Source organism: Phycisphaerae bacterium, from assembly GCA_018003015.1.
Classification (GTDB): Bacteria; Planctomycetota; Phycisphaerae; order UBA1845; family PWPN01; genus JAGNEZ01.
Window position 1 is genome coordinate 1 of record JAGNEZ010000006.1, and the last position, 115,343, is coordinate 115,343.

Below are 115,343 nucleotides of genomic sequence, written 5' to 3' on the forward strand. Positions count from 1 at the left end.
AGCCGTGATGCGGCTCAGAAGCCCGTCATCCGATTGGCTCGCACCTGCCCGCCCTCAAGTCAGGCTATCGAGCAGGTTGCGGATGAAGCCCGCGACATCGGCTTGCAGGGCGTCGTCCGGACCGCCCCGAAACTCTGCCACGCGAGCGGGACCCACGGCATCAACGCGGACGAAGTCTCGCTGGAGCACCGACGCCGCGTCGCGGACCTCGGATCGATCCCCGAAGCCGCGAATCCGTTGACCGATGCGTTCGACACCGTCCGAGTGATTGCGCAGCACGTAGTAAAGGTCGTAGGCGTCTTTGGGTTTGCCGCGCTTGTCGAACGCCAGGGCCTTCAGCACGATGAACGCGCCCGGTCCGCAGACCTGAATCGTTCGCACCGCCGTACCACCGCTCGGCAACGTGCCGGCAAGCTCGACCATCTGAACATCCTGAAAGGCAAGGTCCAGTGCGGGGGTGATGATTGCGGCGAAGCCTTCCTCCAGGTTGCGCAGGCGTCCCCCGCGGTCTGCACTGGACGATGGCGGAATCAGGAAATCGACGGTGACGCCTTGCTTGGATACCCAGCGCTGGGTGGTCGGCTTGCCGGCCGGGTTCTGGTCCGGGCTGAAGTCCGCGTCTCGCAGCCGCTTGGCAATCTCTTCGTACAACTGGTCATCCAACACCACGATGGACAGGCCCAGGTCCAGGTCGATTGTCCCGATGTGTTCTTCGACGCCGGCCCCTCGGTGGGCCTGATCGATGATCAAGGACGGTACCAAGCCGCCGACGACACACATCTGTTCGCGGAAGTCGCCAAGCCGGGTTGCCACTTCGAGGCAAGTGCGGCGGACAAGCTCGCTGCAGCCGGGGGCATAATCGGCGGCCACACGTGGTTCTTTGCTCATCGCCATTTCAGCCGCTCCTTCCGAAGATGCTCTGCCGCTTCCTCGGCTCGTTCCGGCAGGTTGCGCAGATCCAAATAGGTCTGGACGGGGCTCACACACACCATGCTCTTAGTGTTCTCCGCACCGTGGAACACACCCTCGTCATTGGGCCGGATCAGCCACAGGTTCGCCCCTCGCTTTTCCTCATGCCATTTGAGTCGCTGGAGTAGCTTGTCGTTCGGTGACTTGCGAAGGTAAACCGTGACCAACCGGTATCCCGCGAACGGAGCCTGCAACCAAGCCGCGGCCAGGCCGGTCAGCGCGTAATCGAAGCCGAGTCCCTGGCACGCTTCGGCGACTTGCCGTGCGAGTTCCTCTCCTGATCGGGCCGCGACATGGCCTTGGTGGATGTCGTGGCGACGCAGGTCATACTGAGCCTGCCATGCCTCCAGCAGCAGGTTCGGATCGCGCGGCCGCACGCTGCCCTCAGAGTCGCGTTCAATGAGGTGGTCTTCTTCCAGGCGGCGGCAGATTCGGCTCACGTAACCGGCCCCGAGTTGTCCCGCGCTGGCAAGTTCCGCCTGACGCCACCATCGCTTCGGTTCGGCAAGCATGATGCGGGCCAGGCGCGAACTCTTGGGTGCGAATACGGAAGACGGCCGACCCCGCTGCACGAACAGGTTGGGCTTGCCGGTGACATGAATGCGCAGACCGGGTGCGTTGATGTCCGCGTTTCCGGACAGGTCCACGTAGTTCACACCATGTTCCCGGCATATCTTGCGGCCGACCTCGCCCATGAAGGGGACCGCGACCAACGGAATCGCCGCCGGCTTCCCTTTGCTGGCGGCTTGGCGAGCGTTCTCGGCCGCCTGGGCGACCAGGCCCGCTCGGGAGTTGGTCTTGGCCTCCACGGCCAACAGGTGCGGCCCGAGGCGTAGGAGGAGATCGGCGTTCTCTCCCTGCCGAGCACTCTTCACCGGCAGGCCGGCCAGTTCAGCCAGGAGATCGGGAAGCCGTTCCAGGATGTCGTTCTCGTTGACCATCATCATTAAAATCGGCTAGTTGACAGCACATTCAACACATGTATTTTAGTAAACTATGCCCCGATGTCCAATCCGTTATTCTCCCACTGATTCCGGACGGCTGAGTCGGGCGATGACCCCGATCGCAGCCCGTGTCCGTGAGGGCATCTGCTCCCAACGCGTGAGCACATCTGCCAAGGCAGCGTCCGTCTCCCGGAGCCGCGCAAATGCGGCCCCGAGCCGCCTTTTGAAATCGTCGCAACTACTTGTAGGACAACTATTTACAACAGAATCAGTTGGGTTTTGTAAACCGCAGGTCGCCGGTTCGAATCCGGCCGGTGGCTTTCCCACTACACGTCGCATGACCTCGCACGATCTCGCGTTTCTCCGCGTGGGGCAAAGGCTTATGCGCACCACTCGGTACGCCGGCGGCGCTGGCGACGATGCGCGATGCCGCGCCTGGTTGCTGGCCTTCGCGCCCGTTTTGCCGGCACTTTTGCACGCGCTGTTGCCGCGCGTCCTCAGAGCCGGCAGGCAGCGGTTGGGTGTGGTCCGTGCCGGTGGCTCGCATCCGTTCCCGAGATGGGGCACCTCCCGTCAAGCTCGGCAGCCCCGACAAAGCCTTCGACAGATCGTGGACGCCCAGTTTCGTGTAGACGCCCAGCGTCAAGACCGGCGTCGAGTGCCGGGCGAGTTCCTGCACCACTTTGACCGATTCGCCCCCCTTGACCAGCAGGGTGATGTAGGTCACTCGGAAGGCATGAAAATCCACCACCCGCCCGGTCGAATCGACCTCGGCCAGGAAGTCCGACGCACGTCGTCTGCGGCGTTGGCTACCATCCTGCGTCTCCCGAATCCACCGGGCACGGGCCCGTCGGAGGTCCGCACGGACCATTTCCGCCCCCTGGTCATGCCAGTGGCCCGGCCAGACGGGCTGATCAGCGGGTTTGTTCACCAACCAGCCACGCAGTAGCTCGGCCAGGTCATCGCGAATTGGCTGAAGGTCGTTGCGTCGCCGTTTCGAGCTGGCCGCCCGCAACGCGATGGACGGGGGGGCAGCATCCAAGTGGAAGCTCGCAGGCGTCAGGCTTGCCAATTCGCCCACGCGGAAGCCCGTGCCTGCCGCCACGCGGTACAGCATGGCACGGTCCTGGCCGTCGAGACTTCGCCGCCACATGGGACCGTTCTCCACCAAGGCAACCAAGTAGCACAACTCGTCGGCATCCAGCGCATGCCGCTCGTACCGGCGGTCCGTGGCCGCGTTGTAGCCGGTCAGATGGGCCAGGGCATCATCGCGAACACGACCATCGCGTTTCAGCCACCGGGAGAATTGCTTGATGGCCCGCAGGTAATGTTGGCAGGTCTGCAGGCTCTTTCCTATCTTGTGGTACTCGCCGATGGCTGCCTAGATTGCCGAGGCGGACAAGTCGCTTGCCCGATCGGCTTTCACCTTCGTCACCAGCGTTTCGACATGCCGCGTGACGTTCTTGATCTGCTTCTACGTTACCCCCTTCGCAGCAAGGTGCGCGCGCCAATCCGCGATATGCTCGGAAAGCGGTCGGCGTTCGGCTACCGCGTATCTGTCGGCGCGGGCATCAACAACGCCGTCACGCCGCAACGCGGCATCGGCAACGCGTTTGGCCAGGATGCGCTCAGCCGCCGCGCGATCCGTCGTGCCGGTCGTCCGTAGAATGCGCTTGCCTGCGTGGTCGTACCACTGAGCTACCCACGGTCCATGACCACCTCGCTTGAACAAGGTTCCCTGCCGATGGCTCCGTCGCCTGCGTCCCATGCGTCACCTGTCTTTCTGTTCACCATACTGCTCGGGCCCGCATTTCGCTCTTCCTTGGCGATACGAAGCCGATATGCGTTTTTTTCGATCGCCTTCAGATGAGGCCTTGATCCAGCCTTTCGATGGTGGGTTCCACCTCTACCTCACGCATTGGCAACCGTCAACTGGGCTCGTCTCGGATCCTCGGTCTGCCATGGTGCAGGCCAGGTACACCTGCCCATCCTCGTCCCGCAGGCGGCCGGGATCGTACCGGCCTCGGCCGTCAGGCCGGGGAACCGCGACCCGCAGGAACCGGTCGATCTCACGATCAGCGTGGGTTTCCTGTAGCCCTTCGCCACTCGGCGACGGTTTGCCTCGGGGAGGATTCCTGCTGAGATCGAGAGACTCCGGCGGGTCTTCATAGCCTCCACCGATGCCGACCTGCGGGCGTTCGTCGCCTACGTGTGCATCGCCTTCGCCGGCGGAGATCGGACCCCCCGCAAGTACCGCCAGCAGCTCGGGCTTGCAGGCCTTGATTCCCGCCACCAGCTCGGAAGTCATGGCCGCTATCGGCCGGAACCGCAGACGCTCCCCCTCGGCACGAAGTTCGACACCCCGGTCAGCCAACTCCGCCAGCAGCGTCATCGTCGTACTCATAGCTCGCCCCAGTCGTCGTCGGTGGCCGAACAGGACAAGACTGCCTCCTCCACCGTCTCACCGCGCTGATCAGCCGGATCATCGAAAGAAACGTCTCCAGCACTGTCACCAGTGTCACCGGAACCAAAACCCCTCACGGCGATAGCGTCAACGGGGGTTTTGGTGACAGGGGTGACGCCAATCAGCTCGAACCGCGGCGATGGCCGCCCGCCGCCGGGTTCCGGCGCCGGGTGGATCCATCGGCCCAGGCCCGCCTTCACCAATCCGTCGAGCACGGCACGGGCCGCGCCGCTCTGGCCCCGGTAGGGCCGTAGCCCATGGGTCAGCTCTCTCACTGAGACCCGGCCTCCGCGCCGTTCGATCCACTCCACGAGGTGTCTGCGGTCCCGGCCCTCATCGGACTCGCCCAGCGTCGCATAGACCCGCCGGACTTCGTTCCCGAACCAGCGGGACAGGGCAACCCCGGCCGCGATACTCTGCTCATCCACGGCGTCGGGACTCCCCAGCGTAGAATCGCCCCCTGCTCAGCGAATGAAGTGCATCACCAGGGCCAATCGGGCCGCGTACCCCTCCAGCTTCGACCGGGCCGCAGGTACCCCCAGCCGTGCGGCCGCACGCCGCAGCGGCAGGAACGATTCGGTAGAGAGAAGTGTGTTCATACCCTCTACATATGCCAGAAATGAGCGGTGTGCGCAGTCGTTTGGACGCGGTTCGATTTGAATGCGCTATTGGGATTATTCTTCGATTTCTGAAAGGCTTTCAAGTGCGGCCCGGCACCGCTCCCGCACGGTTGTCTCGCTGGACATCTCGATGATGGTCTCGAGAATCCGACGGACGTCGGGCTCACTGTAGCGGAAGTTGCGCTGTCCCACACCGGGGGTCTGGACGCCCGCGGCCTTGGCATATTGATTCAAGGTCGCACTGGTCAGCTCGGTCATCTCCCGAAGGGCCGCCACGGTATAGGTAGCCGATCTTGCAGGGTTCCGCTCGGTGCCGGCGGAAGATGCGGGTGATGGGTCTTGTGGCTGCCTGGCACGGTCCTCGAACATCTTGTTCAGCAGGTTGGTGATGCCGGCCAAGGGGCCGGTCACCTCGGCGAGATTCGTGACCCGGACTTCCGTGATCTCGGGCTGGGGAGAAGAGGCCGGCGAGAAACGGATGAAGTCGGCTCGGCCTTCGCCGTCTACCGGGGGACGCACGCTGAACGGGAGTCCTCGGCGGCAGACAAAGCCCAGAACCACCTGCGTGTTACCCGCCGCCATGTCTCTGATCGCCAGTTCGCCCTGGTCGGTGAGGCGAGTTTGCTCGGCGCCGACCTTCTCGCAATGGAAACGCGGAGGCGGATCGGACGAGCCGGGCTCCTTGCGCGTGGTGTACTCGGCCTTCCAGAGATCCCACGCGGCCTGCACAACGGGGTCCGCCGCTTGAGCGAGGCCGGCTTCCCCTGTCGCCGTCAACTCCACCTCGATCAAGGTGGGGTGGCCCATGAAACGCAGACGGAGACTGAACCGCCGCTCGACCATGCCAGCGGCCGTAAGCAGCTTGAGAGCCTCCTGCTCGGTCTTCGTCAGCCGGTCAGTGTCCAACGGCTCCCACCGCAGGGGAATCCGGCACAGCAGGCCCAGGATGGCGTGGTCGAGCATCTCCGTTTCTGCAGAAGCGTCCAACATGCTCCAGCCTCGACCATTCAACAACCGGGGGAGCCCCGAAACCGACCGTACCGAGGAGCATTGTACTCGACGCAAGTGCGGGGGCCAGACGGGCAGAAGGGACATCCTGGATCCGGGCGGGCTGAACGTGACGAGGCGGATAGGACGAACCTCAGAAGTAGCGGTGATCTGAGGCCGATACTTGATGGACGGCTCACGGCTTCCCTCGTCATCGAAGCTCAACTCCGCTTGGCATCTGCGTTCGAAAAGGCACCAAAGCGACCCCGGTCAGTTGGCGCATTCCTGATCCGCCCTCTGGCCGGCGCCGGAATAGCACCTCTGGAAGAGCCCCAAATCGGACTGGTCGACGTTGCCGTCGCGGTCGAAGTCGGCCTTGGCGCAGTCGCCGGTCAGCGGGATCATCGGACCCGACCTGCACGACACGAATGTCGCAAGGTCTTCCCCGTCCACGTCGCCGTCACCGTCGAAGTCGGCGGCCGGGCCGGAGGGTAACGGTGCTCCGAATGCCAGGCCTGCGGGTAAGGCCAGGTCCTGGCAGGTCAGGGCGGCCGCTTCCAGGTTCGACGGGGCGGAGTCGAACCACTCCGGCTTCACGATCGCTACCGTCGGCGTGGTGAACAGATCCCCGCCCGGCGGGGTCTGGCTTTCCGTAAAGGTCGGTGAGACTACGCCCGCCACGTACAGGTTCCCGTCCTGGTTCTTGGCCAGGGCGGTCACGAAGCCGATCATCGGGTTCGTGTTGTAGCTGTTCTGCACCGTTGGATTGCGGATGTCCACCCGGCCGGATGGGCAGAGACCCGTGGTGCAATCGGTGCCAGCTCTGAAGCGGTAGATTCGGGTGTGTGTCTGGGCCAGCGGGTTCACGGCCGCCGCCAAGTACAGATCGTTGCCGGACAAGAGCATGGCGGTTGCGCCACGCGGGACGTCTGATTCCTGACCGAACAGGCCGTATAGCGAGATGACTCGTTGAGGGGCTGGGTTCGTATCGTTGGCGTTGTACACCAGGACGTAGTCGTTCCCGTTGAATGCCTGGGCACTGACTACATAGAGCGTCGTGCCGGTGTCGTCCAGTTCGATTTCTCGCGGGCGACCGTGGTCCACCGGCGACCAGGTTGAGGTCGGCGGGCCGGGGTCCTCGCCGTACAGGTTGGCCACGCTGAAGCTCGCGTCCGCGTTCAAGATCAGCTTGGCGGCCGCACGGTAACGGTAGGTGATGCCGTTCGAGGTCGTCTGGACCACGGCCGGGACCACGTAGACGCAGGTATCCGTTCCTTCCTGGCGGACCACTGCATCAGCGATGGGCAGACCGACCGCGGTGTTATTGATGTCGTTCGTGCCGATGTAGACGAGCTGGTTGTTCATGGGGCCGGGGGCAGCGCCGGGTTGCAGAACTCGCTGATGGCTGCCGTCTTGCCGGATTCGGTATAGCCCGTCCACCCCGTTGATCTGGTAGATCTCGCCATCCGAGCCGGTGATCAATCGGCCGTTGGCCCGGGTGTTCATTCCGCCGGCCGGCGATACTGGCTCTACCGGGCAGATGCCTGAGGCAACGGCGGTTCTGCCGTCCGGGTTTACCGTGACCGCATCGCCGGACAGGCGGTACAGATAGTCGTTCTGGGAGCTCGCTTTCTGCTTACCGGCCATCAGGATCGAGTTGGCGGACGAGCCTGCCTCGGCCCGTAGGGGTGACTTCATCCGGGCCGCGGCCGCCATCAACGTCCCGCACAGGTTCAGCCTTGTCCGCCAGGCCGTCTCCCAGGCCATCAGGTCGTTGCCGTCCACGTACTTGTCGCCGTTGATGTCCAGGCACCAGAATCGGTACGTCGGCTGGGCGACGGTCGGGTCGTCCGCTCGGACCACGCTGCCGTAGCTGGCCAAGAGGAGCAGATAGTCTTCCGCGTTGACAATGCCCCAGTTGTTATTGAGATCTCCGCACTTGCCGGCCGTATTGCACTCGATCCGGGGATCGAAGTTGTCGATCAGCACGCAGGTATCCTTGCCACGAAGTTCCAGCTCGATGAACGTGCCTCGCAGGAAGTTCAGTTCGCCACGTGGGACGCTCTGCTGGAAAACCGCGAAGGCGTTGCCCATGGAACCGGCCGTTCCGGCAATTGGCTGGATCCGGGCCACTTCCACGTTGCCCTGGTCCGCTTCCCGGTTCCCGCTGATCTTGACGATGAGTTCGCCGTCCGGTGAGCAGAACCGGTACTGGAAGACGATGTCGATCTGGTCTTCCGCCGCTCGTGCGAAGTGGCCCTTGGCGGCCACGCTACTGGCCGATTTGGCTTCGTTTGGTTTATGGGTCTGCATCCGCATCACGCCCTCGCTGGGCGGATTGTCGTCCGGGGCGAGGGTGATGCGTTCGATGATGCCTTCCGGTAGGGGATCGTTCGGATTCAGCGGGTCTCGATCCGCTTCGTCGGTCAGTCGTTTCCGCAGTCGGACGTCGAACTCGGTATCGTCGTTCATTCCGATGATGCCCAGCGAGAAGCCCAGAAGCGGCTCATCCACGATCTGGCTCGGATCGCCGATCAGCTCCTGGTAATACAGTCTCTGGCCGGCCACGTTCAGGACGGAACCGGCGTTCAGGATCAGTTGCTTGACGTAAACCGTGTCCGGGGTGGAGGAGGGGTTGAAGTCAAAACCCTGGCGGTTGGTCAGGTTGAGTTTCGCGTTGGGTTCGAGTTCGAGCTTCTGGAGGACCCACTTGTCGTTGTAGCCGTTGCCGCCGGAGAAAACCCCCGAGGCGCAGTGGTCCGGGTCGGCGCAGTCTTCGTCCGGGGAACGGAGCTCTAGTAATGTGCCCTGCTCGACGGGGGTACCCGGCTTGATGATCACTTCGATGAGGTTGTCCCGGATGTCCGGGTGGGCCGCGTTCGGGTCCGGGTTGGGGTCGAGGTCGAGGTACCGGTCCCCTTCCGAGACGATGTGGTTGCCCACGATACTCGCCGTGTCCTCGACGTAAAACTGGCCGCCGAACCCGGTCGTCGTCTCGAGCAGCCGGATGTTGTTGTTCTGGATCTTGCTTGTCCCCTGGACGTCTGCCTGGTTCACGCAGATGTTCGTGTTCTCGATCGTCGCCTGGTCTCTGGCAATGAGTGTCCCGTCCACGATGATCCGGCCGCCGCCCGTGCCGATCGGGTCCGAGCACTGGTCGCCGGCTTGACGCTCGAGGTTCACCCGGGCGCTGCCTTCCAGGTTCAACTGCTGGCCCGCGGCAATGTGGATCACACCGGCGCCCGTGACGTCCGTCCGAAGAATCGTCGGGTCGTAGAACGGGGAGTTGGTGACCTGAAGCTCCGCGTACCGGCTCAGTTCCAGGCGACCGGGACCTTCAAAGTGGGTGGCCTGCAGGTTCAGGAGCGATGGGTTCTGGAGCGAGCCGCCGCCGACTGACAGCAGTTCCTGCAGCCAGACCTGGTTGCGGGACAGGATGCCGGCATTGGTGCCGGTACTTGTTCCTGTGTCGATGGTCAGAGTCCCCAACTGCGGCTGGCCGAAGTCGCTGTAGACCGCCCCGCCAGCTTGGTTGCTGGAGACCCGAATCCGGTTCAGCGTCGGCTTGCCGGCCGACATGTAGACTCCTGCTCCCAGGGCGTCGGATCCCGTCCCGTCCGCGTTGCCTCCGCTGATCGTGAAGCCGTCGAGTATGGCCGTCGCGTTGGTGTGGCTGGCTGTCACGACGTGGTAGACGTTGTCGGTGTACGTCGAAGGATTCGCCGCGTCGTCGTTGCCGTTCAGGTCACCGCTGAGGATCGTCACGTTGACATCCGGATCACGCTCCGACAAGTCCGTCTCTGTGCCCGCGAAGCCACCGAAGACGGCCACACCGTCGAACAGATGAAACGTACTCCCGCGATCCCCGCCGTGAAGATCGGGGCGATAGCCGCCCGCAGCCACCCAGATCTGCTCAACATGGTCCCCAGCCGCCCGTGCGGTCGCCAGGGCAACCTGCAAATCCGTCATCGCGTTGGGCCAATCCGACCCCCATCCGGCGCCGGCTGCCTCGGTACTGACTCGAATGACCGAAGGCATCGCGGGGCTGCCATACTCGAGAGCCCCCATGTCAATCACCGGGGCGCGTTCACCGGCTTGCCCGGTATCACTGGTCAGCGGATCATCGAATCGGCGCAGATTCATCTCTAGGTCGATCTCGCAGAGGGCACCTGCTCCAGCCTGTCCATCCCGAGAGAGCACGGTATTCGTTCCGGCATCGATGCAGGGAGAGCCGGCCGAGAGATGGCCATCTTGCGTGAGAAGCGGGTCGGACCAGATCATCCCGCTGCCCCACTCGACCACATCGCCGGGATCCACGACAACGCCGGACTGCCCACCCTCGATATCCGAATATGAAGTCGAGAGGGAGGATGTGTTCTCAAGCAGGATCTGTGCCCCGCTCGTGTTATGCCAGACGATTGAGTTGATGAGCATGACCGAAGAGCCGTATCCGTAGACGGCGCTACCTCCAAGGGTAGCGGCATTGTGACTCAATGTGCAATTGATGAGCATCAACCGGCCATTGAACACCGCCACTCCTGCGCCCAGTCCCGGGCATGCGTTTCCATTGAAGAGACAGTTGCTGAAAGTGGAACTGCTGTCGGCAAGCCCTACCGCCCCTGCATTGCCGTAAAACGTCTCTTCGACGACATTGTCTTCGAACAGACAATTGACATAAGTGCTGTTGGCTCCATCGAGGTCTCTGACCGCGCCGCTGTCCCAATGACCCATATTGCGACTGAAGGTGCAACCGATGAACTCGGCACGGCTATCGCTACTGTTGGCTACCGCCCCCCCTGACGAATCTGCCCGATTCTCCTCGAACCAGGACTCGCTGAGCACCGGGTTCCCGGTCCCAGTAGTGTACACAGCCCCGGCGTATGTCTTCGAACGATTGCCCGTAAACCTGCAGTGGCTGATCGCCGGGCTCCCCACGTTGCAGAACACGGCTCCCCCGCTATCGTAAGGGGGCGGTCCATCCGCATTTCCACCGCTGATCGTAAAACCATCGAGCTTGGTTCTAGGGCCGGTGGATTCTGTCACGACGACATGGTAGCTGTTCTCAAGCAGGGACACAGCCGTCCCGTCGTCGTTCGCCAGGAGATCTCCGCTGAGAACCGTCGCGTAGAGATCGGGATCTCGACCGTCAGGCTCCGGTCTTCCAGCACCGGCGTAGCCCCCCAGCAAAGCGACATTGTCGGGAAGCACAAATGAGACAGATCGGTCACGCCCACTCGGATCGGGAACATACACACCGGCAGCTACGCGGATTTCGAGCGGGTACCCTCCAAGCGCCGCCGTCTGCAGGGCGGACTGCAAGGACGTAAAGGCGCTGCTCCAACTCGTTCCGTTGCCTCCTTCAGGTGCGCTTTGATCGACGTACAAGATTTGGCTGAAAGGCCCGTCATCCTTCCCGACAGCAGTGAACTCACTACTCGCGCAGTCGCCAAGCGTCACCTTGAATCGGGCCAGCCCCACCAGACCATCGGGATCTGAAGAAGCCGACAGGATCACTTCCTGAGGCACATTCCAGGCATGAACTCCGCCGGTGCGATCGAAGACCAGGGTCGAACTGGATCGCAAAGTGACGTCGGAGTCGCCGGAAACACGGACGATGGTCGCTTCGATGCTCGTCGCCGGCTCAACTCCCAACGAGACCCAAATCGACGCCGTACCACCCTCAGGTACGACCACCCGCTGGGGCGACACCAGGAGGGAACAAGCCGGCCCAGGTCCTTCGACGGCTCCCATATCGACCAATGGCGGCGTTCCTGTTCCAGTATCAGGCGACATTGGTTCATCGCGTAATCGAGCCTCTCCCAGCAAGTCCCGCGGTAGCGGTTCAGCTCTGTCCCCATCGCCATCGAGATCGGCCACATCCGCCGGAAGCAGAGAGTTCGCGCCGCTGTCCAGGCAGGGTGAGCCGGGAAGTACACGAATGTCGTCATCTTCAGTCCCGATCACATTGTCCATGCCGTCGAGATCGACGAAGCGAGGGTTTGCATCGATGCTCCCATCGCCTGGCCATTCGCCCGGGACGTCGGAGGCATCTACTCGAAGAACTGCCGTTGCGTATTGCTGTTCAAGGTTGCAGGGAGCGTTTCCCCAGAGAACTGAATTCGCCATCGTCAGACTGGCGTTATCGCCCACCACGACTGCTCCGCCCGCAGCTGATTCGTTGCCGCTCATTGTGCAATTCTGCAGTTGTGCACTCGCGCCGAGCACGATGCTGAGGATGCCGCCGTGACTCGCCCGATTACCCGTTGCCGAGCATTGGATCAGTTGCAGGTCGGTGCCTGCGTTACCCACAGCCGCCACTCCCCCAGTGACTGCAGCATTGCCCGCAAACCGGCAGTTGACAAAACGAGTCGGCGAATCGATATACGCTGCCCCCCCCACACTGTTTCCCTCGTTTGCGATGAACGAACAATTGGAGAAAGAGACCATCGTATCCGGCAAGCCATCGCAATAGACGGCGGCAGGTCCCATCTCTCCGCGATTTGCCTCAAATCTGCTCTCAGCAATATCGCAGTCACCAATCAGATAGAGTGCTCCGTTCTGCCACGAGGTGTTCTCAAATACTGAACATGAATGCAATTGGAGGCTGCTCAACATAGTCTCTATTGCCGAACCGTAGGTGCCGGAGTTTCGTGTGAACGTACACCTGCGAATCACCGAATTGTCGGTCCACATCGCTGCAACTGCACCCCCAACGTTTGCCTCGAAGACACAATCCTCTATTGCTAGGCCGATTCCGTAATAGCTCGTGATAGCCGCACCATACTCGGCTCGGTTGTCCCGGAACACGCAGTTCGATACGCGCAGCGATCCGTTCTGCAGCTGAAGGCCAGCTCCCCCTTTTTCGTTCGCCAGGTCAAGCGAGTTGCCGCCGATAACGGTGAAGCCGTCGAAGACAGTCGCTTCATCGGTACTGCGGGCCATCACTACGTGATAGCTGTTCTCGGCGGTACTCGCACCACCGGCATCGTCATCCGCATTGAGGTCGCCGGACAGGACACAGTCCTCCGGACCGCCCTGCCGGGAAGCGAGGTTGGCCTCGGTACCTTCAAACCCTCCATACAGGCTAATACCCCTTTTGAGGCGAAACGTGGCCGACCGGTCACCTCCGGTTGCAGCAGGTCTGTAGTGTCCCCTCCCCACCCATACCTGATCCCCAGCGTCGGCCGCCCGCAGTCCATCCTGGAGGTCACAGAACGCATCAGCCCAGCTGGTCCTGTTGTTCGCCCCGTTAGCGCCGCTGTGAACGTACCAGACCCTGTCCTGGCGAGGACTCGTATCAATCGAGACCGCCACATCATCGAGGAAAGCACCCTTGTAGGTCGGCCCACCTACGATCTCATCGCTGATGAATACGAAGGCCACGTACACCTCAGCCTGCCCGCACAGGTTGCCGAGTTCGGGCACGTCCTTCAGGTCCAGCCGCACGGGCGTCCATCCTTTGGTTGTGCCACTAAACCTGTATCCGTGAAAAGGAGAGCCGTTGGCCGCGATCATCCAGTACACAAAGTCGTACCCCGCTTCCGAGTCGTTTTTCAGCCAGAAGTCCAGGTACGCATCACTGGCATCGGTCAGGCTGAACGGCCCACAAACCATAGCCGCGGACTGGCTATTGGGGTAACCGGACTTGGGATTCATCGACGAACCCGCGCACCAGACGCTGTGGCTGCCGCTCACCCGGTTGTACGTCGTGCTTCCCCAGGTCGGTGCTCCCGAACATGCCCAGGCTGTCCCAGGGAATGTGCCCTCGAAGTCGTCCGCGAACAACGGAAGGAGGTCGGCGAGCAGCAGTCTAGCCGGGCCCTCTGACAGGCGTATCGAGTCTCCCGACGATAGGGGCAGATGGAGCGCGTCGGCCACCTCCGGCTCCAACGAACCCGCACCGAGGATCTGGGCCCGTACATCGGCTAGCCCCAGCCCGCACAGAACGAGGCCATGGATTGTCAACTTGATGAACCGCAAAAGCTGATCATTCATCCGATCTTCCTTTCGTGCGGGGCCTCATGCTTTCTGCGCAACCATCTGTTCACACGGCCAGCCGGCGCCGTGGCACAAAACGCACCAGCAGGACAGCCAGCCACGGCGTTCCGGCTTTCGGCATGCTTGAAGACAGGCCTCACTCCACCAGCCTTTGCAGTCTCGCCGCCTCGCTCTGAAGCGCGGTGACCGGGATGTCGGTATAATCCCTGGTCACGTGCATGCCCTTGCGGATCTGCGTGTACCCCGCATGCCCGTCCATGAACGCGAAATTGAACCAGAACGGCCGGCGGTGGAACGAGAGCATCTTCTCCTCACAATACGTCAGGGCCTCGATCCAGCCCATGTCACCCATCAGGATCAGCTTGGACTCGATACCGGCCATGCCCGGACCGCGTCGCAAGGTCGGCAACAACTCCTTCAGCTTGTCCATGACCGGCTTGCACGGGTCATCGCCGTACACATAGAAGCTCGTCGGACCGGCCAGGTATCGGTTCATGTGATAGCTCGTACCCAGATACGCGAAGAAGCTCGGCACAATGTCCGGCGAGCCGTCGTCCGAGGGGCAGCGGAAGACCTCGGCCCCGGCCTTGATTACCGGATCGAGCTTGAGGTAGCGGTTCAGTGGCCGGGGGCCCTGGTAGTACGGATCGGTGCTCTGCTGGCCGCCGTAGGTCACGTCAACCGTATTGCCGCGAGGGAAACGATCGGCGTTTGCACTGAGGTAGTTGTGCCAAGCCAAGGCGAGCTGGTGCAACTGACTCGCGCACACCACCTTACGAGTTCGCTCCCGGGCAGCCTGCAGACTGGGTATCAGGATCGCGATCAGCAGGGCGATGACGGCGATGACTACCAGCACTTCGAGCAGTGTGAACCCGCATCGGAATGCTGGTATCGAGATTCGCAGGCGAGAGCTGCCTCTGCCGCTTCGGCCGCTCCATCGGTTATCTCGGTTGTGTGGCATGGGCAGTCGTCCTCTATCGCCGGCCAATCGCCGGGTCCGACTCCGCCGGAGCACTGGCCGATCGGAGCGGTTCAAGCCGTTTCTGGATCGCATGACGCAACCACTCGTCCCCGTCCGCCGAAGCCATCGCCCGCTCGAAGGCAGCCACCGCCTCGCTCTTCCGCCCGGCACTGATGGCCCGTTCACCCTCGACGAACCAGGTCAAGCCGAGCCCGCTCTGTCCACAATCTTCCAGCAGCTTGGCGAACGGATACTGTTCGTCCAGCAGGAAGGCGGCGGCCGATCGCTCGGCGCTGCCCGCCGGGAGGGACTCGTGTAAGGCCCGAGCCCCTTCGACCTTGCCGCTTCGGAATTGGGCCAGGAAGTAGTCGAAGGTCTGCCGCCGGATGCTGAGCTGAGCGGCACTCGCCAACTCCGTCTGCTCCTTGGTCCGCTGTTCGTTGGCGTTGACGATTCCCTGTAGCTTGCCGGCCCGCTCGCGCTCATACTGGAGCATCCGGAAGCTGATGCACCCGAACCCGATCAGGGCTGCTACCAAGGCACAGATCACCGCCGTCTCGAAGCCGTGCCGCACCGCCAGCTTGCGCAGGATGTACAGCGAGCTCGCCGAGCGGGCACTCACCGGCCGGCCATCCAGCCAGGCAGCCAAATCCTCGGCCAGTTCACCGGCCGATCCGTAACGCCGCTGCGGATCCTTGTCCATCGCCTTCAGCACGATCGCATCCAGCTCCGAATTGGCCTCACGCCGCAGCTTTGAAGGACGCTGTGGTTCTACCTCGCGAATGTTTTGGATCGCGCTGGCCAGATCGCCGTAGACGTCGTAGGGCCGGGAGCCGGTGAGCAGTTCGTACAGGATCACACCTAGCGAGTACACGTCCGTCCGCACATCAAGGGCTTCCGGCTGGCCCCGGGTCTGCTCCGGCGACATGTACGCCAGCGTGCCCAGCATGACCCCGGGCATTGAGACCAGATCCTGTTGCGAGCCCTCCAGTTCCTCATTGAGAATCTTGGCCAGCCCGAAGTCCAGTACACAAGGCGTCCCATCGTCACTGACCATCACGTTGGAGGGTTTCAGGTCGCGATGGATCACGCCCCGGCGGTGGGCGTAGGCGATGGCCTCGCAGACTTGCCTGAACAGCTTCACTGCCTCCCGAATCGGTGGAGCGGTCAACCGGATGTGGGTATCCAATGGCTGGCCGCGGACGTAGTCCATCGCGAAGTAGTACATACCCGACAGCACCCCGCTGTCGTGGATGATGACGATATTAGGATGCTTGAGGGCGGCGATGAGGCGTACTTCCCGCTCGAACCGCCAGCGGGCGCGCTCGTCGGCCAAGGCTCCCCCGCGGAGTACCTTGAGGGCCACCGTCCGCCGGGTTGCCTGCTGAACGGCCTCGTAGACCACTCCCTGGCCGCCGCTGCTGATCTGCCGGACAATCTGGTAGCCGGCGAATGTGTCTGGCGGGAGATCGTCCAGGGCAGCTTCCACACCACTCAGATTGATCGACATGGTGGCCGTGGCGTCCGCCGCCCGTCCAGCCGGCTTGAGCATCACGGCATCGCGATGCCGCCTCAGCCTGCCCAGGAACTGCTCGTTGGCCTCACACTCGTCGAACAACGCCCGGCAGCCTTCGCATGAAGCAATGTGCCGGCGCAAGGCATCCGCCTCCTCCGTCGGCAACTGCTCACGGATCAGTCGTTCAACTCGTTCAGGGGTCAGGCAGTCCATTGTGTCTCCGGATGCGATCCGGACCTCCGTGTTACTTCGTACAGTCTGCCGCCACGGCCACCCCAGGCCCACCGTAGCACCTCTGGAAGAGCCCCAAATCGGACTGGTCGACGTTGCCGTCGCGGTCGAAGTCGGCCTTGGCGCAGTCGCCGGTCAGCGGGATCATCGGACCCGACCTGCACGACACGAATGTCGCAAGGTCTTCCCCGTCCACGTCGCCGTCACCGTCGAAGTCGGCGGCCGGGCCGGAGGGTAACGGTGCTCCGAATGCCAGGCCTGCGGGTAAGGCCAGGTCCTGGCAGGTCAGGGCGGCCGCTTCCAGGTTCGACGGGGCGGAGTCGAACCACTCCGGCTTCACGATCGCTACCGTCGGCGTGGTGAACAGATCCCCGCCCGGCGGGGTCTGGCTTTCCGTAAAGGTCGGTGAGACTACGCCCGCCACGTACAGGTTCCCGTCCTGGTTCTTGGCCAGGGCGGTCACGAAGCCGATCATCGGGTTCGTGTTGTAGCTGTTCTGCACCGTTGGATTGCGGATGTCCACCCGGCCGGATGGGCAGAGACCCGTGGTGCAATCGGTGCCAGCTCTGAAGCGGTAGATTCGGGTGTGTGTCTGGGCCAGCGGGTTCACGGCCGCCGCCAAGTACAGATCGTTGCCGGACAAGAGCATGGCGGTTGCGCCACGCGGGACGTCTGATTCCTGACCGAACAGGCCGTATAGCGAGATGACTCGTTGAGGGGCTGGGTTCGTATCGTTGGCGTTGTACACCAGGACGTAGTCGTTCCCGTTGAATGCCTGGGCACTGACTACATAGAGCGTCGTGCCGGTGTCGTCCAGTTCGATTTCTCGCGGGCGACCGTGGTCCACCGGCGACCAGGTTGAGGTCGGCGGGCCGGGGTCCTCGCCGTACAGGTTGGCCACGCTGAAGCTCGCGTCCGCGTTCAAGATCAGCTTGGCGGCCGCACGGTAACGGTAGGTGATGCCGTTCGAGGTCGTCTGGACCACGGCCGGGACCACGTAGACGCAGGTATCCGTTCCTTCCTGGCGGACCACTGCATCAGCGATGGGCAGACCGACCGCGGTGTTATTGATGTCGTTCGTGCCGATGTAGACGAGCTGGTTGTTCATGGGGCCGGGGGCAGCGCCGGGTTGCAGAACTCGCTGATGGCTGCCGTCTTGCCGGATTCGGTATAGCCCGTCCACCCCGTTGATCTGGTAGATCTCGCCATCCGAGCCGGTGATCAATCGGCCGTTGGCCCGGGTGTTCATTCCGCCGGCCGGCGATACTGGCTCTACCGGGCAGATGCCTGAGGCAACGGCGGTTCTGCCGTCCGGGTTTACCGTGACCGCATCGCCGGACAGGCGGTACAGATAGTCGTTCTGGGAGCTCGCTTTCTGCTTACCGGCCATCAGGATCGAGTTGGCGGACGAGCCTGCCTCGGCCCGTAGGGGTGACTTCATCCGGGCCGCGGCCGCCATCAACGTCCCGCACAGGTTCAGCCTTGTCCGCCAGGCCGTCTCCCAGGCCATCAGGTCGTTGCCGTCCACGTACTTGTCGCCGTTGATGTCCAGGCACCAGAATCGGTACGTCGGCTGGGCGACGGTCGGGTCGTCCGCTCGGACCACGCTGCCGTAGCTGGCCAAGAGGAGCAGATAGTCTTCCGCGTTGACAATGCCCCAGTTGTTATTGAGATCTCCGCACTTGCCGGCCGTATTGCACTCGATCCGGGGATCGAAGTTGTCGATCAGCACGCAGGTATCCTTGCCACGAAGTTCCAGCTCGATGAACGTGCCTCGCAGGAAGTTCAGTTCGCCACGTGGGACGCTCTGCTGGAAAACCGCGAAGGCGTTGCCCATGGAACCGGCCGTTCCGGCAATTGGCTGGATCCGGGCCACTTCCACGTTGCCCTGGTCCGCTTCCCGGTTCCCGCTGATCTTGACGATGAGTTCGCCGTCCGGTGAGCAGAACCGGTACTGGAAGACGATGTCGATCTGGTCTTCCGCCGCTCGTGCGAAGTGGCCCTTGGCGGCCACGCTACTGGCCGATTTGGCTTCGTTTGGTTTATGGGTCTGCATCCGCATCACGCCCTCGCTGGGCGGATTGTCGTCCGGGGCGAGGGTGATGCGTTCGATGATGCCTTCCGGTAGGGGATCGTTCGGATTCAGCGGGTCTCGATCCGCTTCGTCGGTCAGTCGTTTCCGCAGTCGGACGTCGAACTCGGTATCGTCGTTCATTCCGATGATGCCCAGCGAGAAGCCCAGAAGCGGCTCATCCACGATCTGGCTCGGATCGCCGATCAGCTCCTGGTAATACAGTCTCTGGCCGGCCACGTTCAGGACGGAACCGGCGTTCAGGATCAGTTGCTTGACGTAAACCGTGTCCGGGGTGGAGGAGGGGTTGAAGTCAAAACCCTGGCGGTTGGTCAGGTTGAGTTTCGCGTTGGGTTCGAGTTCGAGCTTCTGGAGGACCCACTTGTCGTTGTAGCCGTTGCCGCCGGAGAAAACCCCCGAGGCGCAGTGGTCCGGGTCGGCGCAGTCTTCGTCCGGGGAACGGAGCTCTAGTAATGTGCCCTGCTCGACGGGGGTACCCGGCTTGATGATCACTTCGATGAGGTTGTCCCGGATGTCCGGGTGGGCCGCGTTCGGGTCCGGGTTGGGGTCGAGGTCGAGGTACCGGTCCCCTTCCGAGACGATGTGGTTGCCCACGATACTCGCCGTGTCCTCGACGTAAAACTGGCCGCCGAACCCGGTCGTCGTCTCGAGCAGCCGGATGTTGTTGTTCTGGATCTTGCTTGTCCCCTGGACGTCTGCCTGGTTCACGCAGATGTTCGTGTTCTCGATCGTCGCCTGGTCTCTGGCAATGAGTGTCCCGTCCACGATGATCCGGCCGCCGCCCGTGCCGATCGGGTCCGAGCACTGGTCGCCGGCTTGACGCTCGAGGTTCACCCGGGCGCTGCCTTCCAGGTTCAACTGCTGGCCCGCGGCAATGTGGATCACACCGGCGCCCGTGACGTCCGTCCGAAGAATCGTCGGGTCGTAGAACGGGGAGTTGGTGACCTGAAGCTCCGCGTACCGGCTCAGTTCCAGGCGACCGGGACCTTCAAAGTGGGTGGCCTGCAGGTTCAGGAGCGATGGGTTCTGGAGCGAGCCGCCGCCGACTGACAGCAGTTCCTGCAGCCAGACCTGGTTGCGGGACAGGATGCCGGCATTGGTGCCGGTACTTGTTCCTGTGTCGATGGTCAGAGTCCCCAACTGCGGCTGGCCGAAGTCGCTGTAGACCGCCCCGCCAGCTTGGTTGCTGGAGACCCGAATCCGGTTCAGCGTCGGCTTGCCGGCCGACATGTAGACTCCTGCTCCCAGGGCGTCGGATCCCGTCCCGTCCGCGTTGCCTCCGCTGATCGTGAAGCCGTCGAGTATGGCCGTCGCGTTGGTGTGGCTGGCTGTCACGACGTGGTAGACGTTGTCGGTGTACGTCGAAGGATTCGCCGCGTCGTCGTTGCCGTTCAGGTCACCGCTGAGGATCGTCACGTTGACATCCGGATCACGCTCCGACAAGTCCGTCTCTGTGCCCGCGAAGCCACCGAAGACGGCCACACCGTCGAACAGATGAAACGTACTCCCGCGATCCCCGCCGTGAAGATCGGGGCGATAGCCGCCCGCAGCCACCCAGATCTGGCTTACTCGGTCACGCGCCACCAGCGCCGTCAGCAACGCCGGCGGCAGGTCCGTCAGGGCGTTGGCCCAGTCAATTCCGGTCCCCGTACCCGTCGCCCCCGCATGCACATACAGCCGGCCGCCCAACGGTTCGCTGTCGTACTCGTAGGCGCCCATGTCCACGAGCGGAGCGACCCCTGATCCCGTGTCAGCGACGTCCGGAGAGTCGACACGCCGTTGGTTGGCCAGCAGGTCAACGCCGACCACAACCGCCCCGTTATCCCCCGCGTCGATGCATGGAGAGTACTGCTGAAGTCGCAGGTCATCGTCGATCGTGCCAAAGATGTTGTCGGGCCCGTCCGCATCAACGAACAACGGATCGGCATCGATGTTCCCAGGCCCCCAAGCCAGCTGTCCGCCTTCGATTGCGGCTCGCGTAATCCGTGAATAGGAGATGGTGACGGGATCAGCCCCGTTGCTGTCGATGTGCACTCCGTTGTCAAAGGTCACGATCGAGTTCCGCATCTGCATCGTGCTACTGTAAACATAGATCGCGCTGCCATGCGGCGCGTCGTTCATCATGAACACGCAGTTGGTCACAACAGCGCTCGTCGGGCTTTCTCCTCCTCCGATCTCCATCGCGCCGCCTTCAATCGTCGCCCGGTTGCCAACGAAAACGCTGTTGACCACCGTCGCTTTACCCACAGCCATCAACGCAGCGGCATAATTGGTCGGGCCGTTCCCTAGGAAACGACAGTTCGCGACCCTTGCCTCACCGTCCACACGCAAGCCGCGACTGTTACCCTGAAATACGCAATTAGCGATACTGAGGGCCGCGCTCTGTACCCGCAGACCCGCCCGAACCAGCGTATCATCATACCCCCCACTGATCGTCAAGCCGTCAACCACCGTGGACCAATCACAACCCACAGCTTGCACGACCATGTATGCGTTATCAGTCTTGACGCCAGGATCGCCCAGTTCCCCGCTCAGAATGGTCGTGTTCCTTCGGAAGTCCCGCTGCGAGCGGCTCGTCTCCGTCCCCGCGAACCCCCCGTACACACTCACTCCCCTCACCAACGAAAAGGTCACGGAACGAGGATCTGATGGGGTCGTTCGAACAGAGGGCCTATATGTGCCCGAGGCCACCCAGATCTCATCACCTGGCTGCGCAACCCAAAGTGCCGGTTGCAGATCTGAGAAGGCATCGATCCAACTAGCGCCGTTGTTGGCACCAGTCGCCCCCTCCCAGACGTAGATCGTCACCGCGAACACCTCTGTCCCGGGAACCATGACCGCAGCAAGAGAGGCGAACATGGTCGCCGTCGCCCTACGGGCCACCTGCCCGCGGCCGCCCAGTCGCGTCATAGGATGCACCATCCCGCCTCGCTCCTCGGCGAGTCCTCGTCGGCTCCAGTCTGTTCCTTGCTCATCTCCCACGGCCGACACCAACCCGCTATCTCCACGCCTGGAATGTTCACCTCGCCCTGGCCCTTTGCCAGAGGCACCGCCCGTGCCCGCCAATCGTCCACGGAGTACCTTTGACTCGGGCGGAGCCGTTCTTTCACGAGTCCCTGTCGATTTCTTGCCGGATTCGCCGCAACCGGCTCAGAACGCGCGATTTGGCGATGTACACCGCGTTGGCCGTCAGACCCAGATTCTCCGCAACCTTCTCCGCCGGCCATTCCTCCAGGGCATATAGCTCGAACGCTCGGAACGTGGGTCCGTCCACCTGCCCTCGGACCACGGCCATGCACTCGGCCAGGACCGACCGCTCCCACTCCTCCTCGAACACGTCCGGCCAACTCACCTCGTCAGCCACCGCAGCCAGGAAACCGGTGGCGTCCGAAGGATCGATCACCTGCACTTCCGCCCGGAGCTTGCGCCGCCGGGCTTCGTGGATCTTGTTGGCCGCGATCCCCTGCACCCAGGCCCGCAATCGCCCCTTGGCGGGGTCATAGCGTCCCTCGCGCAGACTCTCCAGACAGGCGGCCATGACCTCCTGAAAAACATCACTCGCGTCCTGCTCGGCGAACCCCGCCCGGCGGATGACGGCCAGCAGCACCGGCTCGCAGCGGCCATAGAATCGCCGCCAGGCATCCTCGCCCGTCGATCGAGCGATCGCCTCCAACAGCACCGTACTGGTCCGGGCTGACGACACGACCGGCCAACCCCCACCCACAAGCCACCCCACAGACAGATCTGCGAGCAAGACCAGTATACCCGAAGGCGGCTACGATGAGGATGGAATAATTGCCAACCCACAGCGAGGCCCCATAAGATCGCCTTCGGCCTTCAAGCACGCCCGGATGGGCATCCGTCCACAAGAGTCTCTATATGCCGCCGCCCGCGTGCGGGCTGGGCCGCCGAGCCAATGGGGTGAGCAGGCTGGCCGATCACGGGCTCTGCTGGGTGTCGCTCCTCATCATTGTGGCGACATCGCACGGTGGACGTTGTTGCCGTCATTCCCCGTCCGTCTGTTCCTTCCACCTGCGGCGCGATCGCTCCCCGAAGGACTCGGGGCACTTCGGCTTGTGACCTGCCACGATCTTCTCGAACTCGGCCATGGAACCCTGTTTGCGAGCATGATCACGTCGGATCTGAGCGACGATCAACTGCCATTCAGCCTCTCGGGCGAGCTTCTCATACAGTCGCTTGGCTATACGAAGGTGCTCGCCATTACCTGGTCCGTAATGCGTTTGAGTCGTTTCTGAGCCGTTTCTGAGCCGTTTGAGTCGTTCCTGAAGCGTTGAGCACGTAGTCGGTTGCCCGGCCGGTCTTTCCGCGGCGAAGGAGGACCTCCCTGCTCACGAGTTCGTCCAGCAGCCGAATGACCGTCGCTCTTGAGACCCTCAGGAGCTTCTGTACCGCTCGATTCGTGGTCACACCTTGCTTTCTGACGGCTCGAACAACCTGCAGTTGCGCCTCGGTCAAGCCTAATGACTGAAGACGATCCTCGCTAAACCGATCCTTGCAGAACATCACCAGGAATCCGCCGGCCTCCTCCCGGAACTCCGGTTCAGGCAACCCCTGTTCGCAGCAGAGGCGACGCATGCGGCCAATGCCCGTACCGGTCAAACAGACCTTCACGAAAAGACAGTGATCGCTTCGCTCAGCGACCGCAGCCTGAGTCGGCCGGAATACCGGCCCCGCTGAAACACCGCTGGAAAACGCCGAAGTCGATCTGGTCGACGTCGTTGTCGCCATCGAAGTTGGCTTTGCCGCAATCACCGGTATGTGGAACGGCGGGTCCGGAATAGCACGACTGGAACGTGTTGAGATCATCCAGGCTCACGTCACCGTCGCGGTCGAAGTCGCCGGAGATTACCGCCGGGCAGCCGTTGGCATCGACGTTCGCGCCCGGAATTGTGTTTGCGCACTGATCCTGCCCGTCGCACACACCGTCGCGATCGGCGTCACCGTCGGAACACAGAGGAATCACATTGGCCGGGTTGGCCAGCGTGCCATTGTTGATCAGGGTGCGGTAGTAGACTCGGCACGCGGGGTTGACCAACCTGGCGCCGCTGTCGGCCTGCAGCGTGTCCACATACACCGCCTCAGCACTGGCCTGGCCTTGGCCGTCGTTGTCGTGCAGGTCCGCGACGTGAACGATGGTGTCACCCGGACCGATGTGCAGCACCATGATCGGGAAATGACCCGCCTTTGTACGATCCAGGCCGGTCGGATCGCGTCCCACATCGCGGCTCATGGCCTCCAACGCCTGGGGATGCACTGCCCCGCGCATCTGGAGCATTGCCTGAGACATGTCGTAGTTCTGGCTGCTGGCGATCGCAAGGTCATAATCGCCGGTCACGCTCAATCGCCAAGGGCCGGGCATCCGTAGCGAGGCGGCCGGTCCGACAGACAAGCTCGCGACGACATCCAACGCGCCCTCCGACCCGGAGAACTGGCCGACGATCGCGCCGTTGTTTGTGAGGTTCCCCACCAGCGTGGTCGTGCCGATCTGCAAGTAGATCGAACCGTCGGGTTCGTTGGTTATGTCGCCGACCCACGTGGTCGTACCGGTGATCACGAGATTTCCGCTGTTGGAGAGGTCGCTGTAGAACTCACCGTAGCCGGTGACCTGGCCGCTCGCGGTGACGGTGAGCACATCGGCCAGGAAGGTCACGCCGGGCAGGTTCATCGCGGCCGACGTGCTGGCCGGCCCAAGGTAGACGCTGGCTCCGCTGGTGGCCGTGAACTGGCCATGATTCGTGAAGAGATCCAGGGCGCTCAGTATGCCCTTGGACATGATGGTCATGTTGCCGCTGTTGGTAACCGCCCCGCTCACGCTCAAGGTGGCGTTGGCTTCGATGGCCGTGTTGCCCTTGAGCGTGAAGCCACCCGGTGCGGCCATATCCAGATTGGAGCCAAGCCGGGCTCGCAAGGTCGCGCCGCTCTCGAGCAGGACTTCGCCCGCATCCACCTGGGCGACGGCGTTGGAAAGGCTGCGCAGCAGGCCACGAATCGTGAGTCGCTTGCCGGGCGCGGTCGCCAGGGCGGCACTGTTCGTCAGGTCGATGGTCCCACCGACTGGCTGGGTGATGAGATCATCGCTACGGAGCAACAGGGCCTTGTTGCCGAAGTTGATCGACGGGGCTTGGGTAAATGCCAATGACGTGCCCAGCATTTCTTGCCCGTTGATCGCAGCGGTGATGGCCGCCGGGATCGTCGGATATGCGACACCGGTGGTAACATTCAGGACGTTGACCGTCTCGCAGGAATCGAGCATGCCGTTGAGATCGAGGTCGTTGGCTTCCGGGCCGAGCGGCGGGACTTCGCACTCGTCGGGCTGGCCGTTGCCGTTGCAGTCGGGGCTTGTGTCGGCGGCGATGTCACAGGAATCGAGCGCGCCGTTGGAATTGCAGTCGGTAGCGGTTCCGGCCGTGATCTCGCACTCATCCGGCCGGCCGTTGGCATTGCAGTCCCGGCTGGTGCTCTCAGCGATATCCACGGAATCGGGCACGGCATTGGTGTTACAGTCCGCGAAGTACTCGTAGGCGCCCATGTCCACGACGGCCGCGCCGTCGCCGTTGCCGTCCATGATCCGCGTCCAGCCGTCCAGATCCGTGGTGAGATCCGCAGACACGGCCGAGTTGTCGCCGACGTCGATGCAGGGCGAGGTGCTCTGCAGTAGGCCCGGCGAAAGCTCTGGGCACTTCGTACGCAAGCCATACGCAAGTTTTCAGGCGGCCGAGGCCCGGATCCGGGTCGGCTTCGGCTTGTCTCGAGGTTGGCTGGCAGTTGCACCCTTGATTTTGACACGAAAAACGCCCCTCAGGGCTTGTTCTGAGGGGCGTCTGAAGTCGCTTTCGGGTTTAGTAAACCGCAGGTCGCCGGTTCGAATCCGGCCGGTGGCTTTGCACGAACATATGTAAACCACTACACAGGAACAACTTGCGTCTGTGCTACACAGGAACCTAACGCCGCCCGCGGTCCCACACGCAGTTCTTACGCAACTCGCGCGCGAGCACGCATCTCGAGGAACGTCGATATTGGCCCGAGAAGCGGGTTTGATGCCATCGCAACCATGAACGCGGATCGAAACAGACCGCAGCTCATGTTGACATTCCACCTGCGCCCTCGGTCCGACGTCGGATCCGAAGCCGAATGCTCTTGCATCAGCCAACGGGCCAACGCGCCGGTTGCCTCGCAGGCCCGATCCTCCCGCTCCGTGGACGTGACCAGCCCGTTCTGGCCATACCGGCCAAACATCTGGTCAAACGCCTCATCCGCCCGGGCGCGAGACTCCTCCCGAAGCTTGGCCAACTCCGCTGCCGATCCCTTCTCGACCATCGCCAATCCTCCGTGACCTGCCGTTCGCGTCGCCCGCATCCTGCCGGCGACTCGTCCCATAAGGCCATGCACCCCGCGCAGCTTTTGCTGTTGACAAAGTCAATACGACTAGACACACTCGACGATATCTAGCGCAACACACAAAAGGAGGTAACGCGATGTTCGCAACTCCGTTCCTCAGATCCAGGTCTTCACACAGAAGCAGTCGAGAGATGAACCCCCCCCACCCCCGGGGCCACGCCGCCGCCCGCCGCGGACTCAAATGTCCTATCAGTGAGTGGTTCGCCGGGAGGTCTGCATGCGGACAGTGCGCCTTCACGCTAATCGAAGTGCTGGTGGTCGTAGCGATCATCGCGCTGTTGCTGTCGATCCTCCTGCCGTCGTTGCATCGCGCCCGCGAGCAAGGCAAGCAGGCCGTGTGCCTGGCGAACCAGCACACGCTGGCGCTGGCGTTCGTGCAGTACGCGGCCGAATTCCGCGACGCGATCGTGCCGTCGTTCACCGACCAGTACAGTTGGGTGGACTGGCCGAAGTTGCCAAACGGCCGCTACCTGACCGAGGACGAGCTGCAGCGCGCCACCGACGTCGAGGCGCACAAGCGGGCGATCCGCGACGGCAAGCTCTATCGGTATACGAAAGCGGTGGAGGTCTATCACTGCCCGTCGGACGGGCGCGACAGGCGGGTCTCTGTCGGCGGGGCGCTCGCGTACGTGACGTATTCGATGCTCAACTGCATGAACGGCGACAACGAGTGGGAGCGCGTGATCGGCGGCACGCGCGTCACCAAGCTCACCTCGGCGATCCGCCGGCCGGGCGACAAGATCGTGTTCGTCGAAGAGTCCGATCCGCGCGGGCTGAACATGGGCTCGTGGGTCATGTACCTGAACCACGAGGAGTGGATCGACCCGCTGACCGTCTGGCACCACGGCTGCAGCACGCTCGGGTTTGCCGATGGCCATGCATTCGTACGCCGCTGGCTTGATCCGCGCACGGTGAAGATGAGCCAGCAGCAGCAGTTCTACCAGCAAGCCCAGAACAACGCCGACTGGCGATACATGAAACGGTCGTGGACGGTCGCGCGGTAGCCGGCGGAGAGCTATGAATGAGGGGATGGGGGATGCCGGGCTTTCCGCGGGCGGCGTAGAAAACGGGACAGACAGGTCCGCTTTCTGGTCTGACAGCCGTTCGCCACAGCGGTACCGAACGGCGCATCGTCTCCAAATCGTTCCGGCGCCCCCCCTCGCGCAAGAATCAATCAGCAGGTCCGGATGCCGGCGGAGCGCCCTCGAGCTTGGCTGCTACCCATCGACGAACCTCAGCCATCTCGTCAGGCGTCACGGTTCCAGGTAGCCCAAGACTGGACGCCGCCAACCCCAGCAATAGCGTTGTCATGACGAGGAATCTCCGGCTTCAATCCTACTTCACCAGTCGCCAGCCGGAAGCGTCAACGGCCAGTGCGGTGTGGCCCTTGTACCGAGCGTACAACCTGTGCATTTCCTTGATGGTGTCGAAGTAGCCTACCACGTGGGCTGCGCTAAAGGAACCGCCGGCTTTTACGGGCTTGCCATGGATCTCCTCGATCATGACGATGATTCCGCCGGGGCGTTGGCTGCACCACGCCTCATAGACGACGGCGGGGGAAAGTGTCAGACCCGCCAGCCAGGGGCCGTCTTCACCCGTTTTCTTGTCCCGCAAGTGGTACGCGCGAATGAAATGCTCCGGCGTCTTGTGGGTGTCGCGTCGGTAGCCGAACTTCAGGTCGGGTGGAAACGGGGTGAAAAACTCGCTGGCTGGGATGCGAACACCCTTTGGACTGCTCAGGTAACTGAGGTAGACTTCGCTGAAGGTGTCGCCTTTCTCGTGGCGGATGCAGCCCGGCGTGTCGTTGCGCAGGAACATCTCATCCGAATCGTTCACGCTGTCGATCTGATCCATCAGGACGAAATACCGCTCTCCCCTGGGGAACACGATCAGTTGCGTCCACCGCGACCCTGCGTTGTGGCCAGGGGCGGCATATTCGTACTTGTAGGTCGTCTTCACCGCGACGAAATCGCTGCCCCGGATGACCTCCGGCTGCACCGGTTTCATTCGGTGGCAGAGCTGCGGGCCCTCGACCATACGCTTGCGATGGCTGCTGCCGTGGGCCATGAGGGCGTATTCCCGTCGCGCCGGGTCGGTCTCGTTCTCGTACCAGGTGTAACGGCCCACGCCGTGTCCGTCCGGTGCCAGGACCTTCTCGCTCCAGGCCTCGTCGCTGCCTGCCTCCATGAGCCAGTCAACGACCATCAGCCCGTCGCCGACTTCGCGGAAGCCCGTGGCCTTATCGAGAAACGATCCCTTTTCGATGCCGGTCATCCACTGCTTGGGGTCTTTCTTGGGAATGACGGCTTCGAGTTTGTCGGTTTCGATCTTGATGGCGCAGTCGTCCTCGGTCACACGCACCCATTCGGTGTCTTTCGTCGGCTGCCCTAGGACGGATCCGGAAACCGCGACCGCCACAAGCCAGCAGGACGATGGCAAGGATCTCTGAGTCATGAAGGTTCGGGAGAGTCTCATGCGGCGTCCTCAAGTTGAAGCGACCGTGACGAGCGAAGATTGGGTCAGCAATGCAGGCATTGTACGATACGGTGCCTGCTGGCGGCAAGTTGCCTTAAGTCGGTGACTCGCCGGCACTCTGCGGCCGAACGAGTAACATGGGCCGGGTGGCCTGCAGGCAGGAGAGCCAGACGAGAACGAATCCGGGGGAGAACCTGCGCGCGGCACGAGCGCTACGGCGCGGACGGCGTTTCCGCCAGAGACCGAGATCACGGGGAGCCCGGTGGGGCCGGGCGTCGGCGGGCAAGCTCAGCGATCGTATCGTCTGACAGGGCAACTCGGTAGAACCCGAGGTCGGCCAGACGGCCGCGGAAGTAGTCGTGTGAGCCTATGCCAATCCGCAAGGGCGCACCGTTGCTCAAATCGAGATCACCAGGCTTGAAGGACCGGGAGCGAGTGACGAGCAAGCCATCGACATAGAGGCGAAGCTGGCTGTCGTCGCGCACGGCGGCGACGTGGTGCCAATCGGGAGGAAATTCGTGGTCGCAGGTCACGTTGCAGCCGGCTTCGAACGACCAGACGTGCCCGGAAGGCATCGTGCCGGCGAACAGCTTGCCCTTGTAGACGGCCATCGACCAGACACGGCGATATCGGATGTCAGGCGTAGAATCGAGCCAGCCGATTTCTGTCCACGTCGTGCCCCCGTCATGGCGATAGACCTTGGCCAGCGGCAGCGAGCCGGCGTACAGCTTGCCGTTGTAAACGACCATCGCCATCGTCTCGTTCTCCTCTCCGAGCCGGCCCTGATAGGCCCATCGGTCACTCTGGTCAAGGCGATAGACGGTCGCTTTGGGCCACGTGGCGAGCCAGAGATGTCCTTCGTACGGCATGAAGGCGTATGTCTGCATGGTCTCAGGTGGAGCGCCCAGATCCTGCCAGCCGCGTGAGGGGTGCCAGCGGGCAACTCGACCGGGTCCGTCGTAGGAGGTCGTGTAGATGTCGCCATTGTAGACGCCCAGCACTTCCACGCGGCAGCCCGGATCGCCCAGGCACCTCCAGCGGCTGCCAGCCTCATATTCGTAAAGCCCGCTGCCGGCCTTGTAGATGGTCGTAGCATAAAGCTTGCTGCGGTAGACGGTCAGGCTGTGCACGGTGTCGGCCACGCCGTTGCGGGGGTTCTGAAGCTGACCACAACAGGTCCATTTGGACGGGCTCTCATGCCGATAGACCTTGCCACCCGGGTTCTTGTTCGGCGAAGGGGGCAATGACGAGCCGACGGAGTCGTAGCAGGCGGTTCCGGCGTAGAGCCGGCCCTCGAAAACCGCCAGCGTGGTGACCGCGTTGGCGGTGTCGGGCGAGCCGCAGTCCTCCCACCGAGTGCCGCCGGCGTAGCGGTAGACGTGGCCGGCCTGATCGGCGTCGAGCTCGAACGTGGCGGCATAAAGGCTGTCACGCCACACGCAGAGCGCAAAGACCATCCTGCAGTTGCCGGGTCGGCCGCAGTCGGCCCAGGGTTGGGTAATCTTCGCATCGTCGATGCCGAAGGCGAGATTGCGCCAGTTGGGCTGGCCCGAGGTGACGCCCGGGTAGTTCATGATGCTCAGCGTGAGGCCCTTGCGTGTGGCGGGATCGAACTTGGCCGCGATATCACCAATGGCGTCGTCCAGGCCCTTGTCGGTGTAAACCCACCCGACGAGCGCAAAGGGTGTCGTTCCGAGCGCCAGGTCCAGATGGTCGGGAATCTCGATGAAACCATTACGGCCGTTGAATTCGGCAGACCCGCCCGCGTTCCAAGTGATGTTGTGGGCGATGCCGTCGTGGCCCCGACCGGTGGCATCGCGGGCGTCGGTGGCGAGCGGCCAGTGGGCAATGGGCACGGGCTGGGCCGGGAGTTCTGCGGCCATCGCCGCGGGAAACACGAGCCAAGCGAAAACCGCGCGGAAGTGCTGCATAAACGCCGTTTCCATGTCAATCACCCTTGCGAGTTCGCGTCCACGTCACGCGTACACTCAAATGGCGCGGTCCGATGTGCCCGTTTCCTTCAGCCATCACCGCCTCGTCCATGTCGCGTCAGTACGTACATTCGTACGCCGCGTGAGCGAAAGTCCACAAATTCTCTGGCGGGGCATCGAAGAAATGGTCCGAGGCCGAGAGGATGTAGCCGCCATTGGAGCCGAAACCCTCGAAGAGCCGCCGGACCTCCGCGCGGATCTGCCCGGCCGTGCCTCTGGTCAAGACACCGAACGGGCTCATCCCCTCGATCATGGCAACCTTCCCGGCGAAGACATCCCGCACACGCTCGGGATGGGTGATGCTCCCGCCGACCCCGGCGGCGCGAGGGCTGCTGAGGCGTCGGTACCGTTCCCAACGATCTGGTCCAGAATGAGCATCATGCCGCCGCAGGTGTGATCGGTCACTCGATGGCCGGCTGCGTGCAAGGTATCGTGAATCTGCTGGTCGTAGGGAAGGCTCCCATCAGAGTGTCAGGTGAACGCAGCATACAACCTGATGCGTTCACCTGCCATCAGAGGATGGCCCCGGGTGGCCACCATGCCTCACCTCGGTATCGACAAAGCTGATCGTGTCCGGCTGCTCGGCCAGAGTGTAGCCTGCGACCTTGTTGCCCGCGAAATCCTCAAAGCCACCGTTAGCCAGGTTCGGCGCAGGGTCGGGCACAAGCCTTGCTTCAGTCCCCTTCACAACAAACGGGGCATCTTCCACCATGAGCCCCTCGGCCAGGTTCTCATCGTGCGCCAGCACTGAGCCGGCATAGCCAACGGAGAAGACCGAGGGGATCAACTCCAATTTGTTACGCTCGCAAACCTGCCGCACCTGGTCCAGACGCTGGAAGAAAGCCGGAGTCTTCTTGCACAGTGTGTCCAGCCCAAACGACACCACCGCCCCGTTGAGACCGGCCTTCCCGGCCGTGTCCAACACGTTGGTAACTTCTGCGACATCGCCGTCCGAGTCCAGGCTCCAGCCAAACACCCATACCAAGCGGTCCGCGTAGGGGGCGGCGGCAGTGACATTCGCCAGGCCCGCAACAAGCAGAAAAAGGGTAGGAAAGTGCTTCATGTCGGATCCTCGAATTGACCGTTGGATTGTCCTGCGCGTGTCGGGCATGTCAACCGACATTTCCCAGATCACCTCACCCGGCTACGCCGCCGGGCGGTGTCCCGCTCCGGCGAGGGACTTCAAGACCCGAAGGCCGGATGCGTTCGGTGGTCTCTACGCCGTTTCGTCGGTCATGGTGATGCTCTTGAATTTGCAGAGCCGCCGCAAATCCTCGCGCACATCGCCGTAGCAGGTGACACGGTGTAGGCCGTGAGACCAGTTGAGCCAGAGCTTCCGGGAATCGCCGTCGATCTTGACTGTAATCTTCGTGCGACAGCCGCGCTCGCTTTCGGGCGTGTCGATGATGGTGCCGGTGAAACAGCGCATGTTGTCCGCATCGACGAGAATGGCCTGCGTGACCTTTTGCCCGACGCGCATGCGCACCTGCGGCACGCAGCCCTCCTGGCGCTCCATGATACTGCGGAGCTTGTACGGGGCGGCAGGTCCGGCGGGACCATCCATTTTCATCGAGCCGAGGCAGTGAGCCAGGATGATACCGTCTTGCGAGGTGTCCATGGTCGGATCGCTGATGAAGCCAGGGCGACCTGCCACACCCTGGAATATGATGTGGGTCATGGCGCAGCTCAGGTCGGACTCGCAGATTCCGCCGAGGCCCATGTTGTTGAGCCGCACGTTTCCGATGCAGGGAAACGCCGGAAGCTGATGGTACATCGTGCCGTAACAGTCGGTGGTCATGACGGTGGCGTTTTCTTCATCCATGAGCTTCTCGAACGCCAGGGCCAGCCGGCAAGAACGCATTACTTCGTCGCGCGAGGGCTCCACGACGGCTGTGGCACCGCGAATCCACTGTTCGGCCTCGGCTCGAGCGACCGATTCGGGAATCGCCTCATACGTCTTCATCATGCGTTCGCGATCGATCACCTCGACGGATGTGCCGAACTTCTCCGTGAGTGGGTTGAGCCGGGCTGCCGGCCAGGGCCGCGAAGTTACGTTGAGGATCTTCGCCTCGTGGAGGTGATGGATGGCCCGGATCGGGCGGATGGCCACGGCCAATTGGCTGGTGTCGCTGGTGAGCAGGCAATCGAGCTGAGTCCCTTCCTTGCTCCTTGCGAGTGCGCCGAAACCGGTCCACTCGTGTCCGGAGTAGGGGGCCGCAAAGAGCATCGTGGGTTTGTTCGCTGCTAGCAGCTCCTGCAACATGGGCGTAACGCCCATCGATAGGTGAATGATGAGCACGCCGTCAACGCCGGCGAGCGCTTCCTTGGCCTGCCGGGCCTGCTCGACGGACGTAACCGGCGTGTTCTTCTGCGTGGGCGGCGTGGCGACAAAGTCCACATCCGCGAGTTCCTTGCTCATCTTGGTCAGGTCGGCTTCGTAGCGAGCAATTTCGGCATTGAGGTTGAGCTTGGGCGTTGGCCAGAGCCCGCCGGCAGGATTGGCCAGATAGATCTTGGCCACACGCACTTTCGAGCCGCGGCAACCGGGACTCACCAGGCTGAGGGGCGTGGGGGGCGAGGCAGCGGCTTCGGACCAGAAGAACCCTCTCCGGTTCGTACAGCCGGTGCACAGAACGCTTCCGGCGATGACCGACCTCATCACGTCTCTTCGCGTTGGTGTCCAGTTCATGCCAAGCTCCTTGGAAATGCCCCCGTACCGATCGAAGCATAATCGGGTTGGGGATCGGATGCCAGTGTAGCGTGAACTGGCGGGGGTTTAAGGATCAACGGGACTGAATTCCACCGCGCGGCAAGACGAGGGCGTGATGGATCGCTGTCCTCATCGGTGTCCAGTCCCGCTTCACGAGGCCCGGCCGCCCCGGCCGGGGGAGGAGTACCATGACGTTTATCAGGACGCTGCTGCTCGAGTTCGTGGACGAACACGGCGTGAGCCACATCTACGAGCTGCACATCGAGATACTGCGCGACAAGCCGGAGACACCGGAGCACACGAGTCACTTCGCGCAGTTCGGGTCGGCCGGCTTTCCGGTTCCGCTGTAGCACCGCTGGAAGATGCCGAAGTCAGATTGGTCTGTGTCGCCATCACCGTCCGCGTCCAGTCGCTCGAAGTGACTGGACAGGCAATCAGCGGGGAGGTTGGTCATGCCCTCTCCGGTTTCGCAGGCCCGAAAGACCAGTAGATCGGCCAGATCGACATCGGCATCGCTGTCGAAATCGAACCGGTGCTTGTAGGGGCGGGCCCAAGCCTCGATGGAATCGGCGCTCTCGGTTGTCGAGCTCACGGCCGTCACCACGTAGTAGTAGGTCACGCCGCCCTGAACGGCCGTGTCGGTCAGATGGTTTTCCGCGAGACTGGCCAGAGTTGTATACGGACCGCCTGGCGCGATCGATCGCTTGACTCTGTAACCGGTTGCCCCGGCCGAAGTACTCCAGGTGAGCGTGACCCGAAGCTGGCCCGGCACGGCTATCAAGTCTGCGGGCGCAGGAAGGAAGGCGTGGCCCTCGAACTCCAGTTCAGCCACGTTGCAGTAGGCTCCGCCGGGAGAGAGATACCGAACAAACCGGAAGCCGGAGACCTGTTCGATAGCCTGGTCGTTCACCGTCTCTTCCGAGGGGGTGTCGGTGATGGTGAACAAGTTGGTCGCACCGCTGAAACTCGCGTTGCTGGATCCCTGGAACCGCCCGCCGACCATGCGCGCGGCGTAGCCTGGGCGGGCCCAGTAACGCACCTTGGTGATTCGTTTGAGCTGGCCGGAGCCGAAGTCCAGCCCTGCCCAGGCTCCGCTGGCTTCGGGAGCGTCAAAGAACGAGTGCGGTACGCCGTCGAATGCCTTCTGAAAGACGTTGCCGGCGTTGTTCCAGGAGCCAGCGGTGCCGATGACCGTTCCGTTCAACCGTTCGCTGGATGCCCATACATCCACGCGGTCCACGGGGATCGAGCCGCCGGAACTGGCGGTGTTCCGGTTACCCGTCACGCGTATCTCGAAGACATGGCTGCCCGCACCCAGCGAGGGACTGACCCAGACCAGCGCCTTGTCAGTTCGGTCTGACGCATAGAAGTCCACCATTGTCTCCGCTCCACCATCGATGGACACGGCTCCTATGCCGTGGTTGGATGCCTTGGCGGCGTAGAGATCGATCCGTGCTCCTTCGAACCGGAGGCGGCAGACACTACCGGTGACGCTTGACCAGTGGTTGTCGCTGAAGAAGGCATTGGATTGCGTTGACGAGTAGTTCCAGGAACCTAAGTACTCAAATTCGCTCTTTTTGGTACCGATGGTGCTGTCATTGATGACCGCGGAAGGGGGATCGTAGATGCGGCAGCCGTCGATCTCTGAGTAGTTGGGAGCGGGGGTGGTGTCGTCAAAACCGTAGGTCATGCCGCTGTTCAACATGACATACATGGCCTGAGAGGGCATGTAGTCGGCATAGATGCTCTTGCGGACGATTCCGTCCCGGTACCAGATCGCATAACCAGGACCCCACTCCAACCCGTAGGAATGCCAGCTGTCCACACCCAGGTTGTAGAAGTTGCTGCTGTTCCAGGTTGCAGACGGGCCATAGCACAATCCCATGTGCATACGGTCGTCGCCGCCAAAGTACTCGGCGATGTCGAACTCCGGCGGCCAGCCCCACGATAGCATCCAGAACGCTGGCCAAGTGCCCCTGCCGGTGGCGAAACGGGCGCGGATCTCCACGTATCCGTAGGTGAAGTTCTTGATGCCGTCGGTGTACACGAAGCCTTCGCTCCAGGGATACCCGCCGAACTCGCTCCCGGTTGCCTTTCGGCATCGAAGCCAGAGCGAGCCGTCCTGGACGTAGGAATCGGCCTGGGTGATGTAGCTGGCGTACTGATCGGTGTGATGCTGGCCGCCCCAGGGAAGCTGCCCGCTCTTCCACTTGCTCGAGTCGATCTGGGAGCCATTGAACTCGTCGCCGAAGACCAGCGGCCAGCCTGTGCTGGGCGGTGCGGCCAGAGCCTGCAGTCCGCCGAGGAAGACGAGGTTCCACCAGCAGACACACCACAGGCCACGAACCGGCATGGACGACCCTCTCCGCGACTGCCCCATGCTTTATTATTGCGGGAGCTGGGGCTTGGATCAAAACTGCCGCACCGACTCGTGACGCGGCAATGCCGAAAAAAGACATAAAGTCTATCCAGGCAAGACGTTAGGCCTGTCCCGCTTCCGGGCGAATGAGGGCTGCCCCGGCTCGGCTGCCGGGGGGGGCGGGCGTGGGCCCTTCGGCTTCTCACTTGGGGCATCAAGGCCGGACGCGGTCGTGGCCGAGTACCCAAGGGACGATCAGGGCGCAGAGGCGGCTTGGCTGGTGCTGGACATCGAAAGCGGGAGCCGGCCCTTGTGTTTCCAGAGCCGATCCTTGAGTTGTGGGAACAGCGCCAGGGCATTGTCGCGGAGGATCTGTCGGCCGATGCGCAACGCGTGCTCCTCGTTCAGATCGCCGCGATCCACTTTCTCGGCGAGGACCTCCGCCAGGCACCGCCGGGTGAACTCGGTTGCCCCGTAGACGCCTTCCGGGTGCAAGCAGTCGCTGCCCCACAAGATGCGGTCCGACGGCATCACTTCCAGCCAGACGTGAAACGCTCGCTTGGCCATGCTGTAGCTCAGGGTGGGCAACCAGACGGAGTCGAGCCAGACATGGGAACCGTGCCGCATCACAATCACCCCCGTCTCGTCGACCCAGGGAAAACCTCCGTGAAAGAGGATGAACTTCGTCTTGGGATTTGCCTCGATCAGATCGACCAGCAGCATCGGGCTCGAACCTTGGATGCGGGCGTGACCGGTGTGAATCTGAATGGGAAGCTCATGCTTGGCGGCCAACTCGACGAGGTGCCACATGAGGAAGTCCTCGAAGTCGCGCACTTCTTCGGGTTTCAGTTCTCCACGAGGCCGGCCGAACACCTGGGCCGCGCGTTGCCTGGCCACTCTCCTGAACTCCAGCGTGCGCACATATGCCAACACCTGCTTGAGAGCCACCGCGCCCCGTGACTTGGCGGCGGCGATGAGGCGGTCGATCAGCATCAGGTAGTCATCCAATGACTCGACGCGCAGCCCCTGTTCGCGAGCGAACTTGTACGGATCGTCGTGGGGATTGGGGAATTCGGAGGGGTGGAATCCGCGGACGAGCGGGTCCACGTTGAGCACGAGCGCCGCGAAGGGGTAGTCCGGCCGATGGTCCAGATGAGCCCAGAACGGATCGACAAGCATCAGCTCGATGTTGGCACGTTCCGTGATGACCTCATGCAGCCATCTGGGATCGCGGTAGTTCTCGGTGATCCTCCGGTCCAGCTCGCAGGCCTGGGCGTCGGTGATGCGATCGAAGTCGATACCGTACAGGTCCTGGATGGCCGGCAGCTGGTAGCGATAGAAGCTTGTGGCTCGAGCATTGACGAAGTCACTCTTGGCCACTGCCCACCAGGTTTCGCAAGGCTGATCGGGCTTGCGTTCCGTGAGGGGGTTGAACCAGGGATAGTAGCTGCTGTGCCAGAGCTGGTAGAGATTCATGCCACCGCCCCCGCCTGCGCGGGTGACCAATCGTTCGAAAGGCACGAGATGGTCATGAGTATCGATGGCGGGAACAGCATCGAGACAAGCCTTGATGCGGGCGTACGTGGGCGTACGTCGTTCAAGTCCGGACCTGCTGTAAAGGGGAGTGCAGGAGGCGAACAAAGCGACGATCGTCAGGCATCGCATACTGCGAGACAACATGGCCGCTCCTCCCGAAATCGCATGGTGGCCTGGCTCGGTTCAGCGAGCGTGGCCGGTCGCGGTACGCAATGAGCGCTCCGATCAGCGGGTCAAGCGCATTCGGGCATTCAAGGCGGATTAGTCGACTGTCCAGAGGGTCAGCGAATCCTGGTCCTTGATGAAAAGCCTGCTGCCCGAAGCGACAGGATACGCATAGGTAGGCGTGTCCGCCACCTTGATCTTGGCCCGTTCGGTGTACTGCTTGTCTCCCGGGGCGAACACGATCAGCTGCGAAGCGGGAGTCAGGGCCAGCAGTACGGTGCCGGCGTCTACGATCGAGCCGTAGCCTCCGCGCGAGCCACCTCCTCGCCCGCCCATTCCCGGACCGCGGCCTCGGCCTTCCCGGCCGCCTCCAGGACCCATGCCTTCACGACCGCCAGGAGGTCCCTCTCGCGGTTGACTCGCGGCACTCCGCTCGGCGTCGCTCGGCCGGTTAGTCGCGCCACGATCACCCTCCCGAGCGGTTCCGTCGCGACCGCCTCGTTCACGACGGCCCTGGCCGCCCATCCCGCCAGGCCCTCCCATTCCCGGTCCTCCCGCGTCGGCCGGGCCGACTGATACCGTCCACGCAGTCTTGCCGGTCTGCTTATCGAGGCAGAAGAGCTCGTTGGACTGACTCAAACCATACAGAAGCCCTTCCTTGACCACCGGGGTGTTGAACTGCACGGACTGATCGGGGTTCCGCCAGATTTCCTTGACGGCTACGCCGTCCCCATCCTTCTCGAATCGGATCGCTCGTGTTCCACGGCTGCTGCCGGAGAAGATCAGAACCTGTCCATCCACGACCGGTGTCGAGGCGTTGTACCCGCGCATCCCCTGCTCCATGGCAAACGGCGTCTCCCACACTTGTTTGCCGTCCGCCAGCCTGATGGCCGCGATCCTGCGTTCGGTCTCGGCGATGATTAGTCTCATGCCATCGATCATCATTAGCACCGGCGAGGCATAGGCTGGGCTGTCACCGGTCCATGTCCATTTCTGCTCGCCGCTTGCCAGGTCGTACGCGATGAGCGCTCCGTTGTCGCCGCCGCCGAGTTGAGCGATGCACATCCCGTCGATGATGATTGGGGAACTGGAGGTGAAGAATCTCGGGACGGCGCCCTTGAAATCGTCCTTGCGCCAGAGCACCTTGCCCGTGGCGGCCTCCAGGCAAGAAAGTGTGCCCCGAACGCCCAGGGCTACGATCTTGCCCTCAGCAACAGCCGGCGAGCTTCTCGGTCCGGAGAAACTCGACGCCGGGCCCGTGGCACCAGGTGACTCGTACTGGTCTTTCCAGATCTCCTTTCCGCTGGCGGCGTCCAGGCAGTACAGGGTCTCTTTGCCGTCCAGGCGCGAGAACACGTAGAGCCTCTCTCCGAGCAACGCCGGCGTAGCGACACCCTCACCGACCGGCACTTTCCACTTCTGGGCCAAGGCTGTTGGCCAGGATTCGGGGGCCTTGAACGCGGCCTTGGCGTCGCGGTTGACGCCGCGCCACTGAGGCCAGTCCTGGGCCCGAGCGTCACCAGTGACGACGTACAGCAGAATCCCCAGTGCCCAAAAGGCAACCTGACTCGGAAACCGCATGGCATGGCTCCTTCGCATCAGCGTACCCCGGAAAATGAGATGGTCGACCGGCACCAAGATCCCACCAGGGCTTGTGGTTGTCAACAGGCCTCGCCCCCGCTGAATGGGAGAGCAGTCCATCGGCCGGTGACGTCGGGCCTGAGCAGGCAAGGACGTTGGAGGGCATGGTTGACGCTCGCGTGACGCGATCTCCGGGAGCTGGTTGCCTCATCTACGACGAAATCATAGAATCGGTACTCTTGGTCACCGCGTAACCGGAGACGCAGTGACTGCAATTCGGACAGGGGTTGGGCGAGGCGAGCGTGATGCGTCGATGGCTGTCGATGACGGTCGTGCTGGTTGGGTTGGTCGTACTACGCGTTCATGCCCAAGATGCCGGTCCCGGGTCGAGGCCAAACCAGAGCGTCGCCCAGCAGCTTGGCTTCCGCATCGATGAACGGTTGCTCATCATTCACGCGGACGACGCGGGCATGTGTCATGCAGTCAACCTCGGCACGATCGAGGCCACCTCGAAGGGGATCGTCAACTCGGCGAGCGTCATGACCCCCTGTGCCTGGTTTCCCGAGATGGCCGCCTATTGCCGTGACCACCCCCAGTTGGACACGGGCGTTCACGCCACCCTCACCAGCGAGTGGAAGTACTATCGATGGCGGCCGGTCTCTCCCCACGACAAGGTGCCTGGCCTGCTCGATTCCGAGGGCTTCCTCTGGCCCGACGTGAGGGGCGCTGCCCAGTCCGGCCGGGCGGAAGAGGTCGAGCAGGAACTGCGTGCCCAGGTTCAGCGGGCATTGGCCTTCGGGATCAAGCCCACGCATCTCGATACCCACATGGGAACCGTCTTCTCCCGCCCCGACTTCTTCCAGGCGTATCGCAAGGTTGCCAACGAGTTCAAGCTGCCGTACCTGCTGCCGCGCCTTGCACCGGATCGGCTGGGGAAGATGAATCCGGCGATCCGGGCCACGGCCGTGGCTCTGCAGAAGCTCATGGAGAGCAGCGGGGAGTTAACTCTTGATGATCTGGTGAGCATCGAAGGCGATGTGCCTCCAAGGGATCAGAAGCGGTTCTACCTCGATGCGATTCGTTGCCTCCGCCCCGGCATCACCCAGATCATCATTCACGTGGGTATCGAAAGCCCTGAGTTGGCGGCCACGACTTCCATGCATGCCCGTCGCGACATGGATCGCCAGGTTTTCATGGATCCCGAAGTCAAGCAGGTGATCGAGGCGGAGAAGGTTCGCCTGATCACGTGGCGGGAGATCGGCGAGCGCCAGCGCCGCTTCCTTGGATTGCACGGCGGGCCGTCGACCGCACCGGCAGCAATACCGGGTGGGGTCGAAGCGCGGCCCGGGCCCGAGCACGAGAGGGGAGTGGTCAAGGCTTCGCAGATTCGCCCGATGAAGAGCGAGTCCGACCCTCGGCTGGCGGTACTCCTGAAGCGGTATGAGGAGCCACCCGGTGATGTCCCCTGGGCGATGGACCGCATCTCGACCATGCCTTCCTGCGACATCTACGACCTGCAGTTTCCCTCGCCGGTCATCACGGCGACGCCGGAGAACAATACCGTCTGGTGCGAGTACTACCGTTGCCGGGGCGAGGCCAAGCGCCCAGCGGTTATCGTGCTGCACATCCTGGATGGCCGTTTCCGTGAATCGCGGCTGATCTGTCATTATCTCGCCGCCCGGGGCATCGACTGCATGATGCTCAAGATGGCTTACTACGGCCCGCGCCGCCCGAAAGACCCGGAGCGAGTCCGGGCGTTCACGCAGGATATCGACACCGTCTGCGAGGCGGTCCGCCAGTCGGCCATGGATGCCCGTCGCGCGGCTCGGTGGTTGGAAAGCCGACCCTGCGTGAATGCCAGCCAGATCTCGATCCTCGGAACCAGCCTCGGCGGTTTCGTAGCCAGCGTAGCCAGCGGTGTTGACGGTCGCTTCGCCCATTCCGTTCTGATCCTCACCGGCGGCGATCTGCCCACCGTCCTCACGACGAACGAGAAGGAGGTGGCCGCGGCCCGGCGGGCGTTCGAGGCCAGCGGCATGACTCGCAAGGACCTGGTTCGCAGACTGGAACTTGTCGAACCGTTGACCTTCGCCAGCCGCATTGACGGCAAGACGGTACTGATGATCAACACTCGCGAGGATCCGATCGTGCCGCCCACTAGTGCCCGAGCACTGGCCAAGGCCATCGGAGGTGTGCGTCACCTCTGGTATCCGGGCGACCACTACGCGATCATCTACCGGGTGTTCGAGATCCTGGACCGCGTGGCCAGGTATCTCACCGACTCGCCGCAGGCGGATTCGCGTTCGGGGGGCATGTGATGAGCGCGGCGGCCAACGTTGCCGACCTGCTTGACGACCTTCTCAAACCGGAGGGCGCCCCCATCAGCGACCCGGGACAAATTGAACGCGCCCTGGCTCTCTTGTGGGAGCCCTCCGCCGAGGGCGGCGACAGGGTGGCCAGCCGGATCTGCGTCGCCAATCTCGTGATCGTCAGCCGGGCGGAGAACTGGCACGGGCTGGTCGAGGTCCTGGCCGACATCTCACCCGCCTATCCGACGCGGACCATCGTGCTGTTGCCGGGCGGCGATGCGATCACGGCCTTTGTCTCTGCCCTCTGTCATGTGCCCCAGCCACACCAGCCACAGGTCTGCTGCGAGCAGGTCGTTCTTCGTGGCGGGCCGGCCGATGGCCGGAACCTCGACCGGACGCTGCTCCCGCTGCTGGAGTCTGACGTGCCCACCATGGTGTGGTGGGTCCGGGACCCGGCCGATTGCCCTGCGCTGCTCCATTCCGTTCGGCAACGAGCGGATCGGCTCATCCTTGACGCCGGCCGCGCGGGCTTCGCACACTTGGCGACCCGGGGACGCTGTGCGGTTCGTGAGCTGGGTTGGTACCGTACTGCTCGCTGGCGACAACTGATCGCTGGCATGTTTGACGGCTCGGGCGCTGATGATCCCAACCGCATCGAGCATGTGATCGTCGGCGTCGGCGAGTGTGGCCCTGACAGTCGGGTGGATGCCGTATGGATGGCCGCCTTCTTGGCCGGTCAGCTCGACTGGCACCCGCGGAAGACCGTAGCCCAGGGCGTCTACGAACTTGCCGCCGGACAGCGGCTTGTGAAGGTGGAGTTGGTGCCGTGCAATTCCAGAGGCGGTGCCTGCAGAGTCGTGATTGTTGGGGGGGGGTACAGCTACGAGATTGCGTCGTGCCCGCACAGTCCAGGCGAGTTCCAGGTGCACATCTGCGACGAGAACACCTGTCTCCTGCCGCGCTGTCTCGAGTCGCCGTGTCTTTCCCGCAAGGACGCACTACTGGCAGCCATGACCGGCCGATTCGTCGATGCGGCCTTTGCCCGGGCAGCTCCGATCGCGGCATGGATGGCAGAGCAGGTGAGAGCTGAGGGATGAAGGTCCAGGTTACCGATATCGCGGCTCCGGGATGACCGTCATCCACGCAGCGGCACGGGCCGCCGCTCATGGCGATGCAGGCGCGAGCTGATGAGCAGTTCTTCGCTTTGTCCTCCTCATCCCTGGCTTCCCAGGAGTACCGACCAGAACAGATGCTGTTTTCGTTCGTCCGGCATGGGATCCAGTCGGAACTCGCGTAAATGGCGGATCTTGAACCGGTCCGCAAAGGCGGCGCGGATCTCCTCCTCGGACACCCTCGGCGGCCCCGGGTCGGTGTTCTCGTTGGCGTTCCCGCACAGCACCAGCAGGAGACCTTGCTTCGCGAGCAACCGGCGCAGTGCGGTCACATAGGCGGCCTCGTCGATCTTGCGGACCGCGTGGTAGCAGCCGATGTCCACGATCAGGCCGAAGGGTCCGCCCAGATCAGGCAGTTTGAAAACGTCGGCCAGGACAAAGCGACATTCCGCACCGGCTGCCACGGCTTTCTGTCTGGCCCGTTCCAGGGCCGTCGGTGAGATGTCTACCCCGGTGACGTCAAAACCCAGCGATGCGAGCCAGAGGCAATCGTTACCGGTGCCGCAGCCCAGTTCCAGGGCCCGGCAGGGCTGGATGGCCTGTTCCTCGAGGACGCGAGCCAGTTCGCGGTTGCGTTGTCCACGCTCCCATGGCGTGTCGTTCTGAAGGTATCGCTCGTCCCATGGATTGGGCATCGCCGGTCCTCAGCTGCAATCCTGCTTTGAGGCAGGAGATCGTCCTCTTGTCGGTTCGGTGGCCTTGTCCAGCCTGTCTGCGGTGTTCCCGCTCTGTAGCTCGGCTGCTGTGGGCATTTCAATGCTGAATCGCGTACCGAGTCCCGGCTCACTGGAGACGTCGATTCTGCCCTGATGAGCTTCAATGATCCGGGCGACGATCGCCAGGCCGAGGCCGGTGCCGGCGCCCTGCGCCTTGGTGGTGAAAAACGGCTCAAAGATGTGCGGGAGGTCGGCCTCGCCGATACCCGTGCCGGTGTCACTGACGGTGAGGATCGCCAGGCGACCCTGGTCGGCAAGCCGGGCCCGGATCACGAGCTTGCCTCCGTCCGGCATGGCGTCGGCGGCGTTGAGCAGCAGGTTGATGAGTACCTGGGCGAACTGGACCCGGTCGGCCAAGATGGTTACCGGCGTTTCGGGGAAGTCGCAGAGCAGTTCAACGCGACATCGATCCAGGCGAGGTCGGACGAAAGCCACGGCTTCGTCGACGAGCTCATTGATTCGCGTGGGCACGGGATGAACGGGCTCATCGCGAGACATGGCCAGCAGTCGCCGGACGATCATCTCCATGCGGTGCAGACCGTTCTCCATCAGGTTGAGCAGCTGACTGACCTGGGCGGCATTGGCGGGATCGCGGCGGATGATGCGGATGCTGTTCTGCAGGCCGTCGAGCGGATTGTTGATTTCATGGGCCACGGTGGCGGCCAGTTCGCCGATCAGCGCGAGCTTCTCGCTGCGAGTCAGTTGCCGCTGGAGCCGGTCCTGTTCGCGGGCGGTTTCGCGGAGTTGGCCCGCCAACTGATCGAGCGAGGCGGCCAGCTTGAGGAAGTCTCCGTCGGGCAAGAAGTGCACTTCCTGGGTCGGGTCGCCGTGGGTAATGGCCTCGGTCGTTTCTCGCAGGGTGTGAAGCCGCCGACGCAGGATGTGGGTGGCGATGTAGGCCACCAGCCAGGCGGCCAGGGTACCGGCGACCAGCATGGCGAGGATCGCTCGCCATTGACCCGGCCAGATGCATACAGCCGCAATCGCCGCCAGCGCGGCGAGAGCGGTGTAGGACGCCACAAGACGGCGGCGGAGACTATGGTGTCGCCAGGGCAGCATGGCGGCTCTATTGTACCGGTGGGCCATCGTCATGTCTTGTGGGGTTGAACGAGTGATGCCGCGGAATCGGCTGTCAAGGAGGAACGCGGCGGGTGGCGGCCTGGCTGAAAGGTCAAGGCGGTGACAGAGCCGACCTCGGCTCGCGGCCTCGTTCACCTCCGTGCTGAATGAGCAGTGGATAAGCGATGCAGGTCGCCCCGCTTTCTGCACCCTGCATCAGGTGTCGGCCATGGTCTTGGATGTTCCCGTCCCCAAGGCGACCCGCTGGGTCTGTCGACGGATCGCTTCAGTCAATTTGCCCATGTCGATGGGCTTGCTGACGTAGTCGTCGCAGCCGGCATCGAGGCACTTCTGGCGATCCTGCTCCATGGCATGGGCGGTCAGGGCGATGATCGGGCCGCGGTACTCGGCCGCGCGGAGCCGCGCGGTGGCCTCGTAGCCGTCTATCTCCGGCATCTGCATGTCCATGAGGATTACGTCAAACGGACGAGAGGGGTCTGCTTGTCTTCGGCCATGTGCCGCGCCCATTGTCCTCTCCACAGCCTCCTGACCATTGGCGACGACCGCGACTGAGGCCCCCGCCTTCCTGAGCAGATGGCGGAACAGGCGCTGATTGTCTGGTCCGTCCTCGGCGAGCAGGATACGGAGCCCCTCCAACGGTCTGGTCTGCGCCACGGTGATGCAGGTCTCCGCGGAGGGCGTGTGCCGCAAGGGCGTTGACTCTCCGACCCAATCCCCTTCCATCATGGTGACGCCGTCGAGCGGGCCGGCCGCCACGGTGGCCCGAAACCGCGTTCCCAGGCCCGGCTGGGTTTCGACGATGACGACATCGCCGCCGAGCAGCTGAGCGAGTCGCCTGCTGATGACCAGGCCCAGGCCGGTTCCACCGTATTGCCGGGTAGTCGAGGTATCCGCTTGGCCAAACGCCTGGAAGAGTCGACTGACCTGCTCCGGTGCCATACCAATCCCCGTATCAATCACGTCGAACTGCATCCGGGCTTCATCGTTCTCGACGATCAGGCGGATCGCCAGCCTCACGCCGCCCACGTCGGTGAACTTGACGGCGTTACCCAGGAGATTGACCAAGATCTGCCGTAGCCGCAACGGATCAGTACGGATAGTCTCGGGGATGGGCCCGACGAACTCGATATCGAAGCCCAGGCCCTTGGCCGTCGCTCGCGCCTGAACCAGGGAGGCCGCCTCGGCAATGATCTGGCAGGGTGAGCAGGGAACCTGCTCGGTGGTCATCTTGTCCGCCTCGATTTTGGAGAGATCGAGGACGTCGTTGATCAGTGCCAGGAGATGCTCGCCGTTACGCCGGATGATGGCAATGGACTCACGCAGTTGATGACCGCCATGGGCGCACTGTTCGGGGCAGGCCTCGCTGATCAGGTCGGCATACCCGAGGATCGCGGTCATCGGAGTGCGGATTTCGTGGCTCATGTTGGCCAGGAACTCACTCTTGGCAGTGTTGGCTCTGGCCGCCTCAATGGCCAGTGACTGTGCGTGGGCCGTGGCCTTCTCGAGAGATCGGTTGGTTTCCTGAATCGCTGCCTCGATCCGCTTGCGTTCGGTGATGTCTCGGGAAACGCCGACGACGGAGAGCACCTCGTCATTTGGGCCCAAGACGGGGGTCACGGCTGCGCTGTGCCAATGCCACGAGCCGTCGGCATGGCGGACGCGGTATTCCGGGATCCGTGCTGTTTCTTTTGTCTGGATGGCTTCGGAGATCTGCTTCATGCAATCAGGAAGGTCGTCCGGGTGAGTGATCCCCTGAGCGAGCGTACCGAGAAGGGATGACGGCTCATGCCCCGTCTCTCGTTTCCAGGATGGAGAGGCGTAGGTGAATATCCCTTCGATGGTCAAGTTGCAGAGCAGATCGGAGGAGTGATCGAGGATCAGGCGGTGCTTTGCCTCGCTCTCGCGCAACGCCGCGGTCCGTGCCTGCACCAGAGTTTCGAGATCGGCCCGGCGGCCGGTCAGGAATGCAGTGAAGGCGGTCAGCACCGCGGTCATCAGCAGTCCCACCAGGGCGGAGATTCGTCCAGCCTGCGCCGGGTGATTCATCAGAAACGACCGCCCCGGATGGACGGTCAACGCGTAGCACTTTCCGAAGACGAACAGAGGAAAGATGCTGGCCAGGTCCGCACCGTCGGAAAGGATTACGCCTTTGCCCGTGCCGTCATTCGATCGCCGCAGGCCGGCCTGACGCGAGGAAGAGGCCAGGAAGCGAGATGGCTGGCCGTTCCGGAGCTGGTGCAAGTCCACAACAAGGAGTGTGCGATCATCCGTTTCCCTGCAAGCCAAGGTGGTCTTGAGGAGCGATTCCAGCCGCAGGACCGCCAGGGCGAAACCGGAAAAGGCTTTGGCCTTTCCTTTCCCGGAGCCCACGGGATGGAACACCAGCACGCTGGTCTTTTGGTCTTCTTCCTGGACCAGAGTCAAGGGCTCGGTGGCCACCGGCAGACTGGTGTCCATCGCCTGCTTCAGTGCGGCCCGTCGGCACGGCTCAGAACCAAGGTCGAAGCCCAAAGCCGCCTCATTGCCGGCCAACGGCTCAACATAGCAGACGGGGTAATACACCTCCCGCCCGACGGCTCGTTCTTGTTGTCCCGCGGCCCCCTTTTGCCAGACGATGAAGTCTTTGAGACCCTCGGCCCGGGCGTGTTCCTCGAGAGTCTCGAGTTCAGCGGCAGGAATCGAAGGAATCCACTCGAGGGCTTGCAGACCGCTCTGCCGCACGATCGGCTCGGAGAAGGTGACGAACTCGTCCCTTTTCACCGTCTCGCAGCCTTCATAAAAGCGGGCGAGGCCGCCGAGCTGATTCTCTCTTAAGTCGCTAAAAGCCTCCACGACGCGGTTCGCCTGGACCTCGGCTAGATGCGAGAACATCGCTCGCCGAGAACGGATCTCGTTGTCGTGGAAAACCGATGTGGTGATGAGCGTCAGCGTCAGGCTGACCACGGCCACGAGATAGGCTTCCACATTTCGCAGCCGCCCCTGGCGATCCAAAGGCAGTCGATCACGCCATCGTAGGGCCAGTATCCCGCTCAGCAGGATAGCCGCTACAACCAGCGCGTATGAGCCCGCAATCAGTCGCTCCCGACGGAGAGTCGCGTGCCAATCGTTGGCGTCGATATCCAGACCTACGGCCAACAGCATGGCGCCCGTGCGCGGGTCAAGCACGGGTGTGTATGCCGAGACAAACGTGCCGTATTCGTCGGTATAGGGGCCTTCGCTGAAGGGCTGGCCGGTTTTGAAGAACTCACGCACTCTCGGTGTGGGTTGCTCGTAGATCGTTCCGGGGGGCGAGGCCTGGGTGTCGCCTTCATCATAGGACTCCGGGCCGAAGAGCAGTGTCTCGTTCCGCTGGGCAATCGTGTAGATCCCTCGGCAGCGAGCCAATGGTCGATAGCTCGCCATCTGCTCATGCAACCGCTGCAGAATTGGGTTGGCCCTGTCGGCCTCGGTGAAGGAGAGACGCTTCACCTGTTCGGGATCGATCGTTCGAGCGATAGCCGCCGCCTGCTGTAGAAGTTCAGCGCGCATTTCGCTGTCTTTGTTCTTCACCCGCCACTCTCCCACCCGCCAGCCGCTGGCCAGGAGGAGGATGATCGCCGCGAGAGCCACCTTGCCTCGGAATCTGGATGGGAAACCGCCGAGTCGCGTTGTCGGCGAGTCACTTGTTGTATTCTCAGACGTGCTGTGTTCCACCATCATAGCGCGGCACGCTCATTCCGGTTGGCGTCGTCCCCGCAGGCGCGGAGAACACGTGACCATGGGCATGGATCCAAGACAGCCAACCCTGTTCCTGTTCTGTCATCGGCACGCGGGCAAGGGGGACTTAGTATCCCTTCTCCTGTCAGCCCGATAACATTCAGCCTGGCCGAACGAAAGGAAATCCGTGCGGACCTCCGGAAGCGAAGACGGATGTCTGTCCTGGCGAGCTACTGCTGACTCAGATTCACCGGTTGGATCGACGGCGCCTTGGGCCCGGTGACCTTGTCGTCACGGGGAATGCTGCGCCATGACGGTCGGTCGTGGACAATGAGATCGTTTTCCTGGTCAGGGCGAGCAGTACCGTCAGGAACATCATCCAATTGAGGTGCTTCACTCGGGGTCGCTTTTGGCCGGCGTCCTGTTTCTTCGTAGGGGTCAATCGCTCTGCTTGAGCAAGCCGCGCAGTACTGTCTGGAGAATGCCGCCGTTGCGGTAGTACTCCACTTCCACGGGGGTGTCGATTCGGCTGGTGGTCGTGAACTCGATCGTTGTACCGTCCTCGCGGCGAACGGCCACGTGGACCTCCTCTCGGGCGCGGATGTCGTCAGCGAGCTTGATGTCGAAGGTTTCACGGCCGGTGAAGCCGAGCGATTCGCGGTTCTGGCCGTTCGTGAACTGCAGCGGCAGCATGCCCATGCCTACCAGGTTGCTGCGATGGATGCGTTCGTAGCTTTCGGCGATCACCGCTCGAACACCCAGGAGCATGGTGCCCTTGGCGGCCCAGTCGCGCGAAGAACCGGCGCCGTACTCCTTGCCGGCCAGTACGATCAGCGGCGTGCCGGTCTCCCGGTACCGCATGGCCGCCTCGAAGATCGACATCTGTTCGCCGCTGGGGAGATGGACGGTTACGCCGCCCTCGGTCCCGGGAGCGAGCATGTTACGCAGGCGGATGTTGGCAAAGGTGCCCCGGACCATCACCCGGTCATTGCCCCGGCGAGCGCCGTAGCTATTGAAGTCGGCCGGCCTGATGCCCAATTGCTGGAGGTATCGGCCAGCGGGGCTGTCCGCCTTGATTGAACCGGCCGGGGAGATGTGGTCAGTGGTGACCGAGTCCCCAAGCACAGCCAGACAGCGGGCCCCGGTGATGGGGTGAGTCGGCGGGGGCTCGGCCGTCATGTTGGTGAAGAACGGCGGCTCCTGGATGTAGGTGCTGTCGGGCTGCCACTGGTAGAAACCACCCCGGCCGGCTGGAATGGCCTGCCACTGCTCCTCGCCCTCGCAGGCTTTGGCATACTGTCGCGTAAACTGCTCCCGGGTCAGACACGTGGCGGTGGCCGCATTGATCTCCTGCTGGCTGGGCCAGATGTCCTTGAGATGGATCTGCTGCCCCGCCGAGTTTTGACCTATCGGCTCGCGGGTCAGGTCCAGATCGATCGTGCCGGCGATCGCGTACGCCACCACGAGTGGCGGGCTGGCCAGGTAGTTCGCCTTGACGTGCGGGTTGATCCGACCCTCAAAGTTGCGGTTGCCGCTCAGAACCGAGCACGCCACCAGATCGCCTGTGCCGATTGCGGCGGCCACCGCAGCCGGTAGCGGTCCGCTGTTTCCGATGCAGGTCGCGCACCCGTAACCCACCGTGTGGAAGCCAAGCTTCTCCAGGTAGGGCGTCAGACCGGCCTTTTCGAGGTAGTCGGTGACCACCCGCGAGCCGGGTGCCAGGCTTGTCTTGACGTGCGGCTTCACGCTCAGCCCTTTCTCCACGGCCTTCTTGGCCAGGATGCCTGCGCCAAGCATCACCGAGGGGTTGGAGGTGTTCGTGCAGCTCGTGATCGAAGCGATGACCACGGTTCCGTGACCGATTTCGGCTACCTCGCTATCCAGTTGCAGTGGGACCTTGCGGGTGAACGCGGACTCGCCGAGTCCGAAACCTCGTGCCGCGACCGGAGTGGTTAACGCGGAGCGGAACGCCTGCTTAACCTGATGCAGGGCTACTCGATCCTGAGGCCGCTTGGGACCCGCCAAGCTGGGTTCGATCGTGCTGAGGTCCAGCGTCAGCGTGTCTGTGAACACGGGGGCAGGAGTCTGGTCGGTACGAAACAGTCCCTGCTCCTTGCAGTAGCGCTCGACCAGATCGATCAGCTCGGCCGGACGACCCGACAGTTGCAGGTACCTTAGCGTCTCCTCGTCCACCGGGAAGAAACCCATGGTTGCCCCGTATTCAGGGGCCATGTTGGCCACGGTGGCTCGGTCGGGCAGTGACATGTGGGTCATTCCTGGCCCGAAGAACTCGATGAACTTGCCCACGACGCCTTTCTTTCTAAGCATCTCTGTAACGGTCAGGACCAGATCTGTGGCTGTCACCCCCTCAGGCAGCCGCCCGACCAGCTCGAAACCGATTACTTCGGGTGTCAGCATGTAGATCGGCTGGCCCAGCATCACCGCCTCGGCTTCGATTCCGCCGACGCCCCAGCCGACTACGCCTAGTCCGTTGATCATCGTGGTGTGGCTGTCAGTTCCCACCAGGCTGTCGGGGTATGCGGTGGGAGGGGCGGGTGGTCCTGCTTTCTTGGTCAGGACCACGCTGGCCAGGTGTTCGAGGTTGACCTGGTGAACGATGCCGGTAGCCGGCGGCACGACGCGGAGGTTGCTGAAGGCCTGCTGGCCCCACTTGAGAAACTCGTAGCGCTCGCGATTGCGTCGAAACTCGAGGCGTTTGTTCTCCGCGAACGCGTTTGGAGATGCAAAAGCGTCAACCTGGACGGAGTGGTCGATCACCAGATCACAGGGTACCTGGGGATTGATTTTTCCCGGGTCGCCGCCGAGCCTCCGCATGGCCGATCGCAGGGCGGCCAGGTCCACCACGCTGGGAACACCGGTGAAGTCCTGAAGAATCACCCTTCCCGGTTTGAAAGGCAGCTCGGAAGGGGCGGGCTTCGGCGCATTCCAGGCGGCTAGCCGCGTAACATCCTCGGCGGTGACCTGGAAGCCGTCGAGGTTACGTAACATGCTTTCTAGTAGGACCTTAATGGAGAATGGGAGGTGGTCAATGAGGCCGAGTCCGCTCTCCGCCAGTTTGCCGAGTCGGTAGATCCGAACTGGTCCCGCTTTGCTGGTGATGGTGGCCGCCGAGCCCAAGGGGTCGGGATTGGCTTGCCGTGGCATAGGCTGCTCCGCTTTCAACGCCGTTTGGATGTCCGACGGACAACACTCCGTCGCGAATTGTAGCGTGCTTCGCCTTTTTTCATATGAGCGTAAAAAAATGCGCTGGAGTTGGTGCGTTCTCAGCTTGAGCTTGAGTTGTTCTGGTGGACCGTTCGCTGGGATCGATACTTACGACTGAGCCGAGTACCTGGGACGTCTCCAGGACAGCCAGTCGCGCAGAATACGCCGAGATGTCCTTATATCAAGCGGATCAGTATTGCCGGCGTAGCCTGGGAGCTCGCTCGGCCCCCAAATCCGCGCCCTTGCCCCTGTTGCCAGTTCAAGAGAAGCCCTTGCAGAAGCGGGTAATCCCCCTCAACCGATTCGGCAAGAATTGCCGACAGATGCATCCTCGGGGACGGTGAGGCTCCAGCCTCGGCGTTGGTCAGGATGACCGTTCCAGCAGGGAAGCTCAGGATGAGCGACGTATCTCAAGCAGTGACGCTAGGTCGCCAGTTGGCGGGGCGATGGCAGATTCCGCTGTTCGTCGTCGGGCTGGCCCTGCTCGGCGCCGGTGTCTGGCGGATGCGTCCGCCGGTCAAGGTCGCCTCCTTCGACGAGTTGTTCGGCTCTGTCGTCGCGCTCAAGGATGCTGGTCTCTACGCTGAGGCCAGCCAGGCGATCGAGCTCATGTTCCAGCGCAAGAACCTCCAGGTTGATGAGAAGCGGCGTCTTCACCGGCTGATGGCCGAGGTCATCCACGCCCATGAGTCCGGCAACAGCGTCCACGGCGTGTCGAATCTCAAGACGATCATCAATCACTCGGATACGGCTATGGAGCAGGGGGAACCGAGTGATGCCGGTTTGCATCGGATGCGGGCGGAGGCTTTCGAATGGCAGGGTCTGGCGGACCAGGCTGTCGAGGAGTACCGCAAGGCTCTCGCCCAGAACGTTGCCGACGCCTGGGTGGTGAAAAAGCGGATTCTCGACATCGAGCGGCAGGCAAGTAGGTTGAAGCCGGAGGATGAGTTGTCGGAGCTTGATGCTTTCGTTGCCGCTCCGGACATCAGCGACGACCTGCGCTACTGGGCGGCAGAGCGCAAAATGTCGCTGCTGTCGGATATAGGCAGGCATGAGGAAGCAGCTGGTTTCCTGGGCGCATACGCCGATCGTTTCACCGAAGGCGCCATGAGCGACCACTACGCCTACCTGCAGGCCTTGGCACATTTCCACCTGGGCCAATTGGACGAGAGCGAGCTGCAATTGCGAGCCCTTCGCGATCGGTTGGTGCCCGGCCACGCAATCTATGCGCGGGCTGGCTGGTTGTTGGGCAGGATTCAGCAGTCGTACCAGGCCTCGCCGTCGGCCCTGGCCACATTCGATGACGTTCTGGCCAAGACCAGCCCGAGCCCGTATCGAACGCTGGCCATTCTGGGACGAGCCGAGGCGCTCGCCGATCTCGAGCGCTATGACGAATCGGTTGAGGCCTTTCGCGAGGTGATCCGTCTTGCCTCGGAGTCGAAGTACGGCTCGGAAGTGGACCTGCAGGTTGTTCGGCAGACGATGACGGTGCTTTCCGAATCGCTCCGAACTGCAGGGCGGCTGCAGGAAGCCATGGCCTATTTGCGTCTTGCTTCGAGGCTGGCACCGCCGGCCGATCAGCAACTGCAGGCCATTTACGCGGCACGGACTGCGGATCTGGCTTACCTGCTGGGGCAGCGGGCTCGTGGTCAGCTCAAGCCAGGGGCGAGGGCGGCCAAAGGCGACGTCGAACAAGTCCGTAAGTACTTCCTCGAGGCCGCCGAGCAGCACTTGCGTTTGGCCAAGTTGAAGGCTGCGGATGAGCAGACTTCGACGACGGCAACCTGGCGGGCGGCGGATGCCCTGGATGAAGCTGGTGAACGATCGCGACGCGCGGAAGTGTTCGAGGCCTACATTCAGCAGCACCTGCGGCAGCAGCCACCCAGCGACAAGGTCCCAGAGGCTCTTCTTCGCCTGGGCCAGACCTATCAGGCGATGGGTGAATATGCGAAGGCCATCGAGTCCTATCAGCGAAACCTGGTCGATTTCCCCAGAACTTACTGGGCGGTGCAATCGCTTGTGCCCCTGGCTGAGTGTTTCGCAGACACCCGTCAGCTCGACAAAGCGGAGAAGACGCTCCTGCGGATCGTGGAGCGCCAGGCAGGTGACTCCCTGGCCTTGATCGAGCCCGCGGCCCAGGAATACCGCGACGCGCTATTCAAGCTGGGGGACTTGTACAATCGGAACGGTGACTACGAAAAGGCGATCGCTCGATACGAGGAAGTGATCGATCGCTATCCCGATGATCCGCGTACCGACCAGGCGACATTCCTCCTGGCCAACGCCTATCGGCGTAGCGCTATTCGCATGCGCGAGGACTGGAAGGACCCGCGCAACCTGGCCCACAAGGACGAGTTGAAAGTCGCCCACCAGAAGCGCCTCGCCCGGGCCGAGCAGCTCTTCGGCCAGGTGATCGGGCGATACCAGGCTCGTCCGAAGGACTCACTGAGCGAACTCGATCACCTCCATCAGAAGCTGAGCTACTTCTACCGGGCGGACGCCGTGTACGACCGGACCTACGCGGACGATCCGGCCGATCTTCGGCCATATATTGAGTCCATGCAGAAGTACGACGAAGCGGCCTGGCTCTATCAGCAGGATCCGATGGCTCTGTCGGCCCACGTGCAGATCATTAACTGCAACGTTCGAACGGGGCGAATCCAGGAGGCTCGCAAGGCTCTGCAGAGAGCCGGGTGGGCACTCAGGAACATACCGGACGAGAACTTCGACCCGTCGCTGCCTGGCAACGGTCGCAAGTACTGGGAGGATTACTTCGCCTGGCTCGGCCAGATGCCGATGCTGTCGGCCGACGAGACGCAGGTTTCACCGGTGATCGGCCAGTCAGCGGCCAGTCAGCCGACCAGCATGGGAGGATAGGACGATGGTGGCACAGCAGACGAAGCTCGATTCGACGACGTTGATCGCCCTGCTCACGGAACAGCGATCGCTGTATTCACAGCTTGGCGAGCTGGCAGGTACCCAACGTGGTCTGATTACGGGCGGGGAACCCGAACGGCTGCTGTCGGTTCTTGGTGAGCGGCAGAAACTGGTCGACCGGCTGGATGCTCTGGGCGGTCGTCTGAGACCCTATCTCGAGGGCTGGAAGGCATTCCGAACGACGATGACCCCCGCCGATACTCTTCGCGTCAATCGTCTGCTTGGTGAAGTGAACACTATGCTGACCGGTATCCTCGAGAAGGACAAAGCCGACGCCCAATTACTGGCCGCGCGCAAGAGTTGCACCGCCAAGGCCATCGAAACGGTGACCATCGGTCGGCAGGTCGGGGCGGCCTATGTGGCCAATGCGTACCAGACACGGCCGAGCCGGGATTGGAGCGACGAATGAGCCCTACGGCGACGATGCCGGACAGATGCGGAGTAGCCGGTCGACAGCCACCTGGCATGGGCTTGGCTGGGGCCGCGGTCGCGGACTTGACTCCTCGTGAGCGTGAACTCGGCGCGATCATTGACGCATACAACCAGGTGACCGAGCAGCTCAAGCTGTCTCATGACAGGCTAAGCAGGGAGGTGGTCCGTCTTCGCGAGGAGCTGGCTGACAAGAACCGCTTGCTGCGTCGGCGGGAGCGATTGGCGGCCCTGGGCGAGTTGGCCGCGGGCGTGGCCCATGAAATCCGCAATCCGCTGGGCGGCATCGGCTTGTTCGCCTCGCTGCTTCGACGTGATCTGAAGGATCGGCCGGAATCCCTGCGAGTGGTGGACAGAATCATCAAGGGTGTGAGTTCGCTGGAGTCCGTGGTGACGGATATTCTCGAGTTCGGCCGGCCGCCCAAGGCGATGCCCGGCCGAGTCCAGCTAGACACCGTGGTTCGGGAGACCATCGAGCTGGCGGCGGTGAGAAGTCAACGGCTGCAGATCGAGGTGATCGCGGAACACAACCTGGAGGACGTGGAGCTGGTGACTGATGCGGCCATGCTGCAGCGGGCCTTGCTCAACCTGCTGTTCAATGCGATCGAGGCCGCCGCCCAGTCGCCTCCGCCTCGCCGGGTGACCGTCCGGCTGCAGGGCGTCGACGCCGATTACGTCGCCTTGACCGTCGCTGATAGCGGGCCGGGTATCCCCGAGGAACTCCTGGACCGGATCTTCAATCCGTTCTTCACGACCAAAGACACCGGGACTGGCCTGGGATTGTCCATCGTCCATCAGATCGCCGAAACGCTGGGGGGGAGCGTTCAAGCGGCCAACCGCGCAGGCGGGGGGGCGGTGTTCACGCTTCGGGTGGCGAGGAATGGCGTGCGGGTGAGTGATGAGTGACGAAAGACATGAGTGTATTGGAGGTTTTGAGCTCGGCGGGCTCAGTCAGGCCGAGGGATACTCGGGTCTGCCCTTGGGCTGCTCCTCGGTCGACGGGCAGGGCCGGTTCATCGACCGATCGCTGAAGACCGAACGTCTGAAGCTGACAACTCGTCATGGAGGTTTTGTCGCATGGGACGCATTTGTATCGTGGATGATAACGAGATGCTCCGTGAGTCGGTGGCGGAGACGCTGACTCGTGACGATCATCTGGTGTCGACGTTCGCGGACCCGACCGAGGCATTGCGAGCCATCAAGGACGGTACTTTCGAGTGCGTCATCACCGATTTGAAGATGCCGGGCATGGACGGCGTCAGCCTGCTTCGCGAGTTGCGTTCGGCCGGGTGTGAGGCTTCGGTCATTCTTATGACTGCCTTTGGCAGCGTTGAATCGGCCGTCCAGGCCATGAAACTCGGAGCGTTCGACTATATTCAGAAGCCGTTCGACGCGGACCAGCTCTGCATGGTTGTCGATCGGGCGATCCAGAACGCGGTGCTGCGCAGCGAGAACGAAGCCCTCAAGCGATCGCTCACCGACGGCGATGAGCGGGTCATGGTGGGTGAGTCATCGGCCATCCGAGTGCTCCGTGACACCGCTGGGCGGGTTGCACCGAGCGGGAACACGGTCCTGATCCAGGGCGAATCCGGCACAGGCAAGGAACTGCTGGCCCGTGCCGTTCACCGTTCGTCTCCCCGAGCCGATCGCCCGATGCTCTGCCTGAATTGCGCCGCCTTGTCCGCCAACCTGCTGGAGAGCGAGCTCTTTGGTCACGAACGGGGGGCCTTCACCGGCGCCGACCGGGTCCGCAAGGGCCGCTTCGAGCTGGCCGACGGCGGCACGTTGCTGCTCGACGAGGTCAGTGAGATTCCCATGCCCCTTCAGGCCAAGCTGCTTCGCGTACTCCAGGAGCGGCAGTTCGAGCGCGTGGGCAGCAGTGTGACCCGGAGCATCGATGTTCGTGTCATTGCCACGACGAACCGCAATCTGATCGACTGGGTCGCGCGGAAGCGGTTCCGCGAGGATTTGTATTTCCGGCTGAGCGTGCTGCCTATCGTGGTACCGCCGCTGCGTGAACGCCGGGAGGATGTCCCCCTGCTGGTGGATCATTTCCTCGGTCGGGCGGCCAGTCGGGCCGGACGGCCCAAGCTTCGAGTCGATGATCGGGCGATGAGTCTGCTGGTTAACTACGACTGGCCAGGTAATGTCCGCGAGCTGGAGAACTTGTGCGAACGAGCGTCGGTTCTGGTCCTCGACGGTCTGCTTACCGTGCAACTGGTTTCCCCATGGCTCAGTGGCATTCGCCGTGTGGAAACGCTCGATCAGCAGTTCCGTCCTGGTCATCTGCTCGAAGACCTGGAGAGGCAGATGATCGAGAAGACCCTCAAGGAATGCGGCGGCCACCGCGCCAAGACGGCAGCTGCCCTGGGGATCGGGGTGCGGACGCTCGGGCTCAAGCTGAAGCAGTGGCGGGAGGCGCAGGCTCGCGAACAGGCGGCCGGATACAAGCTGACGGGATGACGGATCGGCCTGTCTGGGGTGTGGATGACCGAGGGTGAAACCGGTGAAACGGAAGGCCCGGAGACGCCAAGCGTGGGAGTTGGGGGTGGGCATGGTGAGAAGCGCAGGATTTGCGCTGAAGCGCAAGTCTCGGCAGCCTGTGGCAGGTCCGGACCCTGCTGGGAGGCCTGGATGTTAATCCGGGTAATCTGGCATCGCTCGTGCAGGGGGTGGATGGCGTGATGACTCTGTGCCTGCGCACGGACCGGCCGGCGTGTTGCCGGGCGGAAAGAGGTGGTGCGATGTTCCTGACGGACTTGGCGAATAGTGGGCCGATACCCGTGCTCGAGAAGCTAGCCGCCTTTACTGAAGCTCGCCAGCGGATGCTGGCCGAGAACATCGCCAACATCGACAACCCGGAGTATCGCGCGAAGCAATTGGACCCCAAGACGTTCCAGGAATCGCTTCGCAAGGCGCTGCACGCCCGGCGAGAGAACCCGACCAGCGGCTTTGTACTGAAGGGAACCGACGAGATACGGCAGGACGAACAGGGCCATCTGGTGGTTAACCCCAGTGAAGTGCCCGCCGAGAACGTGTTGTTCCATGACCACACCAACGCTCGGGTCGAGCGGCAGATGGCGGCCATGGCCGAGAACACCATGATGCATCAGGCGGCGATCGAGCTGCTTCGCTCGAGATTCGAGGGGCTGAAGGCGGCCATCCGGGGGCAGAGCTAGTCGGCGGATGTCGTGAAGGCGCTGCCCTGGAGCGGATAGCCGGCGTGGCGATGGGTTTCTGAGAAGGAAGGCAGAAGGATCATCGGATGTTCGGTTCACTGGATATCAGCACATCGGGATTGGTGGCCCAGCGAATTCGGTTGGATACGATTGCGGGCAACATCGCCAATGCTCAGGCGACCAGCCGTGCCGATGGCCAACCGGGGCCGTACAAGCGGCGCATGGCGGTTTTCCAGACCGGGGATGGCCGAGGCGGCCCAGGTGTCCACGTGGCCGGGATCAAGGAGGACCCCAGTCGGGGAATCCTGCTTTCGATGCCTGGTCATCCCGACGCCATCAAGTCGGGGCCAGACAAGGGCAAGGTCGAGATGCCGAACGTCGATCACGGGACGGAGATGATCAACGCGATGCTCGCCTCGCGGGCGTACGAGGCCAACGTTACGGCCATGGAGGCGACCAAGGACATGATTTCATCCACCCTGCGGCTCATCGCCTAGGGTGAAGGAGAAGCATGATGGCTGATCCGCTGAGCATAAACACCCTGCAAACGAGTCAGATCGGGCCGATCAGTCCGTCGACTCGAACCGACCAGGCCGGCCCGACGACGACCGCCGACGGCAAGTCGTTCAAGGACGTTTTGATGGACAACCTCAGCGAGGTGAACCGTTTGCAGCAGGAAGCGCAAGATGGGATCGAACGTGTGGCCACAGGGCAGACGGACAATCTGGCCGAGGTGCTGACCGCGGTCAAGAAGGCCGACGTGGCTTTCAGCATGCTTATGGAGATGCGTAACAAACTCGTGGATGCGTACCGCGAGGTTCAGCAGATGAGAGTGTAGAGGCGGCGGGGAAGGGCTTGATCGGGCCCGGGATGGATAGGAACTTCGGCCGGCAGGAGGCCGGCCTGACAGGAGCATGAGGAAATGGAATTCCTTAGAAAGCTCATCGCACAGACGGGAGCCCACCTCAAGGGGTTGACGGTTTCGCAGCGTTTGGCCGTCGGCTCGTGTGCTGTCCTGATCGTGGTGGCCCTGGGCTACCTGGTTCACTGGGCGAGCACGCCGTCCATGGTGGCCCTGCTCGATCAGCCGATGACCGCGCAGGAGGTCAGCCAGATCGAGCAGAAGTTGACCACCATGGGCGCGACGCACAAGACGGTCAACGGCACGATCCTGGTCCCGACGGCCGACCGTGTTCGCCTGTACGCCCAATTGGCTCAATCGCAGTCGTTGCCTCGCGACACCAGCATCGGATTCAACGAACTCATCAAGGAAGGCAGCGTCTGGGCAAGCAGCGGGGAGAAGGATCGCCAGTGGTCCGTGGCCCTGCAGAACCAGTTGGCTCAGGTACTCCGCGAATTCGACGGGATCGAGGATGCCCGGGTCTTCATCAACAATGCCACGAAGCGCGGTATCGGCCAGCCGTCGGTCGTTCCGACGGCCAGCGTGTTTGTGCGGCCCAAAGGCGGGCTGGAATTCGGCCGAGACCGAATCGCCGCCATCGCCAATATGGTCAGCGGAGCGGTTAGCGGGTTGGATCCCACTCAGGTCAAGATCACGGACATGGTCCGTTCGTATACCCTGCCCAAGCCCGAGGAGGCCGCCGACACCGCCAGCCTGGAGGCCCGCCAGAGAAGTGAAGCCTACTTCGCAAACAAGATCAGGGAACTCTACGCCAGCATTCCTGGTCTTCTGGTAGCCGTTCACGCCCGCTTGGACGATCAGACCACATCGATGGTCGAGCGCAAATTCGGCAGGCCGGTGCTCAAACGCGACAAGTCGGACACCATGACGCAGAGTCGAGGGCTGACCAGCGAGGAACCGGGCGTCAATCCCAACACCTCAGTGGCTATTGCCGGAGGTGGTGCTCCTCTGGAGAGCACGGAGAAGAACACTGCGGAGACCGAATACGATGCCCAGGTTGACAGCACGGTGACCACGACCGAGAAACGTCCCAACGGAATCAAGGATCTGTTCGCCTCGGTGAACGTACCGCGCAGCTACCTGGCCGCCATCTTCAAGAGACAGAACAACGGCAAGGACCCGACCGACACGGAACTGAACACCTTCGCAGAACCCGAACTCGCCAAAATGAAGGGCCAGGTTCGCCGCGTGCTCGGGCTGACCACCAAGGAGTCGGCTGACGAGCAGATTGAGGTGACCTGGATTCACGACGACGCGACCATCCAGATGGGGCAGCCGGTTGAGGCCGGCCAGTCGGAGGGTGTTCTCTCGCTGGTCAAGGCCAACGGCGGCAAGGTGGGCCTGGGGGCTCTGGCCGTGCTGAGTCTGCTGATGATGCTCATGATGGTCCGTCGGGTGAGCGAAGGACCAGTGCTGCCGGGCGAGGAACCACCGATGCCTCAGGTGATCCGCATCAAGAGCGGTAAGAAGAAGGGGGCGGTCGAGGAGATTGACCTCACCGTGGCCGAGGAGCCGATCGGCGAGGCGGCCCTTTCCGACTCGCTGCTGGTCGGCAAGGAGATCGATGAGTCCACCTTGCATCGTCAGAAGGTGGTGGATCAGGTGGTGGAGATGATCAACGACGATCCCGACGGGTCGGTCGGGATTCTGAAGCGCTGGATCGACGCGGAGCAGAAGTAGTCTTTCGTCGGTGGAGAGACCATGGCAGGTGCCAAGAAAGGACGATCTCAGGCTCTGGCGGACGAAGGGCCCCAGGAGTACACCGGCCAACGCAAGGTCGCGGTGTTCCTGCTTGCCGTCGGCCCGGCGGTTGCCGGCAAGCTGATGCGGAATATGGATCGGGAGACGGTTGAGGATCTGACCCGTGAGATCGCTTCCCTGGGAGTGGTTCCTCCGGAGAAGAGCCAGGCCATCGTCGAGGAGTTCTACAACGTTGCCCTGGCCAAGCAGTACGCCAACGAGGGGGGGTTGAACTACGCCAAGATGGTGCTCGAGCAGGCCCTGCCCAAGGAAGAGGCCGTGAAGGTGATGCAGCAGATCGAGCACCAGGTCCATCAGCAGCCGTTCAGCTTCCTGCAAAAGGCCGAGAGCGAAAACTTGTTGACATTCATGCAGGACGAGCATCCGCAGACCATCGCTCTGATTCTGGCTCACCTGCCCAGCAGCAAGGGCAGCGAGATCCTGGCCGGGCTGCCTCCCGCCAAGCAAATCGAGGTCGTCACTCGGGTGGCCAACATGGAGCAGACCAACCCCGAGGTCATTCGTGAGGTCGAAATGGGCCTGGAGCAGAGGCTCTCCGGGATCGTGTCCCAGCAGTTTCAGAAAGTCGGTGGAGTTGAGGCGGTGGCCGAAATGCTCAACCTCGCCGACCGGGCCACCGAGAAGGGCATCCTCGAGACGCTGGAAGCCGAGGACCCGGAACTGGTTGAGCAGATCCGGCGGCTGATGTTCGTGTTCGAGGATATTCTGCTGGTCAACGACAAGGGCATCCAGTCGGTGCTCAAGGAGATCGATCACGATCAACTTGCCTTGGCGCTGAAGACGGCCAGCGAAGAAATGAAGGAGAAGATCTTCAAGAACATGTCCGAGCGAGCGGCCCTGTTGATCAAGGAAGAGATGGACTACATGGGTCCGGTCCGGTTGAGCGACGTGGAGGGCGCCCAGCAGAAGATCGTGGATGTGGTTCGCCGGCTTGAGGATGCAGGCGAGATCATTCTCCAGGGTCGCGGCGGCGACACGGATATCGTGGTGTAAGTGAACGAGAGGCGGCATGAGTAGACAACCCACTATCATCAAGGCCCGGTCGGCCGGCCCGGAGAGCCTGGGAGCTCGCGCGTTCGTGGTCAACGATGTGCTTCGCGAGGCCCGGGGCGTACTGACCGCCGCACAGAGGAACGCCGCTGAGTTGTGCGAGCAGGCTCGAGCCCAGGTCACGGAGATCAGGGAGCAGGCTCGCCGGGAGGGCCATGAAGCGGGTTTCATCGCCGGTCGCGAGGACGGTCTTAAAGCCGGACGCGACGAGGCATTCGCCTTGGCTCGTCAGGAGTTCGGCGAACAGCAGAGGCTGCTCACTGCTGCCTGCGAGGACCTGATGACGCAGATCGAGGACGGTCGTGCGTTGTGGCTGGCTTCCGCGCGGCAGGACCTGGTCGAACTGGCTATGGCCATTGCCCGGCGCGTGGTTCATCATGTGGGCCAACGGGAACGGGATGTGGTGCTGGCCAACCTCGAGGAAGCCGTTCGCCTGGCCGGTCGTCGTTCGGAAGTGACCCTGGTGGTTCATCCGGCCGATGCCGCCGCCGCCCGATCGTTCGCCGACGGTCTGCTCGGTCGCAGGGATCAATGGAAACACGTCGAGATCGTGGAGGATACACAGATGTCGCCCGGAGGGTGCCGGGTGCATTGGGACAGCGGGGCGGTTGACGCCGCGCTGGAGACCCAGCTCGACCGCATCGCCGATCAGCTCGCCGCTCCGGCCGTGGAGGATCCCGCGGTCGGTGGGAGCGGGGGTTCGACGGGCTTGGCGGGGGTGAGCGGATGAACACCTTCACCGGGGAGATCGACCGCGTGGAGCGGATGTGCACGCCGGCGTTGATCGGCCGGGTGGCCGACGTCATCGGGTTGGCCGTTCGGGTCGAGGGGCTGCCAGCGCCCGTGGGCACGATGTGTGCCATCGATCTGGCCGGCGGCAAGATCGAGGCCCAGGTGGTCGGCTTCAAGGATGACGATGCCATTCTCATGCCGCTGCGAGACACGCTCGGGATCGCTCGCGGCGATCAGGTCACGGCCCTTCCCGACGAGGCGGGTGTCGGCGTCACTGACGCTCTGGTCGGGCGGGTGCTTGATGGCCTTGGGCGACCGATCGACGGCGGTCCACCCCTGCACGCGAAGGCGTACTACCCGCTGTATCGGACGGCTCCCAAGGCCCTCAAACGGCCGCGGATTTCCGAGCCTCTTTCGACGGGCATCCGGGCCATCGACGGTCTGCTGACAGCTGGTCGCGGCCAGCGCATGGGCCTCTTTGCCGGCACCGGTGTCGGCAAGAGCGTCCTCATGGGCATGATCGCCCAGCACACCGATGCCGACGTGGTCGTCGTCGGACTGATCGGTGAACGTGGCCGCGAGGTCAATGAGTTCATTGACAAGGATCTGGGTCCAGTGGGCTGCCGGAAGGCGGTCATGGTGGTCAGTACATCGGACGAGTCGCCGGTGCTTCGCGTGCGTGCGGGTTTCACCGCGACCGCGATTGCCGAGTTCTTCCGCGACCAGGGGAAGGACGTTCTCCTTCTCATGGATTCCGTGACCCGCATCGCCATGGCCCAGCGGCAGATCGGCCTGGCAGCAGGTGAGCCGCCGGCGACCAAGGGGTACACACCCAGCGTGTTCGGGTTGTTTCCCCAGTTGCTGGAGCGGGCCGGGCGCACGCAGCTGGGGAGTATCACTGGGTTCTATACAGTTCTTGTCGAGGCCGACGACATCAATGATCCGGTTGGCGATGCGGTTCGCGGGATCCTCGACGGCCACATCTGGCTGGCAAGGAAACTGGCCAACCAGGCTCACTACCCGGCGATCGGCATCACCGACAGCATCAGCCGTGTCATGGTGGACGTGGTAGATGCAGAGCTGCTCAACGCTGCCCGGCTGGTCGTTCGGATGCTGGCGACGTGGAATGAGATCGAGGACCTGGTGAATATCGGGGCCTACGCCCCCGGATCCAATGCCCAGTTTGACACCGTGATCGAGACCCGGCCGGCAGTGCTGGCGTTTCTTCAGCAGGGAATACGCGAACGGATCGGGTTTGCTCAAGCCCGTGAGCAGCTGATTGCCCTGGCTGATCTGATTGAGCAGACGCGTCAGCGGCTCGGCAGCCGCAACCCGGCGTCGCAAGCGACCGCTGCGCCGCGCCACCCGGCGGCGACGGGTACGGTCGGAGCTCGGTAGAAGGACCGGTGGCGCACCAAGGGATGCGTGCGCCATCGCAAGGAAAAAGAGTGTGAGGTCGGATTCTCGCACTCCTGAGGCGGTCAAGGATGGCCAAGCGATTCACATTCCGATTTGAGACCATGCTGCGGATCCGACGGCAGCGGGAGGATGAGCGCAAGCGGATTGTGGCCAGCCGGCTTCGGGAGATCCGGAACCTGCAGAAGTACATGGCTTCGCTGGAGCAGCAGATTCACGACGAGCTCCGGGCCATCCGAATCGGCCGACAGCCGGGCACGATCGACATGCAGCAGATCATCCGCCACCGGCAATGGCTGGGCTGCCTGCACAAGAGCGTACTGGAAGGACAGGCCAAGGCGCGCTTCCTGGAGGCGGAGTTGGCCCGCGAGCGCGCGGATCTGGCTGATGCCGCCAAGCAGCGACGGATCCTGGAGAAGCTCAAGGAGCGGCAGTGGGAGCAGCATCGAAGCGAGCAGGATCGGGTGGAGGCGCTGGCTGCCGATGACCTGACGACGGTTCGCTTCGTGTTCGATCAGCAGGTGGGTGCGTCATGATGAAGAGGGTCTATACCACCCTGGCTCTCTTGGCGATGGTCAACCTCTTCGCTCTGGTGGGCTTGGTGGGTTTCCTGTTCGCCACCGGGCGGCTGAACAAGGAGCGGGTCGGCCAGGTCGCCGAGGTTCTGCGCGGTGAGTACCCGACCAGTCAGCCGGTGGCTGCGAGCCAGCCGACGACACAGGAAGCTCCGCCGCAACGATCCCGTGAGGAGATCGCCGCCGGCCAAGCCCGGCGAGAGGTGCTTCAACTCCAGGCCGAACGTGTGGAGCAGGAAAGCGCCCAACGCAAGTCGTTGGGCGAGTCCCTCGAGGTTCGCGTCCTTCGCCGGCTGGAGGAAATCCAGAAGCAGAACGAGTCCTTCGAGAAACAGAGGAAGGCTCTGCAGGAGCAGGTCGAGCAGGAAGGCTTCACCCAGGCCCTGGAGATGTACTCCGGCATGGAACCGAAGCTGGCCAAGGACCTGCTCAAGAGCAAGGAGAAAGACGCCGACGTGGTCCACCTGCTGATCAAGATGGACCCAAACCGGCGGAAGAAGATCGTGAACGCGTGCAAGACGGCGGAGGAGAAGCTCTGGATCAGGAGGATCCTGGACCAGATACAGGCTCAGGATGAGACGGGTAAACCGGCGAACGGCGTGGATGGTCCGTAAGCCACCTCCGCACGGAGGCCGACATGACCACAGTGGCAGCGGCGGATGCCGAGCCCGGAGCGGTAAGCCGGGCCCGGCAGACGGTCGCGGACCCTACGCCGACCGAGGAATCATCGTTCAGCGGTTCCCAGGCGTTCGCGGCGGTGTTGACCGCGACCCGCCAGACAAGCCTGATGCTGCGTAGACTGCTTGACCAGCGGGTTGTTCAGATTTCTTCCACCTATCAGCGGCAACAGAAGGCCGCCGAAGCGGTGACGCCGGGTCCCGCTCGAGAAACGTCCTCTCTGGCGGAGGGAGGGCGATCATCGAGGGTGGAAGCGGGCGGGGATCGCGAGGTCTCCGAGAGCGGCCGAGCCAGGACGGATCAACGCGAATCATCCTCCGATGATGATACCTCCGCAAGCGTGGATGCCCCAGACGAGTCCACAGTCTTGTCTCACAGCGAGGATTCCCGGTTCACAGCTCCCGAGGCCCTGGAGTCGGCGGCTGCGGTTGCATCGGAGCGGCAAGCTGCCGAGTCACCGGCCGTCAGCCCGGGAGGCGCGAGCCGGGAACAGCCGCTGGCCGGTACCGACCGTTTGACCACTCACCAGCCGTCGGGTAACTGCCGGGGAGTCGCCGATGCGGGTGCGTCGCCGGCGATCTCGGGCGCTACTCCGCAGGCCACCGGCCACGATCCACTTGTCCAGACGGGGATGCCTGGTCAGCCGGCGACCACCTCGACCACGGGACAGTATTCGGCCGCGGTCGCCGCCGAAGGGCCAATGCCCACGCTGGTGGTTTCTACATCGCAGGCCGGGGGTGGCAGCGGCACCGCTTCCGAACTCGGACAGGGTAGTACGGCCGCCAGGGGGGGCCAAGCGACCACCAGGTCGGGCGCCGCCCCGGCCGAGTTCCAATCGCTGCTCCAGCAAGCCGGTCGGGGGCGATCCGCCGTCGCGGCCGGAGTGGGCGGCTCGGCGAAAAACGGGTCCACTGCCGAAGAGGCGGCGTTGGATCCGAGTCGGGCGGAGTCGATCGAGAAGCTGGCCCGCGTGTTGCGTTTGCAGCTTGGGACACGCAATTCCTCGATGTCGCTGCGACTCGATCCGCCGGAACTGGGCAATGTACGCATCGAGGTCCGTATGCAGGACCAGACCCTGACTGTGAAATTCCAGGTCGACACGCAAGCCGGCCACGGTGTCCTGCAGAGCCGCCTGGACACACTGCGTCAGACGCTCGAACAGCAGGGAGTCCGCGTGGACCAAGTGACGGTGGAGTACCGTCCGCAGCAGGGTGATTCACCGCAGCAGAACCGCGACGGCTCGAACCCATCGAGCTACGACGGATCCGCCAACGGGCACGGCAGCGGGTTCGGCCAGGCTCGGGAGCAGGGTCGTGGTATGCAGGAGTCATACGCCGCCGCGAACTACACCCGCTCGTCGGCGGATACTGCGATGAAGGACGTTTTTGGAGGTCAAGAGATGCTCCCGGCAGGAACTGGGAGTATCTCGGCCTCGGGAGTTGATCTCATTGCGTGACCAGGCACGAGATAAGGGCCGTGTTCGACAGTACGGCATGAAGGAGAAGCAATCATGAGCGTCAGTAGCATCCTCGGTTCGAATTCCGCAACCGCCGGCGCCGCAACCGCCGCTGCCGGCCTGTCCGGCATGACCGGTGAGGATTTCATGAAGATCCTCGTTGCCCAGCTTCAGTATCAGGATCCCATGGAGCCGATGACCAACGAAGAGATGGTGGCCCAGATGTCCAGTATTCGCGAACTCGAGATGAACACGCGGCTTAGCGAGAAGCTGAGCCTGCTCAGCGATCAGCAGCGGTTCGGGGCCGCCGCCTCGCTGATCGGCAAATACGTCAAGGGTACCATGTCCGACGACAGCGGCACGACGTTCAGCATGGAAGGCATCGTGACGGCCGTTCGCTTCAATGAAAGCGGTGAAGCCATGCTGGAACTGGACAGCGGCGATACGCTTCCGCTGGCCTCTCTCACCGAGATCAACGCAGGCACGTCGGCGTCGACCAGCGGCCAGCAGGTCGCATGACCGGATTCCGATATGTCCCTGCGACGGAATGTGAACGGACTGACAGGAGCCAAGAACCGAGAGCTGAATGCTGATCGCTGACGGATCAGACAGACTTCAGGAGCCATGTCATGGGATTGACCAGCGCCATGTACACCGGGTTGACCGGTTTGAATGCCAATCAGCTACGCATCGATACGATCGGTAACAACGTTGCCAACGTGAACACGACAGCGTTCAAGGGCAGCCGGGCGAACTTCGAGAACCAGTTCTCACTGACACTCTCAGGCGGTAGCGGCCCGAGCGAAACCAGCGGTGGCACCAACCCGTCCCAGATCGGCCTGGGTACCATGCTGGGCAGCATACAGAAGAGCTTCCTGGCGGGTTCGATCGAGACTACTGGTCTGCCGACGGACATGGCCATCGAAGGGGCCGGATTCTTCATCGTTCGGACGCCTACAGGGGAACAGGCCTACACACGCGACGGATCCTTCAAGCTGGCTTCCGATCAGGTCCTGGTCAGTGCCAACGGCTACCAGGTGCAGGGATATGGCGTTGACCAGGATTTCAACATCGTCCCCGGCGTGCTCGGTGACCTGGTGATTCCCCTGGGCACCTTGAGCACCGCACGGGCTACCACCGAAGCCCAGTTCGACGGTAACCTGGATGCTTCCGGGAGCATCGCCACCCAGGGCACGATCCTGACCTCCCAGGTGTTTCAGGAGGGTGCAAGTGGTGGTCCTGCCGCCACGGGAGCCACACGCCTCACCAACGTCTATGATGCGGGTTCGAACGCGCCCCTGTTCGCGGAGAATGACGTCATCACGCTCAGCACGGTCAGAAAAGGGGCCAACGGCGGCCGGCAGCTGCCTGAAGCCTGTTTCACGGTCACCGCCACCAGCACGCTGAGCGATTTCGCCGCGTTCCTCAACGACAGGCTGGGCATTAACGCCGATCCGGCGGCGGGCGGCACGCCGGGCGTGACCATCGGAACCGTGGCTCCCGACGAGGGCAAAATCATCATCCAAGGCAATGCCGGGACCGAGAACGCCCTGACCATTGATATGGCCGACATCCAGAGCACCAACGCCAACTTCAATGCGCCTTTCGAGTTCACCGAGACGCAAGAGGCCAATGGTGAGAGCGTCTTCACCACCTTCATCGCCTACGACTCGCTGGGGAATCCGGTGACGGTCGACTTCACCACCACCTTGATCGAGAAGAACAACCTCGGCACGACGTGGCGGTTTTACGCCGAAAGCGCTCAGGACAGTGACAGCTCTCCGTCTCTCGGCTTGACCGGCACGGTTTCCTTCAACAACGACGGCCAACTCACCGGGATCACCCATGACACGCTGGAGATCGACCGCGTGGGCTCAGGGGCGTTGACGCCGCTTCAGGTTCAATTGGATTTTTCAGGTGTCACGAGTCTTGCGGCACCCTATGCAGCCAACCCGTCGACCTTGGTGATGAGCACTCAGGACGGCTACGGCATGGGAACGTTGTCCAACTTCGCGGTGGGTACGGACGGAATGATTGTGGGCACGTTCACGAACGGTCTGACCCGTCGCCTCGGGCAGGTCGCTCTGGCCACCTTCGCCAATGCCGAAGGACTCGTGTCCGACCTCAACAACCTCTACCGCATCGGACCGAACTCAGGCAACCCTATGATCAGTACCCCAGGCACTTTGGGTGCCGGTACGATCGCGTCGAGTTCGCTGGAGTTGAGCAATGTGGATCTCACTCGGGAGTTTATCGGACTCATCGGAGCGAGTACGGGCTTCTCCGCCTCCGGGCGGGTGATTTCGACCTCGAACGATCTCCTCAATGAATTGATGTCGATAGCCCGATAAGTACGGTGACGGAAGGTCGAACAGCGGCCATGTGTTGCACTTGCGGATGGGGCCAGGTGCCCTCGTCGCAGGATGGAAGGGACGTCTTCGAGGTTGATGCGCGGTGATCACCCTGACACGGTTGAACGACACCCGCTTTGTGATCAACGCTGACCTGATACGCACGGTGGAGGAACGTCCGGATACGACGATTGTGCTCATCAACGGGGAGACCTTCATTGTGAAGGAGAGCATGGAGGCCGTGGTTGCCAAGGCGATCGAATATGCCCGAACGGTGAGGGCGTTCAAGCCTTGACGCAGGTGGAGTCCGGAGACTGGTGAACAGCAAGGTGCGTAAGGTCGATGAAACCACGGGATGGTCTCTCTGGCCGTCCGGTAACTGGGTCGCCCGGCTCGTCGCTCAAGGGCGTGTTGGATCGCTCCGCCGCGGTAAACGGACTCCGAGAGGGGGCGGGCGATGATCGATCGGGCGACGATGGTGGGGTTGCTCGCGACGCTTGCCCTGCTGGGGTGGGTGATCGTCAGCGGAACAGATTGGGATGTGTGGGCGTTCATCAGCCCGGCCTCGATCGCGATGGTCGTGGGTGGGGCCGTGCTCACCACGCTGATGTCGTTCCCGGCCTCAGGCTTCCGGTCGTTCGTGCAGGTCGCCCGGAATGCCTTCGTGGTTCATACTCGACCGCCGGAAGAGTCGGTGGTCTTGCTGGTTGCCCTGGCCGAGATTGCCCGGCGTGACGGTCTGTTGGCGCTGGAACGGCCGGTGGCAGGTTTGAACGACGAGTTCTTGAAGCAATCGATGCGGATGGCGATCGATGGCTTCGACGCCGGCACGATCGAGTCGGTTTGTCGTGCGGAGATGGAAAGTGTCGAACTGCGGCACCATCGCGGGATTCGGCTGATTGAATCGACGGCCCGCTCGGCGCCGGTGTTTGGCATGATCGGAACGGTGACCGGTCTGATCATCATGCTGGGCCGGATGAAGGACCCAACGAGCATCGGGCCAGGGATGGCTATCGCACTGCTGACGACTTTGTACGGTCTGGTGCTAGCCAACGTGTTCTGCTGGCCGCTGGCCAGGAAACTCGCTCACCGCAGCGAGGAAGAATCGCTGGTCAAGATGATCGTGCTGAAGGGAGTGTTGGCCATCCAGACGGGCGACAACCCGCGGACGGTGGAACAGAAGCTTCGGGCGTACCTGCCGCCGGGAGTGCTGGCGACGGGTCCGTCCGGTCGATCGGCAGTGACCGGGCGGGTGCTGCGGTCGCTGGCCGAGGCGCGTCGGGCACGTGGGGCGGAACCTCGCGGCATCAGCCCGGAGAAGGTTGAGCCGGTTGAGCCCGCCGCCCCGCCGGCTGTGGTTCCCTCGGCGGTGGAGAAACCGGGTGCGGAAAGCGCGACGGTGACCGAGCAAGGATTACCGGAGGAATGGACGGCGGGTCAGTGGGCCAGCCTTCTGGGTTCGTGGGGGCCGGATGAGTATGAGCTCACCCCGGTGGATGAGTCGGCGACCTCGACCAGCGGGTCAGTGAACCGCCCGAGACCGAGCAGTCCTGCCGGCCGGGCGAGCGGCTCGTCGGCCAAACCCGGATTTGAAGAGGCGGCATGAGAACCGTAATGGTCGGTCTGAAGCCCAAAAGCATAGACGAGAGCGACGCCCAATGGGTGTTGCCGTTTGCTGATCTGATGACGCTGCTGCTGGTCATCTTCGTGACCTTGGCGGCGATGAGCGATCTTCGGCCCGGCCGGCGGTTTAATGAGGTCTCCGGAGGCGTGCGGGCTGCGTTCGGCTTTGGCCCGGCAGGATCGACGGACTTGCGCGGACTGCTGACTCCTGCCGGAAAGCCGGGGCTGGTGGAGCGCCTGGAGCAGGCGGGACTGACCGGCACGGCACGAAGCGAGCTGAGCAATGGCAGCGGCGAGCGCCTGGCTCCCTGCGAGATGGTCACCGATGGCGACCGAGTGACCCTGCGGGTGCCCGGCGATTCGACCTTTGACCGCCATGGTGCCGTTCTCAGGCCCGAGGCCGAGAGGTTGCTGGTCGCCCTGGCGGGTCTTCTGAGTGAGGGGTACTTGACCAGCGGGCGGACGCGCATCGAGATTCATGGATACGCAGGGGATGGCCCCATTTCAGATACGGTTGCCTTCCGCGATGCGTGGGACTTGTCCTACGAGCGGGGCAAGGCGGTCGCAGACACGCTGGTTCGGTCCGGCATCGCTCGCGGTCGGATTTCCGTGACTGCGATGGGTGACCAGGGCTTGCTCACGACGCCGATATCGGGCGACGGCCGGCAAGAGCCGGAGACTGCCAGGATGATGGGCCGCCGCATTGAGATCACCGTGCGCGCCGCTGAGCCCGGCGGGCACGTCAAGGGTATCGCCGACAAGGAAGCAACGAGTCATGGCTAAAGACAAGGAAGAAGCCCCGAAGAAACCGAGCGAGGATGCGGCCGGCGGCGATAAGCCGAAGAAAGGTCGCGGCAAGCTCATCATGATCGGTGTGATTGCCGGTGTGATGATTGCGGAGGCGGCGGTCGTCTTCGTGCTGGTTAAGAACTTCTCTGGCGGGGGGCCCCAGGAGGCCGAGGCTCACGCCACGGAGGGATTGAAGGACGGCGAGGGTGCCCAGGCCTTGGCGGCCCAGGTGGACCTGGAAGTGGTCAAATTCAGGGCTCAGAATGAGAAGTCGCAGCGACTGCTGATGTACGAGTTGAGCGTCTCCGCCGTGGTGTCCGGTGATAGCGAGGCGGAAGTCAAGGAGACACTCGAACGCCGTAAAGAGACGATCCGCGACCGGTTCACCCGCGTGGTCAGATCGGCGGATCCGTCCCGGTTCATGGAGCCCGACCTTGCCACGCTTCGTGATCAGTTCAAGACCGAACTGTCGCAGGTGATCGGCAAGGAAGGAGCGATACAGGAGGTTCTCATCCCGCAGATCGTGTTGATGAGCGGGGGTTGAGGCTCTCCCAGGAGTGTTGGCCGCGATGCCCGGTGATCCACAAGATGGAATGCTGAGTCAGGATGACATCGACGCGGCGTTGGCGGCGGCGGGCTATGCCACCGACAGCGCACCGGAAACGCCGAGTCCAGTCCCGGCACCATCTGCGGCCGACGATGGCGACCTGAGCCAGGCGGATATCGACGCTACTCTGGCGGCCGCAGGACCGGAGGCCTCGGCGGAGCCGACGACGGCTACGGCCGTGGTCGATGAGCGTCTGGATTCCGCGGGTCGTCCGTTCGATGAGGTCGCAGCGGCCATGGCTGCGGCCATTGAGAGTGAGGCGGCCGCGGCCCGAGCGATGCCACCTCCACCGGCGGGATCGGTTCCCTTCACGCTGCCCGATCTGGCAAGCGGAGGGAGCGAATCGGGGGCCGCCCTCAATCAGGCGATTGACCTTCTGCGCGACGTCCAGCTCAACGTGAAGATCGAGCTGGGGCGTACCCGCATGCTGGTTGACGATGTGCTCAAACTGGGCGAAGGCTCGGTTGTCGAATTGGACAAGCTCGCTGGCGACCCGGTGGATGTGTTCGTGAACGAACGACTGGTGGCTCGTGGCGAGGTGCTCGTGCTGAACGACAACTTCTGCGTTCGGATCAACGATATCGTGCAACAGCATTTGGATGAGGAGTAGAAGCGGCGTCCGTGGACTCACGGGTACGAGGGTCTGCGGGCCAGGATGCGAGGTACCGGTCCGCGGTGTTGGATGGCCGCACCGGCCCTCGCCGGAGCTTATGCAGGATGCAGGTTGTGACCAGGATGGTCAGCCCATTGACAGGCCGTTGCGGTCCCTGGCTCGGCGCGGCACTCCGTGCCGTGCTGGCCATTGCACTCGCGTGCCCCTCCGCCCGCGCGGCCGATGCTACCGGTGCAAAGGACTCCTCCGGCAGCGGGACTGCCGTGACCTCTTCCGGTAGCCCATCAAATCCCGTCACGCACTTGCCTGGTCGGGGTGGTATCCTCGAGGAGTTCGGAACCAGTACCCAGCCAGCGGCAGAAGTGGTACCCAACTCCAGCGTGGCTTCCGGCATGCCTACGGCCGCCCAGGATCGACAGGTGATTCAGCGTCGGTCGGCCTCGGAAACGGTGCCCCGCGGTGCGGAGGCTCAGTATCCGGTGCAGCGTCCCGTGCGGGGGCTGGGCTCTTGGTCGATCTGGGATTCGCTTCCGCTGCTGGTCGTGCTGATTCTGATCGGCGGAGTGGCCCTGGTGATCAAGCGGTCGATGCCCGTCCGACGGATGCTCGCCGGTGGGGGTGTACTCGTCGTGCTGGCCAGGCTGCCCATCTCCGCCAAGCAGAGCCTGATGCTGGTCAAGATGGGCCGGCAGCTTGTTCTTCTGGGCGTGACTCCCGACCGCATCAGCTCGCTGAGCGTCGTGACCGACCCGGAGCAGGTGACCTCCATGGTCGGTGATGTCGCCAGCGGCAACAAAGACTCGATGACTCGGGCCTTTGCCGAGGCCTTCAGCGATGAGAGCAAGGCCTATGCCGGCGCCGAGGAGGATGAGCCTGCTGTCCCGTCCGCATCGGGACAGGTGAAAAACCTCCTGGAGAAGGTCCGGAGTCTGGCCAAGGGGCAGGGTGCGTTCTGAACCCTGGCCTGCGCGCCGCCCGGGCTCCTTGCCCGCGGCAATGATTGAATAGAACCGCGGGTGGAAACCGCGGGAAGGGGACGCGACCTGGATGCGCCGAACGACTGAGCATGGATGCTCGCGCTGGCTGCTGGCATCGGCGATGGTGGCCGCCTTGGCCGCTCCTGCCGTGGCCCAGGCACCGGCCGCGCTGGCCCCGTCCGGTGTTGTCCCGTCAGGCGCCGGGACAATCGACAACAGCACGCTGGGCATCCCTGATCTGGGGCGTATTCTGCCGCCCGCTCAGAACCGCCAGGCGGTCAGCTCCACGTTGCAGATCTTCGTGATCCTGACCGTGCTCACACTGGCCCCTTCGTTGCTGATCATGACCACGTGTTTCACCCGGATCATGATCGTGCTCGGCCTGCTTCGCCAAGCGATCGGCACCCAGCAGCTTCCACCGGGGCAGATTCTCGTCGGCCTCTCGTTGTTCATGACGTTCCTCATCATGGCCCCAACGTTCGAGAGGATTCATCGCGAAGCGCTGATGCCCTGGCTGGAGAGCGCACCGGGGATGAGCCAGGAGAGGGCCTACCGGATTGCCGAGGGGCACATGCGCGACTTCATGTTCGCTCAGATCGAGCGGGCCAGGAACGAAGAGGACATCTTCCTGTTCATGGAGTATCAGCGCAAGGAGCCCATTCCCATCAACCAGCAAGTGACCCGGGCCCAGGTGGACACGGTCGCCCTGGTGCCGGCCTTCGTGCTGAGTGAACTGAAGACCGCCTTCGTGCTCGGATTCCGCATCTACCTGCCCTTTTTGGTGATCGACATGGTCATCGCCACCGTGCTGATCTCCATGGGCATGCTCATGCTGCCGCCGGTGCTGATCTCACTGCCGTTCAAGCTGTTGCTGTTCGTTCTGGCCGATGGCTGGCATCTGGTGGTGGCCTCACTCATGACGGGGTTCTCGTAGCGGGGGGCGAGTCTGTCGTGAAATCCGCGTCATCGAACGATGAGTTGATCATGGCTGGGTCTCAGTGAGATGGATGTCGGGCAGGCGTTAGACTTGGGGCGCGACGCACTGATCATGGTGCTGATCATCTCCGCGCCGGTCATGGGCGTGGGGCTGATCGTCGGCTTGGTGATCTCCATGTTTCAGTCCATGACCCAGCTTCAGGAGCAGACCCTGAGCTTCGTTCCGAAGATCGTGGCCATGGTTGGCCTGACCCTGCTTCTGATACCGTGGCTGGCCGAGCGTCTGCTCGAATACACGGTCGTCCTGCTGGGCGAGCCGGGAATGTGAGGATGCGGCCCGACACCGCATGCCGCGGTGCGGGGAGGTGCGGGATCACGGGTGGAGGGAGCACGGCAAAGGAGTCACGGGATGATAATGCTGACGAGTTGCCGGAGCGACGTCACAGCGAGGCCTTCGCCGTCGAAGAAACCGCCGATTCATGTGGCTCAAGGACTGTCATCGACGATGTGCGTGCAGATGCGAGGCGAACCATCCATGCCGCGGTCCGTGCCGAGCGTGGTGCTTTCGCCTCCTCTCGCCCCAATGTTCTCCGGTCGGTTTTCGGCTTTCTGACTATGTCGGTACCGTTCGTTGACATCTACCTGGCCTTACCCGCGTTCATGCTGGTGCTGGCGCGCATCTCGGGTTTGATGTTGACCGCTCCGTTCTTCAGCGGATCGATCATTCCGACGCAGGTCAAGGCCATCCTGGTGCTCGCCGTCTCTGCGGTTGTCTTCCCGATGGCCGGCCCGCACACGGCCGTGCCGGTAACCATGTCCACGGTCGTCTGGGGAATGGTCGGGGAGTTGGCCTTGGGGACGATTGTCGGGATTGGCGTGTCCCTGGTTCTGACCGGCGTGCAGATGGGTGTTCAGTTGGCGAGTCAGCAGGCGGGCATGGCCTTGGGCGAAGCCTTCAATCCGATGCTCGAAACCAGTCTGCCGGTGGTGTCGGAGTTGTACTTCTTCGTGTCCTTCACGGTGTTCCTGGCTGTCGGAGGTCACCGGGCGATGATCCGGGCTTTGCTCGACAGCTTCGAGACTCTGCCGCTGATGGGGCTCCGTGTGGACGAGAGCATGGTCCTCCTGATGATCAGCCTAGTGACCGTGGCGTTCACCGTGGCGATCCGCGTGGCCGGACCGATGATGCTGGCTTTGCTCATGAGTTTCATTACCCTGGGCTTTTTGTCTCGGACCGTGCCGCAGTTGAATATTCTCACCGTGGGCTTTCCGGCCAAGATGATGCTCGCCCTGCTGATCATGGCCCTGACCATCATGTCGCTGGAGCCGGTCCTGACTGGATCGCTCGCCCTGGTGATGGACGAGCTTCGGCAGGGGCTTGGTATCGGTGCTGGGTAGGGGATTGACGAGACATGGCTGATACACTGCAAGACAAGACCGAACCCGCAACCCCGCGACGACGGGAGGAAGCTCGCGAGCGAGGTCAGGTGGCTAGGAGTTCGGACTTCACCTCGGCCGTGGTGCTCCTGGGGGCGATTGTCGTTCTGTACGTGAGTCGGGACACCATCACCGGGCGGTTGCTCGCTGTGCTGCGCCTGTGTCTTGATCCAGATGACACCTCTGCGGTCGACTCCGCTCAGATGGTCCCAATGCTGATGATCGCCGGTCGGGCCGTCGCGGAGATCCTGGCGCCCCTGATGCTGGCGGTGACGATCATCGCCCTGGTGATCTCGTTCGGCCAGGTGGGCGTGGTCTTCTCCTGGGAGACGATCAAGCCGGGCCTGGACAAGATGAATCCCCTCGCCGGCCTCAAGCGGATGTTCAGCGCTCGTTCTTTCGTCCACCTGCTCATGGGCTTGGCCAAGATGTGTGTGCTTGTGGGAGTTGCTTACTACACGCTCCGCGGCAAGCTGAACAGCCTGGCCGAGGCGGCTCTGCTGTCGCATTTGGCCTTGGCTCAGATGACCATCGACCTGGTCTTCACGCTCGGACTTCGCCTGGCGATGGCTTTGCTAGTCCTGGCCATCATTGACCTGGTCTACCAGAAGTGGAAGCTCGAGAAGGACCTGCGGATGACCAAGGAAGAGGTCCGCGAGGAGCTGCGGAGAATGGACGGCGATCCACACATCAAACGTCGCCGGCGCGAGCTGCAGATGCAGTTGGCGATGCGACGGATTCGCGCCGCGGTGCCCAAGGCCGATGTCGTGGTAACCAACCCCACCCACTTCGCGGTGGCCCTCCAGTATGACTCGGAAACGATGTCCGCCCCGACGGTGACGGCTAAGGGAGCCGACCATCTGGCTCAGTTGATCCGCACCTTGGCGATCGAGCATGGCGTGCCGATCGTTGAGCGGCCGCCGCTGGCTCGGGCCCTGTATCAGAGCGTCGAAGTCGGCCAGGAGATCCCCGCCCAATTCTATCGGACCGTGGCGGAGGTCCTGGCTTATGTCTATGAGTTGGCCGGGCAAAGCGACCGGCGCCGCCCGACCACGGCCGCACCGGCGGGTGTTTCATTGAACTGAGGGAACGGTAGTCCATGGCCGGACCGGCATTCATGCAATCGAAGCCCTTCAAGTGGTTGGAAGGCAACCGGGCGATGCTGCTGCCCCTCGGGGCCACGCTGCTGATCTTCGTCCTGCTGGTTCCGCTTCCCACTCAGATGCTCGATGTTCTACTCGCCGGGAACATCACCCTGGCCGCGATCATCATGCTGACCGTGATGTACCTGCGGCATCCCCTGGAGCTTTCCTCGTTCCCCTCGCTGCTGCTGGCCACGACGCTCTTCCGGTTGGTGCTCAACGTCGCCACCACGCGTCTCATCCTGTCCAACGGCCAGTCGGGCATGGACGCCGCTGGCCAAGTGGTCCGGGTCTTCGGCAATTTCGTCACCGCCGGGAACCTCACCGTCGGCGTCATCATCTTCACCATCCTGACGGTGATCCAATTCGCGGTCATCACCAAGGGCGCCACACGTATCGCTGAAGTGGCCGCCCGGTTCACCCTCGATGGCATGCCCGGCAAGCAAATGGCCATTGACGCCGACCTGAACGCGGGCATCATCGACGAGAAGGAAGCCCGCCGCCGACGCGAAGAGATCGCCGCCGAAGCCGACTTCTACGGAGCCATGGACGGGGCCTCGAAGTTCGTCCGCGGCGATGCCGTCGCCGGCCTGATCATCACCCTGGTGAACATCATCGGTGGACTCTACGTCGGCATGGTCGAGCACGGCATGCTGGTCATAGACTGCATCCGGGTCTATACCACGTTGACCATCGGCGATGGACTGGTGGCCGCCATTCCGGCGTTTCTCATCTCCATCTCGGCCGGCATGCTCGTGACCCGGAGCAGCGCCCGCTCGAACCTGGGTGAGGATCTTCTGTCCCAACTCACCGCCCGTCCCGTCGCCCTGGTTCTGGCCGCCGTTTTTCTGGGCTTCCTCTCGCTCACCCCGCTGCCGAAGATCCCCCTGATCGCCCTGGCGGCTGGCTGCGGAGGAGTGGCGTTCTTCCTGACCACTACTCGAGCGACTGCGGCCGCCGACGCCGCCATCAAGGCCAAAGAGGAGGCCAGGAAGCCCGAAAGGGTGGAGTCCCTCCTGACCATTGATCCGATGGAACTGGAGGTGGGTTACGGGCTGATCCGAATTGTCGACCGCAAGCAAGGGGGTGACTTGCTCGATCGGATCACCAACATTCGACGGCAGACCGCCACCGAGTTGGGCATCGTCGTGCCCCCCATTCGCGTCCGCGATCATCTTCGGCTTGAGCCCAACCGGTACGTGGTCAAGCTCCGCGGCGTCGAGGTTGCCCGCGGCGAATGTATGCCCGGTTATCTGCTGGCCATCGATAACGGCCAGGTGAGTGTGCCCGTCCCAGGCCTGGAGACGCGAGAACCGGCGTTCGGCCTGCCCGCCCTCTGGATCAACGAGGACCACAAGGCCGACGCTGAGCAGCGGAACTACACGGTCGTTCCTCCTTCCAGCGTCCTGGCCACCCACCTCAAGGAGATCATCAAGCGATATGCCGATGAGTTGCTGACCCGCGAGCAGACCCACCGACTCCTGGATACCCTCAAGGAGAAGTCGCCCAAGGCGGTCGAGGACGTGATCCCCGAGGTCGTCAAAGTGGGGGAAGTGCAGAGGGTCCTGCAGAACCTGCTTCGCGAACGGGTGCCGGTCCGCGACCTCGAGACCATCCTCGAGACCATGGCCGAATGGGCACCTCGTACCAAGGACACGGACATTCTCTCAGAATATGCCAGGAATGCTCTGGCAAGAACGATCTGTCAGATGTATAAGGACGACAAGAACATGGTCCGCGTGGTGACGCTGGACCCGAAACTGGAGGATCTGGTCGGCGCTCACATCGAGCGCAGCGAACGCGGAGCGTTTCTGAACTTGCCGCCCGAGACTCAGAATCGGCTGGTTCGGGCCATCCGCGATCGCGTCGAGCAGTCAACACCCAGTGCAGGAGGCCAAACGGTGGCGGTCCTCTGCTCGCCGCAGATCAGGATGTGGGTGCGGCGACTCATCGAACCCTCCCTGCAACACGTTCCGGTGTTGGCCTACAACGAAATTGTTCGTGGTATCGAGGTGCAGTCCCTGGGATTGGTGGTACTGAACGATGGAGCTTAAGACCTATCAGGCTCACTCGATGGCCGAGGCTCTTGAGAAGGTTAAGCGCGAACTCGGCCCCGACGCGGTTATCCTGAACACCCGAACCATTCGCAGGGGGGGCGTACTCGGCGTCGGGGCGAGAGACGTCATCGAGATCACCGCCAGCCGCGATCGCAACGCTCTGCCGGCCGTCGAACGACGGGCGATGGCCTATCGGGCGGCCAGCGCTGCGGGGCGACCTTCCCCCGCCGCCGAGCCCCTTCGATCAGCATCCAGCCGCCCCTCGCTTCAGCCTCCCTCATCGCAACCTCTGGTCCAAAAAGATCTTAGCGCTGAGGAGGGGCTCGGTGATCGAGGTTCGACCCAGGTTTCGGCTTTCACCTCCGGGCTGCGCGACGAGATGCGCGAAATTCGGGGCATGGTCAGCGAGCTGCTCAATCGACCGACCGTGGCCGCTCCCGCCGCACCGGCCGTGCCCGCCGAGTTCCAGGACTACTACACCCGCCTGCTTCAGAACGCTGTGGCCGAGGAACTGGCCCGCGAAGTCATCGCCAAGGCTCGTGAGCGCCTCGACGATTGCCGCACCCGAATCCTGTCTGGAGTGGCCGCCCGACTCGACCACGCCCAGGCGGAGGAGAAAGTCGCCGCGAAGCTGAACGAGCTCATTCCCGCGGTGCTCTCCGAGTGCATCGAACGCATGCTCCCCGCAGCCGAGCCGGTGACCGGTGAGGCCGGCGATCCACCCAAGGTCATGGCGCTGGTCGGACCGACAGGCGTGGGTAAGACGACGACCATTGCCAAACTCGCCGCCCAATTCCGTCTGCGTGAACACAAGACCGTCGGCCTGATCACGATTGACACCTACCGGATCGCGGCCGTAGACCAGCTGAAGGCCTACGCCGACATCATGAGTCTCCCCCTGGAAGTGGTGTTTACCCCAGAGGAACTTGGTGCCGCGATCGTCAAACTGCGTCACTGCGACCTCATCCTGATCGATACCTCCGGGCGCAGCCATCGCGACCTGCAGCGATTGGGCGAGTTGCGGGCCTTCTTGGACGCCGCCCGCCGGGCAGCGGAACCGTCGCGGAAACCCCGGGGTCAGGCCGCCCGGCTCAAACACGCGACCGGCGACACTCCCAAGCGTGGTTCCGGGCGCGGGGCAGCGTCGGCCAAGAAGCGACTCGAAGTCCATCTGCTTCTGTCCTGCACATGTCACCAGGATCAGCTGCTCCAGGTGGCCGAGCGGTTCGCCGCTCTGGACGTCGATCGGGTGGTGTTTACCAAGTTGGACGAAGCGGTCGGCTTGGGCGTGATCCTCAACGTCGCCAGTCGTCTTAAATGGCGCATGTCCTACTTGACGACCGGGCAGGAAGTGCCGGATGATATTGAAATAGGGCATCGGCGGCGGATCGCGGAGATGCTGCTGCGTCCAGAGTCGGATGCGACGGCCGAGGGCCGCTCATCCTCGACCCAAGCCGGCATCGCGTCCGTGGATCAGCTCGCATAGGACCTCGGGGTCGGGGGTGTACGACCGGAGGCCAGGATGTTCCGACATGAGGGTGGTAGTGGTCGCCTCGATCAGGCGAGCCGCTTGCGCCGCATGATGACCGTACCGGAGGCGACCGCCTCGCCGGACCATCCTGCCGCTCATGTCATTGCTGTGGTCAGCGGCAAGGGCGGCGTGGGCAAAACGTTTATTTCCGCCAATCTCGCGATCGCTCTTTCTGCCCGTGGTCATCGGGTCGTTCTCTTCGACCTCGACATGGGCTTGGCTAACACCGACATCATCCTGGGTGTCGAGGCCGCGGTTACCTGGCCCGAAGTGCTCGGGGGTCGTCGCTCGCCCGGCGAGGTGATCATTCAGGGACCCGGTGACATCGCCTTCGTGCCCGGCGCGTCGGGTATGGCCAATATCGCCAACCTCTCCGAGTTCGAGCGCCACCAGCTCCTGGCGGTCATGGAGGAAATCGAGAGTCGCTACCATGTCTGCATCCTGGACTGCGGGGCGGGCATCTCCCGCAACGTCGTGACACTGGCCGCCTCCGCGGATACCCTCCTGGTGGTGACCACGCCCGAGCCGACCGCCGTCACCGACGCCTACGCCACAATCAAGGCATTCGCTCAGGAGAGACAGCGCGCCGCCGATTCTGGTATGGGCGGTTCCATGGGTGTGATCGTCAATCAGGCACTCAGTCGCCGGGAGGGCCGGGACACCTACGAGCGCCTGGCCGGTGTCGCCGCGCGCTTCCTGCATGTACCGGTCACCGACTACGGCTATATCCTCGTCGACGAACATGTTCCCGCCGCCGTTCGTCAGCGCCGCCCGGTCCTGCTCGATTACCCCCGATGCGCGGCCAGCAGCTGCATCATGGCCACGGCCGGGCGGCTCTCCCGCGAGTTGGGCCGTCCGGAAGCCCGGCAGAGCCTGTTTTATCGGGTCATTAGCCTGTTCATCTGACCCGCCCGGTGACCTTGCCCCGGCCGCTGTTTTTGAGTTAAAGCTATCGATCGCCAGTGCCGTTACTCTTGAAACGATGATTCACGGCGACAAGGACGTTGCGTGATGATCAGACTCTGTGGAGCTTGCTTAGCTCTATTCGCGTTCTCGATCACGGTCCTGCTGGGTCTATCCGCCGGCAACCCGATCGAGGTGATTCTCCCTCGGGCAATTTGGGCGCTCGTTCTGTTCTGTGCAATCGGTTTGAGTGCTGGTTGGGTGGGCAGTCGCATACTCGATGAGCACGCCCTGCGGCGCAGTCGCGAGATGTTCACGGAAGTGGACGAATCCGAGGCTCAGCATGAGCCCCAGGCGCCAGGCGGAGATGCCGGCGCTGCCAAGACACCTGTGGGGCAAAAACGAGCCGAGGTGAGGGCGGGTGCAGGTACGGCCGCTCCCGCGGGCGCCACATCAAGCGCAAGAGCGCCTGCCACGGCCGGTGGGGGACCCCGGTGACCTGAACGGCTCGCCAGGGGTGGCTGATCAACGACCTATGGGGAGGTGATGGATGGCCGACCTCGATACGGACATCCAGCAGGTCTGGTTGGATTACAAACAAAGTGGTGATCGCCGGTTGCGGAATATGCTCATGGAGCATTACCTGCCCCTCGTTCGCTACACCGCCGAGCGGGTGGCCACCAAGCTACCCAGCGAGGTAGATACCGACGACCTCGTTTCCGCCGGCACGTTCGGGCTCCTCGACGCCATCGAAGCCTTCGATCTCAGCCGCGGCGTCAAGTTCGAGACCTACTGCTCCGCACGCATCCGCGGCGCAATCCTCGACGAGCTCCGAACCATGGATTGGGTGCCGCGGCTTGTTCGCAGCCGGGCTCATCGGCTTGAGGTCGCCACTAAAGCCCTCCGAGCAGAATTGGGGCGACTTCCCTCCGACGATGAGGTGGCGCATCGATTGGGACTCAGCAAGGCCGAGTTTCACAAGCTCATGCGCGACGCCAACGCCGTGTCGCTCGTCTCGCTCTCACGCAAGTACCACGACGAAGATTCCACCCGCGAACTCCAGGAGATCGACGTCCTCGAGGACCGCCAGAGCGAAGACCCCTTCAACGAACTGCAGAAACGCGACATGCGCGACGTCATCATGAGCGGCCTGAGTCGTATCGAACGACTCATCGTCGTGCTCTATTACTACGAGCAGATGACCATGAAGGAGATCGGCTCGACCCTCGACCTCTCCGAAAGCCGGGTGAGCCAGCTTCATTCCAGCATCCTCAGTCGGCTGACGCATCAACTCATCCGCAAGTCCTAGCCGGACAGAGTACTCATGGTGGATGGTCAGCCGCTCCCCTGGCTCCTGTTCCGCAACCACGTTAGACTGTCCTGTGTTTCAGTCCCGCTTGCTCGTGATCGGGGAGGGTCCGACCATGCAACCCACGGTTCAGCGAAGAGACCTGCTGAAGGCCGGAGCTGCCGCTGCAATGGCTGCAGCCATCTCGGGTCGACTGCCCGGTGCCCTGGGACAGGCGTCGACCACCGCACCCGCCCGGCCAGGCCGTATCTGGGCCGATCTCCTCCACCTCAGCTACAACATGTGGTGCGACTGGGATTCACCCGCCTGGAAGGGGCTCTATGGTGCATACCGGCCGGAGCTTCGCTTCGACGAGACTCTGTGGAATGACCTGCTGAAACGGATGGTCGACGCCGGCCTGAACATGGTGGTCATCGACCTGGGCGACGGGGTGCAGTACCGAAGCCATCCCGAAATCGCGGTCAGAGGCGCCTGGCCAATCGAGAAGCTCAGGACTGAGTTGGCTCGACTGCGTAGGATGGGGCTTGAGCCGATCCCGAAGATGAATTTCTCGGCCACCCACGATGCCTGGTTGGGCAAGTACGCCCGCGCCGTCTCAACCGATGCCTACTACACAGTCTGCCGAGACCTCATCATCGAGGCCATCGAGCTGTTCGACAAGCCGCGGTTCTTCCACCTGGGCATGGACGAGGAGACCGCCGAACACCAGCGCGAGTACCAGTACGCCGTCATCCGCCAGCACGATCTTTGGTGGCACGATTTCCTGTTCTACGTTGAGCAGATCGAGCGGGCTGGCTCGCGGGCCTGGATCTGGTCGGATTATCTGTGGAAGCACGCCGAGCCGTTCTTTAGGAAGATGCCCAGGAGTGTCCTTCAGTCCAATTGGTACTACGGCGACAAGTTCGAGAACGACGTGACCGCCGCCAAGGCATACCTCGATCTTGAGAAGCACGGCTACGAGCAAGTGCCAACAGGAAGCAATTGGTCGAGCTCCAACAACTTCCGCCTCACCGTGGACTACTGCTCCAAGCACATCGCCAGGGAACGCCTCCTCGGCTTCCTCCAGACCGCCTGGCACCCGACGCTCGAAGTCTGCCGAAGAAGGCATGAAGAGGCGATCGATCAGGTTCGTGCGGCGAAGGCGGCCGGAAGATGACAATGAGGCCGTAAGGCACAGATCCGCGACCCGGCCGAGCGACGCAGTGACAATGGACGCCGCTCACGGGCATTTCGGTGACCGATCCGAACGGGCAGCCTGTCAACCGCGCCAAGCTCATGACGTCTCAGCCATTGGATCTCGGCGAGTGGTTCGTGCTCGGCTTCGTCGCCTGCCTGGCCACGCTCGGCGAGGGGGGCTTTCATGGGGGTGGAGGAGGTGGCGGTGGCGGCGGTAATGGACCGGGCACTTGGCCGGGGCAGGGGGCCGGGACGACAGACGAAATCAGGCAGCGGTTTTCCACGAACCTGATGGAGGTCATCGGTGTCGGCCTGGCGGTCATCGCCGTAATCCTGGTCACAGGGTTCCGGGTAATACAGGTCAGCGGTCTCTCCTGTGTCGGTTCTCGGCGTTTCGGCTTACGGCCTCCACGTTCATCCATACACAAACACGTACGTCGCCAGCAGTGCCAGCCCGTCCCATGGAGCTTCCGGAGCGGTGCTCTTGACGCAGGCATCGCTGAGGTAGCCGATCAGCCAGTATCGCTCGGCATGGGTCGGAGCGACGGCGGTGAGGAACTCGATGGCGTGTCCCTCGTCTCCATGGTACCGGTAACGAAGACGCAGGAACTGGAAGGCCAGTCGCTGCAGGGACCTGAAGACCTCTTGCCACTCCTCGGCCTCGGCTTGTTCGAGGAGCCGTTCGACCTCGGCGTCGGTCTGGAGGAGCAGTCTCCTGCGATCGGCTCGAGAGATCGGCCCGCTCGGCAGCGTGACGCGGACGAACAGCCGGGCCTGGCGGCGGATCTTGCGGGCCAGCTTGGCGAAGCCGCTACCTCGCCAGTGCCGGTCCTGCCGCCAGAGCATCTGGAAGTCACCGCTGCCGCCGAGGAGATCCGCCAGTGCGACGAGCATCTGGGAGCGAACGGTGGTATTGCCCGAATGAAGGGCCAGCTCGATCATCTCGTGAACCGCACCCAGTTCCTTCAGATTGGACAAGGCTGCCGCCGCGGCCGCGAGAACCTCGGCATCGTGCTCGCCGGCGAGCAGGCTGCGCAGTTCTCCGGCTGCGGCCGTGTCCTCCGAGCGGCCCAGGGCCTCGACTGCCGCCCGGCGGACCCGGCCGTCCGGATCGTGCAGGGCTCGCTTGAGCAGGACGGTACGATCCTCGATCTCCGCCTGACTGATGGCTTCGATCGACTGGGCCCGAACTGACGCGTCCGGTTCGTGGAGATACCACCGGAGCATGTCCAGGGCTTCGGGGGTACCCAGCCGGCCGAGGGCGAGCAAGGCTTCCCGCCGAATGGCCAGATCTGGGTCGTCCAGCGCGCCCACGATTTCGGGTAGCATCATGTTCCCGTCACGCGGACTGATCCGTCGCAGGGCTCGCACCGCTCGCGAGACGCTCGACGCTGAACCCAGCACACTGATGTTCCAGGTGATCCGCCACAGGTCGCCGGAGATCAGCCGGCCCAACCACGGGCGGACGGCCGTACCCATCGGATCGGGAATGCGGGCCATAAGAGGGATGGTGAGAAAGACTCCGGCGAAAGTGATTATCAGCAATACGTGCATGTAGCACACCGGCTGGCCGCTGGGCAGCTTGAACCATGGAACGACGCGACAGATGTCCGCTAGCCAGCCAGCCAGCAGCGGCCCGAACGCGCTGGCAACGGCCGTCACCGCCTGGAACATGCCCATGTAGAACTCATGCTGCCGGCTTGGCGCCATGGACAGGGCCAGGTTCTGAACCGCCACGGTCTGGCCGCCGAACAGCACTCCGTATGCCGCAGCATTGACCAGCGCGATCCACGTGTAGTTCTCCTCGTTGATGAAGAAGTAGGTGACGTGAGTCAACAGCCCCAATGAACTCAGCAGCCAGACCGTGCGGTGTCCGATCTTGTCCGCAAGTCGACCCCATTGGCTGGCAGCCAGGGCAGTACCCACCGCGTACACGACCCAGACGGCCGAAACCAGCCACAACGCCGCATGACCGCCCAACCAGACGCCGTCCACTTCTTCGCCACGGAGGAACAGCGGCAGGAACACGATGGGCACGTTGTAGAAGAATAGATAAATGCCCTGAGCGATCAGGACGCTGCGAAACGGCTTGTCCCGCAGCGGTGCGAGATACTCGTCGGCCAGCTTTCGCAGGGTGCGACGTTCCGGCGGCGGCCGGACCGGTTCGGGCACCGCGCAGAACAACAGCGGGTCGAGCACCGCCAATGCGGCCATGACCATGAAGACGGCGAAGTACATATGGCGAACGGCCGCTTCACCGCTGGTTCGATCCACGAGGGCGCCGGCCGCGATGGTCACCACCGACTGGCCGAGCAACATCCACCGGTATCGGCGTCCGAAGAAGGTCCCCCGGATCGCGTCCGGGATGAGGTCGGCCATCCAGGACCAGTAACCGGGCGAGGTGAAGACGCTCCCGCCCTGAACCAGGAGCAAGCCAACCATGAATACCCAGATCAGGGTGGTATGCCACTCGCGGTAGCCGGCCAGCAGGGCCACGGCCGCCGAGCCGAACATGCACGAGCGGGCCAAGGCGGTGATGATGATCCAGGTTGCCCGGCGGCGCTGGAGCCGGCAGAAGACGGCCGCCCCGGGCAGTGATGCGGCCGTCGCCAGACTTACCAGGGTGAGGTTCATTCCAATCAGGGTCTTGCTCGCCCCGAGCTGTTCGGCCATGAAGACCGCGGTAATGCCTGCCGTCGGCCACAACACCGCGATCGACATCATGATCGAAGTGCCGCCGAGGATGTTGATGGTCATGGCCCGGGCCAGGCGCAGCGGTCCGATCGGCCGTCCGGCATAGTCTGTCGGCCGTTGAGGCAAGGGGTCCAGCAGTTTGTTGGGCGGGTCTGTACCTCCCATGAGTCAGCGATTCTAGAGAAAAGCACGGTGGGAGCAAGCCAGGCGAGGAAACAAGGCTGGCGGACAAGTAGTTGGGGAGGGAGCATCGGCCGTCGGGCGGCACGCCCCGTGAAGACGGCGTGTTCTGCGGTTGTTCGGGTGCGGTAGTAGAATGCCCTCGCCTTCGGATGGCAGCAGCCGCTGCCCCATTCTCAGAAGGCGAGGATGTCGAATGATCTCTGTCGCGATGCTCATTGTACTCCTGTTCGTCATCCTCGCGGCCCCAGGCGTGCTGGTGGGGGTTCGTCTCCCGGGGTGGCGACCTTGTCTGCGTCGGTGGCATGGGGATAGAGTATGCCCGGGTGGATGGCCGCTCGTGCATGGACGCGGTCGGTTCTCGATCCAGAGTTGCGTGAACGCGAGGTGCGGAACATGAATAACCATACACAACCGTGCAGTAGTGCTGCGGAAGCCTCTCCTCGTTCGGCGGACTGCTGCACAGGGATGTGCCGCCGTGACGTGCTGAAGGTGGCCGGTCTGGCCATGGCAAACGCGGCCATATCGGGGATGCCGGTCATGGCTGGTCCGTTTGAAGCGTCCGACTTTGAGAGACTCGTTCCGGCCGACAAGAAGCTCCATCCCGATTGGGTGAAGTCGCTTTTCGCCCGCGGGTCGCAGGCGGTGTATCGCGGCGCCGATCTGGAGAAGATTGGCATGCCCGTCGGCGGGATCTGTACGGGCCAGCTTTACCTCGGAGGCGATGGCCGGCTCTGGCACTGGGATATCTTCAACGAAGTGACCGGCACGGGGGCCGAACACTACGCACAGCCAATGGCTCCCTCCTCACCTCTGGAGCACGGCTTCGCCCTCCGCATCACTTCGGGCGGTCTATCGCGGGTCCGCACGTTGGACCGCGCTGGCTGGAAGGACGTCTCGTTTCTTGGAGAGTACCCCGTAGGTCATGTCGAGTACCGGGATGATAGCTCGGCCGTGGCCGTGTCGCTCGACGCGTTCTCGCCCTTCATTCCGCTCAACGCCGACGATTCCGCATTGCCTGCCACGGTGATGCGTTTCACCATCAAGAACAGCGGTGCGGAGAAGGTCAATGTGGAGCTGGCCGGCTGGCTCGAAAACGCAGTTGGCCTGCGTAGCGAACAATCGTTTGCAGGCGTGCGGCGCAATCGGATCGTTCGCCTGGGTGGACTCACCTGTCTCGAGTGCGACATGGAGCCGCTAGCCGAGAAGCCGTCGGCGTCGAGGAGGCCGGATCTCGTTTTCGAGGATTTCGAGCGGCAGACCTACGAAGGCTGGACCGCCACCGGCACCGCCTTCGGTCCCGGCCCGATCGAGAAGAGCAAGATGCCTGTTTACCAGGGCGACGTCGGCTCGAAGGGCGAGCGCCTGGTCAACACGCACAACACGCGCAACGGCGAGGAAGTCGGTGCGGGCGACGCTCATGTCGGCACGCTGACCAGCAAGCCATTCACCATCGAGCGCGACTTCATCTCGTTCCTGATCGGCGGCGGAGCCCACAAAGGCAAGACCTGCATCAACTTGTTGATCGACGACAAAGTGGTGCGCACTCTGACCGGCTGGAACGACAATCGCATGAATCCCGGCGGCTGGGACATCCGGCCATGGGCGGGCAAGACGGCCAGGCTGCAGATCGTGGACAACGAGAAGGGCGGCTGGGGCAATATCGGCATCGATCAGATCGTGTTCACCGATACGCCGCAGGGCCCGGGCGGCAAGCTAAGCGACCAGCCCGATTTCGGCACGATGGGGCTAGCCCTGCTCGAACCTCAAGCCAGCGACCTCGCGACGGCCGTCACACCAGAACGCAACGGCGACGCCGCGCTGTTCCCGGATCGAACTGCCGCATCCGACGCTTCGCCGGCCTCCACTTCGGCCGGTAAACTGATCGGCGCCCTCGGCCGTACCCTGAGCCTCGCTCCGCAGGCGTCCGCCACAGTGACATTCGTCGTCACCTGGCACTTCCCGAACATCAAGCTGCACGGCCTCGAACGCGAAGGGGGCCGCTGGTACGGCAAGCGATTCCCCAACGCCCTGGCGGTGGCCGAGCATGTGGCCGCCAACTTCGCTCGTCTTGATGCCCAGACCCGGCTTTGGCACGACACCTGGTACGACTCCACGCTCCCGCGCTGGTTCCTCGATCGCACGTTCCTCAATACGTCCATCCTGGCGACCAATACGTGCTACTGGTTCGACAGCGGCCGGTTCTACGGCTGGGAGGGCGTCGGCTGCTGCGCCGGTACCTGCACCCACGTGTGGCACTACGCCCATGCGGTGGGGCGGCTGTTCCCCGTGCTGGAGCGATCGCTCCGTGAACGCGCCGATTACGGTGCCGGCTTCAACCCCGACACCGGCCGGATCCGCTTCCGTGCCGAGCACAATGACCATTGGGCAGTCGACGGCCAGGCGGGCTGCATCCTGCGGACCTATCGCGAGCACCAGATGAGCACCGACGATGCGTTCCTTCGCCGCCTCTGGCCGAAGGTCAAGAAGTCGATCGAGTTCCTGATGAGCAAGGATCCCAATGCGGAGGGCATCATTCAGGGTCCGCAGCACAATACGCTCGACGCCGATTGGTACGGCCAGGTCGCCTGGCTGAGCGGCCTCTATCTGGCGGCCGTACGCGCCGGCGAGAAGATGGCCCGCGAGGTCGGCGACGACACCTTCGCCGCCCGCTGCCGGGCGATCTTCGAGAAGGGCGGTCCCAGGGTCGATGCGACGCTGTTCAACGGCGAGTACTACGTTCACAGACCTGACGAGAAGCACGCCCAAACCGTTGGCTCGTACGACGGTTGCGAGATCGACCAGGTCTTCGGCCAGAGCTGGTCGTGGCAGTTGGGTCTAGGCCGTATCACCGACCCGGAGAAGACCCGTTCTGCCCTCCGCTCGCTGTGGCGGTACAACTACACCCCCGACGTCGGCCCCTATCGCGCTGCCCATAAGCCGGGCCGGTGGTACGCCATGGCCGGCGAAGGTGGCTTGCTCATGTGCACCTGGCCGCGCGGCGAGGGCTTGCGTGTGACACGCGATTACGACTCCTATTTCAACGAGTGCATGACCGGTTTCGAATACCAGGTCGCTGGGCACATGCTGGCCGAGGGCATGCTCCTCGAAGGTCTGGCGATCGCTCGGACGATCCACGACCGCTATCACCCCGCGCGGCGCAATCCGTGGAACGAGGTCGAGTGCGGCGACCATTATGCCCGGGCGATGGCCAGCTACGGAGTGTTCCTGGCCGCCTGCGGCTACGAGCATCACGGGCCCAAGGGCCACCTCGGCTTCGCCCCGCGCCTGACGCCTGACAACTTCCGAGCCGCGTTCACTACCGGCGAAGGCTGGGGCGCGTTCATTCAGAAGCGTACCGGTGTTGCCCAACAAGACACCATCGAGATGAAATGGGGCAGGCTGCGCTTGCGGTCACTGGCGTTTGGGCTGGCCGAGGGGACACGCCCGGTGAGTGCCACGGTGACGGCGGCGGGCGAGAATGTGCCGGCCACTCTGAAGATCGAAGCCGGCCGCGCGCAACTCGCACTCTCGGAAGAGGTCGTGCTAAAGGAAGGGGCGACGCTGGAAGTGTCACTTGGGTGACGCCGGTTTGGTCTTCGCCTGCACCGGCCAGAAGACGAAATCGCCATTCTTCCACGAATCGTCGTGCTTGCCGCCGTCGTCCTTGAGATTCTCCGCGACACTGTAGAGCAAGAAGCCCTTCGACCGCTGCTTGTAGACGAAGTCCCGGCCGCTGAACGGGTCGATGCGGAGTTTACTCATGTCCGGATCCTCGAGTTCATCGAGAGACTCGGGGTAGCCGCCTGTCTTGCCGTGATATATGAGGATGAGGCAAATGAGGAACGTTGACCGGTGAGATGCAATCGTCCGTTCGTAGAGCACCCTTGACCGGTTTGGCCGGGTTGGGTTTGGGCGGCTTGGGTTCGGCCGCGAGGCTGGCCGCTGCCAGGAGCAGGAACGCCGGGACGATCGTCCATCTTGGGGTTGCTCGTCTGTGATGGTCAACGAAGTCCGGGCGGGCGAGCCGAATCATGCGCCTGCTCCTCTCGCGCGGAATCGGTACGCGAGGCGGCCTGGCGGTGCCCCCTGCCTGCGTCTCGATACTCGCTACTCCCTCTGACGGCAGGATGCAATCTAGTTGAGCGATTCGGCATTCCTCGCACCGAACCGGCTTCGTATCATCCCGCGTCCACCGGGTCACGCCGGCCGTCGTGCCCCGAACCACATCGACCCCAGGACACACAGAATCTGTGCGCCCAATCCCGCCGCGAGAATCGCGCCGGCGGCGGCGATAAGGTAGATCACCGGTTCGAAGGGGCGGGCCAGCCACCAGCCGCCGATGTCCATGCAGACGGCCAGCATCGGCAGAGGGCCGAGGATGAGCTTGATCCCGGCGGGCAGACCGGTCAGCAGGAACAGGCCACCGACAATGAGCGTGAACACCGGGATCGCCAGGATGTGGGCATGGGTGATCTGGACCAGCTCGTTCGTGGCTGTCGGAGCGAGGTAGATCGTCGAGGTCTTCGTGACCATCGGCCCGATCTTCGGAGCGGCCAGCTTGGCGACCAAGGCGAACTGCGGGGCGGTGGCCGAGTCGGGTGCGTAGGGGATGTCGGATTCATCACCGTCCTTGGCATTGTGGCAGCGCACACAGCATTGGCCGATCACTGTTTGAGGCGACGGATCGCCGGCTTGGGGCTTGCCGACGACGGTGAAGTCCGCCTCCTTGGCGCCGGCTTCCAGCCAGGTAGTGAGCGATCGGACCGCTGCCGGACCGCCCGCTTCCAAGTACTTCCGCATTCGTCCGCCCGGCGAAACTTCCTTGAGCATTTCTGAAAGCTCGGCCGTGCTTTCTTGTGCAGTGACCATCTTCTCCATCCCGTGGAACGTGCGTCGGATGTCGTCCACGGTCAGTGCCGGGTCAAGATCCGCGTCATGATGGTGATGGTAGATGTTGGCCCGCGAGACCAGCACGCCCGCGCCCATGAGGAAGAGAAAGAGCGTGAGCAGGAGCTTGGCCGGCAGAGACAGCGAAGGCAGATGCACGGGGCAGGTGGGAGTCGGGTTCATGGTCCAAACCTCAAGAGAAAACCGAAAGCCGAAACGCCGAAAGCCGAAATCGGAGGCCTCGATACCTAAGGATATTGCCCAGTCGAAACACCCATACCTGAATCGCCGATAGCCGAGGCGATCGTCTTCTTAGTCGGGCTGAAGCCATGCCTCAGGTGCTCATTTCGGCGTTTCGGCTTTCGGCGTTTCGACGTTTCACCCCGGTAGTCTGGGTGGCTGGGTTTTCGGGTACTCACCTGACAAGGCCTTCATGAATTCGACCAGGTCCTGGATGTCCTGTTCTGTCAACTTGGCGTCGCGGCCCGGTCGTCCCAGAACTGGACGCGCAGGTACGCGGCATTGATGATCGTGGGCGCGTTTCGGTCTCCGAGCTGGCCGTGGATGCCTTTGCTGGTCGCCGTCTTCTCGGCCCAGGCCATTGTCGGATCGTGGCAGGTGGCGCAGGCAATGTCATTCTCCTTGCTCAGCCGTTTGTCGAAGTAGAGCATCTTCCCAAGCTCAACCTCGGCCTCGGTCATGGGGTTGTCCGCGGGGATGCTCACGGGATCCAGTCCCAGGGGCACGGCCGGCAACTGCCCGGCGGGTGCGGCGAGCGTGCTTGGTCCAGCGGGTGTGGCCGGCTTGCTCGGCTGCTCCGATTCCTTGCAGCCGACGGCCAGCAGTACCCACAACGAAGACGTCGCCAATAACGAAACGTGCAGACGATTCATGTTCGTCACTCCCCTTCTTGCGTGCCTGGTCCGAATTAGAACCGAAAGCCAGTTGAGAAACGCGACAGTACCTGTCTCACCGGTGGTCCGAAGAAGACGGTCCGGTGAGGAGTCGCTCAGCCCGCGCAAACAACGACCCCTGCAGGCTAACCCAGTGCTGATGATGTGGCAAGAGGATCGGTTGCGCCCGCTGACAGTGGACGGCTACTTGGCCCGCTCAAGATACTCACCGGTGCGGGTATCTACCCGAATCATCTCGCCGACCTCGATGAAAGGCGGGACTTTGACCTTCGCGCCGGTCTCCAGGGTGGCTTCCTTGTTCTGGTTGGTGGCGGTCGCGCCCTTGATGCCCGGGGGGGTGTCCGTGACCTGCAAATCGACCGTGTTGGGCAGGTCGCCGCTGACGATGACCCCGTCGATGACCGAGCAGACGCAGCGGGTGTTCTCTTTGAGGAACTGCAGGGCGTCGCCGAAGATATCGCCGGAGACGGGGATCTGGTCGTAGGTGTCCACGTCGGCCATGATGTAGTCGTCGCCGTCCCGGTACAGATATTCGAACGGCTTGGTCTGCACGAAGACGGTCTCGATGCGGTCGTCCGGGGCCATGCGCTGGTCGATGATGCGGCCAGTCTTGAAGTCCTTGAGCTTGACCTGGTAGTAACTCCGCCAGTTCCCCTTGGCAACGTGCTGCAGATCCTTGATCGTGTAGCGCAGACCTTCGTACTCGATGACCTGGCCTCTCTTGAGTTCGCTCACCTTGACCGACATAAGCTCCGATCTCCGAAACGAGCCCTTCACTTCGTACAGACCCGTCAGTGTCCCACAACTAAACCGCAAAGTCAACGGCCGCTCGTGACGGCTTCTGACGTGGACTCGGTGGCGGTCTGGGACTATAGGACCGTCCCCCGACAGGGCCACGGCGACTCCTTCGCTGTCCCTCGGTGTGGGGGCAGGCGTGTCGCCGGCGGGGAAACCGCCGTTCGCGTGCCATGCCCCCACTCAGGCTGCGACAGACCCTCGCGTCTGGACTTCCCGGAAAGTGGCCGATCGTGATCGAAGAACGATCGTGACGGTCGGGCTGTGGGATCCTGTTCCGATCCCGGGCGTTCGCGGCTCAGTCTGTTTTCTCCCCCTCCTTCTGGGCCGCGATCGTCCTGGGAGCCAGGACCTGGGCGGTTCGGGCGGGGATGTAGATCTGGATGGACTGGTCGCGGCCGTCGGCGGGAACCTGTTGCCAAGGGTGTTCCTGGCCGTGGTCCACGAGGCCGTGTCCTCCAAACCAGAAATCGTCGGTGTTGAGGACCATGCAGTAGGTCTCACGATCGGGGACGCCGAAACGGTAACCGGTGACCGAAGTCGATGGGTGGAAGTTGAAGACGAAGACCAGCGGGCCGCGGCGATACATGAGCAGCTTGGCCGGTTCGTCGTAGTGCAGCTGTTCGACCAGTGGTGAGCATAGCAGGTCGTACTTGGTGTCAAGGGCCTGCAGGTGCCGATCGAACGCGGCCAGATCGCAGTAACGCAGCATGGGGTCGTCCATCAGGTGCCACAGGCGTCGAGCGTACTTGTAGCTGAACCCGTTGCCCTCGCGGGGAAAGTCGATCCACTCGGGGTGGCCAAACTCGTTACCCATGAAGTTGAGGTAAGCCTCGCCACCAAGGCTGAAGGTGATGAGTCGAATCATCTTATGCAAGGCGATGCCGCGGTCGATGATCAGGTTGGCTGGACCGCCCTTACTCATGTGCCAGTACATCTCCTTGTCCATCAGCCAGAAGGCCAGGGTCTTGTCGCCAACCAGGGCCTGGTCATGGCTCTCGGCATAGGCGATGTGCTTCTCATGGGCCCGGCGATTGGTCAGGACGTGGTAGATCTCGCCCATGGACCACTCCTCGTCACGTTTCTCCTTGAGGAGCTTGATCCAGTAATCGGGGATGCCCATCGCGAGCCGGTAATCGAAGCCAAGACCGCCCTCGTCGAGCGGCCGGCAGAGGCCGGGCATGCCCGAGACGTCTTCGGCGATCGTGATGGCCCGAGGGTTGACCGCATGGGCGACCTGGTTGGCCAGTTGCAGGTAGGCAATGGCGTCGGTGTCTAGCCCGAAGATCAGGTAGTTGTCGTAGTGTCCAAAATCTCGCCCCAGGCCGTGGTCCAAGTACATCATGCTGGTGACGCCGTCGAACCGGAAGCCGTCCAGGTGGTACTCTTCCAGCCAGTAGCGGACGTTGCTGAGCAGAAACTGCTGGACCTCGAGCTTGGAGTAGTCGAACAGCAGTGAATCCCAGGCCGGGTGCTGGCCCCGGCCGCCGGCGTGGAAGTACTGGTAGTCCGTGCCGTCGAATTGGTTCAGTCCGTCGTGCAGGTTCTTGATCGAATGGCTGTGCACCAGGTCGAGCAGTACCAGCAGCCCATGTCCGTGGGCGGCGTCCACCAGCCGCTTGAAGTCGCGCGGTGTGCCAAACCGCGAGGAGACGGCGTAGAAGCTGCTTACGTGATAGCCGAACGAGCCGTAGTAGGGGTGCTCCTGCACGGCCATCAACTGGACGGCGTTGTATCCGGCTTCCTTGATTCGCGGGAGGACCTGCTCGGTGAACTCCTGGAACGTGCCGATGCGTTCTTGCTCGGTGGCCATGCCCACATGAGCTTCGTAGACTCGGAGGCCGCCCTCGATCTGGGGTGATGCGTGCTTCCACTCATGAGGAGAAGGCGGGCTCCAGAAATGCCCGCAGCTGTCGAAGGATTTCGGGTCGAAGGTGACACGTCGGATGTAGGCCGGGATGCGGTCCAGCGGTCCCAGGCTGCTGACCACGTGGACCTTGACGCCGCCGTCATGGACCAGCCGCCAGGCATACTGCCTGTCCGGGAGGAAAATGCTCCAGACGCCCTTGGCATCGCGGGCCATGGGGTGGGAGTGGCGGTCCCAGCGGTTGAAGTCGCCGGTCAGGAACAGGGCGTTGGCCTTGGGAGCCCACTCGCGATACCACACTCCGGGCTCGCCATCATGCTGGCCTCGGGTGAAGCCGAAGTACTCGTGGGCTCGGCTGAACTCCTCCAGTGAACCTGCGTACGCGCCGATCCGAGCCAAGGTCTTCTGAAAGTGCTCATACCGGTACTTAAGGGCGTCGGCGTAGGGCTTGAGCCAGGGATCGAGATCGATCAAGCCCGTCCCATCGGGTTGCTTGTCTCGTGCGGGACCTGTTCTTCGCGGAGTCGTGGCCATCCCGCAATTCTACGCGCTTAGCGGTCGATTTGCACTTGCTCATCATCGGGGATTTCAAAGCGGTAGCCGATGTCGCGGACGGTCTGGATGAACCTCGGACGGCGAGGATCCGGCTCGATCTTGCCGCGCAGGGTGGTCACGCAGCGATCGACGCTTCGCCGGGTAACAAAGACGTCGTCGCCCCAGACGGCGTTGAGCAACTCGTTACGGGTGAACGCTCGTCCTGCATGGCGGATCAGATGGGTCAGTAGCCGGAACTCCTTCGGGGTGAGGATGACCTCGGCCGCACCCCGAAGCAGGCGGTGGGACGTCAGGTCAAGTCGAAAAGGACCGAAATCGTGGATGGAGGCATCCTTCTGGCGGCGGCGGCGAAGGAAGGCGTTGGCTCGGGCCAGCAACTCGCGGACGCTAAACGGCTTGGTCACGTAGTCGTCCGCGCCGAGGTTCAAGCCCAGGACGATGTCCGACTCCTGCCCTTTGGCGGTCAGCATGATGATGGGCACGTCGAACCCCTTCTCCCGCAGCCGCCGACAGACTTCGTAGCCGTTGATTCTCGGCAACATGATGTCGAGAAGGATGAGGGCGGGCTTGGTGTCCAGGGCAGCCATCAGCCCTTGCTCCCCATCGGTGGCGGTGGAGACCCGCCAGTGGTGCCGCTCGAAATTGTCCTTCAAGCCGCGGAGCAGCGCCGCGTCGTCCTCGATGATCAGGATATGCTCTTCACCGTTCATCCTTGTTCGGTCCTCGTCGCCTCCACCCGAGCCGGCAGCCAGATGCTGAACGTGCTGCCCTGGCCGGGCTGGCTGCGGACGTCGATTCTACCTCCGTGGGCATCGACGATGAACTCCACGATGCTCAAGCCGAGGCCGCATCCCCCGCTCTCGCGCGAGAGGCTCTGGTCGGCCTGGTAGAACCGATCGAAGATGCGGCGGATATCCCGGCGGCTGAGGCCGATGCCGTGGTCTTCCACCGCCATGCACACCTGGTCGCCCTCGGCATTGATGCGGACCGCCACGCGTTTGTCGTTTCGGGCGTACTTCAGGGCGTTGTCCAGGAGGTTGACCAGGACGGTCACGAGCGCATCGCGGTCGCCCGTGACTTGCGGAAGCTGAGGGGCGGTCTTGATCTCGAGCTGGAAGCCGGCGGCGTGGAAACGCTCGTGAACGGCCTCGGCCGCGTCCTTCGCTACCTCACTCAGGGTGACCACCCGCATTTCGAAAGCCCGCTTGTTGCGCTCCATCCGCGAGAAGGTGAGAAAGTTGTCGATCAGCCGGCTGAGTCTCTGATTCTCCCTGGCAATCAGCTCGAGGTACTCGCGCGTCTGTTTCGGGTTTCCGCATTCATTGTCAAGCAGCGTCTCGACCAGCACTCGGACCGACGACAGCGGCGTTTTCAGCTCGTGTGACACGGTCGCGATGAGGTCGTTCTTCAGTCGGGTTAGGCGAACCTGGCGGCCCATGTGCCGAGCCAGGACGAGAGTGACCGCCGCGCACGCGAGGATTACCAGTATTCCTGTCCACCAGTAGATGGCGATCTGCCGTTCAGCGGCCTTGGCGAAGGGGTTGGGTCCCGCCAGTTTGACGTTGAATTGCCAGTCGGTCATCGTCTGGCCAACGGGTTCTCGCAGGAAGCACTCGCGGTCGTTCAGGCCTGCGCCGGTGGGGAAGACCCAGACGGCGGCCTCGGGCAATGTGGCCCATTTCTTCGCCATAGCCGCCATCTCGCTGACGATTCGTGATTCCTGTAACAGGGCGACCACGGTTTTGTCCGCGGAGGCGAATTGCCAGACCTTGTTCGACAGGGTACGGGTGAGAATCGTGGTCGAAGGCAGCGGCGTCTGGCTCTCCACGTAGTCAAGAGCCAGCTTCTCCGCGTCCCACCGCTCGAAGTAGGGCTGAGGGACTAAGGAGGCAAGCCGTTCCATCAGGAACAGACGCTGGGCGGTTGGCATGACTGGTTCGCGGTAGTTGAGCAGCCGGGCGCGCAGATCTTGGGCGATCCGGCCGAAGTCACTCTGGTCAGCGGAGCGGCCGGCCATCATCTCCAGGGCCACCAGCTGCGCGGAGGGCACGATCAGCCGGCCGTTCGAATCCCGAGCGTTGCCGTACCTGGGCTCGGATAGACGATGGACCAGCACCTCGATGGCCGCCTGGTGATGGCCGCCGCCGCCCAGGCAGCGGGCCTGGGCCATCAGGGCCTGGGCGGCCAGGTCAATCTCGTTCGCCTGGTCGGCGATGACTTGGTAGATGCCGGCTGCTTCCGTCAGGGAGCCGGCCGCGACCAAGTCTTCCGCCTTTACCCATTCTTCGGAACCTCCGATGGGCTGGCTTTCAGGCCCCCGCGGCCGCGGCAGGACGGGGTACACGAGTTCGCCCTGGGTGTTGTACAGGATGAAGCTGTCCGCGAGTCTTCCATCGACCAACTTCGCAAATCGCTCGCCAGCGGGGACGTCGGCTGCGAGGGCGGTCAGCCGGTCGGCGCGGTCCTGCCACCAGTCCTCGAGCCTGACTCGCACTTCCTGCAGCTCGGCCCGGTAGGCATTCTCGAGTTTCTGCCGGATGGCCAGGCGCTCGTTCTGGGTTGCCTGGGTGATGAGCCAGAGCAGGCAGGCGGTTGGGGCCACGACGGCGACGATCAGCAGAAGGAGCACAGGGCCGAAACCCGTTCCCGAGGTTGGTGTGCCCCATTTGCGTAGGGTCATTCGCATTCGTGCTCCCGGCAAGACCAAGGTTTCAGAGGGACGGCCCTTGGCTCCGAGACGCCTCCGGTGCCGAGTCTGGCTTGAGGTACAGACCACGGCACAAGAGCAGCGGGACCACGACAAGTGCATTGAGGAACAAGACAGTCACCCCATGCCCGTGAGGTCGAGTAAAGGCCAGAACTGTGCCGAAGCCGGCCGCCGCCAGGGTGAGGATAAACGCCCAACTCCTCATCCGCCAGAGCCCCCAGAGTAACAGAGCGGAGATACCCGCATCGATCAGGATCAGAGGCCCGACCTTCACCGCCGACAGGATCTTGCCCAACACCATCAGAGCGAGGCTGATGAACATGATCCAGATAACCGGGGGCCTTTGTTGAATCACGATTCGTGCCTCCTTGCCCGCATTCCCGCCGCCCTCAGGTAGGTAGCTGACGTCGCCCGTCCGCCCCACATCACCGATGACTCTTCCACCAGGCTCGCCACTTCTCCTTCGAGGTTCCGAAGTACTCGCCGGTAATCTGGGCCAGGGCCAGCCGGGCGTAGACCTGCACATTCTGGTTGCCGTATTCGACCAGCTCGATCAGAACGGGTACGGCCGCCTTATCGCCGATCCGGCCCAGGCCCCGGATCGCCATCCACTTGGGGCGCTGGTTGCCCATCGGTTCGTCGACGATGCTGATCAACGCGTTGGTGGCCTTTTTGCAGGAGATGTTGCCCAGGGCCGCGATCGCCCGCGTGCGGGTTCTGAAGTCGTTCCCGCGGGCTTCGGCCAGCCACTGCTCCACCATCGCGTCCTTCTCCGCCTGCGAGGCCGCTTCATATCGTGTTTCGGGTCGAAACCAGTTTGCGAAGGACTGCTCGAAGTGCTCGATCGCGGATCGCGTCGCCGGATCGAGCAAAGCCATGGCCTTGTCCGGCGATGGCTGACCGCTTGTCGGCTTCGCCCGTTCGTTAATGGCCTTGGCTTGGCTGACAAGGTCTTCAGGAATGGGCGTGGGCTTGCCGTCGGCGGACCGCGTTGCGAAGAGGATCACATGTCTGGCTGCCGGGATCTTTGCCTCTGACTTGAAGTTCCTGTGGCTCGGGCTGTTGATGCCGACCCAGTAGACCTTGCCCGGCTGCAGTTGAACCGGTAGCGTGCATTGGGTGCGGGAAGCGTTGTAGGAGGGTCTGCCGGTCAGCTTGGGGTAAGTGTCGCCGCCGCCGGTCCACGACCAGCTCTGGTCGAGCATCCGCTGGTCGAATGTGGCTGTGATCGCGGTCGTGTCGGGGGGCACGTCATCGGCGAGCGCTTTCGGCGTGGTCGACAGGATAACAGGGGGCTTGGTGGCCGCTTGTTCGAGGAGCTTGAGTGCCGCCTCGGCGTTGGCCCGCACCATGGCATCCTCGTCCTTGTTGGCTCTCTCGAGGACTTCTTTTGCCTCGGGTCGCCCCATCCAGCCGAGGGCGATCGCCGCGCAGCGTCGGGCGTAGCCGCTCTTGTCCTTGAGAACCATCTCCGCCACTTTGTCGTAGCTGGATGCAATCTTCTTCGATCCCAGAGCCAAGGCTGCCATGCCGCGGGTGAGATCCTCCTCATGCGAACAGAGTCCCAACAGCCCCTCGGCCGCTGGTTCGATGTTGTCGAACTGACCCATCCACAGGATGTAGATGGCCGCCCGCCGCGCGTTGGCCTCCGACGACGTGAGGTGGCCGGCCAGGATCTTCGCGGCCAGCTTGGAGTCGAGGCCCTTGAGGGTCGCCAGCGTCTCGCCGACCTTGGGGTCACTCTCGGTCAGCGTCGAAATAATCGTGATCGCTTTCTTGATCAGCGGAGCCATCTGGGCCTCGGTGAGGTTCCTCTGTGAGCCGGCCAGCCGCTTCTTCGCCTTCTCGACCCATTCCTTCTGGCCGGGGAAGCGTTGGACCAGGGTTTGGAGTGTAGCCGTCGCCTCGGCGGGCTTGTTCTGCTTCAGGTAGCATTCGGCTAGGCGGAACATGGCTTGGGCGGCATACGGCCGGTCAGCCTTGTCCACCTCAACGATCTGCTTGTACAATCGGATGGCTTCCTCCACGTCCCCCTTGGTTTCCTCTGCGTAGACGGCCTTCTCTAACAGGACCGAAACGGACTCGGCCGCAGCCGCGGGATAGGGCAGCAAGCCCAGGGTGCCGATCAGGATCAGGCTTAATGTGCGGTTCATGACGTTCACTCCTCGACCATGTTCAAAGGGGTCCACGTACACGCCGGTCGAAGTGTAAGCCACCTATGTTACCAGCTTGTTACCCTGGCGTCCTTCTTCTGCCCTTTCGGCCGAATTCGATTCGACCGGCATTGCCCGGGCAGGCAAGGGGCCGCGGCATCCGGTTTGGCTTCCCGCTGCCCCTCGATTTCACTTGCCGGCGTTGTCCGGGTACCCTACGCATCTGGACGGGGACTGGATGGGGAATTGCGTCTGCCGGCACCAGACCGCCGTCCGGAGATTCTATGGCCGTACAGCAGCTGGGATCACAACTGTGGAGCCTGGGGGTGCGATTCGGAGTCGCATGGGAATCGCTCCAGGACGCCCGTTTTCGCTTTCGCGGGCCGGTCAAGCTGCTGATCTTCCTGGTCGTGGTTTTCCTCATGCTCTATCCTCGTCCCGCGCTCTTCATCAAGCACGTCAGCCATCTCCGCCAAGTGGACGCCCTGGCTGATCCGAACGACCAGGCCGTTGCAGCCTTGTCTCAGCGGTTCGACGCCCATTTGCGGATGCTTGCCCACGGTCCGCAAGCCACAGGCGGTCCGGTCCCGAACGATCCCCAATTCGCGATCCAGGCGGTGGATCGGTTCGTTTGTCGGGAGATCCCGTACTCCTACGACTGGGACAATTGGGGGGTGATGGATTACATTCCCACCGCCGGCGAGGCCATTGACCGAGGCACGGAGGACTGTGATGGACGGGCTGTGGTGGCCACCGCGCTCCTGAGACGACGGGGGATCGATGCCCGGGTCATGGGTGACTTCCAGCACGTCTGGGTTTGGACCCCGGCGGGCGAGACCCTGCACCCGCTCCCCAAGCCGGTCTACAGGGTCACTGAAAAAGGCACGGTGATTCAGTGGCGCAATATCGTGAATCTCAAGCCTGTGGGATTCGCCTTCGGCGTCTTCCCCTTGCCCCGGCAGCTGATTATCTTGGTCGCGGCCTGGTTCCTGCTCCTGGCTCCCAGACTTGCCCGCTCTTGGCGGCTTCTGGCCCTCGGATTGGCCCTTCACGGCTTGTTTGTGGCCCGGGCGGCAGGACAGCGCGGGCGCGTGCCGGATGACCTCGGCACGATCCTCGGGCTGCTGGAATTGGGGGTTGCGGTGGCCGTTCTGCTGTGGTTTGGGTGGAAAGCCCGCCAGGCTGAAACCGCCCTTGATCCACGGTTGTATTCCACTAGGTTGCCGGCAGCGGGGACAGAGGGTGCCTGACCGGTGGGGAAGCAGCCCGGTTCCCCTGCTTGCCGGGCTCGTGTTTTGGTTTCTGGGGAGTGAGATGCAATGCGCAGTATCCGTTGGCCTATGGCGTTAATGCTCGTGGTTTTCTATGCCCCGCCCTTGGCGGCCGACGACTCAACCGCCCTGGCAGACAAACCGGCCCAGACCGCCGAAGCCGACGAAGCTGGGAAGGCGGACAACAAGAACAAGGCTGGCGGCCAAGCTGACAAGACCGATGAGGCCGGGGCGAAGGTCAAGCCGGCAAAGATGAGCCAGTCGCCCCGAGGGGGCTCGAAAGCCGCCGTCGAGGCAGAGAAGATCGTCGTTCTCCAACTTGGCGGCGAACTGATGGAGAAGCCCCCAGAGGTCAGTCTCGGCCTCGACATGGAGGTTCGCCGTTCCCTTCACGACCTGCTCCAGCGGCTTCGCAAGGCCGAGAAGGACAAGAGCGTCAAGGCCCTGGTGTTCACCTTCGAGGATCCGTCGATTGGCTGGGCCCAGATGCAGGAGCTCCGGGCCGCCCTGGACCGTCTCCGCCAGGCCCGCAAGGACGTGTATTTCTACATCGAGAATGCGGGCGGCGGGCTCTACCAGTTGGCCACTGCGGCGTCACGAATCTGCATTTCCCCGGCCGGCGAGGTGGGTCTGATCGGCCTTCGCGGCGAAGGGGTTTACCTCAAGGGCCTGCTTGACAAGATCGGAGTGGAAGCCGACATCGAGCACATCGGGGCCTACAAATCGGCAGGCGAGTCACTGACCCGCACCGGCCCTTCCGACGAAGCCAAGGAGATGATGAACTGGGTGCTCAAGGATCTGTTCGACCAGATGGTCGATACCATCGCCGAGGGACGGCAGATACCCGTGGACAAGATCCGGGAGCTGATCGATCGCGGCCCGTTCAATGCTCAACAGGCTCTTGATGCCCAGCTCGTGGACGAAATCCTGGATGCCGACGCCTTCGCCGAGTCGCTTCGCGAACGGCATGGCCGGGCGTGCAGGCTGGTCCACAATTACGGCGAGAAGAAGGGGCCGGAGATCGACCTTTCCAGCCCCTTCGCTTTCTTCAAGCTGCTCGGCGAGAGCATGGGCAAGCAGAAGAAGACCGGCAGGGACAGCGTGGCCGTCGTCTACATCGACGGGACCCTCATGACCGGCAAAACGTCGCCCGGCCTGTTTGGTGAAAGCGAAGGCACCGGAAGTACAACCATCCGCTGGGCCTTGGCTCAGGCGCGCAACGACGACGCGATCAAGGCCGTGGTTCTTCGCATCAACTCGCCCGGCGGCTCCGCCCTGGCCAGCGACATCATGTGGCGGGCGGCCCGGACCCTCGCCGAGGTCAAACCCGTTGTGGTGTCCATGGGTAACGTAGCGGCCAGCGGCGGATACTACCTGTCCGTGGGGGCGCCGACCATCTTCGCCGAGCCTGGCACGCTCACCGGTTCGATTGGCGTGGTCGGGGGCAAGGTGGTCACCAAGGGCCTGTGGGACTGGCTGGGGGTTTCCTTCCACGAGTACAAGTTCGGCCAGAACTCCGACCTGTACAGCAGCAGTCACAGGTTTGACGATCGCCAACGAGCCTTGATTCGCGAACAGATGAACCATGTGTACCAGATGTTTGCCGACTGCGTGAAGAAGGGCCGTGATGGCAAACTCAAGAAGAACCTGGACGATTTGGCGGGGGGGCGGGTGTTCACTGGCCGACAGGCCCTGGACCAGGGACTGGTAGACAGACTCGGCGGTCTGGAAGACGCGATCGTGTTTGCCGCCGAAAAAGCCAGCATCACCGATTACCAGGTTCAGACCCTGCCTGAATCCCGCAATTTCATGGACATGCTGCTCAAGAGCCTGACCGGTCAGCCAACGGAAGAAGAGGGCGGGGGTAAGGGGGTATCCACGGGTATCCGGGGGTGGCTGGTCAAACAGGCTGCGCTCCAGGATGTCCTGAAGGCCCTGCAACTGGCTGATCCAGCCCGGGCCAAGGCCGTCCTCGGGGCCTTGCGCCGAGCAGAACTCCTCCGGAGCGAGGCTGCCCTCCTGGTCATGCCGTGCGAGCTTCTGGTGCGGTAGAGCAGACCAGGTGGATGAACACGGCATCGATCTCGTCTGCCACGTCCGGGCGAGTGTCGGCCACGACCACGATCCGGTCGCGCTTGGCCGCCAAGCCGCGCTGGAGCAGGACTTCGTCTAGCTGGCTAAGCATCGCCCGGAAGCCTTGACACAGGTCCATGTGGATGGGAATGACCCCGTAGAGCAGGGCCATTTGTCGGCAGACCCGCTCGTCCGGCGACAAGGCTACAATGGGGGCCTCGAGCCGGTGCTTGCTGAGCAGCGTGGCCGTCTCTCCCGAAGGCGTCCACAAAGCCACCAGCGGCGGCTTCATCTCCCGGGCCACGACCGCCGTGCCGCGAACGATGGCCGTCGCCACCGGCAGGCTCGTCGTCAGGTTGATTCCCAGTTCCTGCCCACGGCGCTGCCCGAACGACTCGGTCTGCTCCGCGATACGCCCCATCATCCGCACCGCCTCGACCGGAAACTGTCCGACGGACGTCTCCGCGGAGAGCATGACCGCGTCCCCCCGATCGAGAATGGCGTTGGCCACATCGCTGACCTCGGCTCGTGTCGGCACCGGGCTGGCAACCATCGACTGCAGCATCTGTGTCGCGATCACCACCGGCTTGCCATCGTGTTGTCCGTGCAGGGCGATCTCCTTCTGGATGACCGGGACCCGAGCCAGATCCATCTCCACGCCGAGATCGCCGCGGGCAACCATGACCCCGTCGCTGAGGGCGATGATCTCGTCGACATGCTCCAGGGCTTCCGGCTTCTCCAGCTTGGCCATGATTCGCAGCCCGCTGCGGCGCTGCTTCAGGATCGCGCGGAGCTGCCGGAGGTCCTCCGGCTGACGCACGAACGACAGGGCCACCCAGTCGAGATCATGGGCGACAGCCCAGTCCAGATCGCCTCGGTCCTTCTCGGTCAGAGCCGGGGCTGAGACCTTCGAGTCGGGTAGGTTGATGCCCTTGCGATCGCTGATCATACCTCCAACCTCGCAGCGGCAGACCAACTCGTCCTTTTGCTTGCCGATTGCCCTGAGCCGGACGTTGCCGTCATCGATGAGCACCCGATGTCCTTCCTGCACGTCGTCGATCAGGCTTGCGTAGCCGCTCCACAGCCTTTGGGGTGTTCCTTCGATCTCCGCCCGCTGGAAGGTCACCTCCTGCCCGACGACCAGCTCACACTTGCCCGCGGCGATCTTGCCCAACCGGATCTTCGGTCCGCACAGGTCACCCAGCACGGCGATCATGGCCCCACGGTGGATCGCCAGTCGCCGGATCCGGCCCAGCGAGGCCGCGTGGGCGTCCAGGGTGCCGTGTGAGAAGTTCAACCGGAACACGTTGACGCCGGCGTCGATCATCTGTCCAAGCACGGCATCGTTGTCGCACGCCGGCCCGACCGTTGCGATGAGCTTGGTTCGTATCATGACTGGGCATTCTAACCATCCGACCGGTCCGACAAAACCGCGCTGCGGCCGGAATCGCTTGCCCGGCCGAGTGATTGCCATTCGTCCCCTTTCCGAAGATAATACGACGACCGTGTGAAGTGAGGGTCCGAGATTGGATGGCCAGAGAGCATGATCGTTGACTGCCATACCCACGTTTGGGAATCCATCGAGCAACTGGGTCGGGGCACCGGTCAGGTCTATGGCCGGCCGCACGGGCATCGTTCCGCTTCGATCCCCCGGGCAGATATAGCCAGTCATCTCGCCGCTGCCAAGCCGGTGGACAAGTCGTTCGTACTGGCGTTCAAGAGCCACTACCTCGAGGCCGACGTTCCGAACGCCTACGTCGCCCGTTATGTCCGCCAGTACCCCGACCGGCTGATCGGGTTCGCCGGGCTGGATCCCTCGCGGCCCAAGGAGGCGATCGACGAACTCCGCCGGGCTCACGATGATCTGGGCATGCGCGGCGTGACCATCTGGCCGGCCGCCCAGGACTTCCACCCGGCCAGTTCGGCCGCCATGCGGGTATACGCCGAGGTCTCCCGGCTGCGGCTCCCCATGCTCATCCACCAGGACATCCACGTGGCCGAGAACTGCAAGATGGAGTTCGCACGACCATACCTGGTGGACGAGATCGCCCGCGAGTTCCCCGACCTCAAGATCGTCATCGCCCAGCTCGGCTACCCCTGGACGGAAGAGACCATCGCTCTGCTCTGCAAGCACCGCAACGTCTTCGCCGACATCAGCGGACTCCTTCACCAGCCCTGGGCAGCCTATAATGCCCTCGTGTCGGCTTACCAGGCGGAAGTCATGGATGCCCTGCTGTTCGGCAGCGACTTCCCGTACGGCAACGCGGCCGCCTGCATCGAGGCGTTGTACCGAATCAACCAGTTCTGCCACGGCACCAACCTGCCAACCGTTCCTCGTGAGCAGCTCCGCCTCATCGTCGAACGCGACGTCCTCAAGCTGCTAGACATCGAGTCCGACGGCGACACCGCTCCTCGCGAGCCGGATACAACGGTCATTCGCGACGAATAGGACGTGGCCAGGCTTGCTCTGGTGAAAACCTCCTCTTCCGTGCGCATCCAATCTGGACACAAGCGACCACTCGCTGGACAATGACTTCTGATAGTCTGCGGGCTGGCCCAGCACCAGGCCGCAGGGCCTCCCCCTGAACCCGGTCCTCAGCAAAGCTGGGCCGCTCGCCGTCACGCCCCCCCGTTGCATCGCTGGCCGGCCGGGATACACTGTTCGCCATGGGCACGGCTCGCTCTCCCAGACCGGTGAACCTCGTCTGCGGGTTGATCTCCAATGACCCCGACTTGATGAACCGCGCGGTCAAGTTGCTGGGCGAGCACTTCGGGGCGACCGATGAGGTCACGAAGCTGTGGCCTTTCGACGATACCGACTACTACGCCCTTGAAATGGGCGAGGATCTGCAGCGGCAATTCACCTCCTTCGAGCGAGTAGTCGATCCGGCTCAGTTAGCCGCGGTCAAGGTGCTGACCAACGAGATTGAGCGGCGGATTGCGCGGGACTGCGGGCTTACGGCGGACCGGCGGCCGGTGAACCTCGATCCTGGATACCTGACGCTCAGCAAGCTGGTGTTGGCCACAACCAAGGATTTTGGCCACCGGGTGTATCTCCGCGATGGGATTTACGCCGAGAGCACGCTGCACTATGAGCATGGGCGGTGGACGGCGTGGCCGTGGACATATCCCGATTACGCCGGCCCGAGGTACCACGAGTTCTTCGACCGCGTCCGCGAGCGCCTGCGGGTCAAACTCAACACATGGGCGGCAGAATCCAGCTCGGACAAGGGGACTACCCGGTGATATCTCGTGGTTCGATCGGCGTGGCTGTCGCCTCTCTCCTGGTCTCCCTGCTGATCAGCGCGATCCTGACTCCGATCGTCCGTCGCTGGGCGAGCCGGCGCGAGTTCGTGGATCGGCCGGGCCCGGTCGACAGCTACAAGAAACACAAGGTCCCGACACCCTACGGCGGGGGGATCGCGATCACCGTGGCCATCCTCGTACCCATGGCGGCCATGGTCCTGGCCGGCGTCGCGTTTAAGCATATCGAACCGAACCAGATCCACGCGTTCACGAACTGGCTGCCGCACTGGCCGCACTGGCTGGGTGGCGTCGCGATCAAGATCCCGGTCGCACTGGCCATCATCGCCGGGGCCCTGGTCATGCACCTCATGGGCATCATCGACGATCACTACCCGTTGTCTCCGTACTTCAAGCTGTTCATTCAGGCGGTGGTCGCCCTCATGCTCACCGCCGGCTTCAAGATCCGCGTGCTCGAGTTCCTGGGGCCGGTCCCTGCGGTCATACTGACCATGGTGTGGATCGTCGCCCTCACCAACGCGTTCAACTTCATGGACAACATGGACGGTCTGTCTGCGGGGGTCGCGGCGTTGACCGCGATCATGCTGGCCCTGACCTCACTGCTGGCCGGTCAGGTGTTTGTGCCCTGCATGCTGCTGCTGGTCGCCGGGGCGGTACTTGGCTTCCTGATCTACAACTTCCCGCCCGCCACGATCTTCATGGGCGACGCCGGCAGTCTTGTCGTGGGGTACATGCTTGCGGTGAGCGTCGTCCTGGTGACGTTCTACAATCCCGGACAGGACCGTGAGCCGTTCGGCGTTTTCGTGCCGCTGGTCATCTTCGCCGTGCCGATCTACGACATGGGCAGCGTGATGATCCACCGCTTGCGCAGCGGGGCGAGCGTCTTCCATCCTGACCGCCGCCACTTCTCGCATCGCCTGGTCAAGCTCGGCATGAGCCCGACGGCCGCCGTACTGACCATCTACTTGGCGACCACGGCCACGGCCATGCCCGCGATTCTGCTGCCGTTCCTGCACTGGGCGGGCGCGGTGCTCATCTTCGGCCAGTGTGTCTGCGTCGTGGCTCTGATCGCCGTTCTGGAATCGCGTGATGCATCCTGATCGACCGCCGTCCCGCTCCATTCCGGCTGCTTCGGCTGCTGCCCGGCTCGCATCGACTGCCCCCGTGGACGGGCGTCAGTGGATCGCCAGCATCCTGGAAAGGGTCGCGCTGTTCGTGCTGCTCATGCTCCTGGCCATGCGGCCGCTGTTGGGAGAAAGCTACGACTCCTCGTTGAACTCGATTTCCGCGGCAGTCGACCTGCCGGACACGATCAACCCGGCCACCACCGCATGGTTCGATCTGGTGATCTGGGCGGCGGGCATCCTGGTCGCCGGTGCGGCCGTACTGAGCCGTCGCGCCTGGCGATGGACCGGGCTCGAAGCCGGCTGGGTGCTGCTGATTCTGGCGGCCGTCGTTTCCACCGTTTTCGCCAGCAACCGGAGGCTGGCGCTCAACGGTTCGGCCGATTGGCTCGCTGCCGTGGTGATCGTCTTCCTCGTGGCCAACCTGAGCCGCGACCGGCTGCGGATCGCCCTGGTCCTGGCCGTCCTGGCCGCGTCGGGTGTGGCCACGGCTGCCAGGTCCGGTATGCAGGCCACAGTCGAGTTCAAGGAAACCTGGGACCATTATCAGAAGACCAAGGAGGAGTTCTGGCGGCGCCAGGGGATCCAGCTCACCGACGTCCGCGTCGACCTGTTCGAGCGCCGAATGAAGTCGCGCGAGGCCAGCGGGTTCTTCCCGTTCAGCAATGCCCAGGGTGCTCTGCTGGCCATGTGCGGGTTCTCGCTGCTGGGCCTGCTCGCCTTGCGCCGCCGAGCCCGTTGGCAGCAGATCGTGCTCGGCAAGCTGGCAGCCCTGCTCTTCCTGTTCATCCCCCTGACCGGCAGTAAGGCGGGTTGTGCCGCCGGACTCCTGGGATTGCTGCTGGGAGGGTACCTCTGGCTATACTCGGATGCCTGGCGGCCGCAATGGCGAAAGACTCTGGCGTCCGCCTGGGCGGCCATCGCAGTTTGCACACTCCTCGTGGCCATCTTCGGGTTCGTGCGCGGTGGACTGCCCGGCGACTCGCTGAACTTCCGCTGGCAATACTGGCAGGTCACCGGTCGGATTATCGCCGACACCTTCCCGACCGGCACGGGTGCCCTCAACTACGATTGGGCCTACCTGCTGCGCAAGCCGATCGAGTACCCCGAGGAAATCAAGGACCCCCACAACTTCGTGCTCTCCACCATCGCCCAGTGGGGCGCGTTCGGTGGCCTGGGGCTGCTGATCCTGCTGGCCGGCGGGTCACTGGTGCTCGCTCGGACCTGGGGCACGGCGGGGGAGGAATCCGTCGAGCCTGTGCCGGAAACGGCTGCGGAGAGGGCCGTCATGCTGCGGTGGTGGGGTGCCTTGGCCATCGGCTTCTTCCTGCTCCGGATCCTCCTGTTCAGCGGTCTCTGGCAGCGCGATGCCTCCGGCCAGGCGATGGTCATGTTTGACCTTGGCCTCTACGGTGTTCTTTGGGCCTTCTCGCTGGGGGCATTCCTCTGGCTCGGTCTGGAGGGCCAGCCGAGGGAAGGCGATTGCTTCCGCATCCCCATCCTGTGTGCCGTGTTAGTGTTCCTGCTGCACAACACGGTTGACAGTTCGATGTTCTTCGCGGGAACACTGACTCCTTTCGCGGCTTTGGGTGGGCTTCTCCTGGCCTCGGCAGGTGCCGGTTCCGCCTCCCCTCGCTCCATCCGCGCGGTTCGTCTGGTCTTCGCCGCGGCGGCCTTGGGATTCCTTGCCCACCTTGCAGTGAACGTGATCCCGGTGTCCCGATCCCGGGCCGCTCTGGCCGAGTCCAGGTCCAGGGACTTCGACGATCGCGCCCTCGCCTGCTTTGCCGAGGCCGCAGCCGCCGATCCCCTGGATCCGACGCCGTCGGCCGATCTGGCCAGTGCCTGCTTCCGCGATCCATCGCCCGAGGCCCTCACCGCCGGCCTCGAAGCCCTCGATGAGGCCATCCGCCGTGATCCCAAACGGATATCCCATCAGCAGTGCCGCATGCGGGCCCTGGAAGCCGCCTTCCAGACCGGGGGCACGCCCGCCGACCTCCAGGCCGCCATAGCCGCCGGACGTCGGTGCACGGCCATGTATCCTGCTTCGCCCGACCACCACCTGGAGCTGGCCGCTCTGCTGGACCGCGCTCGAACAGCCCTGTCCGATCCCGCCCTCCTCGACGAAGCCGTCCGCGAGTACCGCGAAGCCCTGCGCCTGAACGATGCCCGCCCCATTGCCGAGCCTCGTCGCTGGCCCCCCGAACATCGCCGCCAGGTTCAATCCCGCCTGGAGGAGCTGCTGGCGTCCCGAACCCGCCCGGCTGGCTGAATGGCCGCCACCTGCATGAAGGCGACAAAAGAACACGGCCACGGGCGATTCGTGCACCCGTGGCCGTGTCGGAGTGTTACCTACCTTGCCCTAGATTATCCCGGGCAGTTGGCGGTCGCTGTCCACGGAATCTCGGGTCCCGTGTAGCAGTTCTGGAACGCCGCGAAGTCGGTGGCGTTGATGAGGCCGTCGTCGTCCTGGTCAAGGCAGGAGCATCCCGCGGCCATTTCACCCGCGTCACCCGTGAAGCACTGTTGCCATACGCCGAAGTCCGACTGATCTACGTCGGTGTCGCCATCCGTGTCCGCGAACGGGATCGGGCACGGGGTGACCGTCTGGAATACCTTGGCGGCATTCCCGACATTCACGATTTCAGGCGTGATGGTCCCATCGATCGAGACGATGAACTCTTTGAAGTGGAGGTCCTCGCCGCCGCCGCGCTCGTTCATGTCGATCTCGAACTTGTAGAGACCGTCCTGGTCCGCGACGACGTAGAAGTACCGCTCCGAAGCACCCTTCAGGGGCCCGGATTCGCCGACGACGTTTCCGTCGAGATGCGGCGTCGTACCGCCCATCCACATCTTGAACCCGTCGTCAGTACTCACGGACAAGACGTGCCCGCCCTTGGTCAGGGCCAGGTAGCCGGTCACGCGAACGGCGAAATCCTCCTCGTTGGTGCCGGTCACCAGGTTCGGGTCGGTGAAGCCGGACATGCCCGGGAAGGTGTTGTCGCCGAAGTCGACCGTCTCGGTGATGGCGGTCACCCCCATCGTGCCCTGCTCATTGAGGCTCGGAATGCCGAGCAGGACCGCATCCAGGAGCTCGGTGCCGGAGATGTTGTCCCGGAACACGTTGCGGTCCCAGTCCCAGTCACCGTAACCGCTGATATTGAAGGTGGCGTTCACGGTCTGGACCTTGAAGCCGGGGTCAGCAGCGTCCTTGATGCGTCCGGCGCTGGCCGATGCCGGCAGGCGGACCGGGTTGGCGTGGGCCGTCGAGGCCGGGGCCGCGGTCAGGGTGCGATAGACGCTGACCGTCGAGCCGCCGTTGATCAGCACACGCTTGGTGGCCGCCGGATTGGCCGGATCGGCAATGTACTGGAACACTTCCATCGCGAAGCCGCCGCCTCGCTCGAAGACATCCGCCCGGATGTCGTAGAGGCCCGGCTCGTCCACCCAGATTGAGTGATACCAGTAGTCGCGCGGTCCGGTCGGATCCCGGAACCAGGTCACGCGCTGACCGGCAATCCAGAGGTTGCCGCCGTCATCGCCATTGATGTTGAGAGCATAGGCGCCCGCCTCCGGGAACAGAATGTAGCCCGTGGCGGACACGACGAAGTCCTCGTTCTCGGCCGTGGGCAGGATTACGGTACCCGATGGATCGAAGGCGTTCACGTCACGATCCGGGTAGCCGTTCGACGCCGTGAAGATGCCGGACGCCCTGGTGATGCCATCCGTACCATGGTCGGAGTAATTGAGCGTGAGCGAGGTATCGGTCAACTCGGTGCCAAACGGGACGGGGATACTGGCCAGGCTGTTCTCGGCCAGCGCGGTCCCGCGATAATCACCATCGATCGCCACGAGAGCGGCGAACTCTGGCAGTTCCTTAACCAGCTTGGCGTTCCAGCCCAACTCGCCTTCCTGGCCGACATTGGCCACCTTGCGGTCGGCGGTAATCCGGATGCCACGCGGCTCCGGCATCGGTGCATCGGCCGGGATGGTCGCCTCGGTCCAGACGGTAATGGCGTTGGGATCGGTCGCGGTGTTCAGCACGACCATGCCGTCGCCATACGTGGCCTCGCCGAACTCGAGATACGCATCGCCGCCGAACTCGGCAAACTCGACGGTGATGGCATACACGCCGGCCTCGGCAAGGTTGATCGGCAGGGCTTCATAGTTGGTGCCTGCCCCGCTGTAAATGGTCTGATTGCCGAGCTTGAGGGTGAAGTTGTCGTCGGACCGCAGCCAGAGGTAGTAGCGGCCGGCTCGCGGGAAGTTGGCGTAGCCCCAGGCTTTCACGCCGTAGCCATCCGCGCTGAGATAGTAGTCGCTGGCCGGCGGACCGGGATTGGCCCCGGCGTCGAACCCCCACGGTATGGGTCCCAAAACAGGAGTGATACCCGGGAATTGCTCATTGTTGGGTATCATGCCGCCCTCGGTCTCGTATGGGGCATCCCACACCTCGTTGGAGTATGTCCAGTTGCCGGCTGAGCCCGAAACCGTGACGTGCAGGTGGATCGTCCAGTCCGTGTAGTTCAGTCCGCTGGCCGTGGTGACGGGATAGGCCACGTTGGGCATGGCTTCGAGCATCCGCTGAGCGCTGATAACCTCGTCACCCTCCTCGTCATAGGCCATGCCGCCCCAGCTCCAATCGGTGGGAGCCTTGACGACCTTCAGGTTGAACTTCTGCTCGCCGCCAACGACGGCGCCCTGGATCTTCTGGCTGGCGAGCACGTCGACGCCATGGGGCGGCACGCTGGCCAGGATGTCCATCGGGATCGCGCCCAGGCTGGAGCCGTAGATCACCGGATGATCAGGCATGCCTTCCGGCCGGGTGTTGCCCACCAGGACGTACTTGGGTCCGAGCAGCAGCTGGTCGGGGATTGCGACAACCCGGCTGAACTCGATACCTGAGCCGCCGCCGCCTTCCCAGTAGATGATCTGGATCGGATAGACGCCGGGCTCGGAAACGGTGACGCCGAAGGTGGTTCCGGCATCGCAGCCCCGCCCGGCGTCGAAGTAGCCGATGACCTGGTTGGTCGTGCCGGTTCCAATGACGCAGCAGAAGCCGTCATCGGAGCTGACGTTGAAGAAGTAATCCTTGGCTTCGGGGAAGCAGATCCAGCCTTTGAACACGGCTCCGTAGTAATCGGCACTGTTTACACCGGGCATCTGCCGTTTGCCGCCGTTGTGGCCGCCGCACCCATTGACATCCGCGTAGTTGACATCCTTCTGGGCGTGGAGGTTGGCGGCGACGAGACCGTGAGTCTCCGCGTACTGCAGCCAGTAGGCGGCCGGGCCGAGGTAGTTGTTCCAGTTGCGGACATAGCTGTAGACCTTGACATCCCAGCCATCCACCGCCGGATTAGGCAGGGTGGCGGGGCAGTCTGCGGCCTTGCCGGCAGGGTTGAGCGGCACCGGCGTCGGCAGACTGGCGATGGGAACGTCGATCGGGTCGCAGGCCGTGCCCGGGTCACTCAAGACCGTGGTGTTCACGACGATGTTGTCGACCTGATGAACGGCGTTGCAGCCACCGGTCGAGCCGGTGACGCCGAATACGGCGGTGGGGAACTCTGCCGGCCAGGCTCCGACGCAGCCTTCAAGAACCATGATGCCGTAGGGCTGGCCGACCGGATCATCCATGCCGTAGGAGTAGCCGGCGCCGCCGGTGGCCGGGTCCACCTTGAGGTACACGCGGACCTTGCCGGTGCCGCCCTCGGCCGGATCGTTGTAGAAGATGGTGAAATGCACCGGCTGGCCGCCATCGCCGGTCGTGACCATTCGGGGAATAGAGCCCGCACCCACGACGTCGACGTTGGTGATCAAACTAGGAAGCCGGTCCGTGCCGCGTCCGCCCGGATTCCACAGAGCATAGACGTCGAGACCCACGTGGTTATTCTGATCAGCTCCGGGCGGATCGAGGCCAGCCTCCTCCGTGTTGTACCAGACGTCAAACTCGATGGCCAAGCCGTCGAGCCCGCCCCAGGACACACCGCCGCCGCCGACGCCGATCTTGTTGACGGCATCCGCAACGGATGTGGTCACAGGCATCAGCGCGATCACGCCACCGTCCGCCGGGCTGCAGACATTGCCCGAGCGAAGGATGAGGTCGAACTCGATTCTGATGGCCTGGTTAGTCAACTGAATCGGATAGTCGCCGGAGTGGGCTCCGGCGCCGTTGTACCAGGCCGCGGCCGCGCGGCCGTCCTGGTTCTGACCGGGATGGATCAGGTTGAGCCGCCCGGGGCCCGTCCAAGAAGCACCGTAGTCCACGGTCATGCCCCAGCCGTCCGGATCCTGGGTGAACACGGCAGGCGGATATGCCGCGTTGTTGCTGATACACGTCCACCCCGTCGGAGTGCTCAAGTGTGCGTACGAATTGAAATTCTCGCTGAGACTGAAGGGGGTCTGGCCATTGGCTCCAACGGCGGCCACCAGACCCACTAGAGCGCAACACAAACAAAGACTGCGGCGCATGCGACATGTCCTCCCAAAAAAGAAACGACCTTTGTCTCCTGCTAGCAGCAATGCGCGCAGCAGAACCGACACAGCGTACGGAACCACTACATGCAACGCTGCTCTACACTTCCGAAAAGCCGCCAGGTTGTTCAGGGTAGCGAACGGGGTGCCTACACCACCAACGACACCACCCCCGCGCGTGCTCCTCTTACCGAAACACACGCCCTACCAGACTCCATTTCAGGTTGTGATAACGACTGGAGCCGACTCCGCAGCCGCTTTCTCTCTCCTTTACAGCTTGTTCAAAACGGGAGATCCAGGCGTTGAAATGGGCGACAGCCCGATCCCATCCGTTTTCGGCCCAAGCTGGACCGCTTCGATATGGCGGCCACCTCAAGCCGACTATCTTACTATACCACGTCCCTGGGCTTCGTCAAGGCCCAAAGGCGGGAAGATGCGGGCTGATCGCCGGTAAAAAATGGAATGAGAGGCCTGCGGCGCCCGCCCGGCGTGCGATGGAGCGGCGTCGGGCGGACGCACACAGGATACACGACCATGGGCGCGTCTGGCGCCCATGGTCGTGTCGGAGTGTTGCTTACCCAGG

General features: G+C 63.1%; 80 protein-coding genes. 43 read left to right on the forward strand and 37 right to left on the reverse strand.

Annotated elements, in window-relative coordinates; all coding sequences use genetic code 11:
- Positions 1-54: 54 nt before the first annotated feature.
- The 3 genes from KA354_04130 to KA354_04140 form a co-directional block, all read right to left on the reverse strand.
- Positions 55-894, reverse strand: a complete 840-nt coding sequence (locus tag KA354_04130; protein MBP7933817.1) for a hypothetical protein — start codon at positions 892-894, stop codon at positions 55-57.
- Positions 885-1,916, reverse strand: a complete 1,032-nt coding sequence (locus tag KA354_04135; protein MBP7933818.1) for a hypothetical protein — start codon at positions 1,914-1,916, stop codon at positions 885-887. The genes KA354_04130 and KA354_04135 overlap by 10 nt, the downstream gene beginning before the upstream one ends.
- A gap of 265 nt (positions 1,917-2,181) precedes the next feature.
- Positions 2,182-3,102: a site-specific integrase gene (locus KA354_04140; GenBank protein ID MBP7933819.1), complete on the reverse strand. Its 921-nt coding sequence runs from the start codon at positions 3,100-3,102 to the stop codon at positions 2,182-2,184.
- A gap of 63 nt (positions 3,103-3,165) precedes the next feature.
- Between KA354_04140 and KA354_04145 the strand changes: the two genes are divergently transcribed.
- Complete coding sequence (locus KA354_04145) at positions 3,166-3,579, forward strand: hypothetical protein (GenBank protein ID MBP7933820.1); 414 nt, start codon at positions 3,166-3,168, stop codon at positions 3,577-3,579.
- A 240-nt stretch (positions 3,580-3,819) separates the two neighbouring features.
- Here KA354_04145 and KA354_04150 read toward each other — a convergent pair whose 3' ends face one another.
- From KA354_04150 to KA354_04195, 10 genes are all read right to left on the reverse strand, one after another.
- Positions 3,820-4,317 (reverse strand): hypothetical protein, encoded by a 498-nt coding sequence (locus KA354_04150; GenBank protein ID MBP7933821.1) that lies wholly within the window; start codon positions 4,315-4,317, stop codon positions 3,820-3,822.
- Positions 4,314-4,805, reverse strand: a complete 492-nt coding sequence (locus KA354_04155; protein ID MBP7933822.1) for a hypothetical protein — start codon at positions 4,803-4,805, stop codon at positions 4,314-4,316. The genes KA354_04150 and KA354_04155 overlap by 4 nt, the downstream gene beginning before the upstream one ends.
- A 246-nt stretch (positions 4,806-5,051) precedes the next feature.
- The gene (locus KA354_04160; protein MBP7933823.1) at positions 5,052-5,987 is read right to left on the reverse strand and encodes a hypothetical protein; all 936 of its coding nucleotides are present in this window, start codon (positions 5,985-5,987) and stop codon (positions 5,052-5,054) included.
- Between the two features lie 267 nt (positions 5,988-6,254).
- On the reverse strand, positions 6,255-13,979 hold the full coding sequence (locus tag KA354_04165; GenBank protein MBP7933824.1) for a right-handed parallel beta-helix repeat-containing protein: 7,725 nt from the start codon (positions 13,977-13,979) through the stop codon (positions 6,255-6,257).
- A gap of 139 nt (positions 13,980-14,118) precedes the next feature.
- Positions 14,119-14,943 carry a type II secretion system protein gene (locus KA354_04170; protein MBP7933825.1) on the reverse strand — a complete coding sequence of 275 codons (825 nt, stop codon included), beginning with the start codon at positions 14,941-14,943 and terminating at the stop codon, positions 14,119-14,121.
- A gap of 13 nt (positions 14,944-14,956) precedes the next feature.
- Positions 14,957-16,672, reverse strand: coding sequence for a serine/threonine protein kinase (locus KA354_04175; GenBank protein ID MBP7933826.1), 1,716 nt, complete (start codon positions 16,670-16,672; stop codon positions 14,957-14,959).
- A 31-nt stretch (positions 16,673-16,703) separates the two neighbouring features.
- Entirely contained in the window at positions 16,704-21,392 is a 4,689-nt protein-coding gene (locus KA354_04180) for a hypothetical protein (GenBank protein ID MBP7933827.1), read from the reverse strand.
- Positions 21,393-21,888: 496 nt separating this feature from the next.
- A complete protein-coding gene (locus tag KA354_04185; protein ID MBP7933828.1) occupies positions 21,889-22,485 on the reverse strand; it encodes a sigma-70 family RNA polymerase sigma factor in 597 nt (198 codons plus the stop codon).
- 518 nt (positions 22,486-23,003) lie between these two features.
- Positions 23,004-23,378: a hypothetical protein gene (locus tag KA354_04190; GenBank protein ID MBP7933829.1), complete on the reverse strand. Its 375-nt coding sequence runs from the start codon at positions 23,376-23,378 to the stop codon at positions 23,004-23,006.
- A gap of 58 nt (positions 23,379-23,436) precedes the next feature.
- A complete protein-coding gene (locus KA354_04195; GenBank protein MBP7933830.1) occupies positions 23,437-25,494 on the reverse strand; it encodes a hypothetical protein in 2,058 nt (685 codons plus the stop codon).
- Between the two features lie 961 nt (positions 25,495-26,455).
- Here KA354_04195 and KA354_04200 point away from each other — a divergent pair.
- Entirely contained in the window at positions 26,456-27,205 is a 750-nt protein-coding gene (locus KA354_04200) for a hypothetical protein (GenBank protein MBP7933831.1), read from the forward strand.
- Between the two features lie 331 nt (positions 27,206-27,536).
- Here the strand turns inward: KA354_04200 and KA354_04205 are convergent, their stop codons facing one another.
- From KA354_04205 to KA354_04225, 5 genes are all read right to left on the reverse strand, one after another.
- Complete coding sequence (locus tag KA354_04205; protein ID MBP7933832.1) at positions 27,537-28,676, reverse strand: hypothetical protein; 1,140 nt, start codon at positions 28,674-28,676, stop codon at positions 27,537-27,539.
- 248 nt (positions 28,677-28,924) lie between these two features.
- Positions 28,925-30,622 carry a LamG domain-containing protein gene (locus KA354_04210; GenBank protein ID MBP7933833.1) on the reverse strand — a complete coding sequence of 566 codons (1,698 nt, stop codon included), beginning with the start codon at positions 30,620-30,622 and terminating at the stop codon, positions 28,925-28,927.
- 103 nt (positions 30,623-30,725) lie between these two features.
- Positions 30,726-30,920 (reverse strand): hypothetical protein, encoded by a 195-nt coding sequence (locus KA354_04215; GenBank protein MBP7933834.1) that lies wholly within the window; start codon positions 30,918-30,920, stop codon positions 30,726-30,728.
- Positions 30,921-31,169: 249 nt separating this feature from the next.
- Complete coding sequence (locus KA354_04220; protein MBP7933835.1) at positions 31,170-31,730, reverse strand: hypothetical protein; 561 nt, start codon at positions 31,728-31,730, stop codon at positions 31,170-31,172.
- Between the two features lie 153 nt (positions 31,731-31,883).
- Complete coding sequence (locus tag KA354_04225) at positions 31,884-33,356, reverse strand: hypothetical protein (GenBank protein MBP7933836.1); 1,473 nt, start codon at positions 33,354-33,356, stop codon at positions 31,884-31,886.
- Between the two features lie 209 nt (positions 33,357-33,565).
- Between KA354_04225 and KA354_04230 the strand changes: the two genes are divergently transcribed.
- Positions 33,566-33,727, forward strand: coding sequence for a hypothetical protein (locus KA354_04230; GenBank protein ID MBP7933837.1), 162 nt, complete (start codon positions 33,566-33,568; stop codon positions 33,725-33,727).
- Here the strand turns inward: KA354_04230 and KA354_04235 are convergent.
- The 3 genes from KA354_04235 to KA354_04245 form a co-directional block, all read right to left on the reverse strand.
- Entirely contained in the window at positions 33,682-35,730 is a 2,049-nt protein-coding gene (locus KA354_04235; GenBank protein MBP7933838.1) for a family 16 glycosylhydrolase, read from the reverse strand. The genes KA354_04230 and KA354_04235 overlap by 46 nt on opposite strands.
- A 261-nt stretch (positions 35,731-35,991) precedes the next feature.
- Positions 35,992-37,416, reverse strand: coding sequence for an amidohydrolase family protein (locus KA354_04240; GenBank protein MBP7933839.1), 1,425 nt, complete (start codon positions 37,414-37,416; stop codon positions 35,992-35,994).
- A gap of 117 nt (positions 37,417-37,533) precedes the next feature.
- Positions 37,534-39,018, reverse strand: coding sequence for a PQQ-like beta-propeller repeat protein (locus KA354_04245; GenBank protein ID MBP7933840.1), 1,485 nt, complete (start codon positions 39,016-39,018; stop codon positions 37,534-37,536).
- 305 nt (positions 39,019-39,323) lie between these two features.
- On the opposite strand from KA354_04245, the gene KA354_04250 reads away from it, so the two are divergent.
- Positions 39,324-41,336, forward strand: a complete 2,013-nt coding sequence (locus KA354_04250) for a ChbG/HpnK family deacetylase (GenBank protein MBP7933841.1) — start codon at positions 39,324-39,326, stop codon at positions 41,334-41,336.
- Complete coding sequence (locus tag KA354_04255; GenBank protein ID MBP7933842.1) at positions 41,336-42,424, forward strand: glucose-6-phosphate dehydrogenase assembly protein OpcA; 1,089 nt, start codon at positions 41,336-41,338, stop codon at positions 42,422-42,424. The genes KA354_04250 and KA354_04255 overlap by 1 nt, the downstream gene beginning before the upstream one ends.
- A gap of 116 nt (positions 42,425-42,540) precedes the next feature.
- On the opposite strand, the gene KA354_04260 is transcribed toward KA354_04255, so the two are convergent.
- The 4 genes from KA354_04260 to acnA form a co-directional block, all read right to left on the reverse strand.
- Positions 42,541-43,134: a class I SAM-dependent methyltransferase gene (locus KA354_04260; protein ID MBP7933843.1), complete on the reverse strand. Its 594-nt coding sequence runs from the start codon at positions 43,132-43,134 to the stop codon at positions 42,541-42,543.
- A 9-nt stretch (positions 43,135-43,143) separates the two neighbouring features.
- On the reverse strand, positions 43,144-44,301 hold the full coding sequence (locus tag KA354_04265; GenBank protein ID MBP7933844.1) for a hypothetical protein: 1,158 nt from the start codon (positions 44,299-44,301) through the stop codon (positions 43,144-43,146).
- A 189-nt stretch (positions 44,302-44,490) separates the two neighbouring features.
- Positions 44,491-47,994, reverse strand: a complete 3,504-nt coding sequence (locus KA354_04270) for a CHASE domain-containing protein (GenBank protein MBP7933845.1) — start codon at positions 47,992-47,994, stop codon at positions 44,491-44,493.
- A 435-nt stretch (positions 47,995-48,429) separates the two neighbouring features.
- Positions 48,430-51,156: an aconitate hydratase AcnA gene (acnA, locus tag KA354_04275; protein ID MBP7933846.1), complete on the reverse strand. Its 2,727-nt coding sequence runs from the start codon at positions 51,154-51,156 to the stop codon at positions 48,430-48,432.
- A gap of 456 nt (positions 51,157-51,612) precedes the next feature.
- Between acnA and KA354_04280 the strand changes: the two genes are divergently transcribed.
- The 31 genes from KA354_04280 to KA354_04430 all read left to right on the forward strand — a co-directional run bounded on the left by KA354_04280 (position 51,613) and on the right by KA354_04430 (position 83,782).
- Positions 51,613-54,093 carry a tetratricopeptide repeat protein gene (locus KA354_04280; GenBank protein ID MBP7933847.1) on the forward strand — a complete coding sequence of 827 codons (2,481 nt, stop codon included), beginning with the start codon at positions 51,613-51,615 and terminating at the stop codon, positions 54,091-54,093.
- 4 nt (positions 54,094-54,097) lie between these two features.
- Entirely contained in the window at positions 54,098-54,562 is a 465-nt protein-coding gene (flgN, locus tag KA354_04285; GenBank protein ID MBP7933848.1) for a flagellar export chaperone FlgN, read from the forward strand.
- Positions 54,563-54,576: 14 nt separating this feature from the next.
- Positions 54,577-55,488: a hypothetical protein gene (locus tag KA354_04290; protein MBP7933849.1), complete on the forward strand. Its 912-nt coding sequence runs from the start codon at positions 54,577-54,579 to the stop codon at positions 55,486-55,488.
- A gap of 171 nt (positions 55,489-55,659) precedes the next feature.
- Positions 55,660-57,045 carry a sigma-54-dependent Fis family transcriptional regulator gene (locus tag KA354_04295; GenBank protein MBP7933850.1) on the forward strand — a complete coding sequence of 462 codons (1,386 nt, stop codon included), beginning with the start codon at positions 55,660-55,662 and terminating at the stop codon, positions 57,043-57,045.
- Positions 57,046-57,326: 281 nt separating this feature from the next.
- Entirely contained in the window at positions 57,327-57,761 is a 435-nt protein-coding gene (gene flgB / locus KA354_04300; GenBank protein ID MBP7933851.1) for a flagellar basal body rod protein FlgB, read from the forward strand.
- Positions 57,762-57,847: 86 nt separating this feature from the next.
- Positions 57,848-58,258, forward strand: coding sequence for a flagellar basal body rod protein FlgC (flgC, locus tag KA354_04305; protein MBP7933852.1), 411 nt, complete (start codon positions 57,848-57,850; stop codon positions 58,256-58,258).
- 14 nt (positions 58,259-58,272) lie between these two features.
- Positions 58,273-58,599 carry a flagellar hook-basal body complex protein FliE gene (fliE, locus tag KA354_04310; GenBank protein ID MBP7933853.1) on the forward strand — a complete coding sequence of 109 codons (327 nt, stop codon included), beginning with the start codon at positions 58,273-58,275 and terminating at the stop codon, positions 58,597-58,599.
- Between the two features lie 84 nt (positions 58,600-58,683).
- Positions 58,684-60,363 (forward strand): hypothetical protein, encoded by a 1,680-nt coding sequence (locus tag KA354_04315; protein ID MBP7933854.1) that lies wholly within the window; start codon positions 58,684-58,686, stop codon positions 60,361-60,363.
- A 21-nt stretch (positions 60,364-60,384) separates the two neighbouring features.
- The gene (gene fliG / locus KA354_04320; protein MBP7933855.1) at positions 60,385-61,437 is read left to right on the forward strand and encodes a flagellar motor switch protein FliG; all 1,053 of its coding nucleotides are present in this window, start codon (positions 60,385-60,387) and stop codon (positions 61,435-61,437) included.
- A gap of 16 nt (positions 61,438-61,453) precedes the next feature.
- Positions 61,454-62,224: a hypothetical protein gene (locus tag KA354_04325; protein MBP7933856.1), complete on the forward strand. Its 771-nt coding sequence runs from the start codon at positions 61,454-61,456 to the stop codon at positions 62,222-62,224.
- Positions 62,221-63,624 (forward strand): FliI/YscN family ATPase, encoded by a 1,404-nt coding sequence (locus KA354_04330; protein ID MBP7933857.1) that lies wholly within the window; start codon positions 62,221-62,223, stop codon positions 63,622-63,624. The genes KA354_04325 and KA354_04330 overlap by 4 nt, the downstream gene beginning before the upstream one ends.
- An 89-nt stretch (positions 63,625-63,713) precedes the next feature.
- Complete coding sequence (locus tag KA354_04335) at positions 63,714-64,178, forward strand: flagellar FliJ family protein (GenBank protein MBP7933858.1); 465 nt, start codon at positions 63,714-63,716, stop codon at positions 64,176-64,178.
- Positions 64,175-64,831 carry a hypothetical protein gene (locus tag KA354_04340; GenBank protein MBP7933859.1) on the forward strand — a complete coding sequence of 219 codons (657 nt, stop codon included), beginning with the start codon at positions 64,175-64,177 and terminating at the stop codon, positions 64,829-64,831. The genes KA354_04335 and KA354_04340 overlap by 4 nt, the downstream gene beginning before the upstream one ends.
- 23 nt (positions 64,832-64,854) lie before the next feature.
- Positions 64,855-66,351, forward strand: coding sequence for a flagellar hook-length control protein FliK (locus KA354_04345; protein ID MBP7933860.1), 1,497 nt, complete (start codon positions 64,855-64,857; stop codon positions 66,349-66,351).
- A 54-nt stretch (positions 66,352-66,405) separates the two neighbouring features.
- Positions 66,406-66,870 (forward strand): hypothetical protein, encoded by a 465-nt coding sequence (locus KA354_04350; protein MBP7933861.1) that lies wholly within the window; start codon positions 66,406-66,408, stop codon positions 66,868-66,870.
- Positions 66,871-66,980: 110 nt separating this feature from the next.
- Complete coding sequence (locus KA354_04355; protein MBP7933862.1) at positions 66,981-68,702, forward strand: flagellar hook-basal body complex protein; 1,722 nt, start codon at positions 66,981-66,983, stop codon at positions 68,700-68,702.
- Positions 68,703-68,805: 103 nt separating this feature from the next.
- Positions 68,806-68,997: a flagellar FlbD family protein gene (locus KA354_04360; protein ID MBP7933863.1), complete on the forward strand. Its 192-nt coding sequence runs from the start codon at positions 68,806-68,808 to the stop codon at positions 68,995-68,997.
- A 162-nt stretch (positions 68,998-69,159) separates the two neighbouring features.
- Positions 69,160-70,308 (forward strand): MotA/TolQ/ExbB proton channel family protein, encoded by a 1,149-nt coding sequence (locus tag KA354_04365; protein MBP7933864.1) that lies wholly within the window; start codon positions 69,160-69,162, stop codon positions 70,306-70,308.
- Positions 70,305-71,108 carry an OmpA family protein gene (locus KA354_04370; GenBank protein MBP7933865.1) on the forward strand — a complete coding sequence of 268 codons (804 nt, stop codon included), beginning with the start codon at positions 70,305-70,307 and terminating at the stop codon, positions 71,106-71,108. Before KA354_04365 ends, KA354_04370 begins: the two co-directional genes overlap by 4 nt.
- Positions 71,101-71,658, forward strand: a complete 558-nt coding sequence (locus KA354_04375) for a flagellar basal body-associated FliL family protein (GenBank protein ID MBP7933866.1) — start codon at positions 71,101-71,103, stop codon at positions 71,656-71,658. The genes KA354_04370 and KA354_04375 overlap by 8 nt, the downstream gene beginning before the upstream one ends.
- A gap of 298 nt (positions 71,659-71,956) precedes the next feature.
- A complete protein-coding gene (gene fliN / locus KA354_04380; GenBank protein MBP7933867.1) occupies positions 71,957-72,331 on the forward strand; it encodes a flagellar motor switch protein FliN in 375 nt (124 codons plus the stop codon).
- A 422-nt stretch (positions 72,332-72,753) separates the two neighbouring features.
- Complete coding sequence (locus KA354_04385; GenBank protein ID MBP7933868.1) at positions 72,754-73,290, forward strand: flagellar biosynthetic protein FliO; 537 nt, start codon at positions 72,754-72,756, stop codon at positions 73,288-73,290.
- A gap of 142 nt (positions 73,291-73,432) precedes the next feature.
- On the forward strand, positions 73,433-74,245 hold the full coding sequence (gene fliP / locus KA354_04390) for a flagellar type III secretion system pore protein FliP (protein MBP7933869.1): 813 nt from the start codon (positions 73,433-73,435) through the stop codon (positions 74,243-74,245).
- Between the two features lie 69 nt (positions 74,246-74,314).
- Entirely contained in the window at positions 74,315-74,575 is a 261-nt protein-coding gene (fliQ, locus tag KA354_04395; protein ID MBP7933870.1) for a flagellar biosynthesis protein FliQ, read from the forward strand.
- A 287-nt stretch (positions 74,576-74,862) separates the two neighbouring features.
- Positions 74,863-75,645, forward strand: a complete 783-nt coding sequence (locus KA354_04400) for a flagellar biosynthetic protein FliR (GenBank protein ID MBP7933871.1) — start codon at positions 74,863-74,865, stop codon at positions 75,643-75,645.
- 14 nt (positions 75,646-75,659) lie between these two features.
- Positions 75,660-76,769 (forward strand): flagellar biosynthesis protein FlhB, encoded by a 1,110-nt coding sequence (gene flhB, locus KA354_04405; GenBank protein ID MBP7933872.1) that lies wholly within the window; start codon positions 75,660-75,662, stop codon positions 76,767-76,769.
- 32 nt (positions 76,770-76,801) lie between these two features.
- Positions 76,802-78,880, forward strand: coding sequence for a flagellar biosynthesis protein FlhA (gene flhA, locus KA354_04410; protein MBP7933873.1), 2,079 nt, complete (start codon positions 76,802-76,804; stop codon positions 78,878-78,880).
- Entirely contained in the window at positions 78,870-80,369 is a 1,500-nt protein-coding gene (gene flhF / locus KA354_04415; GenBank protein ID MBP7933874.1) for a flagellar biosynthesis protein FlhF, read from the forward strand. The genes flhA and flhF overlap by 11 nt, the downstream gene beginning before the upstream one ends.
- A gap of 36 nt (positions 80,370-80,405) precedes the next feature.
- Positions 80,406-81,320, forward strand: coding sequence for a MinD/ParA family protein (locus KA354_04420; GenBank protein MBP7933875.1), 915 nt, complete (start codon positions 80,406-80,408; stop codon positions 81,318-81,320).
- 547 nt (positions 81,321-81,867) lie between these two features.
- On the forward strand, positions 81,868-82,626 hold the full coding sequence (locus KA354_04425) for a FliA/WhiG family RNA polymerase sigma factor (GenBank protein ID MBP7933876.1): 759 nt from the start codon (positions 81,868-81,870) through the stop codon (positions 82,624-82,626).
- A 115-nt stretch (positions 82,627-82,741) separates the two neighbouring features.
- Positions 82,742-83,782 carry a Tat pathway signal protein gene (locus tag KA354_04430; protein ID MBP7933877.1) on the forward strand — a complete coding sequence of 347 codons (1,041 nt, stop codon included), beginning with the start codon at positions 82,742-82,744 and terminating at the stop codon, positions 83,780-83,782.
- A gap of 434 nt (positions 83,783-84,216) precedes the next feature.
- On the opposite strand, the gene KA354_04435 is transcribed toward KA354_04430, so the two are convergent.
- A complete protein-coding gene (locus KA354_04435; GenBank protein ID MBP7933878.1) occupies positions 84,217-86,661 on the reverse strand; it encodes an MFS transporter in 2,445 nt (814 codons plus the stop codon).
- 411 nt (positions 86,662-87,072) lie between these two features.
- Here KA354_04435 and KA354_04440 point away from each other — a divergent pair, with 411 nt between their 5' ends.
- A complete protein-coding gene (locus KA354_04440) occupies positions 87,073-90,261 on the forward strand; it encodes a hypothetical protein (protein ID MBP7933879.1) in 3,189 nt (1,062 codons plus the stop codon).
- Here the strand turns inward: KA354_04440 and KA354_04445 are convergent.
- The 9 genes from KA354_04445 to KA354_04485 all read right to left on the reverse strand — a co-directional run bounded on the left by KA354_04445 (position 90,250) and on the right by KA354_04485 (position 100,557).
- Complete coding sequence (locus KA354_04445; GenBank protein MBP7933880.1) at positions 90,250-90,441, reverse strand: hypothetical protein; 192 nt, start codon at positions 90,439-90,441, stop codon at positions 90,250-90,252. The genes KA354_04440 and KA354_04445 overlap by 12 nt on opposite strands.
- A gap of 435 nt (positions 90,442-90,876) precedes the next feature.
- Positions 90,877-91,749 (reverse strand): hypothetical protein, encoded by an 873-nt coding sequence (locus tag KA354_04450; GenBank protein ID MBP7933881.1) that lies wholly within the window; start codon positions 91,747-91,749, stop codon positions 90,877-90,879.
- Positions 91,750-92,033: 284 nt separating this feature from the next.
- Positions 92,034-92,459, reverse strand: a complete 426-nt coding sequence (locus KA354_04455; GenBank protein MBP7933882.1) for a hypothetical protein — start codon at positions 92,457-92,459, stop codon at positions 92,034-92,036.
- Between the two features lie 204 nt (positions 92,460-92,663).
- On the reverse strand, positions 92,664-93,227 hold the full coding sequence (gene efp, locus KA354_04460) for an elongation factor P (GenBank protein MBP7933883.1): 564 nt from the start codon (positions 93,225-93,227) through the stop codon (positions 92,664-92,666).
- A 346-nt stretch (positions 93,228-93,573) separates the two neighbouring features.
- Positions 93,574-95,676 (reverse strand): alpha amylase C-terminal domain-containing protein, encoded by a 2,103-nt coding sequence (locus KA354_04465; GenBank protein MBP7933884.1) that lies wholly within the window; start codon positions 95,674-95,676, stop codon positions 93,574-93,576.
- A gap of 17 nt (positions 95,677-95,693) precedes the next feature.
- Entirely contained in the window at positions 95,694-96,407 is a 714-nt protein-coding gene (locus KA354_04470) for a response regulator transcription factor (GenBank protein ID MBP7933885.1), read from the reverse strand.
- Positions 96,404-98,383 carry a GHKL domain-containing protein gene (locus KA354_04475; protein ID MBP7933886.1) on the reverse strand — a complete coding sequence of 660 codons (1,980 nt, stop codon included), beginning with the start codon at positions 98,381-98,383 and terminating at the stop codon, positions 96,404-96,406. Before KA354_04475 ends, KA354_04470 begins: the two co-directional genes overlap by 4 nt.
- A gap of 25 nt (positions 98,384-98,408) precedes the next feature.
- Positions 98,409-98,759, reverse strand: a complete 351-nt coding sequence (locus tag KA354_04480; GenBank protein MBP7933887.1) for a hypothetical protein — start codon at positions 98,757-98,759, stop codon at positions 98,409-98,411.
- A 70-nt stretch (positions 98,760-98,829) separates the two neighbouring features.
- Positions 98,830-100,557 (reverse strand): HEAT repeat domain-containing protein, encoded by a 1,728-nt coding sequence (locus KA354_04485; protein ID MBP7933888.1) that lies wholly within the window; start codon positions 100,555-100,557, stop codon positions 98,830-98,832.
- A gap of 284 nt (positions 100,558-100,841) precedes the next feature.
- On the opposite strand from KA354_04485, the gene KA354_04490 reads away from it, so the two are divergent.
- Both KA354_04490 and sppA read left to right on the forward strand, forming a co-directional pair.
- Positions 100,842-101,807 carry a transglutaminase domain-containing protein gene (locus tag KA354_04490; GenBank protein MBP7933889.1) on the forward strand — a complete coding sequence of 322 codons (966 nt, stop codon included), beginning with the start codon at positions 100,842-100,844 and terminating at the stop codon, positions 101,805-101,807.
- Positions 101,808-101,876: 69 nt separating this feature from the next.
- The gene (gene sppA / locus KA354_04495) at positions 101,877-103,880 is read left to right on the forward strand and encodes a signal peptide peptidase SppA (GenBank protein ID MBP7933890.1); all 2,004 of its coding nucleotides are present in this window, start codon (positions 101,877-101,879) and stop codon (positions 103,878-103,880) included.
- Here sppA and pyk read toward each other — a convergent pair.
- Positions 103,852-105,294 (reverse strand): pyruvate kinase, encoded by a 1,443-nt coding sequence (pyk, locus tag KA354_04500; GenBank protein ID MBP7933891.1) that lies wholly within the window; start codon positions 105,292-105,294, stop codon positions 103,852-103,854. The two genes, sppA and pyk, sit on opposite strands and share 29 nt — an antisense overlap.
- 150 nt (positions 105,295-105,444) lie before the next feature.
- Here pyk and KA354_04505 point away from each other — a divergent pair, with 150 nt between their 5' ends.
- From KA354_04505 to KA354_04520, 4 genes are all read left to right on the forward strand, one after another.
- Positions 105,445-106,350: an amidohydrolase gene (locus tag KA354_04505; protein ID MBP7933892.1), complete on the forward strand. Its 906-nt coding sequence runs from the start codon at positions 105,445-105,447 to the stop codon at positions 106,348-106,350.
- Between the two features lie 218 nt (positions 106,351-106,568).
- Positions 106,569-107,147, forward strand: coding sequence for a DUF4416 family protein (locus tag KA354_04510; protein ID MBP7933893.1), 579 nt, complete (start codon positions 106,569-106,571; stop codon positions 107,145-107,147).
- Positions 107,144-108,265 (forward strand): undecaprenyl/decaprenyl-phosphate alpha-N-acetylglucosaminyl 1-phosphate transferase, encoded by a 1,122-nt coding sequence (locus KA354_04515; GenBank protein MBP7933894.1) that lies wholly within the window; start codon positions 107,144-107,146, stop codon positions 108,263-108,265. Before KA354_04510 ends, KA354_04515 begins: the two co-directional genes overlap by 4 nt.
- The gene (locus KA354_04520; GenBank protein ID MBP7933895.1) at positions 108,255-110,561 is read left to right on the forward strand and encodes an O-antigen ligase family protein; all 2,307 of its coding nucleotides are present in this window, start codon (positions 108,255-108,257) and stop codon (positions 110,559-110,561) included. The genes KA354_04515 and KA354_04520 overlap by 11 nt, the downstream gene beginning before the upstream one ends.
- 95 nt (positions 110,562-110,656) lie before the next feature.
- On the opposite strand, the gene KA354_04525 is transcribed toward KA354_04520, so the two are convergent.
- Entirely contained in the window at positions 110,657-114,757 is a 4,101-nt protein-coding gene (locus tag KA354_04525; GenBank protein ID MBP7933896.1) for a hypothetical protein, read from the reverse strand.
- Between the last annotated feature and the right edge of the window lie 586 nt (positions 114,758-115,343).

What these genes read in the sequence shown, in the direction of transcription:
- KA354_04330 (MBP7933857.1), top strand. Translation starts at nt 62,221, where the DNA reads ATGAACACCTTCACCGGGGAGATCGACCGCGTGGAGCGGATGTGCACG.
- fliN (MBP7933867.1), top strand. Translation starts at nt 71,957, where the DNA reads ATGGCTGCGGCCATTGAGAGTGAGGCGGCCGCGGCCCGAGCGATGCCA.
- KA354_04520 (MBP7933895.1), top strand. Translation starts at nt 108,255, where the DNA reads ATGCATCCTGATCGACCGCCGTCCCGCTCCATTCCGGCTGCTTCGGCT.
- KA354_04455 (MBP7933882.1), bottom strand. Translation starts at nt 92,459, where the DNA reads ATGAATCGTCTGCACGTTTCGTTATTGGCGACGTCTTCGTTGTGGGTA.
- KA354_04450 (MBP7933881.1), bottom strand. Translation starts at nt 91,749, where the DNA reads ATGAACCCGACTCCCACCTGCCCCGTGCATCTGCCTTCGCTGTCTCTG.
- KA354_04225 (MBP7933836.1), bottom strand. Translation starts at nt 33,356, where the DNA reads ATGAACTGGACACCAACGCGAAGAGACGTGATGAGGTCGGTCATCGCC.
- KA354_04265 (MBP7933844.1), bottom strand. Translation starts at nt 44,301, where the DNA reads ATGGCCCACCGGTACAATAGAGCCGCCATGCTGCCCTGGCGACACCAT.
- KA354_04420 (MBP7933875.1), top strand. Translation starts at nt 80,406, where the DNA reads ATGTTCCGACATGAGGGTGGTAGTGGTCGCCTCGATCAGGCGAGCCGC.
- KA354_04135 (MBP7933818.1), bottom strand. Translation starts at nt 1,916, where the DNA reads ATGATGATGGTCAACGAGAACGACATCCTGGAACGGCTTCCCGATCTC.
- KA354_04280 (MBP7933847.1), top strand. Translation starts at nt 51,613, where the DNA reads ATGAGCGACGTATCTCAAGCAGTGACGCTAGGTCGCCAGTTGGCGGGG.
- fliQ (MBP7933870.1), top strand. Translation starts at nt 74,315, where the DNA reads ATGGATGTCGGGCAGGCGTTAGACTTGGGGCGCGACGCACTGATCATG.
- KA354_04160 (MBP7933823.1), bottom strand. Translation starts at nt 5,987, where the DNA reads ATGTTGGACGCTTCTGCAGAAACGGAGATGCTCGACCACGCCATCCTG.
- KA354_04400 (MBP7933871.1), top strand. Translation starts at nt 74,863, where the DNA reads ATGTCGGTACCGTTCGTTGACATCTACCTGGCCTTACCCGCGTTCATG.
- KA354_04220 (MBP7933835.1), bottom strand. Translation starts at nt 31,730, where the DNA reads ATGAAGCACTTTCCTACCCTTTTTCTGCTTGTTGCGGGCCTGGCGAAT.
- acnA (MBP7933846.1), bottom strand. Translation starts at nt 51,156, where the DNA reads ATGCCACGGCAAGCCAATCCCGACCCCTTGGGCTCGGCGGCCACCATC.
- KA354_04165 (MBP7933824.1), bottom strand. Translation starts at nt 13,979, where the DNA reads ATGAATGATCAGCTTTTGCGGTTCATCAAGTTGACAATCCATGGCCTC.
- KA354_04440 (MBP7933879.1), top strand. Translation starts at nt 87,073, where the DNA reads ATGAATAACCATACACAACCGTGCAGTAGTGCTGCGGAAGCCTCTCCT.
- KA354_04505 (MBP7933892.1), top strand. Translation starts at nt 105,445, where the DNA reads ATGATCGTTGACTGCCATACCCACGTTTGGGAATCCATCGAGCAACTG.
- KA354_04445 (MBP7933880.1), bottom strand. Translation starts at nt 90,441, where the DNA reads ATGAGTAAACTCCGCATCGACCCGTTCAGCGGCCGGGACTTCGTCTAC.
- KA354_04375 (MBP7933866.1), top strand. Translation starts at nt 71,101, where the DNA reads ATGGCTAAAGACAAGGAAGAAGCCCCGAAGAAACCGAGCGAGGATGCG.
- KA354_04350 (MBP7933861.1), top strand. Translation starts at nt 66,406, where the DNA reads ATGAGCGTCAGTAGCATCCTCGGTTCGAATTCCGCAACCGCCGGCGCC.
- KA354_04215 (MBP7933834.1), bottom strand. Translation starts at nt 30,920, where the DNA reads ATGATCGAGGGGATGAGCCCGTTCGGTGTCTTGACCAGAGGCACGGCC.
- KA354_04170 (MBP7933825.1), bottom strand. Translation starts at nt 14,943, where the DNA reads ATGCCACACAACCGAGATAACCGATGGAGCGGCCGAAGCGGCAGAGGC.
- KA354_04370 (MBP7933865.1), top strand. Translation starts at nt 70,305, where the DNA reads ATGAGAACCGTAATGGTCGGTCTGAAGCCCAAAAGCATAGACGAGAGC.
- fliP (MBP7933869.1), top strand. Translation starts at nt 73,433, where the DNA reads ATGGTGGCCGCCTTGGCCGCTCCTGCCGTGGCCCAGGCACCGGCCGCG.
- KA354_04465 (MBP7933884.1), bottom strand. Translation starts at nt 95,676, where the DNA reads ATGGCCACGACTCCGCGAAGAACAGGTCCCGCACGAGACAAGCAACCC.
- KA354_04145 (MBP7933820.1), top strand. Translation starts at nt 3,166, where the DNA reads ATGGGCCAGGGCATCATCGCGAACACGACCATCGCGTTTCAGCCACCG.
- KA354_04175 (MBP7933826.1), bottom strand. Translation starts at nt 16,672, where the DNA reads ATGGACTGCCTGACCCCTGAACGAGTTGAACGACTGATCCGTGAGCAG.
- KA354_04150 (MBP7933821.1), bottom strand. Translation starts at nt 4,317, where the DNA reads ATGAGTACGACGATGACGCTGCTGGCGGAGTTGGCTGACCGGGGTGTC.
- KA354_04255 (MBP7933842.1), top strand. Translation starts at nt 41,336, where the DNA reads ATGAGCGCGGCGGCCAACGTTGCCGACCTGCTTGACGACCTTCTCAAA.
- flhB (MBP7933872.1), top strand. Translation starts at nt 75,660, where the DNA reads ATGGCTGATACACTGCAAGACAAGACCGAACCCGCAACCCCGCGACGA.
- pyk (MBP7933891.1), bottom strand. Translation starts at nt 105,294, where the DNA reads ATGATACGAACCAAGCTCATCGCAACGGTCGGGCCGGCGTGCGACAAC.
- KA354_04205 (MBP7933832.1), bottom strand. Translation starts at nt 28,676, where the DNA reads ATGAGACTCTCCCGAACCTTCATGACTCAGAGATCCTTGCCATCGTCC.
- KA354_04475 (MBP7933886.1), bottom strand. Translation starts at nt 98,383, where the DNA reads ATGCGAATGACCCTACGCAAATGGGGCACACCAACCTCGGGAACGGGT.
- KA354_04290 (MBP7933849.1), top strand. Translation starts at nt 54,577, where the DNA reads ATGCCGGACAGATGCGGAGTAGCCGGTCGACAGCCACCTGGCATGGGC.
- sppA (MBP7933890.1), top strand. Translation starts at nt 101,877, where the DNA reads ATGCGCAGTATCCGTTGGCCTATGGCGTTAATGCTCGTGGTTTTCTAT.
- KA354_04435 (MBP7933878.1), bottom strand. Translation starts at nt 86,661, where the DNA reads ATGGGAGGTACAGACCCGCCCAACAAACTGCTGGACCCCTTGCCTCAA.
- KA354_04510 (MBP7933893.1), top strand. Translation starts at nt 106,569, where the DNA reads ATGGGCACGGCTCGCTCTCCCAGACCGGTGAACCTCGTCTGCGGGTTG.
- KA354_04260 (MBP7933843.1), bottom strand. Translation starts at nt 43,134, where the DNA reads ATGCCCAATCCATGGGACGAGCGATACCTTCAGAACGACACGCCATGG.
- KA354_04250 (MBP7933841.1), top strand. Translation starts at nt 39,324, where the DNA reads ATGCGTCGATGGCTGTCGATGACGGTCGTGCTGGTTGGGTTGGTCGTA.
- KA354_04130 (MBP7933817.1), bottom strand. Translation starts at nt 894, where the DNA reads ATGGCGATGAGCAAAGAACCACGTGTGGCCGCCGATTATGCCCCCGGC.
- KA354_04490 (MBP7933889.1), top strand. Translation starts at nt 100,842, where the DNA reads ATGGCCGTACAGCAGCTGGGATCACAACTGTGGAGCCTGGGGGTGCGA.
- KA354_04470 (MBP7933885.1), bottom strand. Translation starts at nt 96,407, where the DNA reads ATGAACGGTGAAGAGCATATCCTGATCATCGAGGACGACGCGGCGCTG.
- KA354_04245 (MBP7933840.1), bottom strand. Translation starts at nt 39,018, where the DNA reads ATGCGGTTTCCGAGTCAGGTTGCCTTTTGGGCACTGGGGATTCTGCTG.
- KA354_04525 (MBP7933896.1), bottom strand. Translation starts at nt 114,757, where the DNA reads ATGCGCCGCAGTCTTTGTTTGTGTTGCGCTCTAGTGGGTCTGGTGGCC.
- KA354_04425 (MBP7933876.1), top strand. Translation starts at nt 81,868, where the DNA reads ATGGCCGACCTCGATACGGACATCCAGCAGGTCTGGTTGGATTACAAA.
- flhA (MBP7933873.1), top strand. Translation starts at nt 76,802, where the DNA reads ATGCAATCGAAGCCCTTCAAGTGGTTGGAAGGCAACCGGGCGATGCTG.
- KA354_04430 (MBP7933877.1), top strand. Translation starts at nt 82,742, where the DNA reads ATGCAACCCACGGTTCAGCGAAGAGACCTGCTGAAGGCCGGAGCTGCC.
- KA354_04295 (MBP7933850.1), top strand. Translation starts at nt 55,660, where the DNA reads ATGGGACGCATTTGTATCGTGGATGATAACGAGATGCTCCGTGAGTCG.
- KA354_04345 (MBP7933860.1), top strand. Translation starts at nt 64,855, where the DNA reads ATGACCACAGTGGCAGCGGCGGATGCCGAGCCCGGAGCGGTAAGCCGG.
- flgC (MBP7933852.1), top strand. Translation starts at nt 57,848, where the DNA reads ATGTTCGGTTCACTGGATATCAGCACATCGGGATTGGTGGCCCAGCGA.
- KA354_04270 (MBP7933845.1), bottom strand. Translation starts at nt 47,994, where the DNA reads ATGATGGTGGAACACAGCACGTCTGAGAATACAACAAGTGACTCGCCG.
- KA354_04230 (MBP7933837.1), top strand. Translation starts at nt 33,566, where the DNA reads ATGACGTTTATCAGGACGCTGCTGCTCGAGTTCGTGGACGAACACGGC.
- KA354_04240 (MBP7933839.1), bottom strand. Translation starts at nt 37,416, where the DNA reads ATGTTGTCTCGCAGTATGCGATGCCTGACGATCGTCGCTTTGTTCGCC.
- KA354_04315 (MBP7933854.1), top strand. Translation starts at nt 58,684, where the DNA reads ATGGAATTCCTTAGAAAGCTCATCGCACAGACGGGAGCCCACCTCAAG.
- efp (MBP7933883.1), bottom strand. Translation starts at nt 93,227, where the DNA reads ATGTCGGTCAAGGTGAGCGAACTCAAGAGAGGCCAGGTCATCGAGTAC.
- KA354_04325 (MBP7933856.1), top strand. Translation starts at nt 61,454, where the DNA reads ATGAGTAGACAACCCACTATCATCAAGGCCCGGTCGGCCGGCCCGGAG.
- fliG (MBP7933855.1), top strand. Translation starts at nt 60,385, where the DNA reads ATGGCAGGTGCCAAGAAAGGACGATCTCAGGCTCTGGCGGACGAAGGG.
- KA354_04485 (MBP7933888.1), bottom strand. Translation starts at nt 100,557, where the DNA reads ATGAACCGCACATTAAGCCTGATCCTGATCGGCACCCTGGGCTTGCTG.
- KA354_04210 (MBP7933833.1), bottom strand. Translation starts at nt 30,622, where the DNA reads ATGGAAACGGCGTTTATGCAGCACTTCCGCGCGGTTTTCGCTTGGCTC.
- flhF (MBP7933874.1), top strand. Translation starts at nt 78,870, where the DNA reads ATGGAGCTTAAGACCTATCAGGCTCACTCGATGGCCGAGGCTCTTGAG.
- KA354_04355 (MBP7933862.1), top strand. Translation starts at nt 66,981, where the DNA reads ATGGGATTGACCAGCGCCATGTACACCGGGTTGACCGGTTTGAATGCC.
- KA354_04190 (MBP7933829.1), bottom strand. Translation starts at nt 23,378, where the DNA reads ATGCGTCGCCTCTGCTGCGAACAGGGGTTGCCTGAACCGGAGTTCCGG.
- KA354_04340 (MBP7933859.1), top strand. Translation starts at nt 64,175, where the DNA reads ATGATGAAGAGGGTCTATACCACCCTGGCTCTCTTGGCGATGGTCAAC.
- flgB (MBP7933851.1), top strand. Translation starts at nt 57,327, where the DNA reads ATGTTCCTGACGGACTTGGCGAATAGTGGGCCGATACCCGTGCTCGAG.
- KA354_04365 (MBP7933864.1), top strand. Translation starts at nt 69,160, where the DNA reads ATGATCGATCGGGCGACGATGGTGGGGTTGCTCGCGACGCTTGCCCTG.
- KA354_04335 (MBP7933858.1), top strand. Translation starts at nt 63,714, where the DNA reads ATGGCCAAGCGATTCACATTCCGATTTGAGACCATGCTGCGGATCCGA.
- flgN (MBP7933848.1), top strand. Translation starts at nt 54,098, where the DNA reads ATGGTGGCACAGCAGACGAAGCTCGATTCGACGACGTTGATCGCCCTG.
- fliE (MBP7933853.1), top strand. Translation starts at nt 58,273, where the DNA reads ATGATGGCTGATCCGCTGAGCATAAACACCCTGCAAACGAGTCAGATC.
- KA354_04235 (MBP7933838.1), bottom strand. Translation starts at nt 35,730, where the DNA reads ATGCCGGTTCGTGGCCTGTGGTGTGTCTGCTGGTGGAACCTCGTCTTC.